Source organism: Micromonospora sp. NPDC004704 (assembly GCF_053601675.1).
Window position 1 is genome coordinate 1 of record NZ_JBSGCD010000020.1, and the last position, 112005, is coordinate 112005.

Below are 112005 nucleotides of genomic sequence, written 5' to 3' on the forward strand. Positions count from 1 at the left end.
GTGGAGAACTTGTAGCCCTTGGTGTAGTCGAACTTCTCGACGGCCCGGATGAGGCCGAGGTTGCCCTCCTGGATCAGGTCGAGGAAGGCCATCCCGCGGCCGGTGTAGCGCTTGGCGATGCTGACCACCAGGCGGAGGTTCGCCTCCAGCAGGTGGTTCTTCGCCAGCCGACCCTGGTCGGCCACGGTGGTGAGGTCCCGCCGCAGTGCGGCCGGCAGGTCGCCGGTCAGCTTCTCCTCGGCGTAGAGGCCGGCCTCGATCCGCTTGGCCAGGTCGACCTCCTGTACGGCGGTGAGGAGCTTGGTCCGGCCGATGCCGTTGAGGTAGGCGCGGACCAGGTCGGCCGACACGCCCCGCTCGTCGGTGGCGTCCAGGTCGACCAGCGTGTCAGTGGTGCCGCTGTCGACAATCGTGCTGTCGGCAACCTTGCTGTTATCGGGCCCGATGACGGCGGCCGGGTGCAGTTCGTTCTGGATCATCTCGAGGACCATCTTCAGTCGCCTCCCCGCGTCGACTAAGTGGCGCGTACCGGCAGCCCTGTGGCGCCGATGAGAACAGCTTGGCGGGCATGGCGTGAAGCTGCGGTGAGGCGATCGTCCAGGTGGCATGAAACCGGGAGTCGCTCGCGGCGACTTACCCTATTTAGTGCGGTACGTCGATAATATTCTGAGCGCTCAGTCTGCGAACGAGGGCTTGCCGGGACCGACTACTGTGCCACCGATTGGCCACCCGGCCAGCAACGAGAACCAACCAAGTGCCGACGAAAGCCAGGGAGGACGGCGTGGTCTTCAAAAGACTGATGCAGGCGATGGGTGTGGGCGGCCCGTCCGTGGAAACCGTGCTGAACAACCCGAACTGCCGTCCGGGCGGCCAGCTCGAGGGCCGGATCCAGATCAGCGGGGGCGACCACCCGGTCGACATCGAGTACGTCGCGCTGGGCCTCGTCACCCGGGTCGAGGTGGAGAGCGGCGACGGCGAGTACGACACCACGCAGGAGTTCCAGCGCCAGCGCGCCACCGGGGCGTTCCGGCTGGAGAGCGGGCAGCGGCACGAGATCCCGTTCCGCTTCGAGGTGCCCTGGGAGACGCCGATCACCGAGGTCTACGGCCAGCACCTGCACGGCATGACGATGGGGCTGCGTACCGAGTTGGAGGTGGCCCGGGCGGTGGACAAGGGTGACCTCGACGCGGTTGCCGTACATCCGTTGCCGGCGCAGGAGCGCATCCTCGACGCCCTGCTCCGGCTCGGTTTCCGGTTCACCCGGGCCGATGTCGAGCGGGGCCGGATCTACGGGGTGCAGCAGACGCTCCCGTTCTACCAGGAGATCGAGTTCTACCCGGCGCCGCAGTACGCCCGCGCCATCAACCAGCTCGAACTGACCTTCGTCGGTACGCCCCAGCACCTCCAGCTCGTCCTGGAGATCGACAAGCGGGGTGGGGTCTTCTCCGAGGGCCGCGACGCGTTCGGCCGGTTCACGGTCGACTACGCCACCGCGGACCAGACCGACTGGGCCGCCCAGCTCGACGGCTGGCTGCGCCAGTCGATGCGCCAGCGCGGCCTGTTCTTCTGACCGACCCGCCCGGTTTTTCTAGCCGGCCCGCCCGGCCCGTCCCGCCCACACCGCGTGGGACGGGACGGGCGGCCGGGACCGCTCGGAGGTCGAGCCGGCTTGTCCATCGGGCCGGGACCGCTCAGAGGTCGAGCAGGATGGTGCACGGACCGACGTTCACGCTCTCGACCAGCATGTGGGCGCGGAACCGCCCCGTTTCCACCGTCGCCCCGCGCGCCCGCAGCGCCTCGGCGAACGCCGCCACCTTCGGCTCGGCCACCTCGGCCGGAGCCGCACCGCCCCAGCTCGGCCGCCGCCCCTTGCGGGCGTCGCCGTACAGGGTGAACTGGCTGACCACGAGCACCGGCGCACCGACCTCCGAGGCGGACCGCTCGCCGTCCAGGATCCGCAGCTCGTACACCTTGCGGGCCATCGTCTCGGCGGTCGCCGGGGTGTCGGTGTGGGTCACCCCGATCAGCACCAGGAGCCCGTCGGAGATCGCGCCGACCACCTCGCCGTCGACCGTGACACTGGCCCGGCTGACCGTCTGCACCACCGCGCGCACGGGCGATCAGTCCGTCTCGGGAGTGATCAGACCCCGTTCCACCAGGTGCGCGATGATCGGCCCGGCCGCCTCGGCCAGGTCGTCGGCCGCCACCTCGTGCGCGATCGCCAGCACCGCCAACTGCTCACGCAGCGGCACCCGGCCGTCCGCGCCACTGACCAGAGCCAGCACCAGCGGGTCCACCTCCTCGCTCCAGCGCAGCCCGTGCGGCATGGCGAGCACCTGACGGTCCACCGCCCAACCTTCCGGACCCATGGTCGCCTCCTGCCGGAGCTGCAACCCCTCCGCGATCCGGTAGCGGCTGGCCAGGAGCGCGTCGGTGTCGCGTACCCGGAGCCAGTCCTGGCGGTCGAACCAGGCGGCGATCTGGTCGCCCATCGGCGGCTGCACCGGCTGGCGGAGGTCCTCGACCCGGACCACCGGCTGGTCGTGCCCGCCCCGGCGGAGGTTGATCAACCCGAAGCCGACCGCCTCCACCTTCTGCGCGTCGAACCAGTCCAGCCAGGCGGCGATCCGGTGCGGGTCGGTCGCCTCGCTCGCGTCGGCCAGCCACAGGTCGACGTACGCCATCGGGTCGGCCACCTCGCGCTGGATCACCCAGGCGTCCAGCGCGGTGCCGGCGAACCACCCGGCCACCCGCTCGCCCCAGTCCTCACCGGCGATGTGCACCCAGTTGGCGAGGTACTGCATCGTGCCGCCCTCGGTCAGCAGGTCCGGCGCGGCGGCGGCCAGTTCCGCCGCGATCCCGTCACCGACCCGCCCCGAGTCGCGGTAACTGTGCGTGGTCGTGCCGGGCCCGACCACGAACGGCGGGTTGCTGACCACCAGGTCGAAGCGGCGACCCGCGACCGGGGCGGTCATGTCGCCGTGCAGCAGTTCCCACTGCTGGCCGTTGAGCGCGGCGGTGGTCGCCGCGAACCGCAGCGAGCGGGTGGAGAAGTCGGTGGCGGTCACCCGGCCGGCGTGGGTGGCCAGGTGCAGCGCCTGTACGCCGGAACCGGTGCCGAGGTCGAGCGCGGTGTCGACCGGGCGCCGGACGGTGGCGCCGACCAGCGTGGTCGACGCCCCACCGATGCCCAGCACATGGTCGGCGGCGAGCGGGCGGCCCGGCCGGGCGCTCGCCGGGACGTCGGACAGCGCCCACCAGGCGTCCCCGTACGGCTCCAGGTCGATGCCCTGACGCAGGCCACCGTCGGCGCGTTCGACCAGGCCGGCGGCGAGAGCGTCGGCCAGCGGGAGCGGGGCCAGGGCCGCCGCGACCGCCGCCTCCGGTTCGGTCTGGGCGCAGACGAACAGCCGGATCAGTGTGCCGAGCGGGTCCCGGTCCGCGGTGATCCGCAGCGCCGCCCGGAAGTCGTTGCGGGCCATCCCGCTGGTCGCCTGCGGACCCAGCCGTCCGGCGATGCCGCTCGACGTGTAACCGGCGTTGGTCAGTGCCGTGCGGAGCTGGTCGACGCCGGCCGCGGAGAGGAGCATGTCGTTTTCGTCCACCCCGCCATCCTGCCGGTTGCGCCCGAGCATGCCGGGCACAACCCCCGGTAGAAGCGGTTGGTGGGATCAGTGCAGCCGGAAGTCGGCGAAGTCGAAACCGGGCGCGACCACGCAGCTCACCAGCACCGGCTGGTCACCGGCGGGCACCGCCGCCTGCCACACCCCGCCGGGGATCAGCACCTGCGGCTGCTGGCCGGCCGACACGTCGGCGCCGAGCAGCACCTCGTCCGGAACGGTCGCCGGCGTCTCCCCGGTGCCGCCGAAGCGCAGCGTCAGCGGTCCGCCGGAGTGCCAGAACCACAGCTCGTCGGAGCGGACCAGGTGCCAGCGGGACTCCTCACCGGGGGCGAGGAGGAAGAGGATCGCGGTGGCCGCGCTGCGCGCTGCGGCGTACCCGTCGGGGTGGAAGCTGTGCGCGGACCGCCAGGTTTCGCGGAACCAGCCGCCCTCGGGGTGGCTTGCGAGGTCGAGCTGCGCGGCCAGGTCGGGCCGGTGCGGCGTGGTCACGGGTCGTTCTCCTTCCGGGTACGACTACCGTCCGCCACGACCCGATGCGGGTGCGTATCCGCTGGTGGACCGGCGGCGGACGCGCCGGTCGGGGTAGCCGCGACCGGACGAGCTGAGGTTAGCTGGCGAACACCGGACCGGGCCCTGCTGTGCCCACGGGCGTTTCCAGGGGTGAGGGGTCGTGTCGGAGATGGACGAATCGGAAGAGGAACGCATCCAGTCGCTCTACGGCCGCTGGGCGCCGCTGTCACCGGCCGAGGTGGCGACGCTGCTCGACGGGTCCGGAGTGCGCTGGTGGGTGGTCGGCGGACGCGCCGCACGGGTCGGGGCGCCAGCACGGAGACATTCCGACACCGACGTAGCCCTGCGCCGGTCCGACCTGCCCCGGCTGCGGGACCACCTCGCCGACTGGCACCTCTGGCAGGCCCACGAAGGCGGGCTGCACCCGCTGCTGCCCGGTACGGACCTCCCGGCGGATCGTGAACAGTTGTGGCTGCGCCGCAACGCGGACCACCCGTGGGTGGCGGACCTGCTGCTACAGGCGGGCGACGAAGAGTGGATCTTCAAGAAGGACAACCGGGTACGACTGCCCTGGTCGCGGGCACTGCACCGGGTGGACGGCGTACCGCACCTGCGGCCGGAGGTGGCGCTGCTGCACAAGGCCCACCTCGACCGCCCCAAGGATCGGGCGGACCTGGCCGCCGCGATGCTCGCCCCGGACGCCCGCGCCTGGCTCGGCACCACGCTCGACCTGCTCGGACACGCCGAATGGGCCCACCTCGCCCGCACCGGCGCGACGGCATCGGACAGCGACTGACCCACCCCGCCGCATCGACGGGCGTACGGCGGATCCGCCGGGATTCACCGCACCTGCCCAGGGTCGCCGGTGCCCAGCCGGCCGTGCCGCTCGTCCAGCCGAAGCCGTAACCGGCATGATGGGAGCATGAGCTTCTCGTTGCCGATCGTCCCCGAGGCGAACGCGCTGCTGGACCGGGACCCACTGGCGGTGGTGATCGGCCTGACCCTTGATCAACAAGTGACGATGGAGAAGGCGTTCACGTCTCCGCACGTACTCGTCCAGCGGCTCGGGCACGAGCCGACCGCGGCCGAGTTGGCCGACTTCGACGCCGACGAGTTGCTCGCGATCTTCGCCACCCCGCCGGCGCTGCACCGGTTCCCGAAGGCGATGGCGGCGCGGGTCCAGGAGGTGTGCCGGGTCATCGTCGACCGTTACGACGGTGACCCCGCCGCGCTGTGGCGGGACGTGTCCGACGGCGCCGACCTGTTCAAGCGGATCGTGTCGCTGCCGGGCTTCGGCAAGCAGAAGGCCCAGATCTTCGTGGCCCTGCTCGGCAAGCAGTACGGCGTACAGCCGGCCGGGTGGCGCGAGGCGGCCGGGGGCTACGGCGAGGAGGGCGCGTACCGCTCGGTGGCGGACATCGTCGACGACGAGTCGCTGGCGAAGGTGCGCGCCTACAAGAAGGAGATGAAGGCCGCGGCCAAGGTCTGAGCGCGGCTCGCCCGACGGTGGTGCGGGAGGCGCGGTGGATCAGGCGGCGGTCGGGTGGGCGAGTGCCGCCAGCGCCCGGCGTACGTCAGCCAGGGACACCGTCGCCGAGTCGTCGAGGTCGGCCAGCCCGGCCTCGATCCACTGCCGCATCAGGGTGGTGACCCCGATGCCGCGGGCGTCGGCGGCAGCACGGACCCGTTCGTACGTGTCCAGCGGCAGCCGTACGGACCGGCTGACCATCGGCACGTCCGTGTCGGGCGTCGGCAGGTCGACCGGCTGACTGTCGTCGATCAGGTCCGCGAGCCGGTCGCCGCCCTCGTGGAAGTGCTTGGTCGCGTCGTGTCGGTTCATCGTCATCGCCTCCTCATCGTCGCCATCCCCGGATCGCCTCGTCGTAGCGCTTGGACTCGCTGTCGCTGAGGTCGCGTGCGGAGAGGATGTCCCAGTCGTTGTCGTTGTGGTCGGCCTCGGCGAGCAGGATGGCCAGCCGGCGCCCGCGACGTGCGGTCGCGTACATGACCATCACGTCGTCGCCGAGGTGCCGGATGACCCGCCGCGAGCTGTGCAGGGCCTCCCAGACCTCGCCGGGGGTGACGCCGTAGACCTTCAGGTTGCCCAACGCCTCGTCGGTGAAGCTGAACCTGCTGCCCACGGCGAGAGCGTACCACGTACGTAACACGAACGAGACCAGTCCGCTTTTCGTCGGCACCGCTGACGAAGTGCGAGGATGGACCGGCATCCCCTGCGAGGAGGACCGTGGTGAAGCACCAGGCGTACCAGCCGATCCTGATCACCGACGCCTCACGGAGCCAGCAGGACCAACTGCACAGTCGCCAGGTGCGCTACGTGGTGATGATGTCGATCCGCGTCGTCTGCATCGTCGCCGGTGCCATCCTGGTCGGCGTGCAGGCACCCCTGCTCTGGCTCTGGCTGCCGCTCTGCGCCGTCGGCATGGTCCTCGTACCGTGGCTGGCGGTCCTGCTCGCCAACGACCGGCCGCCCAAGGAGGAGCACCGCTTCGGTGCCCGCCGGCGCCAGCGTCACCTGGACGACACCCCGCCCCGCAGCCTCCCCGCCGAGCGTCCCCACCCCGTGATCGACGCCGAACCCTAAAACCCAAACCTTCCGGGTACGCGAAAAGCCGGGCCCCCGTCACGGGGACCCGGCTTCCGTTTTCGCTATCCGTATTTGCTTACTTGGTCCAGACGTCCTGCACGATGTGCGCGGCCTGGTTCTCCCACTGCGCGTACGCATCCGGGAACGCCGACACCTGAACCTTCTGCGCCGCATCCGTCAACGGCATGTCCTGCCAACCATCAACCTGCTTCAGACCCTTCAGGAACATGGTCGAGGCGTAGGTCGGGTCGGTGATCTGCTCAGGCGTACCCCAACCCGAGCTGGGCCGCTGCTGGAACAGACCCAGCGAGTCGTGGTCGTTCATGTCACCCAGATGACCCAGGTTCTCCAACTTCGACTCCTGCATCGAGGTAGCAACCGCGATCACGGCACCACGCTCACCCATACCCAACTTCTTCGCCGTGTCGACAATCGCCTTGGCGTTGTCGGTCTGCTCCTTGCTCAGATCAATACTCGACTGCGCACCCTGCACACCGTGCGGGATCAGCTTGTCCATACCCGGCTTGTCAGCCGTGACCTGCGCGACCGTGGTCATCGCCGGAGCGGCATGCTCGGCCGGAGACGCGAACACGTGACCCACAGGACCCGCAACCGCACCACCAACAAACGCCAGACTGGCAACACCCAGAGCAGTCTTACGAACAAACGAAGTCTCAGTAATACCGGTGAAAGTCGTCTTCACGATGGTTCACCTTCCAATCGGGGGTACCCGACGCGCGCCTATAGGGGGAAGGCGCTGGCGCTCGGGGAAAGAAGTACGAGGCCACAGCACACACGAGGCGAGGGGGATCATGCCCCGGCGCTGCTCCGGTCGTACGCGATGTATAACCGTCCCAGGCCCGCCAGCATTCCGCGAACCCGCCCCCACCCAGAGTTGATCAAGCCCAAAAACCTCGCACACACGACACCCGACCCAAACGTCAACGCTGATGTAGAGAAAGAGGGGCTATCCACGGCCGGATAACCACTCATTCACTGAAAGAGCGCCCACGTCGGGTTTCGGGGGCGGCGTGCCCCGCGTCGGGATCAAGCCTGACCGCCCAGAGCGGGGTACGCCGCCCCCGAAACCCCACCCCGCGGGGCGCGCTTCCGAAACCCCACCCCGCAACCAAGACTCAACCCAAAGGCCGAGCCCCAACCGAAGACACCGCAAGCCCACCAACCTCGCCAGCCACCCCCAACGCCTCACCCGGACCCAACCCCCGAGTCCAAGCCCCCAGCAGACCGGCCGCGAACGCATCCCCCGCACCGGTCGGATCCACCACCCGCACCCGCCGCACCACCGACTCGACCGTCGGCCCGCCCCGCGACGCCCAGACCGCCCCGTCTCCGCCCCGTTTCACCACCACGTGCCTGACGGCCCCCGTCAACGCCTCCGCCTGGGCACGCGCCGTTTCCGGCCCGGCGAGCACCTCCGCCTCGTCCGCGTTGGCGAGAAGGAGGTCGGCGTCGCGTACCCAGTCCAGGAAGGCCGCCGCACCGACCTGCCGGAGCGGCTCGGCGGAGGCCGCGTCGACGCTGGTGGTGAGCCCGCGTTCGCGCGCTGCGGCCAGCGCGTGCCGCCCGGCGTCGCGCGAGTCGGCGTCCAACAACGTGTACGCGGACAGGTGCAGGTGTCGGGCGTCCGGTGCGCCGTCCAGGGCCGCGTCCAGGTCGGCCGGCGCCAGCCGCAGGTTGGCACCCCGTTCGCTGATCATCGTCCGTTCGCCGGCACCGGCGAGCACGATCACCGTCCCGGTCGGCGCGTCGTCGCAGTGGCGTACGGCGCAGTCGACCCCGGCGGCGGTCAGCTCCGCCACCCTCGCCCGACCGGCGTCGTCGTCGCCGACGACGGCGACCAGGGTCACCGGGTTGCCCCGGGAGGCCAGCCAGGCCGCGGTATTCGCGGCCTGGCCGCCGCCGGTGAGGCGGATGGCGGCCGGGGTGTCGGAGCCGGTCGCCAGCGGCCCGGAGAGCACCGCGAGGACGTCGGTGACGATGTCGCCGACCGCGATGATCCGCGCCGCCCCGCTCATCCGGCGGTGGTGCCGGTCCGGGCGACCGCCGCTACCGCGATCTGCCCGGCCAGGGTCGCGTTGCGCAGGATGATCCGTACGTTGACGGCCAGGCTGGCGCCGCCGGTGGAGGAGTGGAAGTGGGAGAGCAGGAACGGGGTGACGGCCTTGCCGGTGACCCCGTCGCGGGCCATCAGGGCCAGCCCGTCGGCCAGGGTCCGGTCGTGCAGGTCCGGGTCGAGCTGCTCATCGACGGGCAGCGGGTTCGCCACGATCACCCCGCCCGGCTGTATGCCGTGCTCCGCCCGCGCGGCCAGCACCGCGGCGATCTGCTCCGGTGTCTCCACCGACCAGTCCAGGGTGAAGCCGCTGTCGGTGATGAAGAAGCCGGGGAAGCGGTGGGTGCGGTAGCCGAGCACGGTGACGCCGAGCGTCTCCAGCCGTTCCAGTGTCGCGCCGACGTCGAGGATCGACTTCACCCCGGCGCAGACCACCGCGATCGGGGTCCGGGCCAGCGCGGTCAGGTCGGCCGACTCGTCGAAGGTCTGCGCAGCCTCGCGGTGCACCCCGCCCAGGCCACCGGTGGCGAAGACGCCGATTCCGGCGGCGGCGGCGACCGCGCTGGTCGCGGCGACCGTGGTGGCGCCGTCCGCGCCGGTCGCGGCGGCCACGGCCAGATCGCGTACGGAGAGTTTCGCCACTCCGTCGGTGCTGGCCAGCCGGGTGAGCTGGTTGTCGTCCAGACCGACCACCAGTTCGCCCTCGACCATGCCGATGGTGGCGGGTACGGCGCCGGTGGACCGGACCGCCTGTTCGATCTCCCGGGCGACCCGGAGGTTGTCGGGCCGGGGCAGCCCGTGCGAGACGATGGTGCTCTCCAGCGCCACGATCGGGCGCCCCTCGCGTCGGGCGTCGGCCACCTCGGCGCCGTAGCGGATGTTGAACTTGGTCACGTTGATCACCGTACGGTGCCGATCAGCCGGTGTTCCGGTGGACCCTGCGCCAGTGACCTGCCAAACTGGAAAGTTGCGGGGTCATTCTGGGAGGTAAAGCCGACGTGAGCACCGAGGTTCTCGAGCGTCCGGAACTGAAGGACGCGGACACCGGGCCGGAGATGTTTCATTATGTCCGGAAAGAGAAGATTGCTGAAAGTGCGGTCATGGGTACCTTCGTCATCGCCCTCTGCGGCGAGACGTTCCCCGTGACCAAGGCGGCCAAGCCGGGTTCACCGGTCTGCCCGCAGTGCAAGGAGATCTACGAGTCGATGCGTGACTGACCCGCCGACCCGTTCCATCGACAGCGCGTAGCATTCTGCGGTGACCACCTCGACCGCCCTGCTGCTGGCCGACCTGACCGGCGTGGCCGTATTCGCCGCGTCCGGGGCGTCGGCGGCGGTGGTGAAGCGGCTCGACCTCTTCGGCGTGGTTTTTGTCGGGTTCGTCGCCGCGTTGGGCGGCGGGATCTTCCGTGATCTGGTGATCGACGAGGTCCCGCCGCTGGCCTTCGCCGACTGGCGGTACGCGGTCACCGCCGCACTCAGCGCCGCCGCGGTCTTCTGGCTGCATCCGCAACTGGCCCGGCTGCGTACGGCGGTCCTGATCCTCGACGCGGCCGGGCTGGGTCTGTTCACCGTCACCGGCACGCTGAAGGCCCTCGCGGCCGACGTGCCGCCGGTCGGCGCGGTGCTGATCGGCATGCTCACCGCGATCGGTGGCGGTCTCGGCCGGGACCTGCTCACCGGGGAGATCCCGGTGGTGCTGCGGCGGGAGATCTACGCGGTGGCCGCCCTGGCCGGGTCGATCGTGGTGGTCGCCCTGGACCACGCCGGAGTGACCGGACCGCTGCCCCTGGTCGCGGCGGTGGTCCTCATCTTCGGCCTGCGCCTGGTGGCGCTGCGTCGGCGCTGGTCGGCACCGGTCCCGCTGGTCGTCGTACCGGGAACCGGCCACCCCGTCCCGGCCCGTCGCCAGCGGTCCCGGCGGCGCACCGGTACGTCGCACCGCACGCCCGCAACCCCTCGCGACCGCGCGGCGACCGGCACTCCGGATCCGGTCGCCCCACCCCCGCCCGTACCCGAACACCCCGCCGCACCGGACCGCATCACCCCATCGGACCAGGGGGCCGGTCCCTCGCCGGAGCGGGCCGGGTCATCGTCGTCCGAGCGCGGGGGCGAGCACCGGGGAGTGTGACCAACGGTGCGGTGGTGTCGCCTGGGGCGGCCCGGCTCCGCTGGTTATGCTGGGGCGGCCTTCGCGCGCCACCTGGGTCGCGGAGGCGTTTTCATGGTCCACCGTTACCGCTACCACCGCCGCGCCGCGGCCATCCGGTCCGCGAGCGCGCGGTCCCGGTAGCCGAAGGGGAGATTCTCGCGTGGGTGCCCGACTGCCGGCGATCGACACCTTCCCGGCGCTGCGGGACTGGCAGCGCAAGGCGCTGGTGGGATACCTGCGCCGGAGGTCCGAGGACTTCATGGCGGTGGCCACCCCCGGTGCGGGCAAGACCACCTTCGCCCTGCGGATCGCCGCCGAACTGCTCGCCGACGGGACCGTCGAGGCGGTCACCGTGGTCGCACCGACCGAGCACCTGAAGACCCAGTGGTCGCTGGCCGCCGCCCGGGTGGGGATCCAGCTCGACTCCGCGTTCCGCAACGCCGACCTGCACTCCTCCACCGACTTCCACGGTGCCGTGGTGACGTACGCGCAGGTCGGGATGGCTCCGCAGGTGCACCGCCGGCGGACGATGACCCGGCGGACCCTGGTGATCCTGGACGAGGTGCACCACGCCGGTGACTCCCGTACCTGGGGGGACGGGGTCAGGGCGGCCTTCGAGCCGGCCGTACGCCGCCTGATGCTCACCGGTACGCCGTTCCGCTCCGACGACAACCCGATCCCGTTCGTGACGTACGAGCGGGGCGGTGACGGGCTGCCCCGCTCCCGCTCCGACTCGACCTACGGGTACGCGGACGCGCTCCGCGACGGCGTGGTGCGCCCGGTGATCTTCCTCGCGTACTCGGGTGAGACGAGGTGGCGTACCAACGCGGGCGACGAGCTGGCGGCCCGGTTGGGCGACCCGATGACCCCGGACCTGATCGCGCAGGCGTGGCGTACGGTCCTGGACCCGGCCGGCGACTGGATGCCACAGGTGCTCCGGGCCGCCGACGCCCGGCTGCAGGTGCTCCGGGCGGGCGGGATGACCGACGCGGGCGGCCTGGTGATCGCCACCGACCAGCAGGCGGCTCGGGCGTACGCCCGGCTGATCGAGCGGGTCACCGGGGAGAAGGCCGTGGTGGTGCTCTCCGACGACGTGGGCTCGTCGGCCCGGATCGCCGCGTTCGCCGAGTCGGACCAGCGCTGGATGGTCGCCGTCCGGATGGTGTCCGAGGGGGTCGACATTCCCCGGCTCGCCGTCGGTGTCTACGCGACCAGCGCCTCGACCCCGCTCTACTTCGCCCAGGCGATCGGGCGGTTCGTCCGGGCCCGCCGCCCGGGGGAGACCGCATCGGTCTTCCTGCCGAGCGTGCCGCACCTGTTGGGGCTCGCCAGCGAGTTGGAGGCAGAGCGGGACCACGTGCTCGGGGAGCCCAAGAAGCGCGAGGGCTTCGAGGACGACCTGCTCGAACGGGCGCAGCGCGAGGAGAAGGCCAGCGGCGAGCTGGACAAACGGTTCGAGGTGCTCGAAGCGACCGCCCACCTCGACCAGGTGATCTTCGACGGCGCCTCGTTCGGCACCACGGCCCAGGCCGGTACGCCGGAGGAGGAGGAGTATCTGGGCCTGCCCGGCCTGCTCACCGCCGACCAGGTGTCGGTGCTGCTGAACAAGCGCCAGGCCGAGCAGTTGGCCGCCAAGCGGCGTCGGGCGGCGAACGAGCCGGTGCCGGCGCCCCGCGAGCCGACCGCGCCGCGCAGTGCGGCGGAGCGTCGGGTCACCCTGCGGCGCCAGCTCAACACCCTGGTGGCGGCCCACCACCACCGTACGAACCTGCCGCACGGGAAGATCCACGCCGAGCTGCGTCGGCTCTGTGGTGGCCCGCCGAGCGCTCAGGCCACGATCGAGCAGCTAGAGGAACGCATCGCCACGATCCAGACCCTCTGACCGGGCCGGGAACCGACCCGGCCCGGAGGCGGACCGACCGAGCCGGAGACGCCCGTGCCACCCGAGCGGGCGGTACGGGCGTCTCCGGATACGGTGCGACGCTTGTCCCGTCCGTACCGGGCAGGGCGTGCCCAGCCGGTTGCCGGACGGGGATAGATAGATGACCGGAGGTGCCCGTGAGGGGCCCCTCCGGTCATCTATATGGGGTTTCGTATCAGTTCGCCATCAGATCGGCGCCACGCCACGTGAAATCTGGGTCAGCCGCGAACCGGACCGTGATCTTCACCAGATCTTCGGCGTACTTGTTCGCGTGATGTCCACAGAACACCAGCTCACTCCCACCCGCGAGGGTGATCCGGAGCTTGCCGGCGGCGTTGCAGCGGTCGCACCGTTCATCGGCGGCTGGGGGAGCCACCGTTGCGGGCGGCGGCGTGAGGGTCGGGGTCATCGCCTTCCTCCTCGGGTCGTCACCGATGAACACTCTCTTCGGTCGTTGCTCACCTATCGTGCAACACCCTGGCGGGGTGTGGCCTTCCCAGTGTGCCCGCGGGGGACCGAGGTCACACGTGGTAGAGACAGTGTGCCGTGCACCAAGGGTGCCACGTCAACGATCACAACCGGGAAACCGGCCGATCGCTATCGGGTGTTGTACACCTGGTGATCAAAGCGACACAACTGGTTGACGTTTTGGCTCAGTCCAGATAGTCCCGCAGCACCTGGGAACGGGACGGATGGCGCAGTTTCGACATCGTCTTCGACTCGATCTGCCGGATCCGCTCCCGGGTGACCCCGTACACCTGACCGATTTCGTCCAGGGTGCGAGGCTGCCCGTCGGTGAGCCCGAAGCGCAGACGCACCACCCCGGCCTCCCGCTCGGAGAGGGTCTGGAGCACCTGCTGGAGCTGGTCCTGCAGGAGCGAGAAGGAGACCGCGTCGACCGCGACCACCGCTTCGGAGTCTTCGATGAAGTCGCCGAGCTGACTGTCGCCCTCGTCGCCGATGGTCTGGTCGAGCGAGATCGGCTCCCGCGCGTACTGCTGGATCTCCAACACCTTTTCAGGTGTGATGTCCATCTCCTTCGCCAGCTCCTCCGGGGTGGGCTCGCGGCCCAGGTCCTGGAGCAGCTCGCGCTGGATCCGGCCCAGCTTGTTGATCACTTCGACCATGTGCACCGGGATGCGGATGGTGCGGGCCTGGTCGGCCATGGCGCGGGTGATGGCCTGGCGGATCCACCAGGTGGCGTAGGTGGAGAACTTGTAGCCCTTGGTGTAGTCGAACTTCTCGACGGCCCGGATGAGGCCGAGGTTGCCCTCCTGGATCAGGTCGAGGAAGGCCATCCCACGGCCGGTGTAGCGCTTGGCCAGGGAGACCACCAGGCGGAGGTTCGCCTCCAGCAGGTGGTTCTTGGCCCGTTCGCCGTCCCGGGAGATCCAACCGAGGTCGCGCGTCATCTGGATGACGAGCTTCTCCTCGCCCTCCTCCGCCGCGCGCAGGCGCTCGGCGGCGTAGAGGCCGGCCTCGATCCGCTTGGCGAGCTCGACCTCCTGCTCGGCGTTGAGCAGCGGGACCTTGCCGATCTGCTTGAGGTACGCCCGGACCGAGTCGGCGGAGGCGGTCAGCTCGGCGTCGCGCCGAGCCTGCTTGAGCGCCTCGGACTCCTCGTCGTCCCACTCGAAGTCGTTGTCGGTGGCGGCGCTGGCCGCGTCGGACTCGGCCGCCTGGGTCAGCTCGGCCGGCTCCTCGACGACGACGTCCTCGATCTCGGCGGCGAGCTCCTCGGGATCGATCTCGCCGTCCTCGCCCGACTTCGGCTTGGTGGCGGTTTTGGTGGCCTTCACGGCCCCGGTCGCGCCCGCAGCCGCGCCGGCCGCCTTGGTGGCCCGGCCGACCCGGGCCGCGGCCTTGGCGGGCGTCTCAGCGGGTTTTCCGGCCGCACTGGCGGCGGCAGCCGCCTTGCGGGCCGGGGTGGCCTCGTCCGCGGCGGTGGCCTGCTTGGGGGCGGGCGACGCCTTCTTGGCCGTGGCCTTGGCGGTGGTGGCCCGCGAGGCGGGGGTGGCCGATCGAGCCGCGGCGACCCGGCGACGGGTGCTCGCGGAGCCGTCGACCACGACGGTCACGCCCGCGTCGGAGAGCGCCCGTAGGATCTTCTTGGCCTGGGCCGGAGTCACCTCAGCGGACTCGACCGTGCGCGCCAGCTCTGCCGACGTGAGCTGGCCGCCGGCGTTTTGCGCGTGGGCGATCAGGGTGTCGGTGAGGGAGCGTACGTCGGCGCCGGTGTGGCGGGGTTCTGTCACGAATGACCTTCCGGAGGCGATGAGCGAGCACGGCCGGGTCGGCCAGCGCAGCGCTAGGCGTCGTGCCGGACCGATGTGGTTGAGGGACCCCCGAGTCCCGGGCCGGCCGGTGTCGGCGGTCCGTGGCGCGTGGGCAGGCGTGAATTGTAACGCCGTCTGCGGGGTTCCTCCCGCGCCGCACGCCGAAACGGCGGCTGGAGGCCGCCGACTCGGAGCGCATGTGGACTTTGTAAGGATGATACTCGCGTCCGGCGCGGACGTCGCAGCCTGTGCGAGAAGGGGACGCCATGGGTAGCAGCCGGCCCACCGCCGAGGAACTGCTGGAGCTGGCGCTGGAGGTGGCCCGACGGGCCGCCGACACCGCCCGCCGGATGCGCGCCGAGGGGGTCTCCGCGGTGGCCACCAAGAGCACCGCGACCGACGTGGTCACGGCCGCCGACCGTGCGGTGGAGCGGCAGGTCGTCGCCGCCCTGCGGGAGGCGCGTCCGGCCGACGCGGTGCTCGGCGAGGAGTACGGCACCACCGCCGGCCCCGCCCCGTCCGGTCCGGGCGCCGTCCGGTGGATCCTGGACCCGATCGACGGCACCGTGAACTACCTGTACGGGCTGCCCCAGTATGCCGTCTCGCTCGCCGCCGAGGTCGACGGCGAGGTGGTGGCGGGGGTGGTGCGCAACGCCGCGACCGGGGACGAATGGACCGCCACCCTGGGCGGCGGGGCCTGGCGGGACGGCCGGAAGCTCACCGGCTCGACCGAGACCGATCTCGGCCAGGCGCTGGTCGCCACCGGCTTCGGCTACGACCCGGCCCGCCGCGCGCACCAGGCCGGGGTGCTGGCCGGACTGATCACCGGGGTACGCGACGTCCGCCGGTTCGGTGCGGCGGCACTTGACCTCTGCCTGGCCGCCGAGGGCAGCGTCGACGCGTACTACGAGAAGGGCCTCAACCACTGGGACCACGCGGCCGGCGGACTGATCGCGGCCGAGGCGGGGCTGCGGGTCGCCGGGCTGGCCGGTGCCGCACCCGGACCGGATCTGGTCATCGCCGCACCGCCGGCCCTGTTCGACCCGCTGCACGAACGGCTGGCCCGGCTCGACGCCGCCGGGGGACCGTGACCCCCGGAGCAGACCATGACCTGCCGGGTCAATCAATCCACCTGTTCGGGTAGCACCGCTCCACCCTTCGGCGGAACCGAAACCGGCCCCGCTCCCGCAGGTCGCGGGGCGGGGCCGGTGACGTTCGGTCTGCGGCGGGTCAGTTCGTCTCTTCCTTCGCCGGGCAGGTGCCCGGCTCCAGCTTGGGCGAGCCGAGCCCGGACAGGGCCTGGTTGACCTCGGTGGTGGTGGCGAGCTGGGTGTAGCTGTTCCCGATCACCACGTCCACGGTGTCGTCCTCGCGGTTGGGGTCGTACTCCGGCTCGGCCTCGTCCAGGAAGTACGCCTTCAGCAGGTGCGCGGAGGCGATCCCCTTGGGGCCGTACCGCAGAACCGCGACCCCGTCGACCGGCTCGGAATCGTTGCCCTGCTTGACGACCTGGAACTTCCGGTTCTTGAAGTCCGTCGCGACGTTCGAGGCGAGCGCGGGCGTGTCGGTCGCGTTGTAGACAGCGATCTTGACGTCCTTGGCCTCTCGCAACGCGATGTTGGCCCGCTTGAACCCGGCCGGGCAGGCGTCCTCGGCGGCGGCACCGCTCTGCGTGTCGCGGATCAGGGCGGCACCGACGAAGACCAGGGCGAGCACCGCCAGCACCCCGACGACGACAAACGCGCGCACCCGGGCAAAACTCATCTGGTTGGCTCCCGTACAGGTGTGGACCGGTGGTGCCGAGCGGCCGATGGGACCTGGCCGCCGTCGGCTACCGAGTATGCCGGTGAGGCTAGCTGTTGTCCGGCCCGGCGCGGAAACCGGCAAACCTGCCGGCGTGCCGACGCCGTTCGGACTACCGCTACCCCTATCTTCGTGTCGCCTGAGTCACATTGGGAACAACTCTGGCCGCTCGGGCGTACATGCATGCCGCGAGGGCGGTATACATGCCTCGCCCGATGGGGGGTAAGGTACCGCGCTCGCCGGGGGTGTTCTCCCGGCGGCCGTGGCCCGGGCACCGAGCCGGGGTCGGCGACCGGAAAAAAGATGACCGGCCAGCGGGAACCGAAACAGTGTCTTCCGGCGTTACAACCGGAAGCGACTATATCGATATGGGAGAGTGAAACCGATGGCCACCGACTACGACGCCCCGCGTCGCGACGAGGTCGACCTCGGCGAGGACAGCCTGGAAGAGCTGAAGGCCCGGCGCGTCGACTCACAGTCGGGCGCCGTGGACGTCGACGAGGCCGAAGTCGCCGAGAGCTTCGAGCTTCCGGGAGCCGACCTGGCCGACGAAGAGCTCACGGTGAAGGTGCTGCCGATGCAGTCGGACGAGTTCCGCTGCGCCCGCTGTTTCCTCGTACACCACCGCAGTCAACTCGCGGTGGAGCGCAACGGCGAGCTGATCTGCCGCGAGTGCGCCTGAGTTCGCCACTGTCGCCGGGGGGCGACGGAGAGGCGACGCGGCGAGGGTAGGCCGCGTTCGATTCGAGATGCGCGGGTGGCACCGACCTGCTTGACTCGATCCGACCGACTCGACGTTGGACGGATCGCCAGGGCTGGAGGTCAGCGCATGACCCGCTCCGAGCAGGCGCCGGGAACCCCTGAGGGGGTGCCGGCGCCGACTGGGGGGATCGGCCCGGTGGAGAACCCGCCGGACGCCGAGTTGGAGAGCGCCGAGGGCGACCTCGGTGCGACCATCGCCGCGTTGACCGAGGACGACCTCGGTCCGGCGCGGCGTCGCCGGCTGCTGGGCCGGCTCGTCGGCCAGGTTCGAGCCCGTGGTCTGGGCGACCTGTTCCGGCCCAGGGCGGCGATCCGCTGGATGAGCGACGTGGTCGGCGAGGTGGTGCCGCACATCCCGATCCGGGATCGGGAAACGCTCCGGCGGCACTACGACGGCCTCGACGGCGACGCGCTCGCCGAGCGGTTGATCCGTAACGCGGCCAGGGCCACCGCCGGGGTGGGTGCGGCCGGCGGTGGGGTGGCGGCGGTGGAGTGGGCGGTCGCGCCGACCCTGCTCTCCGCACCGGTGCTGCTGGCCGCCGAGACGGTCGCGGTGGTGACCATCGAGATCAAGCTGATCGGCGAGCTGCACGAGGCGTACGGGGTTCCGCTGCCGGGCAGCAGCAGCCAGCGCGCCGTCGCGATGATCCAGTCGTGGGCGAGCCGGCGCGGGGTGAACCCGTTCCTGCCGGGGATGGGTGTCGGCGCCGTACTCGGGCCGGCGGTCCGCAAGCAGCTCCGGGAGACGTTGCTGCGCCGGTTCGGGCGCAATCTGACCACCCTCGGCCCGTTCCTGACCGGTGCCGCGGTGGCCGGTTACCTCAACCGGCGGGCGACCCTCACCCTGGGCGACGCGATCCGGACCGACCTGCGCAAGCAGTTCCGGGCCATCACCGGCCCACCGGAGCAGGGGACCATCAGCGGCCCCGAGCCACGACGGCACTGGCCGGACAACGACTAACCGGCCGCCGTGGCGGTGTCGCCCGCGGTGCCGGATCGACCGGTCGTCCCGGCCAGGTCGCGGGCGGCGAGGATGGCCTCGGCGAGCTGCACCGGATGCCGGGAGCTGACCACCCAGTACGGGGTCGGGTCGGCCGGATCGTCGAGTACGACCTGCACCGCGCCCGCCACCCAGGGCCGCTGCACCACGAAGGCGAGCGGATCGGCGCCGACGCCGAGGACCTCGCGGCGCCCCTCCGCGTCCAGGGCGATGGCGTCGCTGACGTACCGGACGGGCAACCGGGCGTCGTCGACCAGCAGTTCGCCGTCGCGTACGCCGACCGTGATGCGACCCACCCACCAGAGCCCGAGCGCGGTCAACGGGAGCAGCACGACAAACGGCAACCAGGCCCGCATGCCGTCCGAGCCCATCCAGACCTCCATCGCGAGCAGCGCACCGGCTGCCGCTCCGGCGAGCCAACCCCACCAGGGCAGACGGAGGCGTTCGCGGTAACCGTCGACGCTCGGCACGGCGGCGGAAGTGAGACGAGTTGGTGCCACAGTGTGAGGGTACGGCGCGGCGTGGCGGGGTGACCCGGCAGGATAGAGACCATCGCCCGCCCCGACGGATCGGAAGAGTGACACCGTGACCCAGGCCGTGCCCGTACCCGTCCGACAGCTGGACCCGGACCTACCGCTACCGGTGTACGCCCATCCCGGTGACGCGGGCGCCGATCTGCTGGCCGCCCGGGACGTCGAGCTGGCGCCGGGGGCGCGGGCGCTGGTGCCCACCGGGATCGCGATCGCCCTGCCGGAGGGCTTCGTCGGGCTGGTCCATCCGCGTTCGGGACTGGCCGCCAGGCTGGGTGTCACGGTGCTGAACGCGCCCGGTACGGTCGACGCCGGCTACCGCGGCGAGATCTTGGTCAACCTGATCAACCACGACCGGGAGAACCCGGCCAAGATCTCTCGTGGCGACCGGATCGCGCAACTCGTGGTGCAGCGGGTGGAACACGCCCGCTTCCACCCCGTCGACGAGCTTCCCGCCACCCAGCGGGGCGAGAATGGACACGGTTCGACGGGCGGGCACGCGGGTCTGGTCCCGCCGCGCGACGCAAGCGAGCAGCAGGCAGAAAGGTCGGCACGGTGATCTTTTCCCGAGGACGCGGCGGACGGCACGCCCGTGACGAGCGGGCCGGTCGGTCCGAGGGTGCGGCGGTCGACCAGCCGACGGACGACTCGTCGGACGCCCCGGACGGCGACCGGGGTCCGTACGACATCTCCGAGGCCCCGGCCGGGGTGGAGCGACTCGACCTGGGCAGCCTGCAGATTCCCGCGGTCGCCGACGTCGAGATCCGGGTCCAGGCCGACCCGGAGGGTGTGGTCCAGCAGGTGGTGCTGTTGCACGGGGAGAACGCGTTGCAGCTCGGCGTCTTCGCCGCGCCCCGCTCCGAGGGCATTTGGGACGAGGTGCGGGCGGAGATCCGCGAGTCCCTGTCCGGTGAGGGCACGGCGGCCGAGGAGAGCGACGGCGAGTACGGGGTCGAGTTGCGGGCGCGGGTCCGTACCCCGGAGGGTTTCACGGACCTGCGGTTCGTCGGCATCGACGGGCCGCGGTGGATGGTTCGCGGGGTCTATCAGGGCAGGGTGGCGACCGACCCGACCGCCGCCGGCCCGCTCGCCGACTGCCTCTACGGCCTGGTGGTGGACCGGGGCCAGGAGGCCAAGCCGGTTCGTGAGCCATTGCCGCTGCGACTGCCCAGGGAGATCGCCGAGCGGCAGGCGGCGGAGGCCGCCGCGGCCGGCACCGCGCCGGGTGGGGAGTCCGTGATCAGGGCGGACGGCGGTGGCCCGGACGGGGGCGGCCCGACACCCGCGCCGAGGGTCAACGGGAGCGCTCCCGACCAGCAGCAGCCCCGCCGGGGCAAGCCCTCGCCGAGGCCGCGCGGGTCGGCCTGATCGGAGATCCGCCGGTCCGCGCCGATCCGGCCCACCGGCGTACGCTGGCAGTGCGGTCCCCGCCGGGACCGGCTGGAACTGGCCGCGGCCGGATGATCCGGGGCGGCTCGAGGAGGGTGGCACGAGGTCATGGCGACCGACGAGGGTCGGGGGTCGCTGCGCAACCTCCTGCAGCGGCTGACCGCGAGCGAGGCCGAGATCGAGGCGCAGGAACTGCGTCGCGAGAGCGCGCAGTGTGGTGGCACGCCGGCCGGGCTGTGCCGGCGGGGCGAGCTGGTGTCGATCTCCGGTCGGCTCCGCACCGTGGTCTACACACCCCGGACGAACCTGCCCACGCTGGAGGCCGACCTCTACGACGGCACCGACGTGGTGACACTGGTCTGGCTGGGGCGCAGGCACATCATCGGGATCGAGCCGGGACGGCAATTGACCGTTCGCGGTCGCGTGGCGATTCGCGATGACCGTAAAGTCATCTACAACCCGTACTACGAGTTGGAACTGCCCCGTTGAGTACGAGGCCGGGCAGCCGCCGCCCCGAACGGAAGACGTGCAGATGACGACTGGACCACAGCCGGCCGCCAGGGTCGACACCGACCCGGCGGACGAGGCACCGCTACCGAGCATGGCCGAGCAGGTCGCCGAGCAGCTCGGCGGCTGGCGGGGGATGGTCGAGTCGAGCGTCCCGGTGCTCGTCTTCGTACTGGTCAACGTGCTCGCCGAGCTGCGCCCGGCGCTGATCGCCTCGCTGGCCGTGGCGATCGCGATCGCGGTGCTCCGGCTGGCACAGAAGCGGCCGATCCGGCACGCGGTCAACGGTTTGTTCGGCATCGCCGTCGGGGCGTTCATCGCCTTCCGCAGCGGTGACTCGAAGGACTTCTACCTGCCCGGCATCCTCTACGGCATCGCGTACGGGCTGGCGCTGCTCGCCTCGGCCGCGATCCGGCAGCCGCTGGTCGGCTGGATCTGGTCGGTGCTGGTGGCCAAGGGGAAGTCCGAGTGGCGCCAGGACGCCCGGCTGGTGCGTACCTTCACCTGGCTCACCGTGCTCTGGGGTGTGGTCTGGTTGGCGAAGGTCGGCGTCCAGGCGGCGCTCTACCTCGCCGACCAGGACACCGCGCTGGGCATCGCCCGGCTGGCCCTGGGTTACCCGCCGTACCTGCTGTTGCTGGCGATCACGGTCTGGACGGTGCGCCGGGTGACCCGGGACGCATCCCCGGCCGGGTCGGCCACCGCGGTCAGCCCGAGCTGACCGCGGCCCGCCTTCCGGTCAGCTCTCGCCCCGGGTCCGTTCGACGCTGTCCGCGCCGAGCATGACGGCCCGGACGGCGTCCTCCACCTCGGCCGTGCATACGAAGATCAGCTCGTCGCCCGCCTCGAGCGGGTCGTCCGGGCTCGGCACCAGCACCCGCCGGCCGCGCAGGATCGCCACCAGGGCGGAGTCCCGGGGCAGCGGTACGGCGTGGATTGGGTGCCCGACGTAGGGCGCGGTACGCGGCAGGGTGATCTCGACCAGGTTCGCCTCGCCCTGGCGGAAGGTCATCAGCCGGACCAGGTCACCGACCGTCACCGCCTCCTCGACCAGCGCGGCCATCACCCGGGGCTTGCTCACCGCGACGTCGACGCCCCACTGGTCGGTGAAGAGCCACTCGTTCTCCGCCCGGTTCACCCGGGCGACCACCCGGGCCACGGCGAACTCGGTCTTCGCCAGCAGGGAGACCACCAGGTTGACCTTGTCGTCGCCGGTCGCCGCGACGACCACGTCGCAGCTCGCCAGGTCCGCCTCCTCGAGGCTGGCCAGCTCGCACGCGTCCGCGAGCACCCACTCGGCGTCCGGAACCCGTTCCGGGCGCAGCATCCTCGGCTGCCGTTCCACCAGCATCACCTGGTGGCCGTTGTCGATCAGCTCCTGGGCGATGGACCGGCCCACGTTGCCCGCGCCAGCAATGGCGACCCGCATGTCACTGTCCCCCTTCGGGCGGTGCGCCGGCCGCCGTGGTGACCCCGCCGGCCATGTCGTCGGTGACCAGCATGAAGAGCTGGTCACCCTCCTGCAGAACGCTGGACGCGGTGGGCAGCGTTCCGATACCGAACCGCATGACGTACGCGGCGCGGGCGCCGGTCGCCTGCTCGATCGCCTTGATCGGGCGGCCGACCCAGTCCTTGTGTACCGGCACCTCGATGATCGAAACGGTGCTGGTGGGGTCGCGGAAGATCTCCACGTTCCCCTCGGGCACCAGGTGACGGATCATCCGGTCGGCGGTCCACCGGACGGTGGCGACGGTGGGGATGCCGAGCCGCTCGTAGACCTGGGCCCGCTTCTGGTCGTAGATCCGCGCGGCCACCCGGGTCACCCCGAACGTCTCCCGGGCCAACCTGGCCGAGATGATGTTGGAGTTGTCACCGCTGGACACGGCGGCGAAGGCGTCCGCCCGTTCGATGCCGGCCTGGCGCAGGACCTCGCCGTCGAACCCGATCCCGGTGACCGTGATCCCACCGAAGTCGGGACCGAGCCGGCGGAAACTGTCCGAGTTCTGGTCGATCACGGCCACCGAATGACCGCGGGACTCCAGACTGTGGGCAAGCGTCGAGCCGACCCGCCCACACCCCATGATCACGATGTGCACGGTGCTTCCTCCTGGCGTGAACCGTGTGTGCTCCACCCGGCGGCCGGGGGACTGCAAAGAGCGTGCCATGCCGGGGGCAGCTCACGCCGCCCGACCGTACCGGTTCCCGGCCGGGGACGGTTGATCAGCCACCGGATGTCGATGGGCTGGTCCCGGTCGTACTCTTACCGGTTGTGGCCAGTCCCACCTCTCTGATGAAGCGGCTGCTGCTCGGTCGACCGTTCCGGTCCGACAAGCTGCAGCACACCCTCCTACCCAAGCGCATCGCACTGCCCGTCTTCGCCTCCGACGCGCTCTCGAGCGTGGCGTACGCGCCGGACGAGATCCTGCTTACTCTGTCGATCGCCGGCGCCTCGGCGTTCGTCTTCTCGCCGTGGGTGGCGCTGGCCGTTGTTGTGGTCATGCTCACCGTGGTGGCGAGTTACCGGCAGAATGTGCACGCCTATCCGTCGGGTGGGGGCGACTACGAGGTGGCCACGGTCAACCTGGGCCCGAAGTTCGGGGTGGGGGTGGCCAGCGCGCTGCTGGTCGACTACGTCCTGACCGTCGCGGTGTCGGTTTCCTCCGGGGTGGCCAACCTGGGCTCGGTGGTCCCGTTCGTGGCCACCCACAAGGTCGGCGTCGCGGTGGCGGCGGTGGTGATCCTGACCGCGATCAACCTGCGCGGGCTGCGGGAGTCGGGGACCGCCTTCGCGATCCCGACCTACGGCTTCATGATCGTGATCCTCGGGATGGTGCTCACCGGCCTGGTCCGGATCTTCGTGCTCGGTGACGACCTGCAGGCGCCCAGCGCCGGGTTGCAGATCCAGGCCGAACACAGCGTGACCGGATTCGCCCTGGTCTTCCTGCTGCTGCGTACGTTCTCCTCGGGTGCCGCGGCGCTGACCGGGGTGGAGGCGATCTCCAACGGCGTACCGGCGTTCAAGCCGCCGAAGAGCAAGAACGCGGCGTCCACGCTGCTGCTGCTCGGGGTCGTCGCGATCACCATGCTGGTCGGCATCGTCTGGCTGGCCCACCTGACCCACCTGCAGTTCGTCGAGGACCCGGCCCGGCAGATCATCGGCGGGCCCGAGGGGTACGTGCAGAAGACGGTCACCACCCAGCTCGGCGAGACGGTCTTCGGCAGCGGTTCGTTCCTGCTCTACATCGTCGCCGGGGTGACCGCGCTGATCCTGTTCCTGGCCGCCAACACCGCCTTCAACGGGTTCCCGGTGCTCGGCTCGATCCTGGCCCAGGACCGGTACCTGCCCCGGCAACTGCACACCCGGGGCGACCGGCTGGCCTTCTCCAACGGCATCGTCTTCCTCTCCATCGCCGCGATCGTGCTGATCGTCGGGTTCCAGGCCGAGATCACCCGGCTGATCCAGCTCTACATCGTCGGCGTCTTCGTCTCCTTCACCCTGTCCCAGGCCGGCATGATCAGGCACTGGAACCGGCTCCTGCGGGTGGAGCGGGATCCGGAACGGCGTCGGAAGATGATGCGGTCCCGGGGGATCAACGGCTTCGGGATGGGGCTGACCGGCGTCGTACTGGTGATCGTGCTGATCACCAAGTTCCTGCTCGGCGCCTGGATCGCGATCGCCGCGATGGCCGTGATCTACCTGCTGATGCTGGGCATCCGCAAGCACTACGACACCGTCGCGGCCGAGCTGACCCCGGCCGAGGGCCGGCCCATGCTGCCCGCCCGCAACCACGCCATCGTGCTGGTCAGCAAGGTGCACCAACCCACCCTGCGGGCGGTCGCGTACGCTCAGGCGACCCGACCGGACACGCTGACCGCGGTCACGGTCAACGTCGACGAGAAGGACACCCGAGCGATCCAGGCCGAGTGGGAGCGCCGCGAGGTGCCGGTGCCGCTGACCGTGATCGACTCGCCGTACCGGGAGATCACCCGGCCGATCCTCGACTTCGTCGCCTCGGTGCGCCGCGACGCACCGCGCGACGTGGTCACCGTCTTCATTCCCGAGTACGTCGTCGGCCGATGGTGGGAGAACCTGTTGCACAACCAGAGCGCGTTGCGGCTCAAGGGCCGCCTGCTCTACGAGCCCGGCGTGATGGTGACCAGCGTGCCCTGGCAGTTGGCCTCGTCGGCGACCAAGGACCTGGACCGTTACGACGCCACGCTCAGCCGTGGGCCCGCCCGTGGCCCGCGCGGCGCCAGCATGGGCGGTGGCGGCACCGGAGCCGGCCTGCTCACCCCGGCCCCGCCACAGCCACCCCCGGCCGCCCCGACGCAGACCGACCCCGACCCGACGGCGCGGCCCCGATGAGCCGGGCCGAGGCGCCGACGGGCGTACGGACCGAGCAGACCGAGCCGACCCCGGCCGACACCCCGCCGGGCGGGACCCGGCCGGAGGCGGGATCGGGTCCGGGTGAGGCCGAGCTGGTCGAGCTGACCATCGACGCGGTCGCCCCCGGTGGGCACTGTGTGGCCCGGCTCGACGGGCAGATCGTCTTCGTCCGGCACGCGCTCCCCGGCGAGCGGGTGATCGCCGAGATCACCGAGGTGAACCGGGGGTACCTGCGGGCCGACGCGGTGACCGTCCTGGAACCGTCGGCGCAGCGGGTCACCCCGCCGTGCCCGTACGCCGGTCCGAACCTCTGCGGCGGCTGCGACCTGCAACACGTCGCGCCGAGCGCGCAGCTCGACTGGAAGGCCGACGTCGTACGCGAGCAGTTGCGCCGGCTCGGCCGACTCACCCCGGAGGAGGTCGACAGCCTCGGGGTACGGATCGAACCGCTGCCCGGAGGTCCGCTCGGCTGGCGCTCCCGGGTCCGGTACGCGGTCGACGCCGCCGGCCGGGCCGGTCTGCTCAAGCACCGCTCGCACGAGGTGGTCCCGGTGGACCGGTGCCTGATCGCGCACCCGGCGATCCAGTCACTGCCGGTGCTCTCGGCCGACGGACAGCGGTGGCCCACCGCCGAGGCGGTGGAGACGGTCGCCTCCACCGGTGGTGACGTCGCCGTCCAGCTCGTCGTGGACGGCACCCCGGTCACCGAGCGGGGTCCGGAGAAGGTCCGGGAGCTGGCCGCCGGACGGGAGTGGCAACTGCCGCCGGACGCGTTCTGGCAGGTCCATCCGGCTGCCGCGAAGACACTGGTCGGTGCGGTACTGGAGTTGCTGGAGCCGCGTACCGGGGAACGGGCCTGGGACCTCTACGGCGGGGCGGGACTGTTCGCCGCCGCGCTGGCCGACCGGGTCGGTCCGACCGGGCGGGTGACCATGGTCGAGGCGGCGCCGTCGGGGGTCGAGGCGGCCCGGGAGAACCTGGGTGACCTCGGTCAGGTCGAGGTGGTGTCGGCGAAGGTGGAGACCGCACTGGCCCGCCGCCGGATCACCGGACCGGTGGACCTGGTGGTGCTGGATCCGCCGCGTACCGGCGCCGGCGCGGACGTGGTCCGGGCGCTGACCGGCACCGGAGCGCGGGCGATCGCGTACGTGGCCTGCGACCCGGCCGCCTTCGCCCGCGACGTACGGGTCTTCGCCGAGGCGGGGTGGCGGCTGGTCGCGTTGCGCGGGTACGACATGTTCCCGATGACGCAGCACGTCGAGTGTGTGGGGCTGTTCACCCCGGCTGCATAACGCTGGTCACGGTGGGTCAGAGCAGGCCGTGCGCCAGAGCGCGTCGTGTGGCGGCGGCCTGCCGGTCCGGCCGGCCCTGGGTCCGGTCCTTCAGACGGATCCAGAGGATGATCAGCAGGAGTAGGGGGAGGAAAGGAAGGCCGATCAGGAGGACGACGAGCAGGCCCAGGAGCTGGCCGGTGGCGTACCCCCCGGATTTCTGGGGGTGTCGGACGTCCCTGCCCGATCGGTTGCGATGGGTACCACGAGGCAACATACGGAACACCTCAAGACGAGGAGGTTGTTACCGCCATATTAACGTCGCCACCCCTCGGAGCACCCGGTTCGTTACCGTCCGGAGTTGTCGATGATCCGCCAGAATCGGTTGCCTGATCGGCGTACGAGCTGAGCCGGATGTCAGCAGGCCCGCCCCTCGGACGAATAACGACGCACGATTCCGGCCCGGGCTGCACTCGCCCCCGGGGCCGATAGACTCTCCGGTCATGAGAGTTGAAGAGGGTGCGGCCAACCCGGGCCGGCTGCTGGCTACCGTCCGCGGCCCCCAGGACGTCAAGCGGATGTCGGCCGAGGAACTCGACCTGCTCGCCGCCGAGATCCGGGACTTCCTGGTCGCCAAGGTGTCCCGCACCGGTGGCCATCTCGGCCCCAACCTCGGTGTGGTCGAGCTGACCCTCGCCATGCACCGGGTCTTCGACTCGCCCCGCGACCGGTTCCTGTTCGACACCGGACACCAGGCGTACGTGCACAAGATGGTGACCGGGCGGCAGGACGGGTTCGACAAGCTCCGCCAGCGCGGTGGGCTCTCCGGCTACCCGAGCCAGGCCGAGAGCGAGCACGACCTGATCGAGAACTCGCACGCCTCGACCGCACTCTCCTACGCGGACGGGCTGGCCAAGGCCTACGCCCTGCGCGGTGAACGCCGCGACGTGGTCGCGGTGGTCGGCGACGGCGCGCTCACCGGGGGCATGTGCTGGGAGGCGCTGAACAACATCGCCGCCGCCCGCAACCCACTGGTCATCGTGGTCAACGACAACGGCCGGTCGTACGCGCCCACCATCGGCGGCCTGGCCGACCACCTCTCCACGCTGCGGCTCAACCCCGGCTACGAGCGGGTGCTCGACGTGGTGAAGGACGCCCTCGGCTCGACGCCCCTGGTCGGCCGTCCAATGTACGAGGTGCTGCACGCGGTCAAGAAGGGCATCAAGGACGCGGTCACGCCGCAGGCGATGTTCGAGGACCTCGGCATCAAGTACATCGGCCCGGTCGACGGGCACGACGTGGCCGCGGTCGAGTCGGCCCTGCGCCGGGCCCGGGGCTTCGGCGGGCCGGTCATCGTCCACGCGGTCACCCGCAAGGGCTACGGCTACCGGCCGGCCGAAGAGGACGAGGCCGACTGCTTCCACAGCCCGAGCACCTTCGACGTGGCGACCGGCAAGGCGCTCGCCGCGCCGTCGGTGAAGTGGACCCACGTCTTCGCCGACGAGCTGGTCGCGATCGCCGACGAGCGGCCGGACATCGTCGGCATCACCGCCGCCATGGCCGAGCCGACCGGGATCGCCTCGCTGGCCCGGAAGTACCCCGAGCGGGTGTACGACGTGGGCATCGCCGAGCAGCACGCGGCCACCTCGGCGGCCGGGCTCGCGTTCGGTGGCCTGCACCCGGTGGTAGCGGTCTACGCGACCTTCCTCAACCGGGCCTTCGACCAGGTCCTGCTCGACGTGGCCATGCACAAGCTGCCGATCACCTTCGTGCTGGACCGGGCCGGCATCACCGGACCGGACGGGCCGAGCCACTACGGCATCTGGGACATGTCCGTCTTCGGGGTGGTGCCCGGCCTGCGGATCGCCGCCCCCCGCGACGCCGCCACGCTCCGCGCGGAGCTGCGCGAGGCGGTCGCCGTGGACGACGGCCCGACCATCGTGCGCTTCCCGACCGGTTCGATCGCCAAGGACCTGCCGGCGGTTCGCCGGGTCGGCACGGTGGACGTACTCGCCGAGTCGGCGCGCAAGGACGTCCTGCTGGTCGCCGTGGGCTCGTTCGCACAGCTCGGCCTCGATGTGGCGGCCCGGGTGGCCGAGCAGGGCTACGGGGTCACCGTGGTCGACCCGCGCTGGGTCCGCCCGATCCCCGAGGACCTGGTCACGCTCGCCGGTTCGCACCGGCTGGTGGTGACCGTCGAGGACGGCGTACGCGCCGGTGGTGTCGGTGACGCGCTGGCCAAGGCGATGCGCGACGCGGACCTGCTGGTGCCGCTGCGCGACCTCGGTGTGCCGTCGGTGTTCCAGCCGCACGGCACCCGGGCGCAGATCCTCGCCGACCTGGGCCTGACCGCCCAGGACGTGGCCCGTGACGTCACCGGCTGGGTGTCCCGCCTCGACGCGCCGATCGAGCCGGTCGAGGTTCGGATTCCCGCCGGAAACGGGGACCGCCCGGCCACCGGGGAACGGGCCAAGGGCCGCAACGGCCGGGCCTGACCCGCGAACGACTCCACCGCCGGTGGGGATGACCGGTCACCGGTTGTCCCCACCGGCGGTTCGTGTCTCTGCGCTGGTGCCGCGTGCTGCCGACCGACCGCCCTCGTACCCGATTGCCGGGACGCCGAGTGTCTACCGGCCGCCCATCTGGCGCTGGTAGGACTTGTCCGCGGTGGTGAGGGTGAACGTCACCCGGGTGGCCGGTTTCTCGACCACGGCCAGGCCGGGCCGGTCCACCAGGCGGGTCACGCCCGCCGGTATGGCCAGGTTGGTCTCCGAGTTGGCCCGCCAGACCAGGACCACCAGGTTCCGGTCCGGGGTGGGCAGCTCGTACGCCTGCAACGGGTTCACCCGGTCCGCCTCGGAGGCCACCGGTGCCCCCTGGGCCGGCCGCAGGACGACCGCGTTCATCATGCCCGCGTCGGTGTGCCAGGAGAGCTGGTCGAGTCGGCCGGCTTTCTCCGAACCGAACCGGACCTGCCCGAGCGGCTTCGTGGCGACCCGGTCGGCCGGCCAGGACGTCGGCACCGAGCCGAGGTGGACCCGGTCGTGGATCTGGCGCGGAACACTGCCGAACGGACCCGTCAAAGTGGCCAGCGAACAGGTGTCCAGCCCTTCCAGGGCACTCAACCCGGACCCGGACTCGTCGACCACCAGCGGGTAACGCGGCCCGGCGATCCCGGTGCCGAGGTCGATCAGCCGGTCGTTCGCCTTGCCCTGCGGCAGCGACTCGGTGCTGCGCAGCCGGGCGGTGATCGGCACCGCACCGCAGCGCGGTACGGCCACCGGTGCGCTGACCCCGTCGGTCACCGTCAACGGCTTGCCGTCCGGGCCGAGCAGCCGCTCCACCCGGGTCGAGGTCAGGTACCGGCGCCCCTCCGGCACCACGACCGGCAGCACGTCGGAGTAGATCAGGTAGCCCGGGTCGGAGTAGTCGACGGCGTTGGTGACCTCGAACTCGGCGCCCCGCCCGGTGAGCTGGAGCAGCCAGGAGGCGGCGTCGCCCGGCACGTCCGCGGCGACCAGGGCCACCGGCGGGCCGCCGTCGAGCTGCCCGAGCCAGAGGATGCCGGACGAGGAGACGTGCACCCGGTCGTCGACCGGGGAACGCCAGTCCGTCACCGCCCGGGTGACCGCGGCCGTCGCCTGTGGATCGCCGGTCAGCCCGCCCCGGGCCGGCCAGACCTCCAGCGAGCCGTCGCGGGAGTCGGCACCGACGCGGAGCGGATCGGACGGCTCCACCGTGCTCGGGCCGCAACCGGTGATGAGCAGTGCCGATGCCAGCACCGTGGCCAACACGCCGCCACGACGGACCGAACCCACCTGAAAGCCCCCGATCCCGTTGGCGTGCGGAAGCCACATCCTACGAGATCTCGGGCGGGGCTCGGGCGTCACCTGGCAAAGCCGTCCCAGCTTTTGGCGGCCCACGCGTGCCGTCCGGATCTCGTTGCGCAATCCCGTACGTGCCGTCCGATACGTCCGTGACGCTCCGGTAGACTCCGCCGACTGTGACGCTTGCCGAGCCACGTCTCGAAACCACACCGGATCCGGAGGCACCCGGGTCCGGTGGGCCCGCTGCCATTGACCCGACCGGTGAGCAGGGCCCGGTTTCCGTCGATGCGGACGGTGGAGCCGTCGAGGCGGACGGCACCACCGCCGGTACGACACCGACGCCACCGCCCTCCGGTTCGGACCGGGGCACCGCGGACCGCTCCGGCAACCCGGGTACGCCCGTGCGCCGCTGGCCGACCCGCCGCCGTGACCTGCTGGTCTTCGGCGCGTTCCTGCTCGCCGCGTTCTGGGTGACCAGCCAGATCTGGCTCGATCCGGCCGGTAGGGTGGCGTCGCTCTACAGCAGCGACCCGGCCCAGGTGCAGTTCTTCCTGGCCCACTCCGTACGGGTGGTGTTGCACGGCGAATACCCGTTCTTCACCGACCGGCTGAACTATCCTGACGGGGTCAACCTGATGGCGAACACCGCCATCCTCGGGCTGGGCATTCCGATGATCCCGGTGACACTGCTGTTCGGGCCGGCGGTGTCCTTCGTGGTCCTGGTGACGCTCGGCCTCGCCGGCACCGCCTCGGCCTGGTACTTCGTCCTGTCGCGGTACGTCGTCCGCAACCCGATCGCGGCGATCGTCGGCGGCTGGTTCTGCGGGTTCTCCCCGGCGCTGCTGTCACACGCCAGTTGGCACCCGAACATCATCTCCCAGTTCCTGCTGCCGTTCATCGTCTGGCGGGTCATCCTGCTCACCCGCTCCACCCGGGTCGTACGCGACGGCATCATCCTCGCGCTGCTGGTCAGCTACCAGGCGTTCATCAACGAGGAGATCCTGCTCTTCACCGCCCTGGCCTGCGGCGTCTTCCTGGCCGCCGTGGTGGCGCAGCAGCCCGGCCGGTTCCGTACCGCCTGGCGACCGCTGGCCGGTGGGCTGGCGGTCTGCGCGGTGCTCGCGGTCGCCCTGCTGGCGTACCCGCTCTACGTGCAGTTCGCCGGGCGGCAGGCGTACCACGGGCTCAGCGACGCGGTCCGCGACTACGGCAACGACCTGGCCGCGTTCGTCAGCCCCGGTTCGCCGACCCTCGGTGGCAACGAGCGGGCCAACGCCAACCTGGCACCGAACTACTCGGAGGAGAACGCGTTCTTCGGCTGGGGCCTGGCCCTGCTCACCGTGGGCATCGTGATCTGGCTGCGGCGCGAGGTGATCGTACGGGCGCTCGCCTTCACCGGGCTGCTCTTCGCCATCCTGTCGCTGGGTGAGCGGGTCTCCTACTGGAACCGGGACCTGTTCTGGGGTCCGTGGGAGTGGCTGGTCAAGCTGCCGCTGCTCGACGCGGTGGTGCCGACCCGGTTCGGTCTGATCACGACCGTGGTGATCGGCATCCTGCTCGCCCTGGCCGTCGACCGGGCCTGGTCCCTGGAGAGCGTCGACCGCCGGATCCGCCGGGTCGGTGTGGTCACCGCGCTGGCCGTCGTCCTGCTCCCGCTCATCCCGCTGCCGCTGAAGATGACCTCCCGACCGGCCGTACCGCACTTCATCTCGTCCGGGCACTGGCGGCAGTTCGTCGGCCCGGACCAGTCCCTGGTGCCGGTACCGGTGCCGGCGATGGGACACACCAACGGGATGCGCTGGGCCGCCTCGACCAACCTCGACTTCAAGATTCCCGGGGGTTACTTCCTGGCCCCGCGCAACGGGAACACCGGCGATCCGGGTCGCTTCGGTGGCCGGCCGAGCGGGGTCAGCGAACTGCTGGACCAGGTTTCGACCACCGGCCGGGTGCTCACCCTGACCGACCGCGAGCGGCGCCGCTCGATGGACGAACTCCGGCACTGGCAGGCGGCGATCCTGGTGCTCCCGGTCCGGGAGAAGAACGCCGAACCGCTGCGCCGGACCGTGGAGCAGATCGTCGGCCCCGGCCGGCGGGTGGACGACGTCTGGTTGTGGGACATCCGTACCCTGACCGCCCCGAGTAGCTGATGCGGCGGACCGGAGCCGGCCGGGCCGGCGGCGGAACACCGGTACCGGTCGGATGAATCCGACCGGGGGAGCGGAACCGGCCCGGACCGCGGTGGTCACCGCGGGTGCGGACACCTCTCCCGGTACGCCGGACGGCAGCACCCCACCGGCCGGCTCGCCCCCGTCGGCGGTACGGCGTCTGCGTACCCGGATCGTCGCCGGGTGGCGCGGCCGTCCGTGGCTGGTCGACCTGGCGGTGGTGGCGGGATACCTGCTCGCCGGCGGTTACCTCACCGCCCGGCTCTGGCTGCACCCGGACCACAACACCCGGGCCGGCAACGACCAGGTGCTCTTCGAGTGGATGCTGGCCCGCGCCGCGCACGCGGTGACCCACCTGGAGAACCCGCTGCACAGCACCGCGCTCAACGCCCCCGACGGGGTCAACCTGATGGCCAACACGTCGGTGCTCGGCCTGGGCGTCCCACTCACCCCGGTGACCCTGCTGCTCGGGTCGCACACCGCGTTCCTGCTGGCCATCGTCGGCTCGCTGGCCGGCACCGCCGCCGCCTGGTACCTCTTCCTGTCCCGCCGGCTGGTCCGGTCCCGGTTCGCCGCCGCCGTCGGCGGGCTGCTCTGCGGGTTCGCCCCCGGCATGGTCTCCCAGGCCACCGGCCACCTGCACATGATCTCGCAGTTCCTGGTCCCGGCGATCCTCGCGGTGGTGTTCGCCCCGGCGACCGACCGGGCGCTCCGGCGCGGTGTGCTGCTCGGGCTCCTCGTCGCCTACCAGGTGTTCCTCGGCGAGGAGGTGCTCGTTTTCCTGGTCCTGGCCTGCGGCCTGTTCACGGTCGCGTACGCGGCGGCGAGCCCGGCCACCGTACGCCGGATCGGCCGGGCCTTCCTCGGCCGGCTCGGGATCGGTGCGCTGGTCGCGGCGGTGCTGCTGGCGTACCCGCTCTGGTTCCAGTTCCTCGGTCCGGGCCACTACCAGGGGCTGCCCTTCGACCCCGGCGGGTACGCCCTCGACATCAACTCGTTCACCGCGTCCGCCCGCCAGTCGCTGACCGGGCACGACTCCGTACCGGGGCTGCTGTCGCCGAACCCGACCGAGGAGAACTCGTTCTTCGGGCTGCCGCTGCTCGTCCTCTGTGCCGTGGTGGTGGTCTGGCTGTGGCGCCGGCCGCTGGTGAAGGCGCTCGCGGTCGGGGTGGTGGTCTTCGCCGTACTGTCGCTGGGTGACGAGATCCGGCTGGACGGCCGGCCGACCGGGCTGACCGGGCCGTACCGGCTGCTCGCCGAGCTGCCGCTGATCGACCTGGCGGTGCCGGCCCGGTTCCCGCTGATCTGCCTGCCGATGCTGGCGGTCCTGCTCGCGTTGGCCACCGACGAGGTCTTCCGCCGGGGTCCGGCCGCCCGGACCGGGGGGCTCCCGGTCCGGTTGATCTGGGCCGGGGCGCTGCTCGCCGTGGCGCTGCCGGTGGCGCCGCTCCCGCTGCGTACGGTGCCGACCTGGCCGGTGCCGGAGTTCGTGGCCACCGGCGAGTGGCGGTCCTACGTCCCGCCGGGGCGCACCATCGTGCCGGTGCCACCGACCCGGGGCGGTGAGGCGACCGCCGGCATGTACTGGTCGGCCCGGACCGGATTGGCGTTCACCGCGCCGGGCGGCTACTTCATCGGGCCGATGAGCCCCGACGACCGGCGGGCCCGGTGGGGTGCGCCGGACCGGCCGACCGCGGTGCTGCTCGACCGGGTCGCGTTCACCGGCGAGGTGCCCCCGATCGGCGACGAGCAGCGGCGGCAGGCGATCGAGGACCTGCGGTACTGGCGGGCCGCCGTGGTGGTTCAGGGCGGCCTGCACCGGGGCGGCCCGGTCAAGGAGACCGTGGACCTGCTGCTGGGACCGGGCCGGATGATCTCCGGGGCCTGGGTCTGGGACGTCCGCGCCCAGGTTCCGTAGCCGGCCCGGTCCGGCGGGTCAGCCGACCAGGGCGCGTACGTCCCAGAGCCAGACGTCGTCGACCCGCTGGGGTGGCCCGATCAGTGCGGTCATCAGGCCGCGCAGCGCGTCCACCTTCGGGTGGTCGCCGAGCACCACCACCGAGGCACGCCAGAACCGCAGGTCCTCGACGGCACGGGCCCGCTGCTCCGGGGTGATGTCGGGGACCTGGCCGGTGTCGATCGTGACGTACATCAGCATGGCGGTGGGGAGGGTGGTGGCGCCGAACACGCCCTGCCCCTCCGCGTTCGGGCCGATGAAGTAGCCGCCCGGCACGGGGAACTCGTGCTCGGTCAGCGCGCTCCACCGCAGCGTCGACAGGCCGTGCACGTTGCTGGGCACGGGCACCGGCACCAGGGTGCGTCCGGCCGGCACGTACGGCTTCCACTCGTCACTGGTGATGAAGTGCGGCGGCGGGTCGATGTGCATCGCGGGCAGGGGCTTGGGCACCAGCGGCAGCAGCGCGAGCGCGATCGCGGCGTACGCCAGGATCCTGACCCTGCGCCGCTGCGGCCCGTCGCCGGCGGCGGTGGTCGCGACCGCGTCCCAGGCCAGCGCGATCAGCACCCCCACCACGGCGGCGACGACCAGGCTCAGCCGGGTCGGCATCATCATCTCGACCAGCGGAAGGTCGTCCGGGATGAAGCTCCACGGGCCCCGGACCTCGGTCTCGACCCCACCGACCCGGACGAACGGCCCGATCGAGGCGACGCCGAAGACCAGGGCGAGTACGGCGGCCGTCCGCGCCGCCAGCGAGGTGCGCCAGAGCAGCACGATCACCAGGAGGGCGAGACCGACGAGCGGCCAGCCGAACCAGGTGTTCTGCTCGGTCATGCCGATGGTCTTCTCCACCGCCTCGGAGCCGGCGATGGTGTCCCGGGAGTAGGTGACGAACGCGGACAGGTCCTCGCCCCAATTGTGGAAGATCCCGCCCTGCAGCCCCCGGTAGGACTGGGGACCGTTGAACTGGTACCAGATCGGGTAGCCGGCGAGCAGCAGGGCGAGCGCCCCGCCGACGCCCATCGAGAGCAGGAACGGCACCGCCCGGGCGCGTACCTCGGACCACCGCTGCACCGCGTACGCGGCCACGACCACCAGCAGGGCGAGCGCCGTGAGCAGCAGCATCTCCTCGTTGATGAAGATCTGGTACGCGACCAGCAGCCCCAGCACCAGCCCGTTGCGCAGCCAGCGGCCGGGTTCGCCGAGGCGCAGCACCCGGACCACGATGATCGGCAGCAGGAAGTTCGAGACGAAGTTCGGCTGGCCGTTGGCGTGGTGCACGATCCCCGGCGCGAAGCCGAGGAACGCCCCGCCGACGAACGCGGCACCGCGCGAGGTGACCAGGTGCCGGGAGAGCATCCAGTACGAGGTGCCGGCGGTGGCCGCGAGCGCCCCGCCCAGGTAGATCGCGTACGTGACCTGCGGCCCGAACAGCATGGTCAGCGGGGCCAGCGGCAGGCTGATGCCGAGCACCGAGGTGTTCGCCATCATGTTGACCCCGTCCGGGGCGTTCTGCCGGGCCGAGAAGAGCGGGTTCTCCCAGTGCCGGACCGAGTAGGCGCCGTGTGAGAGCAGCCACTCGAACCAGCTGTGGTCCGTCGGCAGGTGCGACGACACCCGGTACTGGATGTCCACCCAGTAGTTGGCGCAGACCACCACCCCGAGCAGGACGTATGCCCCGATGGCGAGCACGTCGGCGCGGGCCGGCTTCCGGTACGGTCGGCGTACGCGCGGTTGGTCGGAGGCCGCCGGTGCGGGGGCGTCGTCCGACCCGGTGCGTGCCTCCGACGCGGGATCCGTGTCCGAATTGTTATTTACTATCGGGATTGCCACGACGCGACATCGTACAGGCGGGCGCCGGGGCGAGTCGGGCCAGCCGGTTGAGAATGGACTCGCGGGCCCCCGGTCCGACCGCCGGTACGACAACCGCTCCGGACGGCAACACGAGGTTCGGACGGAGGGGTGGCCGGTGATCGAGATCGACCTCGGTGATCGGCTCACCGAGCAGCCGGTCGAGGAGCGGCCACTGGCCCGTACCTGGCTCGCCAACCGGTGGGTCCGGATCGCCGCCGTGCTGGCGGTGCTGCTCGCCACCGTGACCGCGGCCGGCGTCGGGCCGCCCCGGCTGTCGGTGGCGACCATTCCCGCCCGGCTCGGCGCATCGATGGTCACCGGCACCGACCGGATCTTCGTGGTCGACCCGGTCGACACCTCCACGGAGCCCCGACAGCAGGTCAGCGCGTTCCGGCTGGCCGACGGCGCGCTCCTGTGGCAGGTACGGATGCCGGTACCGGGCCCCCTGGGCGGGCACACCCTGATCGGTCACACGCTGGTCCTCACCTCGGACTGGGGTTCGGTGGCACCCCGGCGGACGGTCGGGGTCGACACCGCCACCGGGGCCATCTCCTGGCTCCGTACGGCCACCTACGAGACGGCCAGCGCCAGCGGCGACATCCTGCTCTGGGTACCGGACACCGACGTCGGTTCCGGTGGACCCGGCTGGGACGACTCCCCGAACGGCTGGGGTGTCCTGTCCGCCGGCACCCTGGAGTCGGTGGCCCCGGACACCGGGGCGGTGCACTGGTCGCTCCCCCTGCCCGCCGGCGTCGTACGCGGTTACGCCGCGCCGGCCGGGTCCGCCGACCCCGGCCCCGAGGGGCCGCTGCCGGAGGTGGCCGTGACCAGGGGGACAACCGGCCGGATCGAGGTACGTGACCTCGGCTCCGGTGCGGTGGTCCGGGCGGCGCACCTGCCCCGCCCGCCCGCGCTCGGCAGCGGGCAGTGGCCGCCACAGGTCGTCGGCGACCTGCTGCTGGTCCCCGACGGCCCGCAGAGCCTCACCGCGTACGGGTTGGACGCGTTCGACCGGCGGTGGACGATCGACTGGGACGTCGACCGGGAGCCCTGGCCGCAGCCGTGCGGCCCGCTGCTCTGCACGTTCCGCCCGCAGGGCGGCGTACGGGTGCTCGACCCGGCCACCGGGGCGGTCCGCTGGAGCGATCCCCGCTGGAGCAACCTGCTGCCGGTCGGGCCGTACCTGCTCGCGAGCAGCGAGGCTCGGCCGATGGTGGCGGCGGGGCTGAACGTGCTCGACCCGGCCACCGGTCGGGTGCTCGGCGACCTCGGTTCCTGGCAGGTGATCGGCCGCTCGCCGGGCGCCGGGGCCGCACCGGGCAGCGGGAAGCCGGCGGACCCGGTTCGGTTGATCGGCGTACGGATCAGGTCGGACGACGGCCGTACCTGGGTCGCCGATCTCGACCCGGCGTCGGGGTCAACCCGGCCGCTGGCCGTGGTGCCCGACGTCTCCGGTGACTGCCGGGTCACGGACGGACTGCTGGTCTGCCGCCAGCTCAGCGGGGCGATCGGCATCTGGCACCTGCCGAGCTGACCGGCGGCCGGCCCCGGCCGGAGCCCGACACCGCCCCCCGGCAGGGGCGACCTGAGCTGGGGTTTGGTCGGCGCGGCTAGGTTGTTCCTGGACGGCGGGGGACAGTCGAGCTTCGGAGGTCGCGATGCGGGTGCTGGTGGTGGAGGACGAGCGGAATCTGGCCGACGCGATCGTTCGCGGGCTGCGCCGCCGGGGCATGGCGGTCGACGTGGCCTACGACGGCACCGCCGGGCACGAGATGGCGATGGTGACCAGGTACGACGTGGTCGTACTCGATCGGGACCTGCCCGGTGTGCACGGCGACCAGATCTGCGCCGACCTGGTCGAGTCCGGGGCGCTGACCCGGGTCCTCATGCTCACCGCGAGCGGTACGGTCGCCGACCGGGTGGAGGGGCTGCAGCTCGGGGCCGACGACTACCTGCCCAAGCCGTTCGCCTTCGACGAGCTCGTCGCCCGGGTGCAGGCGCTCGGCCGGCGGGCCACCCCGGCCGCGCCCCCGGTGCTCACCGTGGCGGACCTGGTGGTCGACCCGGCCCGCCGGGTGGCGACCCGCGCGGGCGCACCGGTCGACCTGACCCGCAAGGAGTTCGGCGTGCTGGAGGAGTTGTTGAAGGCCCGGGGTGCGGTGGTGTCGAGCGAGGAGCTTCTGGAACGGGTCTGGGACGCCAACACCGACCCGTTCACCACCACCGTCCGGGTCACCGTGATGACGTTGCGCAAGAAGCTCGGTGATCCGCCGTTGATCGAGACCGTGGTCGGCGCCGGTTACCGGATGCCTGAGCGCTACCTGCCCGAGCAGGTCGGCGCATGACCGTCTACCTGACCCGTCGACGGCCCCGGCTGCGGCCCACCCTGCGGCTGCGGCTGACCCTGCTCAACGGCGTACTGCTGGTCGGTGCGGGGGCGATCCTGCTGCTGCTCGCCTGGCTGCTGGTCACCGCCGCGCTCCGGCCCGCCGACGACCTGCTCCCCGGCACCACCGTGGTACTCGCCGACAACACCCAGATGGACGCCCAGCAGTGGCAGGAGGAGGTCGCCTCCTCCGCCACCCGGCAACTGCTGGCCAAGGGGTTCGTCGCCCTGCTGGCGATCAGCGTGGTCGGGGTGGCCGGCGCGTACGCGGTCGCCGGTCGGGCGCTGCGCCCGCTGCACCAGGTCACCTCCACCGCCCGCCGGCTCGGTGAGGCCACCCTCGACCAGCGGATCCGCTACTCCGGGGCGGACGACGAGGTGGCCGAGCTGGCCGGCACCTTCGACGCCATGCTGGACCGGATCGGAGGGGCGTTCGAGGCGCAGAAACGCTTCGTCGCGAACGCCTCGCACGAGCTGCGTACGCCGCTGGCGGTGATGCGTACCGAGATCGACGTGACGATGGCCGACGACGAGGCGGACGTGGCCGAGTACCGCCGGATGGCGACCGTGGTCCGGGACGCCTCCGAGCGGGCGAACGGACTGGTCGACTCGCTGCTGGTGCTGGCACGCAGCGAGGCCCAGTCGGGGCGCCGGCTCAGCCGCAAGGCCCCCACCGACCTGGCCGACGGTGCCGCCGCCGCGCTGTCCGCCATGGGTTCCGAGGTGAAACGGCTGGGGCTGGACGTCAGCGCGTCGCTGGAGCCGGCGCCGGTGGTCGGCGACCCGAGCCTGCTGGAGCGGCTGGCCGGGAACCTGATCGAGAACGCGGTCCGGTACAACCACCTGCACGGCCGGCTCTGGGTGCGTACCAGCTCGGACGCGGCGCAGGTCCGGTTGGTGGTCGGCAACACCGGCTTCGAGGTGGACCAGGCCGACGTACCGGGCCTGTTCGAGGCGTTTCGGCGCGGCGGCCGGGAGCGGACCGGTGCCCGTGGCTCCGGACTCGGGCTGTCGATCGTCTCCGCGGTCTGCGACGCACACGGGGGAGCGGTGACCGCGGTGGCACAGCCCGGCGGGGGCCTGGAGGTCACCGTGACGCTGCCGGCCGCCGACGCGACCCCGGTGGTGGCGGCCTCGGCCGTGGTGGTGCCCGCGCCACCGGCCGCATCACCGGCCGTGGCTCCGGCTCCCAGGACCGTCTCGGCCTCGACAACGGCTCCGGCGGACGGTGGCACGGCGGACGTGCCGACCCCACCGGTCCGGTAACCGGGGCAGGCGCCGGTACCCGGATCGACGCCGTCACGCCGTTGAAGCCCCTGCCGGTCATCGAGATCCTGCCGGCCTGCAAGGACGTCGCCCAGCAGTTGCGCTGACCCGTTCGCGGCGGGGGCCGTCCACCGCGTCGTGCGGCGAACGGCCCCCGTGGACCAGGATGGGTCAGGCCGGCAGGCTGGCCACGCCGTACGGCAGGAAGCGCTGGCCGGTGACCCGCTCGGAGGTGCCGGTCCGGTCCAGGTACGGCGTCACGCCGCCCAGGTGGAACGGCCACCCCGCGCCCAGGATCAGGCACAGGTCGATGTCCGGGGCGGCAGCCACCACTCCCTCGTCCAGCATCAGCCGGACCTCCTGCGCGAGTGCGTCGAGGGCGCGCTGACGTACCTGTTCGGCATCGAGCGGCTGGTCACCCACCTGGAGCAGGGCCGCGACCTCGAGGTCCACCTCGCCGTCGACCAGCAGGGGCCGGCCGGCGTCGGCGATCCGCTTCAGGTTCTCGCTCACCCCGAACCGGTCCGGGAAGGCACCGTGCAGCGTCGCCCCGGTGTGGTACGCCACCGCCGGCCCGACCAGTTGCAGCAGCGCCAGCGGGCGCATCGGCAGCCCCAGCGGGTCCAGGGCGGTGTTCGCCACGTCGAGCGGGGTGCCCGCGTCGACCGCCGCGAAGATCTCCCCGAGGAACCGGGTCAGCAGCCGGTTGACCACGAAGGCCGGCGCGTCCGAGACCAGTACGCAGGACTTGCGCAGCTCCTTGCCGACCGCGAACGCGGTGGCCAGGGTGGCGTCGTCGGTCCGCTCGCCCCGGATGATCTCCAGCAGCGGGAGGACGGCGACCGGGTTGAAGAAGTGGAACCCGACCACCCGCTCCGGGTGCTCCAGGTCGGCGGCCATCGCACCGATCGACAGCGACGAGGTGTTCGTGGCGAGCACCGCCTCCGGGGAGACGATCTTCTCCAGCTCCGCCCAGACCTGCTTCTTCACCCCGAGATCCTCGAACACCGCCTCGATGACGAAGTCGGCGTCGGCGAAGACGGACTTGTCCACCGAACCGCTGACCAGGCCGCGCAGCTTGGCTGCCGTACCGGCGTCCATCCGGCCCTTGCCGAGCAGCTTCTCGATCTCGCCGTGGACGTAGGCCACGCCCTTGTCGACCCGGTTCTGGTCGAGGTCGGTGAGCACCACCGGGACCTGCAACCGGCGGGCGAACAGCAACGCGAGCTGCGAGGCCATCAGACCGGCGCCGACGATGCCGACCTTGGTCACCGGGCGGGCCAGCGTCGCCGGGGGAGCACCGACGGGCTTGCGGGCCCGGCGCTGGACCAGGTCGAAGGCGTACAGGCCGCTGCGGAGTTCCTCGCTGAGGACCAGGTCGGCCAGGGCCTCGTCCTCGGCCGCCGTACCGGCCTCGAACGGTGCGTCCTTGGCCAGGCCGAGCAGTTCCAACGCCCGGTACGCCGCCGGCACCGCGCCGTGCAGCCGCTCGTCGAGCGTCTGCTTGGCGAAGAACATCACCCCGTCCCACATCTCCCGGTCGACCTCGGGTCGGGTCACCGTGACCGTGCCCCGGACCACGCCGGCCGCCCACTCCAGCGACCGTTCCAGGAAGTCGGCCGGTTCGAGCAGTACGTCGGCGATGCCCATCTCCGCCGCCTGCTTCGGCTTGAGTATCCGGTTCTGCATCAGCGGGTTCTGGATGATCACCTGGGTGGCCATCGGGATGCCGATCAGGTTCGGCAACAGTTGGGTTCCGCCCCAGCCGGGCACCAGGCCCAGCGACACCTCGGGCAGGGCCAGCGCGGCCGCCCCGCCGGAGAGGGTCCGGTAGTGGCAGTGCAGGGCCAGCTCCAGGCCACCGCCCATCGCGGCGCCGTTGACGAAGGCGAAGGTCGGTACGGCGCTGTCGCGCAGCCGGGCGAAGACCCGGTGACCGAGCCGGCCGATATCGAGCGCCTGCTCCCGGTCGGTGACCAGCGGGATCCCGGTCACGTCGGCGCCGACACAGAAGATGTACGGCTTCCCGGTCACCGCGACCAACGCCGGCTCGGCGGCCAGCGCGGCGGTGATCGCCTCGTCCAGGCTGGCCAGTCCGGCCGGCCCCAGGCTGTTCGGCTTCTTGTGGTCGAAGCCGTTGTCGAGTGTGATCAGCGCGGCGGGCCGGTCCAGCCCGGGTACGGCCACCAGCCGCAGCAGCGCCCTGGTGACAACCTCGTTTGGGTTCTGCAGCTGACTCATGAATCTGCCCCGTTCCAGTGCGGGTTCTCCCAGATGACCGTGCCGCCCATGCCGATCCCGATGCACATGGCGGTGATGCCGTACCGGACCTCGGGGTGCTCGGCGAACTGCCGGGAGAGCTGGGTCATCAGCCGTACGCCGGAGGAGGCGAGGGGGTGGCCGATGGCGATCGCCCCACCCCACTGGTTGACCCGTGGGTCGTCGTCGGCGATCCCGAAGTGGTCCAGGAAGGTGAGGACCTGGACCGCGAACGCCTCGTTCAGCTCGAACAGGCCGATGTCGTCGATGGTCAGCCCGGCGATCCGCAGCGCCTTCTCGGTGGACGGGATCGGGCCGATCCCCATCACCTCCGGCTCCACCCCGACGAAGCCGTACGACACCAGGCGCATGCCGATCGGCAGGCCGAGTTCGTGGGCGACCTCCTCGGCGGCGAGCAGGCTGGCGGTGGCGCCGTCGTTGAGTCCGGCGGCGTTGCCGGCGGTGACCTTGCCGTGCGGGCGGAACGGGGTCTTCAGCCCGGCCAGCTTCTCCATCGACGTGTCCCGGGGCGCCTCGTCGACGGTGGCCAGGGACCAGCCGGTCTCGGGGTCCCGGATCGCGACGGTCACCAGGTCGTCCTGGAGCTTGCCGTTGGCGTACGCCTTGGCGGTCTTCTGCTGGGAGGCGAGCGCGAAGGCGTCCGAGCGCTCCTTGGTGATGTGCGGGACCCGGTCGTGCAGGTTCTCCGCGGTGGAGCCCATCACCAGGGCGGACGGGTCGACCAGCTTCTCGGCCAGGATGCGCGGGTTGGGGTCGACGCCCTCGCCCATCGGGTGCCGGCCCATGTGCTCGACACCGCCGGCGATGGCCACGTCGTACGCGCCGATGGCGATGCCACCGGCCACTGTGGTCACCGCGGTCATCGCGCCGGCGCACATCCGGTCGATGGCGTAGCCGGGAACGGTCTTCGGCAGACCGGACAGGAGGGCGGCGGTACGGCCGATGGTCAGGCCCTGGTCGCCGATCTGGGTGGTGGCGGCGATGGCCACCTCGTCGACCCGCTCCGGCGGCAGTTGCGGGTTGCGCCGCAGCAGCTCGCGGATGCAGCGGATGACGAGGTCGTCGGCGCGGGTGTTTGCGTACATCCCACCCGCCTTGCCGAACGGGGTGCGGACGCCGTCGACGAAGACGACTTCCCTGACTTCTCGGGGCACTTGAGCCTCCTTGGCGGCGGGGCGTGTACCCCGGATGCTACTCGCCGGTAACTAGGGCTGTCAGTGCGCCGTCTGTGGTCCGGGCCACACCACGTCCGCCCGGCCCCCGACGTGGGTCCGGTAGGTTGATCGGGACCGGCGCGGGGTGACACGGAGGCGGCGTTGAAGGTACTGGTAGCGGGCGGCGCGGGCTTCATCGGCAGCACGGTGGTGTCGGCCTGCCTCGATGACGGCCTGGTGCCGGTGATCCTTGACAACCTCAACACCGGCCGGCGGGAGTTCACCCGGGACCGGATCTTCTACCAGGGGGACATCGCCGACGGGGCGCTGATCGACCGGATCTTCGCCGACCACCCGGACATCACCGCGGTCGTGCACGCCGCCGCGCTGATCGTGGTCCCCGAGTCGGTCGCCCAGCCGCTGCGCTACTACCGGGAGAACGTCGGCAAGTCCGTCGACTTCCTCGACCACCTGCTGCGCAACGGGTGCCAGCGGGTCCTGTTCAGCTCCTCGGCCGCGATCTACCGTCCCGGCGAGGACTTTTCCGTGGACGAGGACTCGGACCTGGAACCGACCAGCCCGTACGGGCGGACCAAGGCGATGCTGGAGACGATCCTCGCCGACACCGCCGCCGCCACCGACCTGCGGGCACTCTCGCTGCGCTACTTCAACCCGATCGGGGCGGACCCGACCATGCGTACGGGACTGCAGCTCCGCCGGCCCAGCCACGCCCTCGGAATGATGATCAGCGCGCTGGAGAACGACACCGAGTTCCTGGTCACCGGCGTCGACTGGCCCACCCGTGACGGGTCCGGGATCCGCGACTACATCCATGTCTGGGACCTGGCGCGGGCGCACGTACAGGCGCTGCGCCGGTTCGACGACATCCTCCCGGTCGGCGCCCAGCGGTCGTACGAGGTGATCAACCTCGGCACCGGCAACGGCACCACGGTCAAGGAGTTCGTCACCGCGTTCAACGCGGTCAGCGACCGCCCCCTGCGGGTACGCGAAACCGGTTCCCGCCCCGGCGACTCGGCCGGCTCCTACACCCGTACGGGTCGGGCCCGGCAGTTGCTGGACTGGAAGGCGGAACTGACCCTGGAGGACGGGATCCGGCACTCCCTGGCGTGGGCCGCACAGCGCGACGCCGTACTCGAAGACTGAGGCCGCCGTACGCGAGGACCGCGTGAACCGCCACCGCCCCGGCGTACGTGGGGCGGTGGCGGAGCGGTCAGACCGGCTCGGGCAGGGCCCGGGTCAGCTCTTCCCCGATCAGGGTGACCTGCCAGTTGCGGGCGCCGTAGCCGCGCAGCGTCTCGACCACCGTCGCCTCGTCGATCTCGTCGGGCGGCGTCCACGCCAGCCGGCGGACCGAGTCCGGCGTGATCAGGTTCTCCGGCGGCAGATTGTGCTCGGCCGCGATCCGGGTCACCACCTCACGGCAGCGGGCCAGCCGGGCCGCCGCCGTCGGGTCGCGCTCGGCCCACCGGTGCGGTGGCGGCGGCCCGTCCACCGACGGGCTGACCGGCAGCGCGTCGTCGGGCAGCGCCCTCGCCTCGGAAAGCGCCTCGAGCCAGGTCCGGGCGAGCCGGCGGACCGAACGGCCACCGAAGCCGGGCAGCATCAGCAGGGTCCGCTCGTCCTTCGGGTCCATCTCGGCGGCGGCGATGATCGCCGCGTCCGGCAGGACCCGACCCGGTGCGGAGTCGCGCCGGGACGCGATGGCGTCGCGGGCGTACCACATCGACCGGACCCGGGCCTGGGCGCGCGCGCCCCGGACCCGGTGGATACCGGAGGTACGGCGCCACGGGTCGGGTCGCTGCCGCAGCGGCTGCGCCCCCCACAGGACCAGCGCGGCGAACTCCTCCGCCGCCCAGTCCTGCTTGCCCTGCTCCTCGAGTTCGAGGGCGAGACGGTCGCGCAGGTCGGTGAGGAGTTCCACGTCCAGCGCGGCGTACGTCAGCCAGGAGTCCGGCAGCGGTCGACTCGACCAGTCGGCGGCCGAATGGTGTTTCTCCAGGGTGTAACCGAGCAACTGCTCGGTCAGCGCGGCCAGGCCGACGCGTTCGAAACCGGCCAGCCGGGCGGCCAGCTCGGTGTCGAACAGCCGGCGCGGGCGCAGCCCCAGGTCGGCCAGGCAGGGCAGATCCTGACTGGCGGCGTGGAGCACCCACTCGGTGTCGGCGAGTGCCTCGTCGAGGGTGTGTAGGTCGCCGAGGGGCAACGGGTCGATCAGCACGGTGCCAGCGCCGGCCCGGCGCAACTGCACCAGGTAGGCGCGCTGGCTGTAGCGGTAGCCGGAGGCGCGTTCGGCGTCGACGGCAACCGGGCCGGTGCCGGCGGCGAAGCGGGCGACGACATCGGCGAGGGCGGCAGGGGTTGCCACCGGCTCCGGTGTGCCGTCGCGGGGGGCGAGGAGCGGAACGGGCCCGCCAGGCGTTGGGTCGGGCCCCACGGTCTCGGGTTCCGGCGCGGACGCCGGCAGGCTGTGCGGCTCGTCCCCTGCTTGGCTTTGCGCGGCCCGACGGCGCAGGGGTGGTTCGTCGGTCACCTGACAACCCTAGTGGTCACCCGCATCCGCCATACGCAGCCGGGCCGGCGCGGCGGTTTGTCCGCCCGGTCGGTGCGTACATTTGTCGGATTGGACGAGTCAGACATCGGGGAAGACAAAGCTCAGCACGGCCGGTACGGTCCCTCCTTGCCGCAGATTCCCGGGCTGGTCGCCCGACGGTACGACTGTGGCACGAACGTCTACGGGAGGACGTCGATTCATGACCTCTGGCTATGACCCGCATCCCGCCCCCGGCCCCGAGCCGTACCCCGGCGCACCGGTGCCCGGCCAGCGGCAGCCGACCGAGGACGGACCGGACCGGACCGCGGCCGGACCGGGACAGTGGTCCGGCGTCCCGGGATCGCCGCAGGTGGAGCCGGTGGTCGAGGTCAGGCCGGGTCCGCTGCCGCCCCGGATGGAGCCGCCCCGGACCGACCCCACCGCGCCGATGACCCCGCCGGTGGTCCCGCCGCCGGCATCCGGCACCGGGTACGGCCCCGTACCGGCACCGGGATACGGCCCGGCGTCCGGCCCCGGCCCCGTACCGGCCCACGGTCCGGTCTCCGCACCCGCTCACGGCGCGGTGTCCGGGTCCGGTTACGGGCCGGCGTCCGCCCCGGTGCACGGGCCGGGGTCGGAGTCCGGTTACGGTCCGGCATCGGTTTCCGCGCCGGGCTACGGGCCGGTGTCCTCGGGGCCGGCGTACGCCCCTCCGCCGGGCACCGGTTACGGGCCGCCCGGCTACCCCTCCCCGCCGGTCGGGGTCGGTGAACCGGCGCCGAAGGCGCGGCGGCGACTCGCCTGGCCCGGCGTGACCGCGCTGCTGCTGGTGCTCGCGCTGGCCGGGGCGGTCGGGTTCCAGGCGTACCAGATCGACCGGCTCACCGGCCGGCTCGCCGACACCGACCGGCGGTTGGCCGAGGCGCAGCGGGCCGACGGCGCCCGGCTGGACGGCATCGAGGGGCAGACCCGGAACCTGGAGGACCGGGCCGGGCAGGTGTTCAACCCCGAGGCCATCTCCAGCGCGGTCCTGCCCAGCGTCTTCCGGGTCCGGGCCGGGCAGTTCACCGGCACCGCGTTCGCCGTCGGCAAGCCGACCGCCAACGGCGGCACCAACCTGTTCACCAACTTCCACGTGGTCGAGGAACTCTGGAACGGCGGCGGCAGGCAGGTCTTCCTGGAGCGTACGGACCAGCGCTTCCCGGCCACCATCGTCAAGGTCGACAAGGCCAACGACGTCGCGCAGCTCAGTACGGACGGCACCTTCACCGGCCTGGTCGCCGCGCCCGAGGTGGTGAAGTCCGGCCAGCAGATCGTGGTGGTGGGCGCGCCGCTCGGCCTGGAGGACAGCGTGACGACCGGTGTGGTCAGCGCCTTCCGCGACAACGAGGACGGCCCCGGGAAGGTGATCCAGTTCGACGCGCCGATCAACCCGGGGAACTCGGGTGGCCCGGTGATCAACGGGGCGAAGCAGGTCGTCGGCATCGCCACGGCGAAGGCGCGCGACGCCGAGGGGATCGGTCTGGCCGTACCCATCAAGACCGCCTGCGACGGCTTCAAGATCTGCTGAGGTCGACCGGACAGCCCGCATCGGGTCAGCCCATCGGTCGCAATCACCGGTGTGGGCCGTTTGTGCCCCACCGTCGCATCCGGTCCGGCCGGATAATCCAGCGCTCAGTCATACCCACGGAGGAAGCCCATGTCCCAGCCCCTGAACGGTCCCGACGACGCGCCACTGGTCGATCCGACCACCCCGCTGCCGCCGGTGACCGGGTCGGGCGCTGCCCCCGTACCGGCCGCCGGCCCGGCCGGAGCGGGCGACCCGCCGCCGCCCGCTGCCGGGCAGCCAACGGAGGCGCCGACGGTGGCCCACCCGGCTCCGGTGGTGCCCGGACAACCGGCGGAGCCGCCGACCGTGGCCTACCCCGCCCCGACCGGCCCGGCACAGCCCACGGTTGCCTTCCCGGCGGTCCCGGCCGCCGGTCACCCCAGCCCCGGCGCCGGTCAGCCCGCCCCGGCCGGGCCGGGTGTGCCGCCGCCGTACTACGCGCCGGTCTCCGGGGTTCCGGCGTCGGGTGTGCCGGTCGGCGGTCCGCACCCGTACCCGGGGATGCCGATGTCGGGCGCACCGTACGGGCAGCCGATGTCCGCGCCACCGGGATCCGGCCTGCCGTACGGCACACCGCCGCCGCCGGCAGGTGGCAAGCGCCGTACGGTGCTGGTGCTCTCGATCGTCGTCGCGCTGCTGTTCACCGTCGGGGCGGTGATGACCGGGCTCTTCGTGACCAGGTCCAACGAGCTGAACCGGACCGAGCGGGAACTCACCGGCCAGGTGGCCGACCGGGACACCCGGCTGGCCGCGAACTCGCGCGAGATCGAGCGGCTCAACCGGGGCCTGGAGGCGGCCAACGACCGGATCAAGGCGGTCGAGCAGGACCTGACCGGGACCAAGAACGACCGGGACGAGCAGGCCCGGCAGAAGGCGGTCATCGCCAACTGCCTCGACCTGTTCAGCAAGGCGATGACCGCCAGCAGCGAGTCCGCGTTCAAGAAGGCGCTCGAAGAGGCGGACAAGGTCTGCGCGGAGGCCGACGGCTACCTCTGACCGGTAACGAACGCGCGATGACGAACGGCCGGTGACGGACGGACGGCCGGCGACCGGTGGCCCCTGATCCGGGGGTCAGGCGGCGCCGGCCGGGCGGCGGTCCGGCAGCGCGGTCACCCCGGGCGGGGGCAGCCCGGCGGTCGAGGCCAGCAGGGTGCACCAGGCCAACAGGTGGGCGTGCAGGTCGGCGCCGAGTGGGGTCCAGGAGGCCCGGATCTCGATGTCACCGGCGGCGGGTGGCCCGGCCAGGTCGCCGAACCGGGTGGACATGGTCTGGGTCACGGTGCCACCGAGGGCCCGGTAGTCGGCGCCCTGCGCGTCGAGCGCGTCGGTGAGCCAGGTCCAGCCGACCGAGGGGAGCAGGGGGTCGGCCGCGAGGTCGATCTCCAGCTCCGCGGTCACGTACGTGACCAGGCGTAGTGTCCCTTCCCACGCTTCGTGACCGGCGGGGTCGTGCAGCAGGATGAGTCGCCCGGTGGCCACCTCGTCGCCGTCGCGCAGCACGGTGGCGCTCAGCGCGAAGGCGTACGGGGCGAGTCGCTGGGGGGCACCCACCTCTTCGAGCAGGATCTCGTCCCGGGGCGCCGCCGCACGCAAGCCGGCCACCGCGGAGGTGAACGTCTCGGGAAGCACGATCGGGGCGGCCATGTTCGCAGCCTAAGCCGACCGGTGGCGTGGTGGGGGATCGCCGCGCCGTCCGCGTTCGTGCTCACAATCGGCCCGGCCCCCTCCGCTGCCACCGGTGGGCGTGGCACGATTGCGCCGATGACCACCACGACTGCCGGAAATGTGAGCCGGAGCGGGGAACCCGCCCAGGCCGGTCCCGCCGACTCTCCGTTCGTCCGTGCCTGCCGGCGGCTGCCGGTGCCGCACACCCCGGTCTGGTTCATGCGCCAGGCCGGCCGCTCGCTGCCGGAGTACCGCGACCTGCGGGCCGGCGTGGCGATGCTGGAGTCGTGCCGCCGACCCGAGCTGGTCCGCGAGATCACCCTGCAACCGGTACGCCGGCACGGGGTGGACGCCGCGATCCTGTTCAGCGACATCGTGGTCCCGGTCGCGGCGGCCGGGGTCGACCTGGAGATCGTTCCGGGCACCGGTCCGGTGGTGGCCGAACCGGTACGCGACGCCGCCGACGTGGCGCGGATCCGGCCGATCGGCCCCGACGATCTTTCCTTTGTGGACGAAGCGGTCCGGCTGCTCGTCGCCGACCTCGGTGACACCCCGTTGATCGGGTTCGCCGGGGCGCCGTTCACCCTCGCCAGCTACCTGGTGGAGGGGGGCCCGTCCCGCAACCACGTCAAGACCAAGGCCCTGATGTACGGCGCACCCGAGGTCTGGCACGCGCTCTGCGACCGGCTGGCCGAGATCACCGGGGAGTTCCTCCGGGTGCAGGTGAACGCGGGCGCCTCCGCGGTGCAGCTCTTCGACTCCTGGGCCGGAGCGCTCTCCGAGGCCGACTACCGGCGGTTCGTGCTGCCGCACTCGGCCCGGGTGCTGGCCGGTCTGGCCGACGCGGGGGTGCCCCGGATCCACTTCGGGGTGGGCACCGCCGAACTGCTCGGCGCCATGGGCGAGGCCGGGGCGGACGTGGTCGGGGTCGACTGGCGTACGCCACTGGACGCGGCCACCGTACGGATCGGTCCGGACAAGGCGGTTCAGGGCAACCTCGACCCGGCTGTGCTCTTCGCTCCGTGGCCGGTGGTCGAGGCAGAGGTGCGCCGGATCCTGGCCGAGGGGGAGTCGACGCCGGGACACGTGTTCAACCTCGGTCACGGCGTGCTGCCGGAGACCGATCCCGACGTACTCACCCGGGTGGTCGCGTTGGTGCACGAGGCATCCGCCCGCTGATCATGAGAGCTGCCTGATCATGGAAACCGGAACGCGCGGCGACGCCGGGGAACAACCGGCGCGGATCGCGGTGGTCGGCGGCGGGATCACCGGCCTCGCCGCCGCGTTGCGGTTGCGCGACCGGGCACCGGCCGGCACCACCATCACCGTGTACGAGCAGTCCGGCTCGCTCGGCGGCAAGCTGCGCACCGGCACCCTCGCCGGCGCACCCGTCGAACTCGGCGCCGAGGCGTTCCTGACCCGCGACCCCGCCGGAGGAGAGTCCGCGGCGATCGCCCTGGCCCGCCGGCTGGGGCTGGGCGAGGACCTGGTGCACCCGGCGACCGGGCAGGCCGCGATCGCGCTCGGCGGGCGGCTGCTGCCCGTACCCGGCGGGACGCTGGTCGGCGTACCCGGTGATCTGGAGAAGGTGGCCTCGGTGGCGCAGCCGGCGGCGGACCGGGACACCGACGCCGGCCGCCCGCTGCTCGACCCGGACGAGGACGTCGCGGTCGGCGAACTGGTCCGGCGCCGGTTCGGCGACGAGGTGGTCGACCGGCTGGTCGACCCGATGCTCGGCGGCGTCTACGCCGGCCGGGCCGACCTGCTCTCGCTGGCCACCACCATGCCCGCGCTGGCCCGCACCGCACGGGTGGAGAACACCCTGGCCGGAGCGGTCCGGGCGGCCCAGGCCGCCGCGCCCCGCGCACCCGGCCGACCGATCTTCGCCACCGTCGAGGGCGGGCTGAGTCGGCTGGTCAACGCCGCCGCCGAGCAACTCGTGGCACCCGCCGGAGCCGGCGGCGGGACGGCGGTCGGCGGGGTGCAGATCCGGCTCGGCGCGGCCGTCCGCGAACTGAGCCGCACCCCGACAGGCTGGCGGCTGGTGATCGGGCCCACCCGCGACCCGGAACTGGTCGAGGCGGACGCGGTGGTGCTGGCCCTGCCGGCGCGTCCGGCCGCCCGGCTGCTCGCCGGGGTCGACGTCGGCGTCGGTGCCCTGGTCGGCCGGCTCGACTACGCGAGTGTCGCGCTGGTCACCCTGGTCGTCCCGGCGGCCACCCTGCCCGACCTCTCCGGGATCCTGGTGCCCGCGACCGAGGGCACACTGATCAAGGCAGCCACCTTCTTCAGCACCAAGTGGGCGCACCAGCGCCGGACGGACGGGTTGGCCCTGCTGCGCACCTCGGTCGGCCGGTACGGCGAGGAGCACCTGTTGCAGCGCGACGACGCCGAACTGATCGCGACCGTGCACCGGGAACTGGGGCAACTGCTGCCCGGCGCCGTACTGCCCGAGCCGGTGGCGAGCCACGTGCAACGGTGGGGCGGGGCGCTGCCGCAGTACCAGCCGGGACACCTGGACCGGGTAGCGGCGGCCCGGAGCACCCTGCGGGCGAGCCACCCGACGCTGGCACTGGCCGGCGCCGGCTACGACGGGGTCGGCGTGCCGATCTGCGTACGGTCCGGCGAGACGGCCGCGGAAGAGATCGTCAAGGCGTTGGGAGGAGCCACGGGATGAGTACGGATTCTGCTGCGGTACAGAGCAACGCGGCCCGGCTACGGGAGCTGAACGACACCGTCCGCTACACGATGTGGTCGGTTTTCCGGGCCACCGGGCCGCTGCCGGCCGACCGGGACGGGATCGCCGCCGAGGTCGAGGCGCTCTTCGCCGACCTGGCGAGCAAGGACGTGGTGATCCGGGGCAGCTACGACGTCTCGGCCCTGCGGGCCGATGCCGACGTGCTGATCTGGTGGCACGCGAGCACTCCGGACGCGCTCCAGGAGGCGTACGGGCTGTTCCGGCGTACGGCACTGGGCCGGCAACTGGCACCGGTCTGGTCCCAGATGGCGCTGCACCGACCGGCCGAGTTCAACAAGAGTCACGTACCCGCGTTCCTGGCCGGAGAGCCGGCCCGCGACTACATCTGCGTCTACCCGTTCGTGCGCTCGTACGAGTGGTACCTCCTGCCCGACGCCGAGCGCCGGGAGATGCTCGCCGAGCACGGCCGGATGGCGAGAGGCTACCCCGACGTACGGGCCAACACGGTCGCCTCGTTCGCCCTCGGCGACTACGAGTGGATGCTCGCCTTCGAGGCCGACGAACTGCACCGGATCGTCGACCTGATGCGTGACCTGCGCGCCTCCCGGGCCCGCCGGCACGTACGCGAGGAGGTCCCGTTCTACACCGGGCGCCGCCGTTCGGTCAGCGAACTGGTCACCAGCCTGCCGTGACGTCGACGCGGAGCGGGCCACGGCGCTTTCTGCCGTGGCCCGCTCCGCGTTCACCCGATCAGGGGTAGTTGACCAGTGTGGAGACGGTTGTGGTCGAGTTCGCCGGACCCCCGGCGTTGTTGATGATGTTCCGGATGCTTCCGGTGCCACCGCCGAGCGAGACCGTGACCATGTTGTGGAACCGGACCCCCGCCTTGTTCGGCACCTCGAACGAGTGCCCCAGCACCACCGACGGGTTCGCGTTGAAGAAGCAGTAGCTGCCCAGCCCCCACGCCTCGTGGGTGTTGACCGAGTCGGCCACCTTGTACGCCGCGTACCCCTGTTGGGAGCCGTTCTGCCAGCTCGCCTGGTTCGGCACGTCGTACGGGATCTCGTTCTGGTAGAAGTACGTCCGGCCCCGTTCGCCGTTCCAGATGGTCTGGTACTTCTGGTAGTGCTCGACGAAGAGTCCGTACATGGTGACGTCGGCACCGTTGACGATCAGGCCGGTGTCGGCGGTGTTGACGTTCCAGCCGACGCCGTACGTGTGGTCCCCGCGCCAGATCCACAGGTGGTCGCCGATCACGTTCGAGCTGTTCACCCGCAGGCTCACGGTGGCCTTGCCGACGGCCGCGCCGCCGACCCGGAAGTAGAGGTCGTGCAGGGAGGTGGGGTTGGCCGAGTGGTTCGCCGACGAGCCGGTCGGGCCGACCTCCATCAGCACCGGGGAGTTGGTCGGGCCGGCGTCGAAGAGCAGCCCGGCGACCTTCACCCCGTCGACGTCGGCCACGCTCATCGCGACCACGCCGTTGTCCGGCATCAGCGTGGCCAGGCCGAGGCCGAGCACCACCGTGTCCGGTCGGGTCACCCGCAGGGTGTCGTTCAGGTGGTAGATCCCCGGCGTGAACAGCAGGTGCCTGCCCTGGGCGAGTTGGGCGTTGATGGTGGCGGCGGTCGCGCCGGGCTTCACCACGAAGAACTGGCTGATCGGCAGGGACGAGCCGGCCGGGTTGCCGGAGGCCCAGCTCGTCCCGCTCGTGTTGGACCGCACCGACGGTACGAACACCTGGTAGTTGCCGGCCTGGTCGACGTAGAGGAACGGCTTCTCCCGGACCACCGGGGTCTGCGCGACGGTGGTGTAGGGCGGGTTGGGGAAGCTGTTGGCCGGTGCGTTGACCGCGCCGACGAAGACCATGTTCCAGTTCGAGCCGGTCCAGCTACCCCACTGGGTGTTGCGGGAGAGCCACTGCTGCTGTGACCCGGAGCGGACCTGGCCGTCCACGCGGGTGTCCGCGAGCAGGCCGCCGCTGGACCAGCCGCCGTCGTCGAGCTGGAGATTTCCGCGTACGTGCATCCGGCGGTACGCCGCTGCCTGGGAGACCGCCCACCGGTCGGTGCCGGAGGGCGGGTTCACCGACAGGTTCTCGGCCCCGCGCCAGAAGTTGTGCGTGGCGTTGCCCTGGAACCAGTCCGCCTCGACGTGGACGCCGCCGTTGATGGTGACGTTGTCGGGCAGGTAACCCAGTCCGGCGACCTGGGTGTAGAAGCCGACGTTGACGTCGACGTTGTACGTGCCGGGCTTGAACAGCAGCGCGTACCGGTTGTTGCCGAACTGGTTGCTCTCCTGCTGGTTGAACACGGTGTTCAGGCGGCTCTGGATGGTCGCGCTGGACATCGACGGGTCGAAGACGGAGACGTTCGGCCCCAGGTCCACGCTGCCTCCCGGTGGTGGTGTCGGTGCCGTCGGCGTCGGCGTGGGACTGCCGCCGCCGGTGGGCAGGACCCACTGTTGGTTGGGTCCACCGAAACACTCCCAGATCTGCAGAGGTGTCCCGTCGGCGGAGGAGGGGCCGGTGGCGTCGAGGCACTTGTTCGCCTGCGGGTTGCGCAGCAGCCCGGCGCTGGCGGTCCACTGTTGGGCGGCGCTGCCGTTGCAGTCCCAGATCTGCACCCTGGCCCCGTTGGCGGTGGACCCGCTGGCCACGTCGAGGCACTTGCCCAGCGCCCGGATGGTGCCGTCGTCGCCGACGATCCACTGTTGCGCGTTGCTGCCGTTACAGGTGTAGAGCTGCACCTGGGTGCCGTTGGCGTTGCTGGCAGCGGCGACGTCGACGCACTTGCCGCCGTACCCGGTGATCGCGCCGGTGGTCGCGGCCAGGGCGAAGGTCCCGCCCACCGCGCCCACCGCGAGCCCGACCACGACGGTGGCGAGTACGGCGACGATCCGGGGCCGGACGCGCCCCCTGGTCCTACTGCGGGGGGTCGTGGCGCTGCTGGGGGTCATGGCGCTTCCTTACTCGCCGGGTGACGGCAGGACTGTGACTGACGGCGATCAGTTCACAAACTTTACAGATTGACGGAAGGCTATTCCTGGCGAAGGGGGAAGTCAACATCCCGTGTAATGCCTGGTCCGATGGGTAGTCCGCGGTCGCTACCGGCTCAGCCGTCCACGGCCGGGCCGCGAGCCGCCCGGCCGCGTCAGGCGGTGAGATCCGCTGGAGAGGGAGTCTGGAGATGTCTCACATGTCACGCCCGGCGCAACCCATGCGCGGCAACGACGGTCATGACGGGCACGACGGCCACGACGGCGAGTTCCAGTTCTGGCGCAACCACGCCACGATCTCGCTGCAACCGGTGGCCGCGCCCTCGATCCTCGGACTCTTCGGCTTCGCCGCCGCCACCTTCGTCGTCGGCGCGAACCTGGCCGGCTGGTACGGCAACTCGACCACCCCGCAGTTCCTCTTCCCGTTCGCCGCGTTCCTCGGCGGCCTGGCCCAGTTGCTGGCCGGGATGTGGGCGTACCGGGCGCGGGACGGGCTCGCGACCGCCATGCACGGGATCTGGGGCGCCTTCTGGCTCGCGTACGGGCTGCTCTTCCTGCTGATCTCGATCGGCGTACTGACCCAGCCCACCCCGTTCGTGGCGCTCGGGTACTGGTTCGTCGCACTCGCCGCGATCACCTGGTCCGGTGCCGCCGCCGCACTCGCGGTGAACCTCGGACTCGCCGGGGTGCTGATCGCACTCGCCGGTGGGGCGACCACCTTCGGCGTCGGCCAGATCGCCGACAGCTCCGCCTGGCGTACGACCGGCGCCTGGTTCTTCGTCGTCTCCGCCCTGATCGCCTGGTACGTGGCGACCGCGATGATGCTGGAGGGAACCTACCGCCGGGTCATCCTGCCGATCGGCAAGCGCGGGGGCGTGAACGTACCCGGCCGGGAGCCCCGCCAGTCGATCCAGTTCGTCGCCGGGGAGCCGGGCATCAAGGTCGGCCAGTAGCGGCGGCGCCCGCTCGGGCGTGAAACGGGGTTGAACCCGGACGGCCCGCAGGCTGGGATGGGGCAATGAAGATCCGTCGACTGGCCAACGAGGAACGTCCCACCACGAGCTGGCGCCTACAGGAGTACGCGTTCGAACGGTCGCCGATGCCGCCGGAGGAGGGGGCGAAACTCCGCGGCTACCTGCCGTACCACGAGGGCAACATCACGCTGGTCGTGGAGGACGGCAAGGAGACGCTCGCGGCGGTGAGCGTGATCCCGATGCGGCAGAACGTCCGGGGAACCGTACATCCGATGGTGGGTGTCTCCGGCGTGGTCAGCCATCCGCTGGCCCGCCGCCAGGGGCACATCCGTACGCTGCTCACCCGGCTTCTCGGTGAACTGCGCGACGAGGGGTACCCGATCAGCGCGCTCTACCCGTTCCGCCCCTCCTTCTACGGCCGGTTCGGTTTCGCCGCGCTCCCGCAGCCGCGTACGGTCAGCTTCTCCCCGGCCGACCTCGGCGAGTGGCTGCGCGCGGACCTGCCGGGGGAGCTGCGCTGGCAGCGGATCCGGGACGGCTACGACGCCCACCGTGGTCTCACCGAGCGGCTGTTGACGTCCAGGCACGGCTTCTCCCTCCTGCCCGACTACCGGGACGTCCAGCGCCGGGAGGACGACAAGCGCTGGATCGTCAGCGCCTGGCACGACGGCGAGGTGGTCGGCGCGGTCACCTACACGATCGACGGGCACGGCGGCACGCTGCACGCCGACGACCTGCTCACCGTCAACCCGCTCGGCCGGGCGCTGCTGTTGCAGTTCTTCGCCCGCCACGTCGACCAGGTGGCCCGGATCAGCACGGTGGTCGCCCCCGACGAGACCCCGGAACTGTGGGCCACCGACCTCGCCACCCACACCGAGAGCAGGCTCTCCTTCCCGAGTTCGGTCGCGCCGATGGCCCGGCTGCTCTCGGTCGACGCCCTGCGCGGCCTGCCGACCGCCCCCGGCCGGGTGCGCGTCGACATCGTCGACGACCCGTTCATCGCCGGCACCTACCTCCTCGACGGGGTTGATGGCCGGTTGGAGGTCACCCATGGCCCCGGCTCGGCGCCCGCCACTGCCACCGCCCCACCCGTCGCCACCCTGACCGCCGCCGGCATCTCCGCCCTGGCCTACGGCGTACTCGACCCCGACGAACTGCCCCTGCGCGGCTTCGGCACCGTCCCACCCGAGGCCGCCACCGAACTCCGCTCCCTCTTCCCCCGCGCCGTCCCCTACCTCTTTACCGACTTCTAACCCGCCCCCGCCCCCTCTCCCTCCCCGCTCCGGGACCCGCACTGTTGTAGAGAAAGAGTGGCTATCCCGCCCCGGATAGCCACTCTTTCTCTACAAGAGTCGCCGCGATCGGCGTCGGGTGGGCGGTGCTGGCCGCCGGGGGCGTGTGATGGGGTTTCTTCGTACATCATCTTTGATGTGCGTACATCAAAGATGATGTAAAGAGATTCGGTGAATTGCCTTCCCGTCACGCAGGCCATCCGCCAACTATGATTGCCGTCAATGACCCGTGCCCGCATCAGCGGGGTCAGCAGACGAGTTCGGTGGGGACGCGTAGATCTTCGGAGTGGTAGAGGGCCGCCACGGCGGTGGGATCGTCGGCGGCGCAGATGGCGGCGATCCGGTCGTGCAGGTTGTCGTAGTCGGCGCCGGTCTTGCCCTGGAACGACTCGTCCATCCGTCCCCACGCGTCCCACGGCAGCATTTCGACCTTGTTCAGGGCGGCGAGATCCTTGAGGGCGTTGGCCCGGATCTCGCCCGGTCCCCAGTTCCCGGTGCCGAAGACCCCGTACCGGGTTGCGTCGATCCGGCCCGCGCGGAAGGAGGCCCACGCCTCGCCGCCGGTCAGGAATTCACCGGGCCGCAGGTCGGTCGGGTCCGGCACGAGCGACTGGGCGATGATCTCGGAATCGACCCGGACCCATCGGTCGTCGCCGTCGTGCCGGTACTCGATGATCCAGTGGTCCACGCCCTGTCCGGGCTGGAAGTAAATGGCGAATCCGTTCCGCGCCCGCGCCGCTATCCCGCGGTGTCGCAGCAGCGCACAGCTCAGTACGGCAAAGTGCCGGCAGGTGCCGATCACCCGCCGGTCCGGGGCGCGGGGTACGTCGAGCGGTGCCGGATCCAGGGAAAGCAGCGCTTCGACCAGGGTGTCGGCCCGGCGGACCTGGTTCTCGGCGAACCGTTCGTCGGGCACCCCCAGCGGCTTTGCGTCGCCCGGCTGGATGACCAGCGTGTGCGCGAGCCGGCAGATCTCCACGGCCTCGGTCGGTACGCCCACCAGCGCCGACGCGGGGACCCGCTGCAGATCCGTCAGGGCGCCCGGTTCCCGGTAGTCGATGTCCATCATGCGGGGACAGTAGAACCCGCCCCCGACACTCTCGCCGGGTCAGGCGGGGATGCGGCGCATCGGGAGGTGGGGGATGCCGTCCTCGACGTACTCGGGACCGGTGGGGGTGTAGCCGTAGCGGGCGTAGAAGCCAACCAGGTGCGCCTGCGCCTCCAGCACACTCGTCCGGTCGCCGACCAGGGCCAGCGCCTCGGTCATCAGCCGGCCGGCGTGGCCGTCGCCGCGCGCCTGCTTCGCCACCACCACCCGGCCGATCCGCTCCACCCCGTCCGGGTCGGCCAGGACCCGGAGGTACGCCACCGGCGCGCCGTCCTGCTCCAGCCACAGGTGCCGGGTGCCGGGCTCGACGTCCCGCCCGTCCAACTCGGGGTACGGGCACTCCTGTTCGACCACGAACACGTCGATCCGCAGCCGGAGCAGGTCGTGCAGCGTACGGGCGTCGAGGTCGGCGAAGGAGGCGACGTGGAGGGTGAGCTGCCGCGGTTGCATCCCGCGATCGTAGGCGGGCGGGCGTCGACCGGTTCGCCGGGTCAGGCGGGGCGGGCGCCGACGGTGTCCTTGATGGCGGCGCCACGGTCGCCCTCGACGGCACGGGCGCAGTGCGCACAGCAGAAGAAGCGCCCGGACACCTCCACCCCGTGCCCGACGATCCGGACCTGACAGTGTTCGCAGATCGGCGCGAGGCTCTGGATCGCGCACTCGAACGAGTCGAACGTGTGCGAGTCGCCGCTCACCGTCCGTACCTCGAACGTCAGCCAGTAGTCGTTGCCGCAGACTTCGCAGGTTGCCATGACAATCCCCCCGTTTCGGACACTGGGTCCAGCTTGACGGGATGGACCGGCGAAGGCGGCCGAAACCGGTAAAACGGGCCCGCCACTCGTCCGCCGGGTCGCCCGTTGAACCGGGCAGCGGGTGACGGCACCGCAGGCCAGGGGCTGGAGGGCGAAATGATCAAACGGAACCGACTGTTCGGGAACCAGACCCGGGTGACCTTCTCGCTGCCGAAGGACGCGCCCACCGGCACGGTGAGTGTGGTCGGCTGCTTCAACGGGTGGGAACCCGGCCGGCACGAGCTGGTTCCGCGCCGGGACGGCAGCCGTACGGTGACGGTCCGGCTCGCCCCCGGCGAGTACAGGTTCCGCTACCTGGCCACCGGTGGGATCTGGCTCGACGACGACCAGGCCGACCAGGTGGACCAGCAGGGCGGCCGGCTGCTCCTGCACTGAAGCCGCACCGGGCCGGTGGCCGGCATCACCGGGCGTCGGGACGGCCGCCGGGAGACGGCCGTCCGTCGGGATCAGGGTCGGTCAGTGTACGTCGGTCGGGTCGAGCCGCATCGACACAGAGTTGATGCAGTACCGGGCGTCGGTCGGGGTGAAGCCCTCCCCGTCGAACCGGTGTCCGAGGTGGGAGTCGCAGTTGGCGCAGCGCACCTCCACCCGGACCATGCCCATCGACCGGTCCTCGATGTAGCGGATCGCGCCGGGCAGCGCCTGGTCGAAGCTCGGCCAGCCGCAGTGCGAGTCGAACTTCGTGTCACTGGCGAAAAGCTCCGCGTCGCAGGCGCGACAGCGATATGTCCCCGGAGTCTTGGTTTCGACGTATTCGCCGGTCCAGGCGCGCTCGGTGCCGGCCTGGCGCAGCACCCGGAACTCCTCGGGCGACAGGCGTACCCGCCACTCGTCGTCGGTACGGGGAAGCTCCTTCTTGTCAAGAGTCATACTCCAACGGTACGACGCCCGCCGAACGGTTGATTACCAACTGCCGACGACGATCGTTGGAAGGGCATGCGGGCGGCCACCAGGCCCGGCGGGGACCAGGACGGCAAGCATCAGCTAGCGGTGCTGGCCAGTTTCCGGCCGACCTGGCGGCAAGCGATCGTCAGCGGGCTCTGGGCCGGCGTCGTGGGCACGACCGTGCTCGCCGCGTCGGCGTTGACCGGACCGACCCTGCTGGCCGTACTGGTGGGCGGGACCTGGCAGTTGCGCGCCCCGCCGCAGTCCATCCTGGTGGCCGTACTGGCGCCGGTGCCGCTCGGCCTGATCTACGGCCTGGCCGTCCGGCGCCGGATCGGCGCCCGCCTGGACGAACTGGGCGTACGTAGCGTCCCGCTCGGGCTGGACGGCTTCGCGCCCTGGCGCCTGGTCGTCGACATCCGGGCGGAACGCCGTCACGGGCGCACCCTGGTCGCCGTCTACCTGCACAGCGGTGCCACCCTGCGGCTGCGCGCACCGTACGACGGGGTGCTCGGCCGGGACCCGAGATTCGAGCGCAAGCTCTTCCTGATCTGCCACGTCTGGGAGACCCACCGGGACTGGCGGGTGCCGGCCTGCACCCCCGAGCCGAGGGCGGGCGACGCGACCGACGACGGGGACTGAGCCCGCGTCGCCGGCCCGCGAGCCGAAGTAACGGGTCCCGACCGGCCCGCCGGGGACCTGCGGGGCCCGTGGTTGACATATGGTCGCGGCATGGTCGGCAGCGCGAAGGCACCACCCGTCGAGGTCGAGGTGGCGGGACATCAGGTACGGCTGAGCAGCCCGGACCGCGTCATGTTCCCGAGCCGCGGCTACACGAAGAAGGACGTCTTCGACTACTACCTCTCGGTCGGCGACGGGATCATGCAGGCGCTGGGATCGCGTCCCACCACCCTGCAGCGCTTCCCCGACGGGATCGAGGGGGAGATGTTCTTCCAGAAGCGGGTGCCGGCCCGGGGCGTACCGCCGTGGGTGCAGACCGCGGAGATCAAGTTCCCCAGCGGTCGTACCGCCGACGAACTCTGCCCGGCGGACCTGGCCCACGTCGCGTGGGCCGCGCAGATGGGGACCGTGGTCTTCCACCCCTGGCCGGTGCGTTCCGCCGACGTCGACCGCCCGGACGAACTCCGGATCGACCTCGACCCGCAGCCGGGGACCGACTTCGGTGACGCGGTGACCGTGGCCGGCGAGGTCCGGGGACTGCTCGACGAACTCGGCGCGACCGGCTGGCCGAAGACCTCCGGTGGTCGCGGCGTGCACGTCTACCTGCGGATCGAGCCCCGGTGGACCTACACCGAGGTACGCCGCGCCGTGATCGCCTTCGCCCGCGAGATCGAACGGCGCCGCCCCGACCTGGCCACCACCTCGTGGTGGAAGGAACAGCGGGGCGAGAAGGTGTTCCTCGACTACAACCAGATGGCCCGCGACCGGACCATCGCCTGCGCGTACTCGCTGCGTGCCAACGCCCGTGCCACCGTCTCCACCCCGGTCACCTGGGACGAGTTGCCGGACGTGGAGCCGGACGACTTCGACCTGCGTACGGTCCCGCCACGAATGGCGAAGATCGGCGACCCGCACGCCGGGATGGACGAGGCACCGTGGGACATCACCCCGCTGCTGGAGTGGGCCGAACGGGATGACCGGGGCGGCTCGGGGGACCTGCCGTACCCGCCGGACCACCCGAAGATGCCGGGCGAACCGAAGCGCGTCCAGCCCAGCCGGGCCCGGCAGACCGACGGGAAAACCGAATAACGACGCGTTGGTCAACCGGTTGCGGCTCGGTGTGATCGCAAAATGTGCCATTCTCCCCGCCGGGACGAAACCGCAGGTCAGGGCGGTCGTTGCTTAGGGTAACGACGATGTCGGCAGGTGGTCTCGGACGGAGAGTTGTCCCCCCTCGCCGGCCCGCACCGGACCGGTGTGAGGCACCCGTCGGCACGTCGGCCGGGCAATGCGGCACGGCAGCGGTCGGCCCACGCGGACCGATCGGAAAGTCCTCGCCACGTCGAGGAGATCATCGAACCAGCAGACCACGAACCGGCCATTCGACCTCTCGGGCGGGCGCTGCTCGCCGCCGCCGGCGGTACGCCCCACCCTGCCCACGAACAGGTCGGTACGTGTTCGGGAAGCGGTGCCTACATGGCCACGCAGGCAGAATTCAACGCCGATCCCTGGGTACGCCGCGAGATCGTCACCGCCGAGCTGAACTGGCTCGGAGACGAACTGTGCCGGCGTACCGGTCGTCCCCGCGCCGCCGCGGGAACCAAGGGCGACTACCTGCACCTCAGGGGTGCACACCGATCGCAGGAATTCGTGGAGAGGAGTCCACTCTGCACCAACCGCACCTACACCGTGCAGACCGGACTGACCGCCGAACAACTACGGCACGTCGCCGGTTTCGACTTCACCCCCGGTGCCACCGAACCCATGATCGCCCAGTCGAAGCGGCTGCTCACCGCGCTGAGAGCCGGTGAGTTGGAGGAGGTCCGGGAGATCTACTGCAACGTCGACGGCGACAAGGTGGTGGACGGCTGGGACAACGTACGCAACGTGTCGGCCACCTCGGACAGCTCACACCTGTGGCACTGGCACCTGAGCCTCGACCGGCGCCGCTGCGCCGACCGCCCGTTGATGGAGCGGATCCTCGCGATCGCGCTCGGAGACCGACCGAAGGATGAGGAAAGCGACATGATGACCCCGGCGCAGGATGGTGCGTTGTCCGTGGCCTGGCAGGCCACCGACGCGCTGCTCGACATGCAGGAGACCACGGACGGAGGCGGCCGGGAGATGCGCTTCGTCCGTGAGTTCAACCAGCTCCGTCGCGACGTCACGGCCGTGTTGAAGTTCCAGGCGGAGGCGGCGCTGAAGCCGACACCGATCGACTACGACAAGCTGGCCGAGGCGATGCTCCGACGGATCGCGAGCACCTCGCGCACCACCTGACCACCGCTCGCGGGGCAGCCGGATCCGCCCCGCGCGCCGACGGCCCGTCGTGTTCGGCTGCGGGCCGGGCGGCGTCCCCCGGGCGGCGGGCCGGCTGCCCGACGCACCCCGGCCCGGCCCGCCGCCAACCCGCCGATCGCCACCTCGTAGTCGCTCTGACCTGCCGAAACGCGACACAGGGCGGAGTCGGTGCAGGACCGTCGGCCGTGCTACCACTTGATCCCAGGGGGGCAGTCATGATGCACATCGGCCACCGCAAGCGCGGGCACACCTCAACCGACCACACTTCAACCGACCACACCTCGACCGACCACACCTCAACCGACCACACCTCAACCGACCACACCTCGACCGACCACACCTCAACCGACCACACCCGACTCGGCCGTGTCTCGACGCGCTGCTTCCGACCCCGAACGCCAGGGAGTTCACCATGCGTGCCGTAATGATCGTCTCGGGGCGGCATCCGTTCGAGACGACCCTGTTGCTGGCCGCGATCGTCTGTGGTTCGTCTCTGCTGGTCGTAGACACCCGGCCACTGTCGGTCACCGTCGCCATGCCGCTGGCCGTCCAGGCGACCTGGGAGGTGGGGCTGATCATCGCCGGCCTGGCCGGTCTTGTCGGCATCAGATGGCGTGGCCAGCTTTCCACCGGACTGGGAGTGGAACTCGGGGCCATCGTCCTGTTCGGCACCACCACCGGTATGTACGCCCTCGCGGTGTTCGCCATCACAGGCCTGGCCGGCCTGGCCGCCGGCACCTTCATCGCCGCCGCCTCAATTGCCTCCTACTGGCGCTGTTACCAGATCATCCGCGATCTCCGTCGACTCGCGCGGGTCGGCGGCACCTGCACCCTCGTCAACGTCCCCCTGCTCATTGAGGAAAATTCGCCGTGATTACCGCCGCAACCCCGTCGGCTGGCCCGCCCTGGATCCAGATCCTGCTCTCCGTGGTGGGACTGCTCGGTGGCACCGGCGGGGTGACCGCAATCGCCACCGTCGCACTGCAACGACGCAAGTTCCGGGCCGACGCTGCCGAAGTACTGACCGATACCGCCTTGACCCTCGTCGACCCGCTCAAGACCCGGGTGGCCGAGTTGGAGGCGGAAACCCAGCGGGCGCGGCGGCAGGCTGCGGTCGCGAGCCGGGAAATCGGGGAACTCCGCGACGCGGTCCAGCAGATGACCGACCTGCTCCGCCGGTGGCAGCGCGCGATCTTCGCCACCGACGCCACCATTGAGCGGCTACGGGAGTACATCCTCGCCAGTGGGTTCGGTGGTCCCGGTTCCCGGATCCCCTGACCCCGGCCGCCTGCGGCGGCCTGCGGCATGTCCTGTCTACAGCGAGAGCTTCAAACCCTCGTGGCTGGCCCGGAAACCCAGCCGGGCATAGAACCGGTGCGCCGCCGTGCGTTGTTTGTCCGTGGTCAGTTGGACCAGCCCACAGCCCCGTTCCCGAGCCTGCTCCACCGCCCAGCCGATCAGGAGTTGGCCGAGGCCGCTGCCCCGGCGGTCGGTGCGTACCCGTACACCTTCGATCTCGGCGCGCTCGGCACCGCCGCGGGTGAGCGACGGGATGAACGTGAGCTGCAACGTGCCGACCACCTCGCCGCCCTCGTCGGCCACGACCAGTACGTTGCGCGGGTCCGCGTCGATCGCCTCGAACGCCGCCCAGTACGCGGCGTCGGTCCCCTCACCGACGATCTCCCGGGTGGCGCCGAGTTCGTCGTCGGCGAGCAGTGCCACGATCGCCGGTACGTCGGTTCGCCGGGCGGCCCGGAAACTGGTCTGCGTCACACCGGCCAGCCTGACACAGCACGTCCCACGGTCACCGGGGCGGGCAGCGCAGGCCGGCGGTCGGCACGGTGAGGTCGAGCAGGTACGCGTCCACCGCCCGGGTGATGCACGCCGTCTGCGGGTACGCGGTGTGCCCCTCGCCCTCCCAGGTCAGCACCTTGCCGACGCCGAGCATGCCGGCCAGCTTCGGTGTCTGCTCGTACGGGGTGGCCGGGTCGCCGGTGGTGCCGACCACCAGGATCGGTGGCGCCCCGGTCGCCGTCCCGGTCGGGTACGGGTCCCGCTGCCCCGGCCAGTACAGACAGCTCAGCAGACCCACCGCCAGCGGCGCCCCGAACAGCGGGTACTTCGTCCGCCACTGCGACTGGAGTTCACGGATCCGGGCCAGGTCGGGGACGCTGTCCTCGTCCGCGCAGTTGATCGCCAGGTTCGCGTCGAACAGGTTGGAGTAGCGGCCGTCAGCGGTGCGCTCGGCGTACGAGTCGGCCAGCTCGAACACCTGGGTCGGGTCGCCGCCGGCCAACTCGTCGATGCCCTTGGCCAGCTCCTCCCAACCGGACTCGGTGTAGAGGGAGGAGATCACCGCGTACATCACCCAGCCGCCGGTCGCGGTCCGGCCGTTGCGTCCGCGTACCGGGGAGACGTCGGCCTTGGCCAGCGCGTCGGTGACGGCGCCGCGCGCGTCCGGCGCGATCGGGCACCGGGCCGGAGTCCGGGCGCACCACTGGGTGAAGTTGGTGAACGCCAGCTCGAACCCCTTGGCCTGGCTCTCCGAGCCGGCCACCACGTCCTGCTCCGGGTCGACCGCCCCGTCCAGCACGAGTGCCCGGATGTTGCGCGGGAAGAGCTGGGCGTACGTCGCCCCGAGCAGGGTCCCGTACGAGTACCCGAGGTAGGTCATCTTCTCGTCGCCCACGGCCGCCCGGATCGCGTCCATGTCCCGGGCCGCCTGCTCGGTGGAGTAGAGGCGTAGCTGGTCGCCGTACTTGTCGCCGCACTCCTCGCCGATCCGCCGGGACAGCGCCACCGAGGCGTCGAACTCGGCCTGGGTCTGCGGGTCGGGGTCGTACCCGAAGTTCGAGTCCAGGTCGGCGTCGGAGATGCACTTGACCGGGCTGGACCGGGACACCCCGCGCGGGTCGAAGCCGACCAGGTCGAACCGTTCGGTGATGTCGTCGGGCAGGCCGCCGAAGGCGGAGCCGAACGAGAGGTAGACGGCGGTGTCCACGCCGGAGCCGCCCGGCCCGCCCGGATTGATCAGCAGTGAGCCGATCCGGTCGCGCTGCTTGGTCGAGCGGACCCGGATCAGGGCGATGTCGAAGGTCGCCCCGGCACCGCCGGGGGTCGCGGTGGCGCCCGTCGTGGCGCCGGCCGCCTGCCAGTCCCGGGGTACGGCGATCGTGGCGCAGTCGTACCGCATGTCCGGTGCAGACCGGCCGACGAGGTCCTTCGGCGTCTCCGGGCACGGCTGCCAGTTCGCCGCCGCGCCGACCGGCCCGGCCGGTGCACGGTCCGGGGCGTTGTCCGTACGCGGCGCGAAGACCGGCAACGTGCAGCCGCTCAGCACCAGGGAGGCGGCGACGGCGGTGGCGAGCACCCGCCACCGTCGAATCATCCGGCGGCGCAGCGGTGGACGGGGCGTGCTGGTCACCAGAGGTCCTCCCGATCGGCTCAGTGGCCAGGCTACGCGGTCGTCTCCGTACCGGATCGCCGGTCACCGTGCTCATCCGTGCGGTCCGGGCCGGCGCGCCGATGATTTCGTGGACATCTCCACACCGCAGCGGGGACGATGGGCCGCATGGATCTACCGGTGATGCCACCCGTCGCGCCCATGCTCGCCAAGCCGATCGGGGACATCCCGGCCGGGCAGCTCTACGAACCGAAGTGGGACGGGTTCAGGTCCATCATCTTCCGCGACGGCGACGAGGTGGAGATCGGTAGCCGCAACGAGAAGCCGATGACCCGCTACTTCCCCGAGATAGTCGAGGCCGTACGGGCGAACTTCCCGGACCGGGCGGTGATCGACGGCGAGATCATCGTCGCCGACACGGACCGGAACACCCTCGACTTCGAGGCGTTGCAGCAGCGCATCCACCCCGCCGCCAGCCGGGTGAAGCTGCTCGCGGAACAGACCCCGGCCAGTTTCGTCGCCTTCGACCTGCTGGCACTCGGCGACGACGACCTGACCGACCGGTCGTTCGCGCAGCGGCGCGAGCTGCTGGAGCGTTGCCTCGCCGACGCGAAACCGCCGATCCACGTCACCCCGGTCACCGAGGACGAGGCGACCGCCCGCCGGTGGTTCGAGGAGTTCGAGGGTGCCGGCCTCGACGGGTTGATCGCGAAGGACCCAGGGTTGGCCTACCAGCCGGACAAGCGGGTCATGACGAAGATCAAGCACAAGCGCACCGCCGACTGCGTACTCGCCGGCTACCGGGTGCACAAGTCCGCCGACAACCGGATCGGCTCCCTGCTGCTCGGCCTCTACGACGAGCGTGACGTACTCGTCTCGGTCGGGGTGATCGGCGCGTTCTCGATGGCCGTACGGGAGGAACTCTTCGTCGAGTTGCAGCCGCTGGTCACCTCGATGGACGGGCACCCGTGGAACTACGCCGCGCACGAGCAGGGCGAACGTACCCCGCGCAAGAACGAGGTGAGCCGGTGGAACGCCGGCAAGGACCTCTCCTTCGTGCCCCTGCGTCCCGAGCGGGTCGTCGAGGTCCGCTACGACTACATGGAGGGGGTGCGGTTCCGGCACACCACCCAGTTCGAGCGCTGGCGACCGGACCGCGACCCGCACACCTGCACGTACGCCCAGCTCGAACGGGCGGTCCGGTTCAACCTGGCCGACGTACTGACCAGCCGATGACGGACGTCCCGGTTTTTCCCGTCGTGCCGCTGCCGAACGTCGAACCGGGTGCCGACCGCCGAGCCGGGCTCGCCGACACGATCGACGCCTGGACCGGCTCGGCGGCGATGTCCGCCCTGCTCGTCGCGTTCGGTCACCCGCCGGCCCTGCCGGGCCCGCTAGGCCCCCGCCTGGACGAGCTGGAACGGTTCACCGCCGAACACTGGAACTTCCGCGAGGGACGCGAACGCCACCAGGCCCGGCGGGTGGACTTCGCCCCGGAGGTCGACGAGCTGATCCGCGCGGCGGCGACGTCGCTCGGCCTCGCCGGCCGGCAGACGCCCGCCCACCGCAGCTACGACCACCTGCTGGTGCTCGGCGGCGGCGTACGCACCTCCGTGGCCCGCGCCGACTTCGCCGCTTCCGTGCTCCGGACCGGGGTCGTCACCGGAACCGTCGCCGGACTGGGCGGGACCCGGCCGCTCGTCGACCAGGAGGACGCCGTCCGGGAGATCGGTCTGCGCGACTGCCCCACCGAGGGCGACGCGGTCGACGAGGGGCTCCGGCGGGCCTTCGCACTGGGCGAGCCGACCCGGCGACGGTCCGGGGAGACCGAGCTGGGCGAGGGGTGGTGGGTGCGTTCGTACCTCGACCGGCAACCGGCCGTGCACGCCCTGGCGGTGGCGTCGTCGCGGCCCGGTCAGCGCGCCAACACCGCGGACAGCCTGTTCGGCTGGGCGGAAATGGCCGAGCCCGCCGAGGGGGAGCGGTTGCTGCTGGTCACCACGGACCTGTTCGTCCCGTTCCAGCACTGCGACGCCGTACACATGCTCGGTCTCCGGCACGGGTGCTCGATCGACACGGTGGGCCTGGATGCCGCCGTCAGCCCCTGGCTGCCACCCTCCCGTACGGACGCGGTGGTGCAGGAGATCCGGTCGGCGGTGCTCTCCGTGCGGGCGCTGTACCGGAGGATCGAGGGACTGTGACGTCACCCCCGTCACGCCTGCCCCGCCTGCCCCACCCGATCGGTTCGGGTCGGCGTTTTCGCAGGTCAGAGCTATGTTCGCCGGATGCGAGGTTGGGTTTGCACCTGCTGCGGGCGGTGGCAGGTGAGTGTCGAGCGGATTCAGGGGCGGTACCTGTACCGGCTGGTTCGGTACTATCCGGCCGAGGTCGGCGGGGGACGGAACGTGCTGGGCGAGGTGGCGACCGTCGAGGCGCTCGACCGGCTGCTCCGGGCCCGTACCCCGCTCACCCTGGCGGACCTCCGCGAGGCCGCCTGAGGCGTACCGGATGTTGAGGACCCCGGGTCTGTCGCACCCGGTCGGGATGGCGACGGCGGGAGGTCGGCCCGGGTGGATCCACTGACGTACGACGAGGTGGGGGCGACCCGTACCGGCCGGCTTCCGCCGGGTTACCGGCACCTGCGGTACCGCACCTCGATCGGCCGGGTGGACTTTGCGGCGGCCGGCGAAGCCGTACTCGACTGGCGCCTGCACCGGGCCGCCGGGGTCAGGATCGAGGCGTCCGGACCCCGCGCAGCCGAGGGCGTCACGGTGGTCGCCGGACTCGGTCTCGGCCCACTGCGGCTGCGTGCGCCCTGCCGGGTGGTGTGGGCGGTGGCGGACGGGTCGCGGGCCGGCTTCGGCTACGGCACCCTGCCCGGCCATCCGGCCCGGGGCGAGGAGGCGTTCCTGGTCGAGCGGGACGACCGGGGCGAGGTCTGGTTCGGCGTCACCGCGTTCAGCCGTCCGGCCGGGTGGTTGATGACCGCCGCCGGGCCGTTCGGGGTGGCCTTCCAGCACCTGTACGCCCGGAACCTCGCCGCCGCCCTGCGCCGCCTGACCCGGTAGCGGGCAGCGGTCAGAACCGGGCGAAGGAACGGATCGGCATCCGGGGGCCGAAGCGCGGCGCGTGTACGCCCGCAGCCGCCAGCAGTACGCAGACCCGCCCGCGATGTCCCCGGAACGGCTCCAGCAACTCGAGCATCCGGGCGTCGTCCGCCCGCGCCTGCCCGGCCAGCGCCCAGGCGACCGTGTTCGGGATGTGGTAGTCACCGACGCTGACCGCGTCGGCGTCGCCGTACCCGATCCGGACGACCTCGGCGGTGGTCCACGGTCCGATGCCGGCGATGGCGGTCAGCCGGCGGGTCGCCTCGGCCGAGTCCGCGCACCGCTCCAGCCGGTCCGCGACCGCGGCGGCCCGGCGCAGCGTGTCGGCCCGCCGTTGCTCCACCCCGAACGGGTGGAACACCCAGTAGGGCGCCGCCGCCACGTCGGCCGGGTCCGGTGGTGCCCAGAGCGACGTCAGCGGCCCGGGGGCCGGTGTCCCGAAGTGCCGGACGGTGGCGGCGTAACCCCGGTACGCCTCCTTGCCGGTGACCTTCTGCTCCATGATCGTGCGCAGCAGCCGGGGGAAGACCTGTCCGGTGGCGGGCAGCCGCAGCCCCCGGTGCACGTGCGCGAGTTCGGCCACCACCGGATGCCGGGCGGCGAGTTCGGCGAAGCCGGTGAGGTCGTCGCGGAGCCCGGCGACCGCGTCGGCCCGCTCCACCACCCAGTCGGCGCCGGGTCCGTAGCCGGTGGCCAGCAACTCCCCACCGGTACGCCGCAGCGCCAGCGTCGCCGGCCCGGCCGGGGTACGGGTGGCCCACCAGAACGCCCCGTCGGCGAACCGGGCACAGGGGTCGTGTCCGCCCATCGCCAGCAGTCCGACCGAGGCGGCCAGCGCGTAGCCGTCGGGCGGACGGATCGTCCGCGTCGCCGCCGGCCCGGTCTCGGTCACCGGCCCACTCTAGGACACCGCAACGGAAAGGCACCGGGACGCCCGTGCGCGTCCCGGTGCCTTTCCTACCCGGAGCAGGTCAGCTGTCCTGGCTGGTGGGGCCGTCCTTCCTGTCCGTCCGCATGGTCGCCGGACCAGCTGTGGGGGATGGTTGGGGACCTGAGACACACCGGCGGTGGAGGGGACCTGCGTCGGTGTGCCCGCGCCTGCTCCGGGAAGTTCCGCCCCCGGCGCCGGAATCGGCGCCGGGGGAGCCGGATCACCTGGTGACGGTTACCCGCACCACGTCGAAGGCCGGGATCTGGTTGGCCCGCTGCATCATCGGCACCCGGTGCGAACCGTCGCCCGCCCAGGAGGCGCACTGTGCCTCGCCGGCGGCCGGCAGACCGGGCACGGTCACCGTGACCTCGTCGGCCTGGGCACCGCCCTTGCCGTCCTCGGTGGCGACGAAGAACGCCGGCACCGGCGCCGGGTCGGGCGCGGCCCGGTCGCTGGTCAGCATCCGGCAGGCGGTGTGGAAGTGGCCCCGGACCAGACCGTCCTCGTTCAGGAACGAGCTCTCCTTGTAGTACCCGCCCTGACCGGCCGCGAGGAACCGGTCCCGGACCAGGTTGCGGGTGCTGACCCGGATGGTGAACGACTGGTTCACCCGTACCCGGCGGGGTGCGTTGGTGATCAGCAGCGACGGGTTGTCCTCGGCAGTGGCGACCTCACCGAACTCGGTGCTGACGCACCGGTCGCCGTTCTGGAAGCCGTCGTGCGGCTGCTTCTGGCTCCCCTCGCAGCTGTTGCCGAGGATCTCCAGCGGGGCACCCGGGTTGGCCGGGTTGCCGACCGGGGGAGCGGCGCTCGTCGTACCGGGGCGGGGGGTGCAGTTGCGGCCCCGGTTGCGGTCCTGCTGGCGGTTCTGCGCACCGGCGACCGGTGCTTCCTGGCCGTCGCCGGGGTGCTGGATGGAACCGTGGTCGTGGTACGCCGCAGCCGGGTTCGCCGGGTTCGGCGCGCTGCCCGTCGGGGCGGCGGCACCGGGGCTCAGCGTCGCCGCCGGAGCGCTCGCGCCGGGGGAGGCGCTCGCCGGGGGCTGCTGTGCCGCGCTGGTCGCCGGTGGGCATGGCGCGCCTCTACCGCGCCAGTTCGTGCCCGCGGACGAGACCTGGGTGACCGCGACGATGCCGCCGAAGACGACGACGGTGGCGATGACGGCGATCAGCCGGGTACGGCGTTGCGGGCGGGGCGACCGGCTCTGCCGGGCGTTACGGGCGGGGGTGTCGTACACGTGGAGCCACCTCTTCCTTCGAGGGTTGAATCAGCGAGGGCGGATCAGGCGGACCATGCTGTAGGCGCCGGCGATCAGCGCGGCCAGCAGCACGAGCCAGACGACGGTCGGGTTGATGCCGCCGGTGGCGGCGCGGGTGTCGACGCCGCTGAGAAGCGAGCCGGTGCCGACTGCCGCCGCCGCAGCCGCCCCGGGAGCGGGCGCCGGAGGCAACGGGAGGGATTCGTAGTCGACCAACCCGGTGCTCTCCAGCAGCGTGATATGGGTCAGTACGAACGCGTTGGCCTGTGCGGCGAGCTCACGGACCACTTCGTTGCGGGTGCCGGCCCGGACGGCGCCGATGGCCGGGAAGATCTTGCCGTGGGCGGCCCGGAGCCGGTCCACGAAGACCAGGTCGAACTGGGGGCCCGAGGCGCGCTGCATCTCGGCGAGCCAGCCCTTCTGTTCGGGGGTCGGCTCGGTCGGCAGCGGCACGCCCAGCTTCGCCGCCGCCTTGTTCACCAGGTCGTCCAACGTCATGTGCTGCGGGCCGATCTTCCCGCCGACCTCCTTGACCTTCGCCGAGGCGCCCTTGGCCACCGCCATGTCGCTGGCCGGCATCTCCCAGAGCCCGGCCAGCTTCACCTTGACCAGCAGGTCCCGGTCGGCCGGACCGACCGGCCCGGCGACGGACGGCTTGGCCGGCAACTCGGTGAGCGGGTTCGGCACCTCGCCACTGATCGGAGCGCCCGACGAGTGCGGGACCGGGGCCTGCACCGGCTGGCCGGCGAGTGGGGCGGCCACGGCCGCCACGGGCGCGACGAGCATGCCACCGAGCAGGGCGCCGGCAATTCCGGTGATCATCGTCACCGGCCAGTTCGACCGGCGCCGCGAACGAGACAGTGCGGTCAACATCGGCTCACCTCCCCTGACAATCAGCAAATCTTCGACTGCCCGGAAACCGTACGGATCATATTGTCCAGTCGTCAATCCGGGCTCAACAAGATAGGGAATTCTTAGGACTTACTTAAGTGGAACTTATGTTGGCGAAGGTCAACCCGGGACATCGTCCGTTCGGCCGATGGGTAGGGTTCAATGCCCAGGCCACAACGTTGGTCAGGGTCGCCTTGACTTTTGCGCCCAGGTCACCATACTGGCTGGTAGCCCGGAATGATATAGACACCTACCCCCGGGCCGGTGCCATCGGGAATAGGAGGACCGCAGGCGTGCGCAGTGCGCAGGAAAGCGTCCATCTCATCGCCGCGACCGTGGGATTTATTTCATTCTTCCTGCTCTGGCTCGCGGTGTTGTCCGGCCTGGTCCTGCGCAACGGCTGGGCGCTGACCCGGATCCGGCATTCGACCGCACACGCCACCCATTCCACGATCGCCCTGCTCGGGCTCTGTCTCGGCCTGGTGCACGCCCTCGTCCAGCTCGCCTCACCCGGTGGCCCGGTCCGGCTGGTCGACCAGTTCATCCCCTTCCTCAATCCGGACGACCCGATCGGCATCGGGGTCGGGGTGATCGCGCTGGAACTGCTCCTCGCCACCACGCTGTCCGTACTGATCCAGCGTCGGCTGGGGTACTCCCGGTGGCGGGCGCTGCACGCGCTGACGTACGTGGCGTTCATGCTGCTCGTCGCACACGTGCTGATCTCCGGCTCGGATGTCGGGCCGCCCGCCGTCTGGGGCAGCGTACTGGTTGCCTGGTTGTCCACTGTGGCGCTCTGGTTCACGACCACTCCGTGGGCCACCGACCTGCGTCGTGACCTGGGCGAGCGGTTCACCGGGCGGCGACGCGGGCAGGAGATCACCATCGACGTCGACGCCAACCGGTGCGCCCGGTTCGGCTTCTGCGAACACGAGGCGCCGGACGTGTTCACCCTGCGCGGCGACGGGCGGTTGGCGTACAAGGCCATGGTTCCGGCCGACCAGACGAACGCGGTGATCCGAGCCGTCGAAGTCTGCCCCGCACGGGCGATTACCCTCAACCGCGTGCCGACCACCGTGCTGACCCCGCTCCCGGTCGACCTCGACCTCGACCCACCGTCCGATCCGGACACCGAACCTGACCGGCCCACCCGCGCCGCCCGACGACCCCGACCCCGTCCGGGTCCGCGATCCGTCCCCTCGGGCAGCGGCACGGGGGTGCACCGCCGCGACGGTGCGCCGTGAGGCGGCGTGGACCACGCTCGGCGTACGACCGGGTGGTGGTGGTCGGAGCGGGACGGGCCGGCGTGGCCGCCGCCGAGGAGCTGCGCCGGGCCGGTTTCCGGGGCGACGTACGGGTGCTCGGCGGCGAGCCGGAGGCTCCGTACGACCGGCCGGCCTGCTCGAAGGGTCTGCTCACCGGACACCGGCGGCCCAGCGACGTACGGATGCCGGTGCTCGACGGCGCCGACATCACCTGGCATCTCGGCCGGCGTGCGGTGCACCTGGACCCGGATCGCCGGATCGTCACCACCGACACCGACGAACGCTTCGGGTACGACGGACTGGTGATCGCCACCGGTGCCCGGGCGGCCCTGCCGCGCGACTGGCCGGTGGGCGAACCCGGCCTGCACACCCTGCGCACGCTCGCCGACGCCTGGGCGCTGCGTGCCGCCCTGCGTGACGCCGACCGGGTGGTGGTGATCGGTGCCGGCCTGACCGGCTGCGAGGTCGCCTCCGCGGTACGCACCCTGGCCCGCGACGCCGTGCTGATCGACTCGAAGCCGTACGTCATGGGGCGTGCGGTCGGCGAGACGGTCGGCCGGCTGGTCGGAAAGGAGGTGGCCCGCGACGGGGTGCAGTTGCGACTCGGCCGCCGGGTCACCGGTTTGAACCGGCGCCGCCGGGGCTGGCTGGTCGAGTTGGACGACGGCGACGAGATCCAGGCCGACCTGGTGGTGACCACCACCGGCGAGCGACCGGACGTCGACTGGCTCGAGAGCACCGGTCTGGACATCACCGACGGGGTCCTGTGCGACGAGAGCCTGCGCGTGCTCGGCGCCGAGGGAATCGTCGCCGCCGGCACCGTCGCCCGCTGGCCGAACCTGCGCTACTCCGCCCGGCCCGTCCGCTGTGGACAGTGGATCGCCGCGTTGCAGCAGGGCCGGGCCGCCGCCCACACCCTGCTCGCCGGGGACCGGGCGGTGGAGCCGGTCACCCTGGTGCCGCGCTTCTGGTCCGACCAGTACGGGCTGCGCATCCAGGTCTGCGGTGAGTTGCCGGGTAACGCCGAGGTGACCGTCACCGAACTCCGTCCGGGGCGTCGTGACGTGGCCCGCGCCGGTGTGCTGGTCGGCTACCACGACGAGGGTCGACTCGTCGGTCTGGTCGCGGTCAACGCCCCGCACGCCTTCACCTCCATCACCCGGACCATGCTCGCCAGCACCACGATCACCGTGCCCGCACCCGTCTCCGTGTCGGCCTCCGCACCGGTTCCGGTGCCGGCTGCCGAACCGGCCGCCCCACGGCGGCTCGCCGCGGCGAGCTGAGCGGACAACTCCGACCGACCACCGGCGACGGCCGGCCGCGCCCTGTTCGGCAACGGCCGGCCGCCGCGTCGGTGGCCACCGGTCAGTACGAGTAGGAGTCGCCGCCGGTGCTCTCGGCGGCACCGCCCTCGCCGTCGGCCGGCGGCAGCGGAACGGGCTTCGGGGTGCCCTCGGGCAGGCAGCTCAGGTTCTTCTTGCCGTCGGGAGCGACCACGAACCAGGTGCCGCCGACCTTCTGGCCCTTCCACTGGCCCGGCTTCAGGTCACCGATGTAGCGGTAGACCGGCCAGCCGCCGATGGTGAGCTGGCGGGTGCCGTCCTCGCGGGTGACCTCGCCGACCTTGTCCTCGTCGACCCCGGTCACCTCGGTGTTGCCGTCGGTCAGCGACGGCGGCCAGAGCCGGGCGCAGTCACCGTTGCAGTTGCTGGTCGGCGGGTTGGCCGAGTCCTTGTCGAACCGGTAGAGGATCCAGCCCTTCTGGTCGGTGACCACCGAACCCATCTTGGCGACCTTCTTGCCGTTCAGTTCGGTGGTGAGAGGCGCGTTCGACGGCGGGTTCGGCGCGGCGGAGGCCGACGGTTCCGGGGTCGCACTCGGCGCTGCCGCCGCCTCGGCCGCCGCGTTCGCCACCGGCTCGGTGTCGGCGGCGGGCTGGGTCGGGTCGTACCCGGCCGGGGCGCAGGCCGTCAGTGCGGCCACCACGGTCATTGCGGCCAGCGTGCTCGCAATGGTCGCGGTTCGCTTGATCAGTGCCACGTGTCCTCCTCAGCTTGGCAGGTCACGGGGAAGTACGGCGATTACCGGCCGGCGGATGAGGTGATAGACGGTGGACAATTTCACAGCAAACCGTTGAACTGTTGCGGCCGGTTTCCCGTACCCGTTCTGATGGACGGCTCTACCAGGGCATTACCCCGTACGAGTCGCTGCCGTCCATCAGGAAGCCCCACAGCAGCCCGCTCGGCCCGTCCTCACCCAGAGTGGCCAGGTGGACGCTCACCTCGGCCCCCTGTTCCGGCGTACGGAATCCGCTGTTGCCGTTCAGGTCGGTCGCGCAGTAACCGGGATTCGCCGCGTTCACCTTGATCGGGGTGTCCCGCAGTTCCTTCGCGTACATGGCGGTCACCATGTTCAGCGCCGACTTCGACGACGGGTACGGCACCGAGGCGATCGGGAACAGGGGATGCGCCGGATCGGTCATGATGCCGATCGACCCGACCTCGCTGGAGACGTTGACGATCCGTGCCGCCGGGGCGGCCAGCAGCAGCGGGAGCAGGGCGTTGGTGACCGTTACGACGCCGAAGACGTTCGTCTCGTACACCTCGCGCAGGGTCGCCAGGGTGGTCTCGCTCGGCCGACCGGTCCCGTCGCCCCGGGCGATACCGGCGTTGTTGACCAGTACGTCCAGGTGTCCGTACCGGTCGGAGATCAATTTCGCCGCCCGGGCGACCGACTCCTCGTCGGTGACGTCCAGCTCCACGGCGTACGCGTCGGCCCCGCCGTCGCGCAGCACCCGTTCGGCCTCCCGGCCCCGCTCCGGGTCCCGAGCGCCGACCAGGACGGTGTAGCCGCGCCCGCCGAGCTGCCTGGCGGTGGCGAGTCCGATTCCCTTGTTCGCCCCGGTGATCAGGACGGTCATGTTGGTGGTCATGAATCCGAGCGTGCCGCCGGGCGCGGCCGGGCGGGAGAGACGCGTCGAGGCTGGGACTGGCGATACCACCCACGCCGGGTGCGGTGGGCACGGCACGCGGAGCACCATGGAAGTCATGAACACGGCGAACGGTGCGGCGACGAGCACGGCGAACGGGTCCGGGCTGCGGCGCGACGAGCTGGCGGCGTTCCTGCGCAGCCGGCGGGCCCGGTTGCGGCCCGGTGACGCCGGCCTGCCGGAGGGGATCGGTCGCCGTACGCCGGGGCTGCGCCGGCAGGAGGTGGCACAGCTCGCCGGGATGTCGATCGACTACTACATCCGGCTGGAGCAGCGGCGGGGCCCGCACCCGTCCCGGCAGGTGCTGATGGCGCTGGCGCGGGCGCTGATGCTCACCCGGGACGAGCGCGAGTACCTGTTCCGGATCGCCGGGGAGAACCCGCCCGCGACGGTCGGACCGAGCCGGGAGGTGACCGAGGGCGTACGGCACCTGATCGACTCGATGGTCGAGACCCCGGCGTACGTCGTCGACGCCAAGTACGACGTGCTGGCCTGGAACCGGCTGGCGACGTACTTCGTCGGGGACCTGTCGGCGGTCCCGGAGTCCGACCGCAACACGATCCGCTGGATGTTCCGCCGGCCCGCCGACGACCAGCACTGGGAGGACGCCGACGCGGTGCGGTTCGCCCGCAGTTCGGTCGCGGACCTGCGCGCGGCGTACGGGCGTTACCCGGGGGACCTGGGGATCGAGGAGCTGGTGACCGAGTTGCTCGGCAGCTCGACCTGGTTCGCCGAGCTGTGGGCGGACCACGACGTCGAGGTTCGTCGGCGGATCGTCAAACGGGTGGCGCACCCGGAGGTCGGCCCGCTCGAGTTCGAGTGCCAGGTGCTGCTCCTGGCCGACACCGACCAGCGGTTGATCGTCTACGTGGCCGAGCCCGGCTCGCCCACCCACGACACCTTCCGTCGCCTCGGCGGCCGGGCCGATCTGCCCGCCACCTAGGTTCCCTTCCGCGAATCGGGAATCTTCGTCGTGGCCGCCGGCAGAGTGGTCGCGGCACCCCCACGCCCCCATCGATGGTGGTGCCAGCCCCCGGTTCAAGCCTCCGGTCAGCGGGATTTTCCGGGCGCATCACCCTGCGTAGCGTCGGTCCGGCAAGGTCGCCACCGAGCACGAAGGAGACACGTCCATGGGGGATCACACCAGGCGGAGCCTGTTACGCAGGACAGCCGTCGCCGCCGCGGCCGGCGTGGCCGTCCATCAGGGACTGGCGGCGTCACCCGCGTCGGGCGCGCCGGGACCGGCGTGGCCGCCACCGTTCGGCCCGATCCGGGTCACGCCGGACGACCCGCGGTACCAGGACCTCGTACAGCGTCGTTACAACCTGCGGTTCGAGGGCACGCCGGAACAGATACGCGTCGTGGGTACGACCGACCATGTCGTACGGGCGGTCCAGGAGGCCGTACGCGCCGGCAAGCGGGTCGCGGTGCGCAGCGGTGGGCACTGTTTCGAAAACTTCGTCGACGACCCGGCCGTACGCGTGGTCATCGACATGTCGGGCATGACCGGCGTCTACTTCGACCCGAACCACAACGCGTTCGCGGTCGAGGCGGGCGCGACGCTGGGCGAGGTGTACCGGAGGCTCTTCCTGGGGTGGGGGGTGACCATCCCCGGCGGTTACTGCCCGGAGGTAGGTGCCGGTGGGCACGTCCAGGGCGGCGGATACGGGCCGCTGTGCCGGCTGCTCGGCCTGATCGTCGACTACCTGTACGCGGTCGAGGTGGTCGTCGTGGACCGCGACGGCACCGCACGGAGTGTGGTCGCCACCAGGGAGCCGTCGGACCCCAACCGTGAACTCTGGTGGGCGCACACCGGTGGCGGGGGCGGGAACTTCGGCGTCGTCACCCGCTACTGGTTCCGTACGCCGGGCGCACGCGGCGTCGACCCGACAAGGCTGCTACCCCAACCGCCGGCCTCGGTGCTGACGTTCGAGATGGAGTGGTCCTGGGAGGGACTCGGCCCGGACGCGTTCGCGCGGCTGGTCGGCAACCACGGGCGATGGTTCGAGCGACACAGCGGACCGGGTGCGCCGTACGCCGGCCTCTACAGCGAGCTGCTCCTCTTCCGCCGCCAGTCCGGCCGGATCCTGATGCTCGGGCAGGTGGCCGGCGCCAATGCCGAACGGCTGCTCGACGAGCACGTCGCCGCGCTGAGCGCCGGGTTCGCTCCGCCCTCGGCCCGCACGCAGCAGCGACTACCGTGGCTCGCCTCGGCGCTGCGCGGTCCGGGCGAGGACCCCGGCCGGTGGCGGCTCAAGACCAAGGCGGGTTACCTGCGGCGGCGCCTCACCGACCGACAGGTGGACGTCGTACACCGCCACCTCACCAGGGACGACTACGACATCGTGGGCGGGACGCTGAGCCTGAACTCGTACGGCGGACAGATCAACGCCGTCGCGCCGGACGCGACCGCCGCCGCCCAGCGCGACTCGATCCTGAAGCTCTTCTACCTCGTGGCCTGGGCGGACCCGAAGGACGAGGCCCGGCACCTGAGGTGGATCCGCGAGTTCTACCGGGACATGTACGCCGACACCGGCGGCGTCCCGGTGCCAGGCCCTGTCAACGACGGCTCCTTCGTCAACTACCCGGACACCGACCTGGCCGACCCCGGGTGGAACACGTCCGGGGTGCCCTGGCACGCCCTGTACTACAAGGAGAACTACCCCCGCCTGCGCCGGGTCAAGGCCCGCTGGGACCCCCGCGACGTCTTCCACCACACCCTGTCCATCCGCCCGTAACCCGGATCGGCAACCGCCCGGGCTGGCCCGCCCAGAGGGGCGGTCAGCCCGGGCCTTAGGAGTACGTGTCGCCGAACTCGCGTACACCGGCGACGTCGAGGGTGATCCGGTGGTTCTCCACCCAGGCGCCGGTGGCGGACCGCCAGCTCGGATCGTCCCGCTCGTCGAGGTTGCTCCAGTTGTGCCGGTGCAGGCGGAGCTGGATCGGCCCGGACGACTCGCCCGGCGCGAGGATCCCGTCGGTGAAGGTCAGCTCGACCCAGCCGGGAACCGGCGTCCCCGGCAGCGGGTAGCGGGTCGGTGTCGGGGTCGGCGGGGGCGTGCCCCCGGGACCACCGGGCGGCGGTGGCGGCGGGCCGGGCGGGACGAAGTACTGCAACGTGCGCCGGGTACGTTCGCAGCCGAGCGCCGCCCAGTCGCACTCAATCACCAACGAGGTGTTGCCGCCCTCGAAGACCAGGTGGTAACGGACCCGTACGGTGGCGAGGTCGAGCGGCCCGGTGCCGGTGTTGGTCACCCGTGTGACGTACTGGATCTGGTTGTTCGTCGGCGACCAGTCGAGGTTGAGGTACTCGACCTTCGCCAGGCCGTACGCCGTGCGGACCGTCGTCACGGGCGAGGTGTCGGAGTAGCCGCCGATCGTGTAGGCGCCGACGGCGATGCGGTATTCGGTGCCGGGGGCCAGGTCGGTCAGCGTGACGGTGGTGCCGGTGGTGCTCGCCAGGCTGCGGTAGACGTTCGGCCCGAGCGGCACCCGCACCTCGTACGTGATCGGTTCGGTGCCACCGGGCTCACCCGCCCAGGCGGCGGGCGCCCAGGACAGGGTGAGGGTGTGCGGCTCGTTGCTCACCACGACCGGGGCGCCGGGGGTGGTGAGCGCGGGGTCGTCGTCCGCGCTCACGGTGCCGACCATGGGCAGGGTCAGCAGCGCGGCGAGGACGATCGGCACGGTAACGCGGCGGGCACGCATGAGGGAATCATAAGGATCTTATTCATGCGCATCAATATTGATACCCGGAGTGCGACAACGGACCTTCCGCGCCCGCGCTCAGAGGGGAATGGTGACCAGCGCCGTCGCGGCTCCCTTGTCGTCGAGCGCCTGGATCTGCATCCGGTCGATGTCGGCGCGGGGCGCCGAGGTGGTGCTCTGCAGCAGCAGCGGTTCCGGGCGGGCCGGTGTGCCGTAACCCTCGGTCGGCACGGTCCAGCTCGACAACACCTCCGGGTCGCCGTTCTTGCGCAGCACCACCAGCCGGCAGACCCGTGGGCCGGTGAGGTTGCGCAGCGCGAACGAGACCTGGGTGCCGAACGGCCGGGCGTCGAGCAGCAGGTCGGCGCGGACGCCGGTGTCCTTGTCGGTGACGGACAACTTCTCCGCGTTCGGTACGTCCGGGAAGCTGCCGTTGGTCCACGGTGGAGCGCCGACCTGGGCCACAGGTCCGGACGGAGCGGGTGTGTTCGAACCGCCACCGACCCAGTTCGCGCCGGCCACCAGGGCCAGCCCGCTGAGCAGCGCCACCACCACGACACCCGCGGCCAGGCTCAGGATCCGCTGGCTGCGGGCCCGGCGCCGGTCCCGGCCGACAACGGTGAGCGCGCGGGTGACCATGGTGTCGTCGGCGGTCGCCCGTTCCATCACCGCCAGGTCGTCCCGGTCGACCTCGGCGAGCAGGTCCACCACCGGCAGCATCGACTCCAGCTCACCGGCGCAGGCCCAGCAGTCGGCCAGGTGCTCCTCGAACCGTATGGTGTCCTCTTCGTCGAGCACGCCCAGCGCGTACGAGGCGACGTCGAAGTGGTCGGACCGGCTCATTCGGTCACCCCCCGCTGTTGCAGCGCGGTCCGCAGGGCGCGTAGCGCGTAGTAGACCCGGGACTTGGCGGTGCCCAGCGGCAGCCCCAACTCCTCGGCGGCCTCCGGGACCGTACGGCCCCGGAAATAGGTGGCGACCAGGATCTCCCGATGCGAGTCGCTCAGCGTGCGGAGTGCGTCGGTAACCGTCATCAGGCGTAGCACCCGTTCGGTTTCGTCGGCTTCGGCAAAGGTTTCCAGGTCGCGGTCGTAGGTTTCCGCCGGCCGGGCCTGCCCGCTGCGATGTTCGTCGATGACGATCCGGCGGGCGACGGTGACCAGCCAGGGCCGCAGGGACGTCTGTCCCTGGGCACCGAGCCGGTGCGCGTTTCGCCAGGCACGCAGAAGCGTTTCCTGTACGACATCTTCCGCCCGCTGTCGGTCCCCGCCGGTGAGCCGGAGGACGAACATCAACAGAGGGCCGGCATGCTGCTCATATAGGAGCCGGACCAGATCGTCTGAACGGTTGGCCTCGGCTGATCCGGATTGGTGGCGGCCGGTAGCCGATCGTGGCGTCACGCGAACATCATTGCGGGCCGCGATCCGGGCGTCGATACCGCCCCCGGCTTCGATATCCCGTCGCGGCTGGGGTGCGCGCACCCAGTCCGCCCGGACCAGGTCGGCGGGCCGTTCTTCGGTCACCGTGTGCATTCACCCCTCCGCTTCCGGTCATCCAGCCACCGAGGGGTACGGATCAGAACCGGGAACGGATCAACGGCAATGCACCGGATCCTGGACGACCGTGATTCAGCCCGATGCGGAGCGGCTCACCCGACCCCGAGTGGTACGGATCACCCGGCGACGCCGAAGGTGCCGGCCGGGGGCGCGGCGGAACCGGTCGCCGTGGCGTCCACCACTATTTTGGCGCCGCCGACGAACCGTTCCAGCTCCTCGTCGGCCAGCACCCGGCCGGGAAACCAGTCACCGGCCGCACGGCGGGTCAATTCGGCCACCGGCGGTGGCACCCGTCCGGCGACCAGCACCAGGTTGCCGTACCGGCGACCGCGCAGCACCGCCGCGTCGGCGACCAGGCAGGCCATCGGCAGCACCGACCGGATCGTGGCGACCTGACCCCGGATGTGCTTCAGCGGCGGCCCGTCGGCGACGTTCACCAGGTAGCTGCCGGCCGGGCGGAGCACCCGTGCCACCTCGGCCGCGAACTCGACCGAGGTGAGCCGGGCCGGGGTCCGGGCACCGGCGAACACGTCGGCGACCACCAGGTCGTAGGAGTCCTCCGGTGATCCGGTCAGCGCCTCCCGGGCGTCGGCGACCCGTACCTTCAGCCGGGCCTGCGGTGGCCACGGCAGTTCCCGGCGGACCAGTTCGACCAGGGCGGCGTCGATCTCCACCACCCGCTGGGTGGAGCCGGGGCGGGTCTGCGCCACGTACCGGGGCAGGGTCAGCGCGCCGCCGCCGAGGTGCAGCACCCGCAGCGGCGTACCGGCCGGGGCGACCAGGTCGATCGCGGCGGCCATCCGGCGGATGTACTCGAATTCGAGGTGGGTCGGGTCGTCCAGGTCGACGTGCGACTGCGGGGTGCCGTCGAGATTGAGCGTGAACGATCGCGGCCGGTCGGGGTCGGGCACCAGCTCGGCGAGCCCGGTGTCGACCCGTACGGCGAGCCGGTCCGGACCTCGCTTGCGTGCCATACCCGCCAGTATCGCCGGTCGGACCCCGACCGGGCCGGCGACCATGGCCAGCGTCACCGGATCAGCGCGGGAGCCGGTTGGCGGCCACGGTCAGCGTGCGGTGCAGCAGGCGGGCGTCGCCGAGCAGGGCTCGCAGCCGGCGCTCCAGCCCGGCGATCGGGATCAGGTTCTGCGGTGCCCGAGGATCCTTGTACGGCGACGAGGCGAACCGGGGCAGCGTCACCAGGGACCGGTCGGCGAGCCCGATCGCCTCCGGGACGCTCAGCTCGGCCGAGCACTCAACCCGGACGATCCCGGCCCACGGGGCACCGGTCGTCCCGGGCAGCCGCAGGTACCAGGAGTAGCCGCCCCAGGCGGTGCCGAGCTTGAACACCGGGGACCGTTCCCCCGGCGCCAGCCGGGTCACCACGGCGGTCAGCCCGGCGTCCAGGTACTGGCTGTGCTGGGTCTTGATGTAGCCGATGGCACGTGGCAGGTCGCGCCGGTTGCGCAGCGGCCCGTCCAGGATCAGCAGGTCGTCGTCGGTCCTGGCCGCGTCGGAGACCTCGACCTCCAGGGCGGTCAGCGGCCCCTGTACGGCGGCCGGCAGCTTGCTCAGCTCACCGGTGCCGCCGACCCGGTGCAGCGTGTAGCGGACCTGACCGGCGAGCACGTCCCCGGCCGACGGGCTGGCGGTGAACAGCCCCCGTCTGACCTGCGACCCGGCCAGTTCGGCCGCCCCGCGCCGCAGGTCGCACCGGACCACGCCTGCGGCGTACGAGGCGGCGATGCCGGGGTACGAGGCACCGTCGTGCTCGCGGGTCCAGACGCTGGCGTCGATCCGGCGTACCCCGTCGACCAGGAGCACCACGTCCGGTGGCCGCAGACCCTCCGGTACGCCGACCGCCCGCCACTCGTCCGCCGGCATCTCCACGGTCGCGTCGACCTGTGCGCTGCTCGGCGCTGCCGGTCCGCCGGCCGCCTCGAACGAGGCACCGTAGGACGGGTCCCAGCCGTCGACGTAGAGCCGGGGCGGTGGCTCCTGGGTCCCGGTCATCCGATCCGCTCCACCCGTGCGGTACGGGCGTCCTTGCTGACCTCGTACCTGACCGGCACCCGTTCGGCCAGCGCCGGTACGTGGGTGACCACGCCGACCATCCGGTCACCCCGGGCGGCGAGGGTTTCCAGGGTCGCCGCGACGGTGTCGAGGGTGGCCACGTCGAGCGTGCCGAAGCCCTCGTCGAGCAGGATCGACTCCAGGCTGGCGGTGGTGGTGGAGAGGCCGGCGAGTTGCTCGGACAGGGCCAGTGCCAGGGCCAGCGAGGCCTGGAACGTCTCCCCGCCGGACAGCGTCCGTACGCCCCGGCGCAGCCCGGCGTCGTGCTGGTCGACCACGTAGAACTCGCCCTTGTCGTGGGTGAGTTCGTACTGCCCGCCGGTCAGTTCGCGCAGGATCCGGGAGGCGCCGTCGACCAGCAGGTCCAGCGCCTCGGCGAGCAGCCACCGTTCGAAGTTGTTGGCCCGCAGGTGCCCCGCCAACGACCGTGCCGTACGGGCGGCGCGTTCGTGTTCGACCCGTTTCTCGGTGAGCTGGTCGGCCTGCTCCCGCCGCTGCGCCAGGCGCCGCTGTTCGGCCTCGGCGGCTACCACCGCGACCGCCGCGGCGGCCACCGGGTCGGTGCCGGACCGGCCCGTCGGGCTGCCGGCGGGCACCCCTGCGGCGGTGAACAGGGCGGCGATCCCGGCGGCGACGGTGTCGGCGGCGGCCCGTGCCTGCGCCACCGCACTCGCGGCGTCGACCCGGTCGGCCCGTCGGCGGTCCGCCTCCCGCTGCGCCCAGTCGCGCAGCACCTCCCAGGCGGCGGCGAGGTCGTCCCGGTCGGCGGCGGGCGGGCCGAGCCGGGCGATCCGGTCGCGGGTGGTGTCGAACTCCCGGCCGGCGAGCCGGACCCGTTCCTCGGCTGCCTCGACGCCGGTCCGGGCCCGCCGGGACGCCTCCCGTGCGGTGCGGACCGCCGTACCGGCCTGGTCGAGTTGGCCGCGCAGCCTGTCCAGGGCGGCGAGTTCACGGCGCAGGGCGGCCGGTCCGGGCGAGTCGGCCAGCCGGGTGTCCAGTTCGGACAGTGCGGCGGCGAGCTGGTCGTGCCGGGCACGGGCCCGGTCGAGGTCGCGTTCCAGGGCGCGGGCGGCCCGTTCGCGTTCGGTGAGGACCTTGTTCGCGGCGTCGGCGGTGGTCCTGGCGGTGTGTCCGGCGGCCTCGGCGGCGGTCACCGCGGAACCGGCCGGCACCGCCGGCACCACGTGCACCTCCTGCTCGCAGACCGGGCACGGCTCCCCTGCGGTGAGGTGTCCGCGTAGCGCGGCGGCCCGGTCGGCGGTCTGCGCCTCCTGGTACGCCCTACGCGCCGCCTCCAACTCCACGGACGCCCGCTCGGCGTCGACGCGGGCCCGGTCGAGTGCGGCCAGCGCGGCGGTGTGGTCGGTCTCGGCGCCGGTCAGCCCGGACCCGAGGGCTTCCGCCTCGGCGGCCACCCGGTCCCGTTCGGTGTGTGCCTGCAACAGCAGCCGGAGCAGGGTCTGGTCCCCGGCCGAGGCCAGCTCGCCGCGTACCTTCTCTTCGCGTTCCTCGGCCAGGGTGACCGCCGCGACGGTCTCGGCCGCCACGGCCCGCGCGTCGGTCACCGCCCGCGCCACGGCGGCGACGTCGGCCGGCGGGTGGATCCGGTCCAGTTCGGCGAGTTCGCCGTCGAGCGCGGTCAGCCGGGCAGCCGCCGCGTCCGCCGCCGCACGGGCCCGTTCCAGTTCGGGTACGGCGGCCCGCACGTCGTCGGCCAGCCGGTGCATCGCGCCGACGTGCTCGGTGGCGGCGGTCAGGGTCTCCTCGTCGGCGTCCTTCAGCCCTTCCAGCACCTGGTTCACCGTGGTGAGCCGTGCTTCCGCCGCGGTCGCCCGCTCGGTCGCCTTCTTCTGGACCTCCTCGTAGACGCCGAGCCCGAGCAGGTTGATCAGGATCTGCTGCCGGGTGGCGGGCTTGGCGTGCAGGAAGTCCGCGAACTGCCCCTGCGGTAGCACCACACAGCTGGTGAACTGCTCGTACGGCAGGCCGACCGCGGTCAGCACCGCCTGGTCCATCTGGGCCGGGGTGCCGGCCAGGGCCTCGCCGAGGTCCTCCGGGCTCATCCCGGTGTCGAGCTTGGTCACGTCGAACCCGTCGGGCATCCGTTGCAGGCCGGCGTTGCCGGTCTTGACGTTGCCCCGGCTGTCCCGCCGGACCACCCGGGTCGCCACGTAACGGGAGCCGGCGGAGTCGAACACCAGCCGGACCCGCGCCTCGACCGCCGACGGGGCGAGGGCGTTGGCGATGCCCCGGCTGCCACCCCAGCGCGGGACGGTGCCGTAGAGGGCGAAGCAGATCGCGTCGAGGACCGTCGACTTGCCCGAACCGGTCGGCCCGACCAGGGCGAAGAAGTCGGCGTCGGTGAAGTCGATCGTGGTGGGCTCCCGGAAGACGGTGAAGCCCGCCAGGTCCAGCCGGAGCGGACGCACTACCCGCCCACCTCCTCGTACAGCTCGTCGAACAGGTCGCGTACGCCGTCGTCGTCCGGGCCCCGACTGTCCAGGTAGTCGCCGAACAGTTCCCGCGCCGAGCGACCGGCCCGTGGCGCGGCCCGGGTACGGGTGGCCGCCGCCAACAGCTCCGGATCGACCCGGACCTCCAGCGCGCGGGGGAGCAGGGCCTGCACCTCCTCGCGCAGCCCGGCCCGGGGTGTCTCGCGTACGTACACCCGCAGCCACCCGTCCGGCGCCTCGATCTCGGCCAGTTCGGCGAGGGTGCCCCGGACCGTACGCAGCGGCGAGGCGGCGGTGATCGGCACCTCACGGGTACGGGCGGCGGTGCTGTTGCCGACCTCGACAATGGTGACCGAGGGCCGGTTCTCCTCCTCGCCGAAGTCGATCGCGAGAGGGCTCCCGCTGTAGCGGATCGGGGCCGGTCCGGGCACCTGCTGTGACCGGTGCAGGTGGCCGAGCGCCACGTAGTGCGCGTTGGTCGGGAAGACCGTCGCCGGCACCGCATACCCGAGTACGGTCTGCGACTCCCGCTCGCCGCCGCCGGCCATCGCGCCGACCACGGTCAGGTGGGCGGTGACCAGGTGCACCCTGTCCGGTTCGGTGAAGCTCTCGGTGAGCCGCCGGATCAGCCGCCCGACGTGGTCGGCGTACGTCTGGTTCGCCTCGGCGGCGGTCAGCTCGTACATTTCCGTCGCCCGGACCGCGTACCGCTGGGACAGGAACGGCAGGGCGACCAGCCGCCACCGCTCGCCACCGGCGGTGACCCCGTCGACCAGGTGTTCCTCCGGGGTGTCCCGGACGCTGCCGCGCAGCGCCACCCCGGCCGCGTCGGCCCACGGGCGCAGGGCGTCCAGTGCCGGCCCGTTGTCGTGGTTGCCGCCGACCGCGACCACCTGCGCCCCGGTGTTGCGCAGCGCGGTCAGCGCGCGGGTGACCAGCCGGGTCGCCTCCGGGGTGGGCGCGGCGGTGTCGTAGAGGTCACCGGCGACGATCACCAGGTCGGGTTGCTCGGCGCGGGCGACCTCCACCACCTGGGTCAGCACCTTCACCTGCTCGGCGACCCGTGACTGTCCCTTGAGGACCTTGCCGATGTGCCAGTCGGAGGTGTGCAGGATCTTCACGGCGGGGTCCTCAGAACGGGATGTCGTCGTCGGTCAGCGCGCCGGCCCCGGAGCCGACCACCGCGAACGGGTCGGCCGCCTGGGTGATCGAACGCAGCGTCTCCGACGGGGCCTGGCCGGCCTCGGAGACCCGGGTCGCCCAGGCCGGGAAGGGGAACTCCAGGCAGAGCGGGACCGGGATGTCCGGCTGGTTGACGAACATGGTGCCGGGCTTGGCGAGCAGCGCGCGTTGGCGTTGCGCCGGGGGGAGGAAGCCGTACTCGGGGCGGGACGCCTCGGCCGGGTCGAGCCGGCCGACCACCCGGATCGCCGAGTTGGTGACGATCCGCCGTTCCACCTCGCTGGCGGTCTGCTGGGCGCCGATCAGGATCACCCCGAGGGAGCGACCACGCTCGGCGATGTCCAGCAGCACCTCCTTGATCGGGGAGGAGCCCTCGCGGGGGGCGTACTTGTTCAGCTCGTCCAGCACCACGAAGAGCAGCGGCTTGGCGGTGCCGGTCTTCTCCTTGTTCTCGAACTCGGTCTTCAGCGTCACACCGACCACGAACCGCTGCGCCCGGTCCGGCAGGTTGTGCAGGTCGACGACGGTGACCTGGGCGCTCTCCGCGGTGTTGATCCGGTGCGGGCGGCGGGTGGCCAGATCGCCCCGGATCAGCCGGGCCAGGTCCTTCTTGCTGTTGATCAGCCGCCGGGCGAACGCGTTCACCGTGCCGGTGTTGATCGCGCTGCCGGCCCAGGTGGACCGGGTCTCCTCGTCGGTGAGCTGCTCCACGATGTGGTCGACCAGGTCGGGGTAGGAGTGCACCCGTACCCCGTCGATGCTCACCCCGCCGTCGGCCGGCTGGGCGTACCGGTGCAGGTGGGCGGTGACCGAGTGGACCACCATCGTGTACTGCTGGCGTTCGTCGTCGGCGTCGGCGAAGACGTACGGCAGCATCCGGTCGGCGCAGAACTCGGTCAGCGTCCAGTAGAAGCTGTCCACCCCGGTCAGCCTGCTGCTCACGTCCGGGGTGCCGGAGGCGTCCCCGGCCCGGGGCGGGGCGTAGACCCGTACGTCGGGGAACGCGCCCGCGGTGAGCCCGAGCTTCGCGTACGCCGCCGTGGTGGCCGCGTCCAGCCGGGTGTTCGGGTGGTCGAGGAAGAGCAGGTCCTCACCCTTGACGTTGAAGATCAGCGCCTTGGCGTTGACCGCGTCGCCGCCGAGCACCCCGGAGCGGAACACCGAGTAGAGCAGGAAGGTGGCGAAGCTGGTCTTGGTCGCGACCCCGGAGATACCGGAGATCGACACGTGTGCGCCCCGGCTCCCGTCGAGGAAGTCGGCGTTGAGGAAGACCGGCACCCCGTCCCGGCCGGTGCCCATCGGCACCCGCCGTTCCATCCGGTCGAAGTGCAGCGCCGAGTCACGCGCCTCGCCCTGCGCCCGGTAGACCAGCGCGCCGGGTGACGGCGGGACGTAGAACTCCGGGTCGACCCGGGTGGTGGTGATCTCGGCGGCCTCCTGCACCTGGGCCGGGAGGGTGCCGTCGGCGATGGCGAAGACGTCCGAGTCGAACTGCGCGCCCTCGTGCCGGGCCCGGACCTGGGTGACCACCCCGGCGATCGTCACCGGTTCCCGGTCGGGCAGCTCACGCCGGGTCACCACCACGTCGTCGAGTTGCAGGTAGCTGTCCGGTCCGACGGCGGTCCAGAACTGCAACGGGGTGGCGTCGGCGGTGCCGAGGACCCGGCCGACCACCGTGCCGGGGTCGGTCGACTCGTCGCCGATCGGCGGGGTGCTCACCGCCGGGCTCCGGTCGGCGCCGACGCCCGGACCGGCTTCGGTCCGTGGGTCGGGTCCGGCGCGCGGACCACGAGCGATTCTTGCTCAAGACACGACACGTGTTGCATCCTGCCCCACCTGTACGACAGCACGCCAAGTTGACGCGCCTGCGGGGCGGTACGGCACCGTCCGGGGTGACGGGACGGGTTGCTGTCACCCCGGACAGTCACCGGATCAGACGACGGTGCAGGCGACGCCGTTGAGGGTGAAGGCGGCCGGCCGACCGGTGTTGCCGGTGTGGGTGGCCTGGAAGCCGATGCTGGTGGAGCCGTTCGGCGGGATCGTGCCGTTGTAGCTGACGTTGCGGGCGCTCACCGCGCCGCTGGTCGGGCTGTAGCTGGCGTTCCACCCGGAGGTGATGGTCTGCCCGGCGGGCAGGGTGAAGGCCAGGGTCCAGCCGTTGATCGGGGCACTACCCCGGTTGCTGATGGTGACGGCGGTGGTCAGGCCGGTGTTCCAGGCGTTGACCGTGTAACCGACCGCACAGGTCCCACCCACCGGCGGCGGAGTGGTCGGCGGGGGCGTGGTCGGGGGCGGGGTCGTCGGCGGGGGCGTCGTCGGCGGAGGAGTGGTGGTCGGCGGGGTGGTCGGCGGGGTGGTGCTGTTCAGGCCGAAGAAGCGGATCGCCTCGGCCGCGTTCACCGGCAGGTTGTGCGACACGCCCTGCATGCTGATCGCCTCGACCGGGGCGTTGCCTCCGCTGCTGCCGTACCGGGTGCGGGTGTAACCGGACTGCGGGGTGTCGGTGAACGTCGGGGTCTGGCTCAGCCCGTGGACGTTGGTCCACTGCTTGATCTCCTCGCCGAAGTTCGGGTAACGCAGCGTCTCGTCGTTGGTGCCGTGCCACAACTGCATCCGTGGCCGGACGCCGGTGTAACCGGGATACGCGTTGCGTACCAGGTCACCCCACTGCTGGGCGGTACGGATGACCTGCCCGTTGGCGCACTGGCTGTTCCAGGTCGAGCCGTCGGTGGTGGCGAAGCAACTGTGCGGTACGCCCGCGAAGGCGGCACCGGCCTTGAACACGTCGGGATAGTTCCCGAGCAGGACGTTGGTCATCATCGCGCCGGAGGAGACGCCGGTGGCGTACACCCGGTCCGGGTCGCCGTTGTGGCGCTGCTGGACGTACCGGACCATCGACAGGATCCCTACCGGGTCGCTGCCGCCGTCGCGGCGCAGGGCCTGCGGCGAGTAGACGTCGAAGCACTGCCCACTGCGGGTCGCCGACGGGTAGATCACGATGAACCCGTACTGGTCGGCGAGCTGGGCGAACTGGGTGCCGGAGTAGAAGGCGGGACCGGTTCCGGTGCAGTAGTGCACGGCCACCAGGATCGCGGGTCGGGCGGCGACCCGGTCCGGCACGTACAGGTGCATGCGCAGGTTGCTGGGGTTGGTCCCGAAGTTGGTCACCTCGGTCAGGGTGGCCGCGGACGCGGGTGTGGCCACGATCAGGCTCAGCACTGCCAGCGCCGCCGCGGCCCCGGCCGCGGCGAGCGACCGGAGGAGTCGTTTCATGCGTTCCCCTTCTGGTGGTGGCCGATCGGGCCGCAGGGCTTGCCGGATCGCCCATGGTGGTGAAACATTCCGAAGTATGAATCGAAAGTTTTCACTGCACAAGAGATAGATGGTCATAGATATCCTCAGGTGGGAAGCCATATTGCGACCGCAAATTATCGGTACGGGCCGCGCCGCCGGATGGTCGCCGATGCCGCCGGGCGCGCGGTAAAGTGGACCCGCTGGTCCTAAAAGAGGAGGTGGCCGGTGTGGCCGGGACACTGACCCGCAAGGGTGCCGCGACCCGGCAACGGATCATCGAGGGCGCCGCCGAGGAGATCCGGGAGCGCGGGATCGCCGTCACCACCCTCGACGACGTACGCGCCCGGACCGGCACCAGCAAGAGCCAGCTCTTCCACTACTTTCCCGAGGGCAAGGAGGAACTGCTGCTCGCGGTGGCCCAGTTCGAGGCCGACCGGGTGCTCACCGACCAGCAACCCTTCCTCGGCGGCCTCACCTCCTGGCCCGCCTGGTACGCCTGGCGCGACGCGGTCGTCGCCCGCTACCTGGAGCAGGGCCAGCACTGCCCACTCAACGTGCTGGTCTCCCAACTCGGTCGCAGCACCCCCGGCGCCCAGGCGGTCGTACGCGCCCTGATGCACCAGTGGGAGTCGGAGATCAACAGGGGCCTGCGCCACATGCGGGACACCGGCCAGGTCGATCCGGACCTGGACACCGACCGGACGGCTGCGGCCCTGCTCGCCGGGATCCAGGGCGGGGTGCTGATGATGCTCTCCACCGGCCGGATCACCCACCTCGAAGCCGCACTCGACCTGACCATCGAGAACCTCCGTAAGGGCGGGCGAACCGTTCGCTAGCGCCTGTGGGTGCGTCGCGGCCGGAGGCGCTAGCGTGACGCGGTGGACGTTGCCGGGGATGGTGAACTGATCGCCGCGTCGCTGGCCGACCGGCTGGCCGCGCTCACCTTCGTCGACCGGACACCGGAGCAGGTCACCGCGCTGCTGGTGGAGGAGGTCGCCGGCTGGGCCACCGGTCGGGGCTGGCGGGTCTACCGCCGGGCGGCAAGCGTGTTGCCGCTGCCCCCGCCGTACCAGCACCGGCACTCGTTCCTCGACGTGGCCTGCGCCCGGCCGGACGGCCCGCCGGTGGCCGTCGAGATCGACAGGACCGACCGCCGCCGTTCGGTGGAGAAGCTGCTCGCGGAGGCCGGTGCCGGCCGGATCCCGATCTGGCTGCGGTGGGGGAGCAGGGGCTTCGAGACGCCGCCGCTCCCGGTGCGGTTGGTGACCTGCCCGGTGACCTCCCGGCGCGGCCCCGACCCGAAGGTACGGCTCTACTCCCGGCTGCCGGTCACCGACCGCCCCGCGCCGGCACACGCCACCACGGACCTCCGGGTCGACGAGCAGACCGACCTCTTCGCCGGCCCGACCGGGCCCGCACTGCTCCCGCCCGAGGGGTAGCCGTCCCGCCGCCTACCAGTGCCAGGCGCGCCGGGTCAGCAGGTCAGGGTGCCCGCCGAGCGTCGCCCGGACCTGGCCGGCGAGCCGACCGAGCACCGGTGCGACCAGCCACAGCAGCACCACGGCGTAGAACAGCAGGGTGCCGCGTTGCAGGCTGGTCAGCTCGGGGGTGTCGACGAACGGGAACCACAGGGGGCTGAACTCGGGCGTGAAGTGGCACAGGGCTTCCAGGTGGTAGTTGTTCTCGTAACAGGTCCACGGCCGCAACTGGCCGAAGACGAGGCTGTTCGCTGCCCCCCACACGGAGAGCACGGCCACGCCCACGGTCGCGACGTTGAACCAGGGCCCGGCCCGGCCCGGTTCCAGGCACACGGCCAGGGCCAGGGCGGCGGGCAGCATGGCGATGAGGAAGAACCTCGGCCCCCAGTACATGCCGCCGTACCAGCCCCACCAGCGGGAGTAGAGCAGCACCAGGCCGGCCACGAACACCGCCCAGAGCAGCCAGACCCGCCACAGGTCCGTACCGGCCTCCCGCAGCCGGGTGCGGGCCGGCAGGAACAGCCCCGGGGTGAACCAGAGCAGGCCCTTGCCGAACGAGAACACGATCGCGACCAGGCCCACCAGGAACGGGTACGAGAAACCGGGGTCCCCGGAGTACGGCATGACCGTCGCGCCACCGCCGTGCCCGGCGTACGCGGTGTGCAGCGGATCGCCGAACCGCCACCAGTTTTCCCCGACGATCAGGGCGGCGGCGGCCGGCAGAGCCGCCAGGTAGCGCAACCGGCGTCGCATCAGGCAGAGCACGACGACGACCAGTCCGAGCGCCACGATGGACCCGGGGGTGTTGGCGACGCCGAGGACGACGGCGACCCAACCGGCGGCCCTGGTCGCCCACCTGGTGTCCGGCAGCGTCACCGCCAGCAGGCCGACGCCGACGGCCATCGCGGTGAACATCTCGCCGTAGAAGTCCTGTACGTGCGCGGCGACCATGCTCCCGGCGACCAGGAGCAACAGCAACCGCCGGTGCGTACGCGGTGCCATCCGGCCCTGGAGCAGGAGGTGGATCGCGGCGAGTCCGATCATGAGCAGCAGGAAGTTGTACTGCACGAGCCAGATCTGGGTGTTGCCGTACCAGTCCCCCACCAGCCACAGTGGCGTCGCGAACAGCGGCCCGATCATCGAGTACTGGGTGCCCGGCAGTTGCCGCTGTTCGAGCAGTTCGAGCAGGGCCTGGTAGCGGGCGAGCCCGTCGCCCATCATCGGCGGTTTCGGGGTGACGGCCAGCAGCATCACCCCGACCGCGAGCAGGGCCGTCTCCACCGTGGCCACGATCCGGCCAGCCCTCGACCTCCCGGCCGGTGGATCGGGTTGCGCCGCCGTCTCCGGCAGCGGCTCCGGGGGTGTCTCCGCAACCGTCTCGGCGGCTGCCTCCGGGGCTGCCTCCGGTCCGTCCGGGCGGTCGGCTACAGGCGCGGTCATCGACAGTCTCCCCGTGGCGTCGGCTGGGCGGGCCGTAGAGATCCGCCTCACGCAGACTGACAGGAAACCGTTTCCCGTTCCATAGACGAATGTAGATCAATATCGGCCGGCCGGCTGAGTCGCGGCTCCGATCCGCCGCCGATCAGTCCCGGGCGTAGCGCAGCAACAGCGTCGACTCGGCCGCGAGCAGGTGCCGCAACCCCATCCCGCGCGGGGGACTGGGCGTACCGGCGGTGATCCGTCCGGCGCCCGCCCCGGCCAGCAGCGGCGCCACGGTCAGGCAGACCTCGTCCACCAGGTCCGCGGTGGTGAGCGCCCCGAACAGGTACGGCCCGCCCTCGCAGAGGAGTTGCCGGTGGCCCCGCCGGTGCAACTCGGCGAGCCCGGCGGTGAGGTCGACCCGGTCCACCAGGTCGATCCGGTCGTTCTGGTCCACCAGCCCGACCTGGTTGACCAGGCCGATCTCGGTCGACTCCTCGAACCGGGTGTTCGGGTCGGCGGTGTCCGCGCTGACCCTGATCAGGTCGGCGACGGAGGCCAGCCCCGCCGGGGCGGTGGAGCGCGCGTGGGTGAGGACCACCGGGCGGACCGGGGCCTCGGCGAACGCCGCCTGCCGGGGGTCGAGGTCCAGCGCCCCGGAGACGACCACCAGGGTCGGATACTCGGACATCCCGTGCGCGCGTCGCCACGCCCGGCGACGCTCGTCGAGGCGTAACGGGCCGTAGTTCTCCTGGCGCAGGGTGCCGGCGCCGACCACGAGGGCGTCACAGAGCATCCGGAGTACGCCGAAGACCCGCTTGTCCGGTCCGCTGGACAGCCCGGCGGAGAACCCGTTGACGGCCACCGCCCCGTCGATGCTCGACACGAAGTTGACCCGCAGGTGCGGCTGTTCGGTGCGGCCGTACAGCGCGGCGAGGGCGTCGTTGTCCAGCGGCGTACCGTCCGGTGCCGGCCAGAGCCGGTGGATCGGCGTACGCGGGTCGGTGGTCGGGGCCGGTGCGGCCGAGGTCGGCTCGGTCATTCGCCGGCCGGCCCGGTCACCGGAGGGGTCGGCACCGGGACCCGGTGCTGGCAGTCGCACCAGTTCCGGCCGGGGCACTGGTCATGCCGCCGTTCGCGGCACGCTCGGCAGATCATGCCGAAACCCTATGCGGTACGACCGGTGGCGCGCCGCGGGTCGGCCCCAGTCCGGCCGAACAGTTCCAGGGTCGGTGGCACCTGGGAGTGCAGCGGTTCGGGCAGCGCGTCGAGCGCGCAGCACGTTCCGTACGCCGAGGGTGGTGATGTCGAGCGGGCGGGTCGCGTACTCCTCGCCGACCTCGCGGCGCACCGCGGCCTCGAAGGTCTCGCCGAACTCCAGCGCACCGGCGCCGGTGTCCCAGGTGCCGGGCTCGTCGCGGGCGCCGGCGCCGCGCCGGGCCAGCAGCACCCGCCCGGAACCGTCGTGGCAGACGAAAACGCAGGAAACCGACGGCGTACGGCCCGCCGCCTCCCGCCCGAAACCGGCTGTCATCGGTGGCGCTCCCCATGGTTGGCTGGTCCCCATCCGATCATGAGATTGCCCGGACCCGCGCGCGGATTTCCCGACGCGTTCCGGTGGAGGGGTGGACCGCAGATGGCCCGACAGCACCGCTACGACACCGTCGTCACCTGGACCGGTAACCGGGGCACCGGCACCAGCGGGTACCGGGACTACCACCGCGACCACGAGGTGGCCGCCGACGGCCCGGTCACCATCGCCGGCAGTTCCGACCCGGCGTTCCGGGGGGACAGGACCCGGTGGAACCCGGAACAGTTGCTGGTCGCCTCGCTCTCGCAGTGTCACCTGCTCTGGTACCTGCACCTGTGCGCGGAGGCCGGGGTGGTGGTCACCGGCTACGTCGACCGGGCGGTGGGCGCGATGACCGAGGACGCCGACGGCGGCCGGTTCACCGAGGTGCTGCTCCGGCCCGAGGTGACCGTGGCCGAGCCGGCCATGGTCGAACCCGCGACCCGGCTGCACGCCGACGCGCACCGGGCCTGTTTCATCGCCAACTCGGTCAACTTCCCGGTACGCCACGAGCCGACCGTTGTCGTGGCCGCCACGCCGGAAGTATGACCATGCACGCATGACGTGAACGTGATGATCTCGATTAGCATCGCCAGATATGGATATCAGGAGGATCGCCGGCGCCCGTACGTGGCGACTGGCGGCCGGGCTCGCGCTCGTACTCGGGGTGGGGTTGCCGGTCGCGGCGATCTCGGCCTCGGCGGCGGCGAGCCTGACGGTGGCCGGCGCACTCGCCGCCCAGGACGGTAGGTCCGCTTCGGTCACCGGGTACGTCATCGGTCAGCCGACGGCCACCAACACGGTGCTCAGGTCGGGCTTCACCGGCGACACCGCCATCGCGATCGCCGACGTGGCGAGCGAGACCGCGACGTCGAGGATGCTCTACGTCCAGGTGACCAGCTCCTACCGGAGCACCTTCGGTCTCCAGTCCAATCCGAGCCTGCGCGGGCGGGTGGTCACCGTCACCGGGACGCTGACCGCGTACTTCGCCCACGGCGGGTTGAAGGATCCGACGGCGATGACCCTCGGCGGCTCCACCCCGACCCCCACTCCCACCCGTACCCCGACGGCCGGTCCGACCACGAGCCCACCGGGCGGTGACTACGACCGGACGTACTACGCGAGCGCGATCGGCAAGACCGGGCCCGCGCTGCGTACCGCCCTGCACAACGTGATCAGGGTCCAGACCAGGCTCACCTACGACCAGGTCTGGGAGGCGTTGAAGGACACCGACCAGGACCCGAGCAACTCGGGCAACGTCATCCTGCTCTACAGCGGGAGGTCGCAGAGCAAGAACACCAACGGGGGCAACCCGAACGACTGGAACCGCGAGCACGTCTGGGCCAAGTCGCACGGCGACTTCGGCACCGCGACCGGTCCCGGCACCGACGTACACCACCTGCGGCCCGAGGACGTCTCGGTCAACGCCTCCCGGGGCAACAAGGACTTCGACAGCGGCGGCAGCACCGTCGCTGAGGCACCGGGCAACTACACCGACAGCGACTCGTTCGAACCGCGCAACGCGGTCAAGGGCGACGTGGCCCGCATGATCATGTATATGGCGGTCCGGTACGAGGGCGGCGACGGCTGGCCCAACCTGGAGATGAACCAGTCGGTCAACAACGGCAGCAACCCGTACATCGGGAAGTTGTCGGTGCTGTTGCAGTGGAACCGGTCGGACCCGCCGGACGCCTTCGAGAAGCGCCGCAACCAGGTCATCTACGACGAGTGGCAGGGCAACCGCAACCCGTTCATCGACCACCCGGAGTGGGCGACGGCGATCTGGGGCAACTAGCGTCAGCAGCCGTGAACGAACCCACCCTGCTCGCCTCCGGTCGGGACGCCGACGTGTTCGCGCTCGACCGGAGGCGGGTCCTGCGCCGCTACCGCGACGGCGGTGACACCGCCCCGGAGGCGGCGGTGATGGCCTACCTCTCCGGCGCCGGCTATCCGGTGCCGGAGGTCCATTCCGCCGTCGGGCCCGAGATGGTCCTCGAACGACTCGACGGCGAAACCCTCCTGGACGCCCTGCTCGCCGGCCGGATCGACGTCGACCCGGCCGCCGACCTGCTGGTGGACCTGCACGACCGGCTGCACGCCCTGCCGGCCCGGCTCGGCACCGACCCGACCGACCGGATCCTGCACCTCGACCTGCATCCGCTGAACGTCATGCTGACCTCGCGCGGCCCGGTCGTGATCGACTGGCGCAACGCGGTCGAGGGACCGGCCGACTTCGACGTGGCGATGACCGCGCTGATCTTCGCCGAGGTCGCGGTCGGGGAGGACGTCCAACTCGCCGACCCCGGCCGGCTGGCACTGGCCGCCTTCCAGCAACGGGCGCAGCCGCCCCGGGCCAGCCAGCTCCGGCGGGCGTTGGACCTGCGCCGGGTCAATCCCACCCTCACCGCCACCGAGAAGGCCGCCCTCGACCGCGCCGCCGCCCTGGTCCGAACCCGCCCCGACTGACCCACCGCGCCCACCGCGCCCACCGCGCCCACCGCGCCCACCGCGCCCACCGCGCGCTCCGCCTGCGCTCCGCCTGCCGGCCTCCGTCCGTTCCGCCCGCTCCTGCCCCGCCGCGACTCCGTCCGTTCCTGCCGGCCGCCGTGCTTCCGGTCACGATGCGTAGCCTCGCTGGAAGCCGTATCGCGTTTTTCCTTTACATCCCCAGGCGAGTACGTACATCGTTTTTGATGTACGACAAATTCGCGTTACCGCTCCGGGTGAGTCCTTTTCGGGCGGGATTCGGTATCGTCGCCCTGATGGACGTGACTGCTGCACGCCGTACCGAGGAAGTTCCCGCCCTGCTGGACGCGGCGGCGGTCGACACCTCGCGGCCACTGCTCACCTATTGTGACGACGCGACCGGGGAGCGGACCGAGCTGTCCGTGGCCGAACTGGGCGGCTGGGTGGCCAGGACGGCGAACCTGCTCGTCGACGGCTGCCGGCTGAATCCCGGTGACCGCGCGGCGGTGCTGCTGCCGCCGCACTGGCAGACCGCCGCTGTGCTGCTCGGCGCCTGGTCGGCCGGCGTTTCGGTGGCCTTCCACCTGGCCGCGACCGCCGGTCTGCCGCGCATCGGCCCCGGCGCGGACCTGCCGGCCGACGTCACCTTCGTGGCCCACAACCGGCTCGACAACTGGCTGGAGGACGTACCCGAGGCGGAACACCAGTTCGTGCTCGGGCTCGCGCCGGGGGCCGAACCGATGCGCGAGGTGCCGGCCGGCTACCGGGACTACCTGGTCGAGGTCCGCGAGCACGGTGACAGCGCGCCGCCGTACGCCTCGGTCCGGCCGACCGACGCGGCCACGGTCGACGGCACCAGCTACCGCGAGTGGGCAACCGTGGCGCAGGGGATCGCCGAGTCCCACGACCTCCGGCCGGGCGATCGGGTGCTGGTCGACACTGCCGAGCAGGAACACCCGGTTTTCTGGCTGCTCGCCCCACTGTTCGCCGGTGCGTCGGTGATCCTCTGCCACAACCTCGCACCCGGCACCGCCGAATCCCGTGCCCGCACCGAAGGCGCCAACCGCATCTTCTGAGCGGCGTCGGATCCTGTCGGACCGTACGCCTAACCTGCCGTCCGTGAGCATGAACGGGAACTGGCTACGGGTGACGCCGGCCGAGCTGGCACGGGCAAAGGACGACCTCGACTGGGCGTACGACCTCGTCCGCGCCGCCCGGGAGGCTGATGACGACCGATCGTCGGGTACGGGCAAGGCGTGGCAGGCTTTCGCCTTCCTGCTGGAGCGTCGGGCTTTCGATGTCCCGATCGTGGAGGGCGCCGAGGGCTTCGTCGAATACCCCGACGCGGATCCGGAGGACGAGGAGTTCCAGGAGTTCCTCGAACATCTCGAGGAGTCGGGCAAGGACTGGGGCTACGGCCCGCCCCGCTACCTCACTCCGGAGCAGGTCGCCACGGCTGCGGCCGAACTCGCCACCATCACTCCGGAAGACCTGATCCGGGGCGTCGACCCGGCCGAGTTGCAGCGTGCCGACATCTACCCGAACCACTGGGACCGGCCCGACGAACTCGTCTGGGTCGCCCACTTCCTGCCCGACGCCCGCCGGTTCTTCGCCACCGCAGCCAAGCGCGGCAACGCCGTCATCTGCTGGATCAACTAACCGCTCGCCCACCGCCCCGCGCGGGCGCTCCGTGATCACGAAGAGTCTGACTCGCTATGACCGGCCAAGCTCTTCGTGATCAGAAGGGAGGGTGACGTTTCATATATTGATGACGGACGTTCATTTACGTTGCGTTGTCCGGCTACAGCGGATCGTTACGTTCCTCGGACCCCACCACCAAGGAGGTCCAGATGGATCGTCGGAACATGCTGCGCGCCACCGTGCTCGGCGCCGGCGCCGTAGCGCTCCCGTTCACCGCATGGTCGGCGGCGTACGCGGCACCGGCGCAGAACGCGACCGGCCCGTACGGTCCGCTCCAGGCCGCCAACAGCCACGGCATCCAGCTCCCGGCCGGGTTCACCAGTCAGATCGTTGCCCGCTCCGGCCAGGTGGTGCCCGGCACCTCGTACACCTGGCACAGCGCGCCCGACGGCGGCGCGGTGTACGCGAACGGCACCGGCTGGGTCTACGTCTCCAACTCCGAGACCAGCTCCGGCTCCGGCGGCGGCGCGTCCCGGATCCTGTTTAACTCCAGTGGCGCCGTCACCGGGGCGTCCCGGATCCTGTCCGGCACCAACAACAACTGCGCGGGCGGCAAGACCCCGTGGAACACCTGGTTGTCCTGCGAGGAGGTCGACCTCGGTCGGGTGTGGGAGACGTACCCGCTCGGTGGCACCGCCGTGGTGCGCCCGGCGATGGGCCGGTTCAAGCACGAGGCCGCCGCCGCCGACCCGGACCGGCGGGTCATCTACCTCACCGAGGACGAGACCAACGGCAAGCTCTACCGGTTCATCCCGAACACCTGGGGTGACCTGTCGGCCGGTGCGCTCCAGGTCCTGGTTGCCGGCAGCGCCACGTCCGGCTCGTTCAGCTGGGCCGCCGTACCCGACCCGGACGGCTCCCCGACCGTTACCCGGTCGCAGGTCTCCGGCGCCAAGTCGTTCAACGGCGGTGAGGGCTGCCACTACTCCAACAACACCCTGTGGTTCACCACCAAGGGCGACAACCGGGTCTGGCAGCTCAACCTCGCCAACAACACCTACGAACTCGCCTACGACGACAACCTCGTCAGCCCCGGCTCGGCGCCGCTGACCGGCGTCGACAACATCACCGGTTCCTCGTTCGGTGACCTCTACGTCGCCGAGGACGGCGGCAACATGGAGATCTGCGCGATCACCCCGGACGACAAGATCTCCGTGTTCCTCCGGATCACCGGCCAGGGCTCGTCGGAGATCTGCGGTCCCGCGTTCACCCCGGCCGGGAACCGGCTGTACTTCTCGTCCCAGCGCGGCACCTCGGGCTCCTCGTCCGGCGGCATCACGTACTGCGTCACCGGCCCGTTCCGCACCTGAACCGGAGCGTGCGGGGGATGACCACTCGTGTAGAGAAAGAGTGGTTATCCCCCGCCGGATAGCCACTCTTTCTCTACACGAGGCGACGCTTGTTCCGCCGCCCGGTGGTTAGCTGCGTGGTGTGGATGGTTACCGGGGTACGGCCTGGCTCGACTGGTGGACCAACTCGTCCCTGCGCTTCAGCACCGAGGTCACGGTGGTGATTAGCACCTCGGAGGCCGGTTGGGAGGCGACGGCTCACCTGGTCGAGGACGACGACCTGCAAGGATTCGAGATCCTTCGCGACCTCGATCCGCTCTTCAGCCTGCGATTCGCTGACGACAGCACGATCCCGGTGACCGTATGCCCGCTCGACAACAACGGCGTAGGTTTCACCCTCAGCGAATACCGGGACGAGCCCGAAGACGACTGACCTGGGACTACCCGGCCGGCTGCGCGTGGCGTAGGCCGTGCACAAAAGCCGCCCAGCCCGACCGGTCGAACGTGAGCACCGGTCCGTCCGCGTCCTTGCTGTCGCGTACACCGACCGCGTCCCGGAGATCGGCTACCTCGACACAGTCTCCGTTGCCGCCGCCACTGGAGCGTGTGCTTTTCCGCCACTCGGCACTGTGAAGCTCCACTGCTGCCCATCCCTACGTCGCGGGGACCGTTCAGCTGTCGCGAGCGCCGAGACCGCCGACGAACGCTGTCCAGCTGGCGCGGTCGATCGTGAGCACCGGCCCGTCGGCGTCCTTGCTGTCGCGTACGCCGACCGCGTTCCTGAGATCGGCCACCTCGACGCACTGGCCGTTGGTCTGGCTCCTGGTGCTCTTGCGCCACTCGGCGCCGGTCAGCTCCACAGCGGTTCTCCTTCGCCTACGTCAACTCGTACGCAATCGCCGCGATCAGGTCCCGTGTCTTGGCGGAGCTGAGCGCAGACGAGTGCAGGTGCGTGTAGGCAACGGTAACCCGTCTCATGTCCTCCTCCTTCTCCAAGTACACGTCTCCGGCGAAGCTCTCCACGTAGGCAACTGGCGTGTGGACCTCTTCCGGGAATTCCAGTATCGATACCGAACCGAGCATGCCGGGGTGAGCGCCCTCGCTGAACGGCAGGGCCTGGACGTTGATGTTCTTGCGCTGGGACAGCGTGACGAGATGTTCGAGCTGGGCGCGCATGACGGCGGGTCCGCCGACTACCCGGCGCAACGCGCCTTCGTCGATGATTGCCCAGAGTTGAACCGGCGGATCCTCGACCAGGCACTCCTGCCGCGCCATCCGCACCTGGAGTCGCCTGCTCAGCTCCTCCGGGCTGTCGTTGAGGCGTTGTTGATCGAACAGAGCCCTGGTGTAGTCCTCGGTCTGAAGCAGGCCGGGTACGGCGGCCAGTTCGAAGTTCCGGATCGCCGTGGCGGCCGACTCGAGTCCGATGTACATGCTGTACGGGTTCGGCAGTTGGCCGTATTTCGCCCACCACCCGCGTTCCTTGCCCTGCTTCTGTAGGTCAAGGGCGGTCTGGCGCTGGCGTTCGTCGGTGATCCCGTAGCGGTTGAGCATCACGATGACGTCGGACCGGCTCGTGCCGACGTCGCCCGACTCGATCTTGTAGATCTTCGAGGCGGAGCAGCCCAACTCGGCCGCGATCTCCGCGTGGTCCACTGCGGCTTTCTCGCGCAGTTGTCGCAACTGCCCGCCGAGTTGCCAGCGAGCGATGGTGGGGCCGCTTGCCCTCGCCACGTGTACCTCCCAATGAGCGGTCATGGTCAGTCTCGCCTCCCGGTCCTCCAAGTACAAGCTCGGATCGAAGAGTCTCACGAACTAATCTTCCATGGAAGTCTCGACTTCCCAGATTTGCTTTGGCACGATGACTTTCGATCGGCCTTGGCGACTTCGATCAGACGAGGGGATGTCGTGTCGATGTATCAGGTGGGATTCGCGGTGGTGGGGGCGGTGTTGCTCGGCTTCGTCGCCGGGCTGGTGACCTATCGGAAGTCGCGGTGCTGGTGCACGGTCTGCGGCTCGGGACTGCGCTGCCTCACCTGCCTGCGCCTGGGCCACCTGGAATGAGTCGGATCGCAGGGCCGAGAGGGGGCCGGATGGATCGGAACGCGGGGCGGAATGGCGTCTACCGGGGCGGCCGGGGGCGCCTGGTCCCGGTGGACGTCCGGGGCATCTCCTTCGGGTGGACCCGGATCGGGCGGCGGGGTTATGCGCCGGCCGAGGTGCGGGGCTTCCTGTGGCGGGTCGAGCGGGAACTCTCCGCGCTGTACCGGGAGTTGGCCGCGGCGCACGACGAGGCCGAGCACCACCGGGCGGCGCTGCGCGAATGGCAGTCGCGGCACGGTAGCTGTCCGCGCGAGGCGCCGGCTGATCGGCGTACGGCGGAAGGGGCGACGACCGGCGACCGGCGCAACCAACGGGGCTGGCCGTGGCTGACGCGTTGATCCATGCCCCGATCAGGCCGACCTGGCTGTGTCGGGCCTGCGGGAGTCCGTGGCCGTGCCTGACCCGCAAGCGGCAGCTCAAGGTGCTGTTCCAGTGCGACGCCGTACGGATGCGCCGGCACCTGGTGCGTTATCTGGCCGACGCGGTAGCCGACCTCGGCGAGTCGAGCACCCGGCAGCTCACCGAGCGGTTGCTCGGCTGGTGTGACCGTCCGCTGCCGCGTCCGCCGTGAAAGTTCTGCACCACGAGAGATAGATTTTGGGCTATTCCGTTGAGTCTGCGTTACGCCGCTGACCTGCGTGGTATTGATTGATGGTGCGTGAACTGTCGAGCCCGCAACGGCAGATCTTCCAACTGAAGGTCTCGCTTTCCGATGTCACGCCCGTGGTGTGGCGGCGGGTGCTGGTGCCGGGTGGTTACACCCTGGACCGGCTGCACCGCGTCCTCCAGCACGTGATGGGTTGGCAGGACTGCCACCTGCACTCGTTCGAGATCGACGGTCTCCAGTACGGCGAGCCCGACCCGGAGGGTGAGCTGACCCTGCGCGACGAGCTGGACACCCGGCTCGACGCGGTGGTCGGCAAGGGGAGCAGGTTCCGCTACACCTACGACTTCGGTGACTGGTGGGAGCACGACGTCACGGTCGAGGACGCGTTCGGTGCCGATCCGGGGGAGCGGTACCCGATCTGTGTGAGCGGTGCCCGTGCCTGCCCGCCGGAGGACGTGGGTGGTGCGTTCGGTTACCGGACCTTCCTGGTCGCGCTGGCCGATCCCGACCATCCGGACCACGAGTCGATGCGGGAGTGGATCGGCCGGTCCTTCGACGCGGAGGCGTTCGCTGCCGACCGTGCGACCACGTTGACCCGCCGGCTCTGCTGAATGCTGCGGCGGCTCCGTAACACCTTCTTCGCTCTTTGTGACCTTGGGCGGCGGCGGTAACGAAATGGGAACGCTCCCATCGGGGTATTGACACCCCGGAAACCCCCCGGCAATCTCATGGGAGCGCTCCCGGCCTGTGTGGCTCGCGCCACAGCATCGATCCACGATCTTCGTCCGGGTAGCCATCCCCAACCCGTACCACCGCGCCCCCCACCACACATACATGCGACCTGAGAGGGGTCAGGATGAGCGTCACGTCCCGCCGTCGGCGGTTCGCGGCAATCGCGATCGCGTCCGTCGCCGTGTTCGCCACGACGGCCTGTGGCGACGACTCGTCAAGCGAGCCGGCCGATCCCAACGCGCCCATCACCCTGATCGTCGACGTCTTCGGCGACCAGGGCTTCGGGTACGAGAGCCTGTACGAGGCGTACAAGAAGGACCACCCGAACGTCACGATCCAGGAACGCGGCAAGGGCCTCGGCCTGGGCGACTACAACACCCGGCTGACCCAGCAGATCACCGCCGGCTCCGGCGCCGGTGACATCGTCGCCCTCGAAGAGGGCACGATCGTGCAGTTCTACGCGCAGGCCGACAAGTTCGTGAACCTGGCCGACGAGGGTGCGAGCGGCCTCAAGGCCAACTACCTGCCGTGGAAGTGGGAGCAGGGCACCACCCCGGACGGCAAGATCCTCGGCCTCGGCACCGACGTCGGCTCGATGGCGATCTGCTACCGCACCGACCTGTTCAAGGCCGCCAACCTGCCGACCGACCGCGAAGAGGTCGGCGCGCTCTGGCCGACCTGGGACGCGTTCATCGAACAGGGGAAGAAGTTCGCCGCCACCGACCAGAAAAACAAGTTCGTCGACTCGGCGACCAACTTCTTCAACGTCGTACTGAGCCAGACGGCGGGCGCCGGCACCGGCTACACGTACTACGACAAGAGCAACAAGCTGGTGCTGGACACGAACCCGGACGTCAAGACCGCGTTCAACCTGACCACCAAGATGATCGAGGCGAAGCTCTCCAACAACCTCCAGTCGTTCTCCAACGAGTGGAACGCCGGCTTCAAGAACGGCACCTTCGCCACCATCGCCTGCCCCGCCTGGATGACCGGGACGATCAAGGGTCAGGCCGGTGACGCGGCGGCCGGCAAGTGGGATGTGGCCAAGGCTCCCGGCAGCGGCGGCAACTGGGGCGGCAGCTTCCTCGCCGTACCGAAGTCGAGCAAGCACCAGAAGGCGGCGGCGGAGCTGGCCAAGTACCTGACCAGCACGCAGAGCCAGATCGAGGTGTTCAAGAAGCTGGGCAACCTGCCCTCGCAGCCGGCCGCGCTGAGCGACCCGGCGGTGACCGCGGCGACCAACGCGTACTTCAGCAACGCGCCGGTCGGCAAGATCTTCGCCGCCGGTGCCACCGAGCTGAAGCCGGTCTACCTCGGCCCGAAGAACCAGGCCGTACGGACCGCGGTGGAGAACGCGCTGCGCGCGGTCGAGCAGGGACAGGCCGCCGACGCGGCCTGGCAGGACGCGTTGAAGAACGGTGCGGCCGCCGGTAAGTGACCCCGGCCGTGAGCGCGGGTGGCGCCGACAGGTTCGCCCTGTCGGCGCCACGCCCTAGTTGAAGGACTTCCGATGAGCCTGGATCTCGACCCGGCCCCGCCGACCGGCCGGCACAGCCACCGGACGGACGACGAGCGGGGACCCCGGCGTGCCCCCCGACGTTCGCTCACCCGGCTGGACCTCAAGGTCTCGCCCTACCTGTACATCCTGCCGTTCTTTGTCATCTTCGCGATCTTCAGCGCCTATCCGATCGGTTACACCGTCTGGATCGCGCTGACCGACCGGTCGCCGATGAACGCCACCATCAGCTTCGTCGGCCTGGACAACTTCGTCGAGATCGGCCAGGACCCGCAGTTCTGGAACGCGGTGGTCAACACCTTCGGCATGTTCGCCATGTCGACCGTGCCGCAGTTGCTGATCGCGCTGCTGCTGGCCAACGCCCTGAACCGGCGGATCAAGGGCCAGACCTTCTTCCGGATGGCCATCGCGATGCCGATCATCACCTCCACCGCGGTGGTGGCGCTGATCTTCTCGATGATCTACTCCCGGGAGTTCGGCCTGGCCAACTGGCTGCTCGACCTGGTCGGGATCGATCCGATCGACTGGCGGGCCAACCGGTACGCCTCCTGGTTCGCCATCTCCACCATGGTCGACTGGCGGTGGGTCGGCTACAACGCGCTGATCTACCTGGCCGCTATGCAGTCGATCAACAAGGACGTCTACGAGGCCGCGGCGCTCGACGGCGCGTCCAAGACCCGGCAGTTCTGGTCGATCACCATCCCGCAGCTCCGCCCGACGATCATCTTCACGCTGATCATCTCGACCATCGGCGGTCTCCAGCTCTTCACCGAACCGCTGCTGTTCACCAGCGGTTCCGGCGGCATCTCCGGCGGCTCGCAGGGTCAGTTCCAGACGATCACCATGTACCTGCTCGACGTCATGAACACCCGGTTCCGGTGGGGGTACGCCGGTGCGGTGGCGCTCGTGCTCTTCGTGCTGATCGCGGCCATGTCGGCGATCAACTACCTGTTGGCCCGCCGCATCAGCTCGGACAAGTGAGGACCCGACGATGACTACGACGACGCTCGGGCCCCGGCCCTCGCCACTCACCCCGCCAAAGGGGCGCCCGCCTCGCAACCGTGCCGAGCGGCTCTGGAAGGCCAGCCCGCTGACCTGGGTCGGCCTGGTCTTCGCGGTGATCCTGTCGCTGTTCCCGTTCTACTGGATGATCGTCATCGCCTCGCGTACGAACGACGCGGCCAACTCCTGGCCACCGCCGTTCCTGCCCGGTGGCAAGCTCGGCGAGAACATCGAACGGGTGCTCGCCAACGGGGACGCGAACATCGTCAAGGGGCTGATGAACTCGTTCCTCGTCTCCGGCACGATCACCATCGCCACCGTCTTCTTCGGCTCGCTCGCCGGCTTCGCCTTCGCCAAGCTGCGGTTCAAGGGCAAGAACGCGCTGCTCCTGATCATCCTCGCCTCGATGATGGTGCCGATCCAGCTCGGGGTGCTCCCGCTCTACATCCTGATGGCGAAGCTCGAGTGGCTCAACACCATGCCGTCGGTGACCGTACCGTTCCTGATCGGCGGTTTCGGGATCTTCATGATGCGCCAGTACGCCGAACAGGCGGTCCCGAACGAGCTGATCGAGGCGGCCCGGGTCGACGGCTGCTCCACCTGGCGGGTCTACTGGCACGTGGTCGCCCCGGCCCTGCGCCCGGCTGCCGCCGTACTCGGGCTGCTCACCTTCATGGAGCAGTGGAACCAGTTCTTCTGGCCGTTCGTCGTGCTGGCCGATCCGGCCAACCCGACCGTGCAGATCTCCCTGCGTAGCCTCAACTCGGCCTACTTCGCCGACAACTCGCAGATCTTCGCCGGCACGTTGATCGCGACGCTGCCGTTGTTCGTCGTGTTCGTACTCTTCGGCCGCCAGATCATCGGCGGCATCATGGAAGGCGCCGTCAAGTCGTGACCAACGAGCTCATCTTCCCGAGCACCTTCCTCTGGGGTGCCGCCACCGCGGCGTACCAGATCGAGGGTGGTGCCACCGAGGGTGGCCGTACCCCTTCGATCTGGGACACCTTCAGCCACACCCCCGGTCTCACCAAACAGGGGCACACCGGCGACGTCGCCTGCGACCACTTCCACCGGTTCCGTGACGACATCAAGCTGATGGCCGAAATGGGGCTGAAGTCGTACCGGTTCTCCCTGTCCTGGACCCGGATCCAGCCCGGCGGTGTCGGCCCGGTCAACCCCGAGGGGGTGGACTTCTACCAGCGGCTGGTGGACGACCTGCTCGAGCACGACATCGAGCCGTGGGTGACGCTCTACCACTGGGACCTGCCCCAGCCGTTGCAGGACGCCGGTGGCTGGCCGCTGCGGGACACCGCCGAACGGTTCGCCGACTACGCGGTGCTGGCCCACCACGCCCTCGGCGACCGGGTCCGCTACTGGACCACCCTGAACGAGCCGTGGTGCTCGGCCTTCCTCGGGTACGGCTCCGGGGCGCACGCCCCCGGACTCAGCGACCCGGAGGCGGCGGTCCAGGCCGGTCACCACCTGATGCTCGGCCACGGTCTCGCCGTACGCGCGATCAAGGAGGCCCGGCCCGACCACGACCTGGGCATCACGCTCAACCTGTACGCGGTCTCGCCGGAGCGGGACACCCCCGCCGACGCGGACGCCGCCCGGCGCATCGACGGGCTGGCCAACCGGTTCTTCCTCGACCCGATCCTGCTCGGCGAGTACCCGCCGGACGTGGTCGAGGACCTGGCCCAGGTGACCGACTTCAAGCACGTACGCGACGGCGACATGGAGATCATCTCCACCCCGCTCTCGGTGCTCGGGATCAACTACTACAGCCGGCACGTGGTGGCCGCCCCGATCGAGGGGGTGGAGCCGGAGCCGTACTGGCGGGCGCCGTCGAACTGGCCCGGCAGCGAGCATGTCCGGTTTGTCACCCGGGGTGTGCCGGTGACCGACATGAACTGGGAGATCGACGCCCCCGGCCTGGTCGAGGTGCTGGAGCGGGTGCACCGGGAGTACCCCGAGCTGCCGCTCTACATCACCGAGAACGGGGCCGCCTTCGTCGACGAGGTGGTCGACGGTGAGGTCGACGACATCGACCGGGTTGCCTACTTCGACGCCCACCTGAGGGCCTGCCACACCGCGATCTCTTCGGGCGTGCCATTGCGTGGGTACTTCGCCTGGTCCCTGATGGATAATTTCGAATGGGCATGGGGCTACACGAAGCGCTTCGGCATGATCCACATTGACTACGACAGTCAGCTTCGTACCCCCAAGTCCAGTGCCAGGTGGTACGCCGACGTGATCCGACGTAACGGTCTGGCCGCACAATAACCGGGGCCAGCCAGTAACCGGGGTGTCGGCACCAACCCGCGCCGGGTCGGTGCCGACCCACCCCACCGTCGGAGGAGCACACCATGACAACCCAGCGCACCCGGTCACTCGGGCGGCCCACCCTGGACGCGGTCGCCGCCCGTGCCGGGGTCGGCCGGGGCACGGTCTCCCGCGTCGTGAACGGGTCACCCCAGGTGAGCCCGGAAGCGCGGGCAGCGGTCCAACAGGCCATCGCCGAGCTGGGCTACGTACCCAACCGCGCCGCCCGCGCGCTGGTCACACAGCGTACGGACTCCGTCGCGCTGGTCGTGTCGGAGTCGGAGGAGCGGGTCTTCGGCGAACCGTTCTTCGCCGGCATCGTCCGCGGCATCAGCTCCGGACTGCTCGACACCCCGATGCAGCTCTGGCTCGCCATGGCCCAGTCACCGGCGGAACGGGAGCGGGTCGAGCACCACCTCACCCCGCAGCACGTCGACGGCGTACTCCTGCTCTCCCTGCACGACTCCGACCCGCTGCCGACCCTGCTGGAGCAGCGGTCCCTGCCGGCGGTCCTCGGCGGTCGCCCGGCCAGGATGCTGCAACCCGGCGCCCAGGCCGCCTACTTCGTCGACGTGGACAACGCCGGTGGAGCCCGGCAGGCGGTCGAATACCTGGTGGAGAAGGGTCGGACCAAGGTCGCCACGATCGCCGGACCGCAGGACATGGGCGTCGGGGTGGCCCGGCTCGCCGGTTACCGCCAGGCCGTGCAGGCCAGCGGCCGGCCGGTCAGCGAACACCTCATCGCGTACGGCGATTTCAGTGAGAGCAGCGGCACCGCGGCCATGCGGCGGCTGCTCGAACAGTGCCCGGACCTCGACGCGGTTTTTGTCGCCTCCGACCTGATGGCCTGCGGCGCCCTGCGGGCCCTGCGCGACGCGGGTCGGCGGGTTCCCGAGGACGTGTCGGTGGTCGGCTTCGAGGACGCGCCGATCGCCCGCCAGTCCGACCCGCCGCTGACCACCGTGTACCAGCCGGTCGAGGAGATGGGCCGCCAGATGGCCCGCCTGCTGATGTCCCGCATCCGCCACGAGGACCTGCAAACCCCCTACATCCTCCTCGACACCCACCTGGTCCACCGCGCCTCCGCCTAACCCTCCCACCCCCCAAGATCCCCCACTCTTGTAGAGAAAGAGTGGTTATTCGGGGCGCGATAGGCACTCTTTCTCTACATGAGGCGCTCGGGAGGGGCGGGAGGGCGGCGCGCTCGGGAGGGGCGGGGTCAGGCGGGGGACCAGCGGCGGAGTTCGCGGCGGGCGAGGGAGGCGCGGTGGACCTCGTCGGGGCCGTCGGCGAGGCGCAGGGTGCGGGCCTGGGCCCAGAGGGCGGCAAGCGGGGTGTCCTGGCTGACGCCGGCGGCGCCGTGGGCCTGGATCGCCTTGTCGATCACCCACTCGGCCATCGCCGGGGTGGCGATCTTGATGGCCTGGATCTCGATGTGGGCACCCCGGTTGCCGACCGTGTCCATCAGCCACGCGGTCTTGAGCACCAGCAACCGGGCCTGCTCGATCCGAACCCGTGACTCGGCGATCCAGTCCCGGATCACCCCCTGCTCGGCCAGCGGCCGACCGAACGCGACCCGCTCCGACGTACGCCGGCAGAGCAGCTCCAGCGCCCGTTCCGCCATCCCGACCAGGCGCATGCAGTGGTGGATCCGCCCCGGCCCGAGCCGTGCCTGGGCGATCGAAAACCCGTCCCCGGCCGAACCGACCAGGTTCTCCGCCGGCACCCGTACGCCGTCGAAGCTGACCTCGGCGTGCCCGCCGTGCGCCCCGTCGGTGTAACCGAAGACGGTCATCCCGCGCTCGACCGTCACGCCGGGCGTGTTCCGGGGGACCAGCACCATGCTCTGCTGCCGGTGCCGCTCGGCGCCCGGATCCGTCTTGCCCATCACGATGAAGATCTCGCACCGGGGGTCCATCGCACCGGACGACCACCACTTGCGCCCGGTCACCACGTACTCGTCGCCGTCGCGTTCGATCCGGGTCGCGATGTTCGTCGCGTCCGACGAGGCCACCTCGGGCTCGGTCATGCAGAACGCGGACCGGATCTCCCCGTCGAGCAGCGGACGCAGCCACCGTTCCCGCTGCTCCGGCGAGCCGAACTCGGCCAGCAGCTCCATGTTGCCGGTGTCCGGCGCGGCGCAGTTGAGCGCCTCCGGCGCCAGGTACGGGCTGTGCCCGGTCAGCTCGGCCAGCGGCGCGTACTGGAGGTTGGTCAGGCCGGCGCCGTACTCGGGATCGGGCAGGAAGAGGTTCCACAGGCCCCGCTTGCGCGCCTGGGCCTTGAGTTCGTCGAGCACCGGGGGCCGGGTCCACGGGTCGGCCGCCCCGGCCACCTGGGCAGCGTGCACCGGCTCGGCCGGATAGACATGGTCGACCATGAAGTCGCCCAGCGCCTCGTGCAGTTCGGCCGTACGGGCGTCGAATCC

109 protein-coding genes and 3 pseudogenes (1 of these 112 only partly in view) are annotated in these 112005 nt (G+C 71.2%); 62 read left to right on the top strand and 50 right to left on the bottom strand.

What is annotated here, in order from left to right; all coding sequences use genetic code 11:
- The coding region (locus ACWEFB_RS24280) for a sigma-70 family RNA polymerase sigma factor (RefSeq protein ID WP_452288908.1) at positions 1-479 on the bottom strand (479 nt) is incomplete at its 3' end.
- 302 nt (positions 480-781) lie between these two features.
- On the opposite strand from ACWEFB_RS24280, the gene ACWEFB_RS24285 reads away from it, so the two are divergent.
- Positions 782-1570, top strand: a complete 789-nt coding sequence (locus ACWEFB_RS24285; protein WP_326560215.1) for a sporulation protein — start codon at positions 782-784, stop codon at positions 1568-1570.
- Positions 1571-1691: 121 nt separating this feature from the next.
- Here ACWEFB_RS24285 and dtd read toward each other — a convergent pair whose 3' ends face one another.
- From dtd to ACWEFB_RS24300, 3 genes are all read right to left on the bottom strand, one after another.
- Entirely contained in the window at positions 1692-2114 is a 423-nt protein-coding gene (gene dtd, locus ACWEFB_RS24290) for a D-aminoacyl-tRNA deacylase (RefSeq protein WP_452288910.1), read from the bottom strand.
- A gap of 6 nt (positions 2115-2120) precedes the next feature.
- Positions 2121-3605, bottom strand: a complete 1485-nt coding sequence (locus tag ACWEFB_RS24295) for a DUF7782 domain-containing protein (RefSeq protein WP_452288912.1) — start codon at positions 3603-3605, stop codon at positions 2121-2123.
- A 66-nt stretch (positions 3606-3671) separates the two neighbouring features.
- Complete coding sequence (locus tag ACWEFB_RS24300) at positions 3672-4112, bottom strand: cupin domain-containing protein (RefSeq protein ID WP_452288914.1); 441 nt, start codon at positions 4110-4112, stop codon at positions 3672-3674.
- Positions 4113-4302: 190 nt separating this feature from the next.
- Between ACWEFB_RS24300 and ACWEFB_RS24305 the strand changes: the two genes are divergently transcribed.
- Entirely contained in the window at positions 4303-4929 is a 627-nt protein-coding gene (locus tag ACWEFB_RS24305) for a nucleotidyltransferase domain-containing protein (RefSeq protein ID WP_452288916.1), read from the top strand.
- 126 nt (positions 4930-5055) lie between these two features.
- The gene (locus tag ACWEFB_RS24310; protein WP_452288918.1) at positions 5056-5622 is read left to right on the top strand and encodes an HhH-GPD-type base excision DNA repair protein; all 567 of its coding nucleotides are present in this window, start codon (positions 5056-5058) and stop codon (positions 5620-5622) included.
- Between the two features lie 39 nt (positions 5623-5661).
- On the opposite strand, the gene ACWEFB_RS24315 is transcribed toward ACWEFB_RS24310, so the two are convergent.
- Together ACWEFB_RS24315 and ACWEFB_RS24320 are read right to left on the bottom strand one after the other, a co-directional pair.
- Positions 5662-5973 (bottom strand): hypothetical protein, encoded by a 312-nt coding sequence (locus ACWEFB_RS24315; RefSeq protein ID WP_326560209.1) that lies wholly within the window; start codon positions 5971-5973, stop codon positions 5662-5664.
- Positions 5974-5986: 13 nt separating this feature from the next.
- Positions 5987-6274 carry a hypothetical protein gene (locus tag ACWEFB_RS24320; RefSeq protein WP_326560208.1) on the bottom strand — a complete coding sequence of 96 codons (288 nt, stop codon included), beginning with the start codon at positions 6272-6274 and terminating at the stop codon, positions 5987-5989.
- A 104-nt stretch (positions 6275-6378) separates the two neighbouring features.
- Between ACWEFB_RS24320 and ACWEFB_RS24325 the strand changes: the two genes are divergently transcribed.
- A complete protein-coding gene (locus tag ACWEFB_RS24325; protein ID WP_326560207.1) occupies positions 6379-6735 on the top strand; it encodes a DUF3099 domain-containing protein in 357 nt (118 codons plus the stop codon).
- Positions 6736-6814: 79 nt separating this feature from the next.
- Here ACWEFB_RS24325 and ACWEFB_RS24330 read toward each other — a convergent pair whose 3' ends face one another.
- The 3 genes from ACWEFB_RS24330 to ACWEFB_RS24340 form a co-directional block, all read right to left on the bottom strand.
- Complete coding sequence (locus ACWEFB_RS24330; RefSeq protein WP_452288921.1) at positions 6815-7441, bottom strand: hypothetical protein; 627 nt, start codon at positions 7439-7441, stop codon at positions 6815-6817.
- Positions 7442-7874: 433 nt separating this feature from the next.
- Positions 7875-8774: a carbohydrate kinase family protein gene (locus ACWEFB_RS24335; protein WP_452288923.1), complete on the bottom strand. Its 900-nt coding sequence runs from the start codon at positions 8772-8774 to the stop codon at positions 7875-7877.
- Positions 8771-9706 (bottom strand): pseudouridine-5'-phosphate glycosidase, encoded by a 936-nt coding sequence (locus ACWEFB_RS24340; protein WP_452288925.1) that lies wholly within the window; start codon positions 9704-9706, stop codon positions 8771-8773. Before ACWEFB_RS24340 ends, ACWEFB_RS24335 begins: the two co-directional genes overlap by 4 nt.
- Before the next feature lie 104 nt (positions 9707-9810).
- Here ACWEFB_RS24340 and ACWEFB_RS24345 point away from each other — a divergent pair, with 104 nt between their 5' ends.
- The 3 genes and pseudogenes from ACWEFB_RS24345 to ACWEFB_RS24355 all read left to right on the top strand — a co-directional run bounded on the left by ACWEFB_RS24345 (position 9811) and on the right by ACWEFB_RS24355 (position 12845).
- Positions 9811-10029, top strand: coding sequence for a DUF3039 domain-containing protein (locus ACWEFB_RS24345; protein ID WP_326560204.1), 219 nt, complete (start codon positions 9811-9813; stop codon positions 10027-10029).
- Positions 10030-10069: 40 nt separating this feature from the next.
- A pseudogene (locus ACWEFB_RS24350) lies at positions 10070-10690 on the top strand (trimeric intracellular cation channel family protein); the annotation flags it as partial.
- Positions 10691-11123: 433 nt separating this feature from the next.
- A complete protein-coding gene (locus ACWEFB_RS24355; RefSeq protein ID WP_326560203.1) occupies positions 11124-12845 on the top strand; it encodes a DEAD/DEAH box helicase in 1722 nt (573 codons plus the stop codon).
- A gap of 214 nt (positions 12846-13059) precedes the next feature.
- On the opposite strand, the gene ACWEFB_RS24360 is transcribed toward ACWEFB_RS24355, so the two are convergent.
- Both ACWEFB_RS24360 and ACWEFB_RS24365 read right to left on the bottom strand, forming a co-directional pair.
- Complete coding sequence (locus ACWEFB_RS24360) at positions 13060-13293, bottom strand: DUF7455 domain-containing protein (RefSeq protein WP_326560202.1); 234 nt, start codon at positions 13291-13293, stop codon at positions 13060-13062.
- 244 nt (positions 13294-13537) lie between these two features.
- The gene (locus ACWEFB_RS24365; RefSeq protein WP_452288928.1) at positions 13538-15139 is read right to left on the bottom strand and encodes an RNA polymerase sigma factor; all 1602 of its coding nucleotides are present in this window, start codon (positions 15137-15139) and stop codon (positions 13538-13540) included.
- A 287-nt stretch (positions 15140-15426) separates the two neighbouring features.
- Between ACWEFB_RS24365 and ACWEFB_RS24370 the strand changes: the two genes are divergently transcribed.
- Positions 15427-16251: an inositol monophosphatase family protein gene (locus ACWEFB_RS24370; RefSeq protein WP_326560200.1), complete on the top strand. Its 825-nt coding sequence runs from the start codon at positions 15427-15429 to the stop codon at positions 16249-16251.
- 139 nt (positions 16252-16390) lie between these two features.
- Here the strand turns inward: ACWEFB_RS24370 and ACWEFB_RS24375 are convergent, their stop codons facing one another.
- A complete protein-coding gene (locus tag ACWEFB_RS24375; protein WP_326562990.1) occupies positions 16391-16909 on the bottom strand; it encodes a LytR C-terminal domain-containing protein in 519 nt (172 codons plus the stop codon).
- Between the two features lie 439 nt (positions 16910-17348).
- On the opposite strand from ACWEFB_RS24375, the gene ACWEFB_RS24380 reads away from it, so the two are divergent.
- Both ACWEFB_RS24380 and ACWEFB_RS24385 read left to right on the top strand, forming a co-directional pair.
- The gene (locus ACWEFB_RS24380; RefSeq protein WP_121159124.1) at positions 17349-17645 is read left to right on the top strand and encodes a DUF4193 domain-containing protein; all 297 of its coding nucleotides are present in this window, start codon (positions 17349-17351) and stop codon (positions 17643-17645) included.
- 147 nt (positions 17646-17792) lie between these two features.
- Entirely contained in the window at positions 17793-18686 is an 894-nt protein-coding gene (locus ACWEFB_RS24385; protein WP_452288931.1) for a hypothetical protein, read from the top strand.
- Here the strand turns inward: ACWEFB_RS24385 and ACWEFB_RS24390 are convergent.
- Entirely contained in the window at positions 18683-19225 is a 543-nt protein-coding gene (locus ACWEFB_RS24390) for a DUF3093 domain-containing protein (RefSeq protein ID WP_452288933.1), read from the bottom strand. The two genes, ACWEFB_RS24385 and ACWEFB_RS24390, sit on opposite strands and share 4 nt — an antisense overlap.
- A gap of 85 nt (positions 19226-19310) precedes the next feature.
- Between ACWEFB_RS24390 and dut the strand changes: the two genes are divergently transcribed.
- From dut to ACWEFB_RS24410, 4 genes and pseudogenes are all read left to right on the top strand, one after another.
- On the top strand, positions 19311-19814 hold the full coding sequence (gene dut, locus ACWEFB_RS24395) for a dUTP diphosphatase (RefSeq protein ID WP_452288935.1): 504 nt from the start codon (positions 19311-19313) through the stop codon (positions 19812-19814).
- Positions 19811-20470, top strand: a pseudogene (locus ACWEFB_RS24400) (DUF3710 domain-containing protein); the annotation flags it as partial. The gene dut and the pseudogene ACWEFB_RS24400, both read left to right, overlap by 4 nt.
- A 282-nt stretch (positions 20471-20752) precedes the next feature.
- Positions 20753-21133, top strand: a complete 381-nt coding sequence (locus ACWEFB_RS24405) for an OB-fold nucleic acid binding domain-containing protein (RefSeq protein ID WP_326560196.1) — start codon at positions 20753-20755, stop codon at positions 21131-21133.
- Positions 21134-21176: 43 nt separating this feature from the next.
- Positions 21177-21872: a DUF3159 domain-containing protein gene (locus ACWEFB_RS24410; RefSeq protein WP_452288937.1), complete on the top strand. Its 696-nt coding sequence runs from the start codon at positions 21177-21179 to the stop codon at positions 21870-21872.
- An 18-nt stretch (positions 21873-21890) separates the two neighbouring features.
- On the opposite strand, the gene ACWEFB_RS24415 is transcribed toward ACWEFB_RS24410, so the two are convergent.
- Positions 21891-22580: a potassium channel family protein gene (locus tag ACWEFB_RS24415; protein ID WP_326560194.1), complete on the bottom strand. Its 690-nt coding sequence runs from the start codon at positions 22578-22580 to the stop codon at positions 21891-21893.
- Position 22581: 1 nt separating this feature from the next.
- A complete protein-coding gene (locus tag ACWEFB_RS24420; protein ID WP_452288940.1) occupies positions 22582-23247 on the bottom strand; it encodes a potassium channel family protein in 666 nt (221 codons plus the stop codon).
- Positions 23248-23420: 173 nt separating this feature from the next.
- Between ACWEFB_RS24420 and ACWEFB_RS24425 the strand changes: the two genes are divergently transcribed.
- Together ACWEFB_RS24425 and ACWEFB_RS24430 are read left to right on the top strand one after the other, a co-directional pair.
- Positions 23421-25517, top strand: coding sequence for an APC family permease (locus tag ACWEFB_RS24425; RefSeq protein ID WP_452288942.1), 2097 nt, complete (start codon positions 23421-23423; stop codon positions 25515-25517).
- Positions 25514-26830 (top strand): class I SAM-dependent RNA methyltransferase, encoded by a 1317-nt coding sequence (locus ACWEFB_RS24430; RefSeq protein ID WP_452288944.1) that lies wholly within the window; start codon positions 25514-25516, stop codon positions 26828-26830. The genes ACWEFB_RS24425 and ACWEFB_RS24430 overlap by 4 nt, the downstream gene beginning before the upstream one ends.
- Before the next feature lie 16 nt (positions 26831-26846).
- Here ACWEFB_RS24430 and ACWEFB_RS24435 read toward each other — a convergent pair whose 3' ends face one another.
- Positions 26847-27086, bottom strand: coding sequence for a hypothetical protein (locus tag ACWEFB_RS24435; protein ID WP_452288946.1), 240 nt, complete (start codon positions 27084-27086; stop codon positions 26847-26849).
- Positions 27087-27312: 226 nt separating this feature from the next.
- Between ACWEFB_RS24435 and dxs the strand changes: the two genes are divergently transcribed.
- Entirely contained in the window at positions 27313-29304 is a 1992-nt protein-coding gene (gene dxs, locus ACWEFB_RS24440) for a 1-deoxy-D-xylulose-5-phosphate synthase (RefSeq protein ID WP_452288948.1), read from the top strand.
- Between the two features lie 132 nt (positions 29305-29436).
- Here the strand turns inward: dxs and ACWEFB_RS24445 are convergent, their stop codons facing one another.
- Positions 29437-30627 carry a hypothetical protein gene (locus tag ACWEFB_RS24445; protein WP_452288950.1) on the bottom strand — a complete coding sequence of 397 codons (1191 nt, stop codon included), beginning with the start codon at positions 30625-30627 and terminating at the stop codon, positions 29437-29439.
- Positions 30628-30884: 257 nt separating this feature from the next.
- Between ACWEFB_RS24445 and ACWEFB_RS24450 the strand changes: the two genes are divergently transcribed.
- The gene (locus ACWEFB_RS24450; protein WP_452289116.1) at positions 30885-32783 is read left to right on the top strand and encodes a hypothetical protein; all 1899 of its coding nucleotides are present in this window, start codon (positions 30885-30887) and stop codon (positions 32781-32783) included.
- A 52-nt stretch (positions 32784-32835) separates the two neighbouring features.
- Positions 32836-34719, top strand: coding sequence for a hypothetical protein (locus tag ACWEFB_RS24455; protein ID WP_452288952.1), 1884 nt, complete (start codon positions 32836-32838; stop codon positions 34717-34719).
- An 18-nt stretch (positions 34720-34737) separates the two neighbouring features.
- Here ACWEFB_RS24455 and ACWEFB_RS24460 read toward each other — a convergent pair whose 3' ends face one another.
- Complete coding sequence (locus tag ACWEFB_RS24460) at positions 34738-36579, bottom strand: hypothetical protein (protein WP_452289118.1); 1842 nt, start codon at positions 36577-36579, stop codon at positions 34738-34740.
- 148 nt (positions 36580-36727) lie between these two features.
- On the opposite strand from ACWEFB_RS24460, the gene ACWEFB_RS24465 reads away from it, so the two are divergent.
- The 3 genes and pseudogenes from ACWEFB_RS24465 to ACWEFB_RS24475 form a co-directional block, all read left to right on the top strand.
- On the top strand, positions 36728-38146 hold the full coding sequence (locus ACWEFB_RS24465) for a hypothetical protein (protein ID WP_452288954.1): 1419 nt from the start codon (positions 36728-36730) through the stop codon (positions 38144-38146).
- 124 nt (positions 38147-38270) lie between these two features.
- Positions 38271-38957, top strand: a complete 687-nt coding sequence (locus tag ACWEFB_RS24470) for a response regulator transcription factor (protein ID WP_326560185.1) — start codon at positions 38271-38273, stop codon at positions 38955-38957.
- A gap of 8 nt (positions 38958-38965) precedes the next feature.
- Positions 38966-40111: pseudogene (locus ACWEFB_RS24475) on the top strand (sensor histidine kinase); the annotation flags it as partial.
- Between the two features lie 324 nt (positions 40112-40435).
- Here the strand turns inward: ACWEFB_RS24475 and ACWEFB_RS24480 are convergent.
- Together ACWEFB_RS24480 and ACWEFB_RS24485 are read right to left on the bottom strand one after the other, a co-directional pair.
- Positions 40436-42505, bottom strand: coding sequence for a 3-hydroxyacyl-CoA dehydrogenase NAD-binding domain-containing protein (locus tag ACWEFB_RS24480; protein WP_452288956.1), 2070 nt, complete (start codon positions 42503-42505; stop codon positions 40436-40438).
- Entirely contained in the window at positions 42502-43698 is a 1197-nt protein-coding gene (locus ACWEFB_RS24485; protein WP_452288958.1) for a thiolase family protein, read from the bottom strand. Before ACWEFB_RS24485 ends, ACWEFB_RS24480 begins: the two co-directional genes overlap by 4 nt.
- 162 nt (positions 43699-43860) lie before the next feature.
- Between ACWEFB_RS24485 and galE the strand changes: the two genes are divergently transcribed.
- On the top strand, positions 43861-44862 hold the full coding sequence (gene galE, locus ACWEFB_RS24490) for a UDP-glucose 4-epimerase GalE (RefSeq protein ID WP_452288960.1): 1002 nt from the start codon (positions 43861-43863) through the stop codon (positions 44860-44862).
- 67 nt (positions 44863-44929) lie between these two features.
- Here galE and ACWEFB_RS24495 read toward each other — a convergent pair whose 3' ends face one another.
- Positions 44930-46249 (bottom strand): ribonuclease D, encoded by a 1320-nt coding sequence (locus ACWEFB_RS24495; protein WP_326560181.1) that lies wholly within the window; start codon positions 46247-46249, stop codon positions 44930-44932.
- 415 nt (positions 46250-46664) lie between these two features.
- Here ACWEFB_RS24495 and ACWEFB_RS24500 point away from each other — a divergent pair, with 415 nt between their 5' ends.
- Positions 46665-47819 (top strand): trypsin-like peptidase domain-containing protein, encoded by a 1155-nt coding sequence (locus tag ACWEFB_RS24500; protein ID WP_452289120.1) that lies wholly within the window; start codon positions 46665-46667, stop codon positions 47817-47819.
- Between the two features lie 129 nt (positions 47820-47948).
- Entirely contained in the window at positions 47949-48854 is a 906-nt protein-coding gene (locus tag ACWEFB_RS24505) for a hypothetical protein (protein ID WP_452288962.1), read from the top strand.
- Between the two features lie 75 nt (positions 48855-48929).
- Here the strand turns inward: ACWEFB_RS24505 and ACWEFB_RS24510 are convergent, their stop codons facing one another.
- Complete coding sequence (locus tag ACWEFB_RS24510; protein WP_452288964.1) at positions 48930-49502, bottom strand: DUF3000 domain-containing protein; 573 nt, start codon at positions 49500-49502, stop codon at positions 48930-48932.
- Positions 49503-49619: 117 nt separating this feature from the next.
- On the opposite strand from ACWEFB_RS24510, the gene hemE reads away from it, so the two are divergent.
- The 3 genes from hemE to hemQ are packed head-to-tail and all read left to right on the top strand — an operon-like array spanning position 49620 to position 52913.
- Positions 49620-50702: a uroporphyrinogen decarboxylase gene (gene hemE, locus ACWEFB_RS24515; RefSeq protein WP_452288966.1), complete on the top strand. Its 1083-nt coding sequence runs from the start codon at positions 49620-49622 to the stop codon at positions 50700-50702.
- Between the two features lie 19 nt (positions 50703-50721).
- Entirely contained in the window at positions 50722-52200 is a 1479-nt protein-coding gene (gene hemG, locus ACWEFB_RS24520; protein WP_452288968.1) for a protoporphyrinogen oxidase, read from the top strand.
- Positions 52197-52913, top strand: a complete 717-nt coding sequence (hemQ, locus tag ACWEFB_RS24525; RefSeq protein ID WP_452288970.1) for a hydrogen peroxide-dependent heme synthase — start codon at positions 52197-52199, stop codon at positions 52911-52913. The genes hemG and hemQ overlap by 4 nt, the downstream gene beginning before the upstream one ends.
- 58 nt (positions 52914-52971) lie before the next feature.
- On the opposite strand, the gene ACWEFB_RS24530 is transcribed toward hemQ, so the two are convergent.
- A complete protein-coding gene (locus tag ACWEFB_RS24530) occupies positions 52972-55176 on the bottom strand; it encodes a lectin (protein WP_452288972.1) in 2205 nt (734 codons plus the stop codon).
- A 230-nt stretch (positions 55177-55406) separates the two neighbouring features.
- Between ACWEFB_RS24530 and ACWEFB_RS24535 the strand changes: the two genes are divergently transcribed.
- Together ACWEFB_RS24535 and ACWEFB_RS24540 are read left to right on the top strand one after the other, a co-directional pair.
- On the top strand, positions 55407-56168 hold the full coding sequence (locus ACWEFB_RS24535) for an acetate uptake transporter family protein (RefSeq protein ID WP_452288974.1): 762 nt from the start codon (positions 55407-55409) through the stop codon (positions 56166-56168).
- A 65-nt stretch (positions 56169-56233) separates the two neighbouring features.
- Entirely contained in the window at positions 56234-57442 is a 1209-nt protein-coding gene (locus ACWEFB_RS24540; RefSeq protein ID WP_452288976.1) for a GNAT family N-acetyltransferase, read from the top strand.
- 286 nt (positions 57443-57728) lie between these two features.
- Here ACWEFB_RS24540 and ACWEFB_RS24545 read toward each other — a convergent pair whose 3' ends face one another.
- From ACWEFB_RS24545 to ACWEFB_RS24555, 3 genes are read right to left on the bottom strand one after another with little or no spacing between them, the layout of a single operon-like run.
- Positions 57729-58550 carry a transglutaminase-like domain-containing protein gene (locus ACWEFB_RS24545; protein WP_452288978.1) on the bottom strand — a complete coding sequence of 274 codons (822 nt, stop codon included), beginning with the start codon at positions 58548-58550 and terminating at the stop codon, positions 57729-57731.
- 39 nt (positions 58551-58589) lie between these two features.
- The gene (locus ACWEFB_RS24550) at positions 58590-59039 is read right to left on the bottom strand and encodes a GNAT family N-acetyltransferase (RefSeq protein WP_452288980.1); all 450 of its coding nucleotides are present in this window, start codon (positions 59037-59039) and stop codon (positions 58590-58592) included.
- Positions 59040-59080: 41 nt separating this feature from the next.
- Complete coding sequence (locus ACWEFB_RS24555) at positions 59081-59341, bottom strand: Prokaryotic metallothionein (protein ID WP_452288982.1); 261 nt, start codon at positions 59339-59341, stop codon at positions 59081-59083.
- Between the two features lie 156 nt (positions 59342-59497).
- Here ACWEFB_RS24555 and ACWEFB_RS24560 point away from each other — a divergent pair, with 156 nt between their 5' ends.
- Positions 59498-59776 (top strand): isoamylase early set domain-containing protein, encoded by a 279-nt coding sequence (locus ACWEFB_RS24560; RefSeq protein WP_326560167.1) that lies wholly within the window; start codon positions 59498-59500, stop codon positions 59774-59776.
- A gap of 81 nt (positions 59777-59857) precedes the next feature.
- Here the strand turns inward: ACWEFB_RS24560 and msrB are convergent, their stop codons facing one another.
- Complete coding sequence (gene msrB, locus ACWEFB_RS24565) at positions 59858-60271, bottom strand: peptide-methionine (R)-S-oxide reductase MsrB (RefSeq protein WP_452288984.1); 414 nt, start codon at positions 60269-60271, stop codon at positions 59858-59860.
- A 66-nt stretch (positions 60272-60337) separates the two neighbouring features.
- Here msrB and ACWEFB_RS24570 point away from each other — a divergent pair, with 66 nt between their 5' ends.
- The 5 genes from ACWEFB_RS24570 to ACWEFB_RS24590 all read left to right on the top strand — a co-directional run bounded on the left by ACWEFB_RS24570 (position 60338) and on the right by ACWEFB_RS24590 (position 64546).
- Entirely contained in the window at positions 60338-60928 is a 591-nt protein-coding gene (locus tag ACWEFB_RS24570) for a hypothetical protein (protein ID WP_452288986.1), read from the top strand.
- Between the two features lie 90 nt (positions 60929-61018).
- Positions 61019-62056: a non-homologous end-joining DNA ligase gene (gene ligD, locus ACWEFB_RS24575; protein ID WP_452288988.1), complete on the top strand. Its 1038-nt coding sequence runs from the start codon at positions 61019-61021 to the stop codon at positions 62054-62056.
- A gap of 387 nt (positions 62057-62443) precedes the next feature.
- The gene (locus ACWEFB_RS24580; RefSeq protein ID WP_452288990.1) at positions 62444-63247 is read left to right on the top strand and encodes a hypothetical protein; all 804 of its coding nucleotides are present in this window, start codon (positions 62444-62446) and stop codon (positions 63245-63247) included.
- Positions 63248-63680: 433 nt separating this feature from the next.
- Positions 63681-64142, top strand: a complete 462-nt coding sequence (locus ACWEFB_RS24585) for a hypothetical protein (protein WP_452288992.1) — start codon at positions 63681-63683, stop codon at positions 64140-64142.
- Complete coding sequence (locus ACWEFB_RS24590; RefSeq protein ID WP_452288994.1) at positions 64139-64546, top strand: hypothetical protein; 408 nt, start codon at positions 64139-64141, stop codon at positions 64544-64546. The genes ACWEFB_RS24585 and ACWEFB_RS24590 overlap by 4 nt, the downstream gene beginning before the upstream one ends.
- Positions 64547-64582: 36 nt before the next feature.
- On the opposite strand, the gene ACWEFB_RS24595 is transcribed toward ACWEFB_RS24590, so the two are convergent.
- Positions 64583-65041, bottom strand: a complete 459-nt coding sequence (locus ACWEFB_RS24595; RefSeq protein WP_452288996.1) for an N-acetyltransferase family protein — start codon at positions 65039-65041, stop codon at positions 64583-64585.
- Between the two features lie 31 nt (positions 65042-65072).
- Positions 65073-66656 (bottom strand): alpha/beta hydrolase, encoded by a 1584-nt coding sequence (locus ACWEFB_RS24600; protein ID WP_452289122.1) that lies wholly within the window; start codon positions 66654-66656, stop codon positions 65073-65075.
- A gap of 183 nt (positions 66657-66839) precedes the next feature.
- Here ACWEFB_RS24600 and ACWEFB_RS24605 point away from each other — a divergent pair, with 183 nt between their 5' ends.
- From ACWEFB_RS24605 to ACWEFB_RS24620, 4 genes are all read left to right on the top strand, one after another.
- Positions 66840-67907, top strand: a complete 1068-nt coding sequence (locus ACWEFB_RS24605) for an ATP-dependent DNA ligase (RefSeq protein ID WP_326560161.1) — start codon at positions 66840-66842, stop codon at positions 67905-67907.
- Positions 67904-68872, top strand: a complete 969-nt coding sequence (locus ACWEFB_RS24610; protein ID WP_452288998.1) for a hypothetical protein — start codon at positions 67904-67906, stop codon at positions 68870-68872. Before ACWEFB_RS24605 ends, ACWEFB_RS24610 begins: the two co-directional genes overlap by 4 nt.
- A gap of 84 nt (positions 68873-68956) precedes the next feature.
- Positions 68957-69169 carry a hypothetical protein gene (locus tag ACWEFB_RS24615; RefSeq protein ID WP_452289000.1) on the top strand — a complete coding sequence of 71 codons (213 nt, stop codon included), beginning with the start codon at positions 68957-68959 and terminating at the stop codon, positions 69167-69169.
- Positions 69170-69241: 72 nt separating this feature from the next.
- Positions 69242-69739, top strand: coding sequence for a DUF1990 family protein (locus ACWEFB_RS24620; RefSeq protein ID WP_452289002.1), 498 nt, complete (start codon positions 69242-69244; stop codon positions 69737-69739).
- 10 nt (positions 69740-69749) lie between these two features.
- Here ACWEFB_RS24620 and ACWEFB_RS24625 read toward each other — a convergent pair whose 3' ends face one another.
- The 3 genes from ACWEFB_RS24625 to ACWEFB_RS24635 form a co-directional block, all read right to left on the bottom strand.
- A complete protein-coding gene (locus tag ACWEFB_RS24625; protein WP_452289004.1) occupies positions 69750-70670 on the bottom strand; it encodes a DNA-3-methyladenine glycosylase family protein in 921 nt (306 codons plus the stop codon).
- 259 nt (positions 70671-70929) lie between these two features.
- Positions 70930-71946, bottom strand: a complete 1017-nt coding sequence (locus tag ACWEFB_RS24630; protein ID WP_452289006.1) for a Pecanex-like protein 1 — start codon at positions 71944-71946, stop codon at positions 70930-70932.
- 30 nt (positions 71947-71976) lie between these two features.
- On the bottom strand, positions 71977-72840 hold the full coding sequence (locus ACWEFB_RS24635; RefSeq protein ID WP_452289008.1) for a DUF4142 domain-containing protein: 864 nt from the start codon (positions 72838-72840) through the stop codon (positions 71977-71979).
- Between the two features lie 311 nt (positions 72841-73151).
- Between ACWEFB_RS24635 and ACWEFB_RS24640 the strand changes: the two genes are divergently transcribed.
- Together ACWEFB_RS24640 and ACWEFB_RS24645 are read left to right on the top strand one after the other, a co-directional pair.
- A complete protein-coding gene (locus ACWEFB_RS24640; RefSeq protein ID WP_452289010.1) occupies positions 73152-74099 on the top strand; it encodes a ferric reductase-like transmembrane domain-containing protein in 948 nt (315 codons plus the stop codon).
- Positions 74096-75403 (top strand): NAD(P)/FAD-dependent oxidoreductase, encoded by a 1308-nt coding sequence (locus ACWEFB_RS24645; protein ID WP_452289012.1) that lies wholly within the window; start codon positions 74096-74098, stop codon positions 75401-75403. Before ACWEFB_RS24640 ends, ACWEFB_RS24645 begins: the two co-directional genes overlap by 4 nt.
- A gap of 82 nt (positions 75404-75485) precedes the next feature.
- Here the strand turns inward: ACWEFB_RS24645 and ACWEFB_RS24650 are convergent, their stop codons facing one another.
- Together ACWEFB_RS24650 and ACWEFB_RS24655 are read right to left on the bottom strand one after the other, a co-directional pair.
- A complete protein-coding gene (locus ACWEFB_RS24650) occupies positions 75486-76160 on the bottom strand; it encodes a hypothetical protein (protein ID WP_452289014.1) in 675 nt (224 codons plus the stop codon).
- Positions 76161-76299: 139 nt separating this feature from the next.
- Positions 76300-77052: an SDR family oxidoreductase gene (locus ACWEFB_RS24655; RefSeq protein WP_452289016.1), complete on the bottom strand. Its 753-nt coding sequence runs from the start codon at positions 77050-77052 to the stop codon at positions 76300-76302.
- A 115-nt stretch (positions 77053-77167) separates the two neighbouring features.
- Between ACWEFB_RS24655 and ACWEFB_RS24660 the strand changes: the two genes are divergently transcribed.
- Complete coding sequence (locus ACWEFB_RS24660; protein WP_452289018.1) at positions 77168-78052, top strand: helix-turn-helix transcriptional regulator; 885 nt, start codon at positions 77168-77170, stop codon at positions 78050-78052.
- A gap of 187 nt (positions 78053-78239) precedes the next feature.
- Complete coding sequence (locus ACWEFB_RS24665; protein ID WP_452289020.1) at positions 78240-79847, top strand: FAD-binding oxidoreductase; 1608 nt, start codon at positions 78240-78242, stop codon at positions 79845-79847.
- Positions 79848-79902: 55 nt separating this feature from the next.
- Here ACWEFB_RS24665 and ACWEFB_RS24670 read toward each other — a convergent pair whose 3' ends face one another.
- From ACWEFB_RS24670 to ACWEFB_RS24710, 9 genes are all read right to left on the bottom strand, one after another.
- Positions 79903-80817 (bottom strand): fibronectin type III domain-containing protein, encoded by a 915-nt coding sequence (locus ACWEFB_RS24670; protein WP_452289022.1) that lies wholly within the window; start codon positions 80815-80817, stop codon positions 79903-79905.
- A gap of 78 nt (positions 80818-80895) precedes the next feature.
- Positions 80896-81660, bottom strand: coding sequence for an anti-sigma factor family protein (locus ACWEFB_RS24675; protein ID WP_452289024.1), 765 nt, complete (start codon positions 81658-81660; stop codon positions 80896-80898).
- Positions 81657-82349, bottom strand: coding sequence for a sigma-70 family RNA polymerase sigma factor (locus tag ACWEFB_RS24680; RefSeq protein ID WP_326560147.1), 693 nt, complete (start codon positions 82347-82349; stop codon positions 81657-81659). Before ACWEFB_RS24680 ends, ACWEFB_RS24675 begins: the two co-directional genes overlap by 4 nt.
- Before the next feature lie 140 nt (positions 82350-82489).
- Positions 82490-83347 carry a spermidine synthase gene (locus ACWEFB_RS24685; protein WP_326560146.1) on the bottom strand — a complete coding sequence of 286 codons (858 nt, stop codon included), beginning with the start codon at positions 83345-83347 and terminating at the stop codon, positions 82490-82492.
- 61 nt (positions 83348-83408) lie between these two features.
- Positions 83409-84383, bottom strand: a complete 975-nt coding sequence (locus ACWEFB_RS24690) for a hypothetical protein (RefSeq protein ID WP_452289027.1) — start codon at positions 84381-84383, stop codon at positions 83409-83411.
- Positions 84380-86872 carry an AAA family ATPase gene (locus ACWEFB_RS24695; protein WP_452289029.1) on the bottom strand — a complete coding sequence of 831 codons (2493 nt, stop codon included), beginning with the start codon at positions 86870-86872 and terminating at the stop codon, positions 84380-84382. Before ACWEFB_RS24695 ends, ACWEFB_RS24690 begins: the two co-directional genes overlap by 4 nt.
- Positions 86872-88017, bottom strand: a complete 1146-nt coding sequence (locus ACWEFB_RS24700) for a metallophosphoesterase family protein (RefSeq protein WP_452289031.1) — start codon at positions 88015-88017, stop codon at positions 86872-86874. The genes ACWEFB_RS24695 and ACWEFB_RS24700 overlap by 1 nt, the downstream gene beginning before the upstream one ends.
- Positions 88018-88027: 10 nt before the next feature.
- A complete protein-coding gene (locus ACWEFB_RS24705) occupies positions 88028-89782 on the bottom strand; it encodes an ATP-binding protein (protein ID WP_326562986.1) in 1755 nt (584 codons plus the stop codon).
- A 228-nt stretch (positions 89783-90010) separates the two neighbouring features.
- Complete coding sequence (locus ACWEFB_RS24710) at positions 90011-91351, bottom strand: extracellular catalytic domain type 1 short-chain-length polyhydroxyalkanoate depolymerase (RefSeq protein WP_452289033.1); 1341 nt, start codon at positions 91349-91351, stop codon at positions 90011-90013.
- A 248-nt stretch (positions 91352-91599) separates the two neighbouring features.
- On the opposite strand from ACWEFB_RS24710, the gene ACWEFB_RS24715 reads away from it, so the two are divergent.
- Both ACWEFB_RS24715 and ACWEFB_RS24720 read left to right on the top strand, forming a co-directional pair.
- Positions 91600-92208, top strand: a complete 609-nt coding sequence (locus tag ACWEFB_RS24715; RefSeq protein ID WP_452289035.1) for a TetR/AcrR family transcriptional regulator — start codon at positions 91600-91602, stop codon at positions 92206-92208.
- Positions 92209-92250: 42 nt separating this feature from the next.
- The gene (locus tag ACWEFB_RS24720) at positions 92251-92811 is read left to right on the top strand and encodes a hypothetical protein (RefSeq protein ID WP_452289037.1); all 561 of its coding nucleotides are present in this window, start codon (positions 92251-92253) and stop codon (positions 92809-92811) included.
- A gap of 12 nt (positions 92812-92823) precedes the next feature.
- Here the strand turns inward: ACWEFB_RS24720 and ACWEFB_RS24725 are convergent, their stop codons facing one another.
- The 3 genes from ACWEFB_RS24725 to ACWEFB_RS24735 all read right to left on the bottom strand — a co-directional run bounded on the left by ACWEFB_RS24725 (position 92824) and on the right by ACWEFB_RS24735 (position 95803).
- Positions 92824-94290 (bottom strand): hypothetical protein, encoded by a 1467-nt coding sequence (locus ACWEFB_RS24725; protein WP_452289039.1) that lies wholly within the window; start codon positions 94288-94290, stop codon positions 92824-92826.
- A 142-nt stretch (positions 94291-94432) separates the two neighbouring features.
- Entirely contained in the window at positions 94433-95221 is a 789-nt protein-coding gene (locus ACWEFB_RS24730) for a pyrimidine reductase family protein (RefSeq protein WP_452289125.1), read from the bottom strand.
- A gap of 171 nt (positions 95222-95392) precedes the next feature.
- Positions 95393-95803: an NUDIX domain-containing protein gene (locus tag ACWEFB_RS24735; RefSeq protein ID WP_452289041.1), complete on the bottom strand. Its 411-nt coding sequence runs from the start codon at positions 95801-95803 to the stop codon at positions 95393-95395.
- A 102-nt stretch (positions 95804-95905) separates the two neighbouring features.
- On the opposite strand from ACWEFB_RS24735, the gene ACWEFB_RS24740 reads away from it, so the two are divergent.
- The 7 genes from ACWEFB_RS24740 to ACWEFB_RS24770 all read left to right on the top strand — a co-directional run bounded on the left by ACWEFB_RS24740 (position 95906) and on the right by ACWEFB_RS24770 (position 101728).
- A complete protein-coding gene (locus ACWEFB_RS24740) occupies positions 95906-96388 on the top strand; it encodes an OsmC family protein (protein ID WP_452289043.1) in 483 nt (160 codons plus the stop codon).
- A gap of 49 nt (positions 96389-96437) precedes the next feature.
- Entirely contained in the window at positions 96438-97634 is a 1197-nt protein-coding gene (locus tag ACWEFB_RS24745) for an endonuclease (protein WP_452289045.1), read from the top strand.
- Positions 97635-97645: 11 nt separating this feature from the next.
- Positions 97646-98305 (top strand): phosphotransferase, encoded by a 660-nt coding sequence (locus ACWEFB_RS24750; protein ID WP_452289047.1) that lies wholly within the window; start codon positions 97646-97648, stop codon positions 98303-98305.
- Between the two features lie 296 nt (positions 98306-98601).
- Positions 98602-99381 carry a TIGR03089 family protein gene (locus tag ACWEFB_RS24755; protein WP_452289049.1) on the top strand — a complete coding sequence of 260 codons (780 nt, stop codon included), beginning with the start codon at positions 98602-98604 and terminating at the stop codon, positions 99379-99381.
- A 49-nt stretch (positions 99382-99430) separates the two neighbouring features.
- The gene (locus ACWEFB_RS24760; RefSeq protein ID WP_452289127.1) at positions 99431-99964 is read left to right on the top strand and encodes a YfbM family protein; all 534 of its coding nucleotides are present in this window, start codon (positions 99431-99433) and stop codon (positions 99962-99964) included.
- Positions 99965-100155: 191 nt separating this feature from the next.
- On the top strand, positions 100156-101316 hold the full coding sequence (locus ACWEFB_RS24765; protein ID WP_452289051.1) for an alkaline phosphatase PhoX: 1161 nt from the start codon (positions 100156-100158) through the stop codon (positions 101314-101316).
- Positions 101317-101437: 121 nt separating this feature from the next.
- Positions 101438-101728 (top strand): hypothetical protein, encoded by a 291-nt coding sequence (locus ACWEFB_RS24770; RefSeq protein WP_452289053.1) that lies wholly within the window; start codon positions 101438-101440, stop codon positions 101726-101728.
- Positions 101729-101735: 7 nt separating this feature from the next.
- Here ACWEFB_RS24770 and ACWEFB_RS24775 read toward each other — a convergent pair whose 3' ends face one another.
- Genes ACWEFB_RS24775 through ACWEFB_RS24785 form a run of 3 tightly spaced genes read right to left on the bottom strand, consistent with a single transcriptional unit; the run spans position 101736 to position 103107 of the window.
- On the bottom strand, positions 101736-101936 hold the full coding sequence (locus tag ACWEFB_RS24775; protein ID WP_452289055.1) for a DUF397 domain-containing protein: 201 nt from the start codon (positions 101934-101936) through the stop codon (positions 101736-101738).
- 30 nt (positions 101937-101966) lie between these two features.
- On the bottom strand, positions 101967-102155 hold the full coding sequence (locus ACWEFB_RS24780; protein ID WP_452289057.1) for a DUF397 domain-containing protein: 189 nt from the start codon (positions 102153-102155) through the stop codon (positions 101967-101969).
- A 16-nt stretch (positions 102156-102171) separates the two neighbouring features.
- Complete coding sequence (locus ACWEFB_RS24785) at positions 102172-103107, bottom strand: helix-turn-helix domain-containing protein (protein WP_452289059.1); 936 nt, start codon at positions 103105-103107, stop codon at positions 102172-102174.
- 102 nt (positions 103108-103209) lie between these two features.
- Between ACWEFB_RS24785 and ACWEFB_RS24790 the strand changes: the two genes are divergently transcribed.
- The 9 genes from ACWEFB_RS24790 (at position 103210) to ACWEFB_RS24830 (ending at position 110668) form a co-directional block, all read left to right on the top strand.
- Positions 103210-103359: a hypothetical protein gene (locus tag ACWEFB_RS24790; protein ID WP_452289061.1), complete on the top strand. Its 150-nt coding sequence runs from the start codon at positions 103210-103212 to the stop codon at positions 103357-103359.
- A gap of 29 nt (positions 103360-103388) precedes the next feature.
- Positions 103389-103736: a DivIVA domain-containing protein gene (locus tag ACWEFB_RS24795; protein ID WP_452289063.1), complete on the top strand. Its 348-nt coding sequence runs from the start codon at positions 103389-103391 to the stop codon at positions 103734-103736.
- Entirely contained in the window at positions 103721-103969 is a 249-nt protein-coding gene (locus ACWEFB_RS24800) for a flavin reductase (protein WP_452289065.1), read from the top strand. The genes ACWEFB_RS24795 and ACWEFB_RS24800 overlap by 16 nt, the downstream gene beginning before the upstream one ends.
- 80 nt (positions 103970-104049) lie before the next feature.
- The gene (locus ACWEFB_RS24805) at positions 104050-104616 is read left to right on the top strand and encodes a plasmid pRiA4b ORF-3 family protein (protein WP_326560124.1); all 567 of its coding nucleotides are present in this window, start codon (positions 104050-104052) and stop codon (positions 104614-104616) included.
- Between the two features lie 245 nt (positions 104617-104861).
- Positions 104862-106175: an ABC transporter substrate-binding protein gene (locus tag ACWEFB_RS24810; RefSeq protein WP_452289067.1), complete on the top strand. Its 1314-nt coding sequence runs from the start codon at positions 104862-104864 to the stop codon at positions 106173-106175.
- Between the two features lie 72 nt (positions 106176-106247).
- Positions 106248-107234 carry a carbohydrate ABC transporter permease gene (locus ACWEFB_RS24815; protein ID WP_326560122.1) on the top strand — a complete coding sequence of 329 codons (987 nt, stop codon included), beginning with the start codon at positions 106248-106250 and terminating at the stop codon, positions 107232-107234.
- A gap of 10 nt (positions 107235-107244) precedes the next feature.
- Complete coding sequence (locus ACWEFB_RS24820; protein WP_326560121.1) at positions 107245-108150, top strand: carbohydrate ABC transporter permease; 906 nt, start codon at positions 107245-107247, stop codon at positions 108148-108150.
- Positions 108147-109538, top strand: a complete 1392-nt coding sequence (locus ACWEFB_RS24825; protein ID WP_452289070.1) for a GH1 family beta-glucosidase — start codon at positions 108147-108149, stop codon at positions 109536-109538. Before ACWEFB_RS24820 ends, ACWEFB_RS24825 begins: the two co-directional genes overlap by 4 nt.
- An 83-nt stretch (positions 109539-109621) precedes the next feature.
- A complete protein-coding gene (locus ACWEFB_RS24830) occupies positions 109622-110668 on the top strand; it encodes a LacI family DNA-binding transcriptional regulator (protein ID WP_326560119.1) in 1047 nt (348 codons plus the stop codon).
- Positions 110669-110796: 128 nt separating this feature from the next.
- Here the strand turns inward: ACWEFB_RS24830 and ACWEFB_RS24835 are convergent, their stop codons facing one another.
- A protein-coding gene (locus tag ACWEFB_RS24835) for an acyl-CoA dehydrogenase family protein (RefSeq protein WP_452289073.1) crosses the window boundary here: on the bottom strand, positions 110797-112005 show its 3' portion. 9 nt of this gene lie beyond the right edge of the window; only the last 1209 of its 1218 coding nucleotides appear in the window; the start codon falls outside the window, past its right edge — the gene reads right to left on this strand; its stop codon occupies positions 110797-110799.

Bases quoted from the DNA above. Each gene is read 5' to 3' on its own strand.
- hemE (WP_452288966.1), top strand. From the start codon at position 49,620: ATGACCACCACGACTGCCGGAAATGTGAGCCGGAGCGGGGAACCCGCC.
- ACWEFB_RS24610 (WP_452288998.1), top strand. From the start codon at position 67,904: ATGACGGACGTCCCGGTTTTTCCCGTCGTGCCGCTGCCGAACGTCGAA.
- ligD (WP_452288988.1), top strand. From the start codon at position 61,019: ATGGTCGGCAGCGCGAAGGCACCACCCGTCGAGGTCGAGGTGGCGGGA.
- ACWEFB_RS24305 (WP_452288916.1), top strand. From the start codon at position 4,303: ATGGACGAATCGGAAGAGGAACGCATCCAGTCGCTCTACGGCCGCTGG.
- ACWEFB_RS24735 (WP_452289041.1), bottom strand. From the start codon at position 95,803: ATGACAGCCGGTTTCGGGCGGGAGGCGGCGGGCCGTACGCCGTCGGTT.
- ACWEFB_RS24820 (WP_326560121.1), top strand. From the start codon at position 107,245: ATGACTACGACGACGCTCGGGCCCCGGCCCTCGCCACTCACCCCGCCA.
- hemQ (WP_452288970.1), top strand. From the start codon at position 52,197: ATGAGTACGGATTCTGCTGCGGTACAGAGCAACGCGGCCCGGCTACGG.
- ACWEFB_RS24585 (WP_452288992.1), top strand. From the start codon at position 63,681: ATGCGTGCCGTAATGATCGTCTCGGGGCGGCATCCGTTCGAGACGACC.
- ACWEFB_RS24665 (WP_452289020.1), top strand. From the start codon at position 78,240: ATGGGGGATCACACCAGGCGGAGCCTGTTACGCAGGACAGCCGTCGCC.
- ACWEFB_RS24745 (WP_452289045.1), top strand. From the start codon at position 96,438: ATGGATATCAGGAGGATCGCCGGCGCCCGTACGTGGCGACTGGCGGCC.
- ACWEFB_RS24790 (WP_452289061.1), top strand. From the start codon at position 103,210: ATGTATCAGGTGGGATTCGCGGTGGTGGGGGCGGTGTTGCTCGGCTTC.
- ACWEFB_RS24605 (WP_326560161.1), top strand. From the start codon at position 66,840: ATGGATCTACCGGTGATGCCACCCGTCGCGCCCATGCTCGCCAAGCCG.
- ACWEFB_RS24760 (WP_452289127.1), top strand. From the start codon at position 99,431: ATGAACGGGAACTGGCTACGGGTGACGCCGGCCGAGCTGGCACGGGCA.
- ACWEFB_RS24335 (WP_452288923.1), bottom strand. From the start codon at position 8,774: ATGAGCGGGGCGGCGCGGATCATCGCGGTCGGCGACATCGTCACCGAC.
- ACWEFB_RS24570 (WP_452288986.1), top strand. From the start codon at position 60,338: ATGCGGGCGGCCACCAGGCCCGGCGGGGACCAGGACGGCAAGCATCAG.
- ACWEFB_RS24500 (WP_452289120.1), top strand. From the start codon at position 46,665: ATGGAGCCGCCCCGGACCGACCCCACCGCGCCGATGACCCCGCCGGTG.
- ACWEFB_RS24680 (WP_326560147.1), bottom strand. From the start codon at position 82,349: ATGCACACGGTGACCGAAGAACGGCCCGCCGACCTGGTCCGGGCGGAC.
- ACWEFB_RS24740 (WP_452289043.1), top strand. From the start codon at position 95,906: ATGGCCCGACAGCACCGCTACGACACCGTCGTCACCTGGACCGGTAAC.
- ACWEFB_RS24405 (WP_326560196.1), top strand. From the start codon at position 20,753: ATGGCGACCGACGAGGGTCGGGGGTCGCTGCGCAACCTCCTGCAGCGG.
- ACWEFB_RS24690 (WP_452289027.1), bottom strand. From the start codon at position 84,383: ATGACCGGGACCCAGGAGCCACCGCCCCGGCTCTACGTCGACGGCTGG.
- ACWEFB_RS24560 (WP_326560167.1), top strand. From the start codon at position 59,498: ATGATCAAACGGAACCGACTGTTCGGGAACCAGACCCGGGTGACCTTC.
- msrB (WP_452288984.1), bottom strand. From the start codon at position 60,271: ATGACTCTTGACAAGAAGGAGCTTCCCCGTACCGACGACGAGTGGCGG.
- ACWEFB_RS24815 (WP_326560122.1), top strand. From the start codon at position 106,248: ATGAGCCTGGATCTCGACCCGGCCCCGCCGACCGGCCGGCACAGCCAC.
- ACWEFB_RS24370 (WP_326560200.1), top strand. From the start codon at position 15,427: ATGGGTAGCAGCCGGCCCACCGCCGAGGAACTGCTGGAGCTGGCGCTG.
- ACWEFB_RS24615 (WP_452289000.1), top strand. From the start codon at position 68,957: ATGCGAGGTTGGGTTTGCACCTGCTGCGGGCGGTGGCAGGTGAGTGTC.
- ACWEFB_RS24410 (WP_452288937.1), top strand. From the start codon at position 21,177: ATGACGACTGGACCACAGCCGGCCGCCAGGGTCGACACCGACCCGGCG.
- hemG (WP_452288968.1), top strand. From the start codon at position 50,722: ATGGAAACCGGAACGCGCGGCGACGCCGGGGAACAACCGGCGCGGATC.
- ACWEFB_RS24765 (WP_452289051.1), top strand. From the start codon at position 100,156: ATGGATCGTCGGAACATGCTGCGCGCCACCGTGCTCGGCGCCGGCGCC.
- ACWEFB_RS24710 (WP_452289033.1), bottom strand. From the start codon at position 91,351: ATGAAACGACTCCTCCGGTCGCTCGCCGCGGCCGGGGCCGCGGCGGCG.
- ACWEFB_RS24755 (WP_452289049.1), top strand. From the start codon at position 98,602: ATGGACGTGACTGCTGCACGCCGTACCGAGGAAGTTCCCGCCCTGCTG.
- ACWEFB_RS24510 (WP_452288964.1), bottom strand. From the start codon at position 49,502: ATGGCCGCCCCGATCGTGCTTCCCGAGACGTTCACCTCCGCGGTGGCC.
- ACWEFB_RS24540 (WP_452288976.1), top strand. From the start codon at position 56,234: ATGAAGATCCGTCGACTGGCCAACGAGGAACGTCCCACCACGAGCTGG.
- ACWEFB_RS24555 (WP_452288982.1), bottom strand. From the start codon at position 59,341: ATGGCAACCTGCGAAGTCTGCGGCAACGACTACTGGCTGACGTTCGAG.
- ACWEFB_RS24795 (WP_452289063.1), top strand. From the start codon at position 103,389: ATGGATCGGAACGCGGGGCGGAATGGCGTCTACCGGGGCGGCCGGGGG.
- ACWEFB_RS24455 (WP_452288952.1), top strand. From the start codon at position 32,836: ATGAATCCGACCGGGGGAGCGGAACCGGCCCGGACCGCGGTGGTCACC.
- ACWEFB_RS24805 (WP_326560124.1), top strand. From the start codon at position 104,050: ATGGTGCGTGAACTGTCGAGCCCGCAACGGCAGATCTTCCAACTGAAG.
- ACWEFB_RS24530 (WP_452288972.1), bottom strand. From the start codon at position 55,176: ATGACCCCCAGCAGCGCCACGACCCCCCGCAGTAGGACCAGGGGGCGC.
- ACWEFB_RS24685 (WP_326560146.1), bottom strand. From the start codon at position 83,347: ATGGCACGCAAGCGAGGTCCGGACCGGCTCGCCGTACGGGTCGACACC.
- dxs (WP_452288948.1), top strand. From the start codon at position 27,313: ATGAGAGTTGAAGAGGGTGCGGCCAACCCGGGCCGGCTGCTGGCTACC.
- ACWEFB_RS24415 (WP_326560194.1), bottom strand. From the start codon at position 22,580: ATGCGGGTCGCCATTGCTGGCGCGGGCAACGTGGGCCGGTCCATCGCC.
- ACWEFB_RS24830 (WP_326560119.1), top strand. From the start codon at position 109,622: ATGACAACCCAGCGCACCCGGTCACTCGGGCGGCCCACCCTGGACGCG.
- ACWEFB_RS24470 (WP_326560185.1), top strand. From the start codon at position 38,271: ATGCGGGTGCTGGTGGTGGAGGACGAGCGGAATCTGGCCGACGCGATC.
- ACWEFB_RS24725 (WP_452289039.1), bottom strand. From the start codon at position 94,290: ATGACCGCGCCTGTAGCCGACCGCCCGGACGGACCGGAGGCAGCCCCG.
- ACWEFB_RS24675 (WP_452289024.1), bottom strand. From the start codon at position 81,660: ATGAGCCGGTCCGACCACTTCGACGTCGCCTCGTACGCGCTGGGCGTG.
- ACWEFB_RS24360 (WP_326560202.1), bottom strand. From the start codon at position 13,293: ATGACCCCGACCCTCACGCCGCCGCCCGCAACGGTGGCTCCCCCAGCC.
- ACWEFB_RS24315 (WP_326560209.1), bottom strand. From the start codon at position 5,973: ATGAACCGACACGACGCGACCAAGCACTTCCACGAGGGCGGCGACCGG.
- ACWEFB_RS24660 (WP_452289018.1), top strand. From the start codon at position 77,168: ATGAACACGGCGAACGGTGCGGCGACGAGCACGGCGAACGGGTCCGGG.
- ACWEFB_RS24430 (WP_452288944.1), top strand. From the start codon at position 25,514: ATGAGCCGGGCCGAGGCGCCGACGGGCGTACGGACCGAGCAGACCGAG.
- ACWEFB_RS24550 (WP_452288980.1), bottom strand. From the start codon at position 59,039: ATGCAACCGCGGCAGCTCACCCTCCACGTCGCCTCCTTCGCCGACCTC.
- ACWEFB_RS24545 (WP_452288978.1), bottom strand. From the start codon at position 58,550: ATGATGGACATCGACTACCGGGAACCGGGCGCCCTGACGGATCTGCAG.
- ACWEFB_RS24435 (WP_452288946.1), bottom strand. From the start codon at position 27,086: ATGTTGCCTCGTGGTACCCATCGCAACCGATCGGGCAGGGACGTCCGA.
- ACWEFB_RS24635 (WP_452289008.1), bottom strand. From the start codon at position 72,840: ATGTTGACCGCACTGTCTCGTTCGCGGCGCCGGTCGAACTGGCCGGTG.
- ACWEFB_RS24310 (WP_452288918.1), top strand. From the start codon at position 5,056: ATGAGCTTCTCGTTGCCGATCGTCCCCGAGGCGAACGCGCTGCTGGAC.
- ACWEFB_RS24580 (WP_452288990.1), top strand. From the start codon at position 62,444: ATGGCCACGCAGGCAGAATTCAACGCCGATCCCTGGGTACGCCGCGAG.
- ACWEFB_RS24380 (WP_121159124.1), top strand. From the start codon at position 17,349: ATGGCCACCGACTACGACGCCCCGCGTCGCGACGAGGTCGACCTCGGC.
- ACWEFB_RS24505 (WP_452288962.1), top strand. From the start codon at position 47,949: ATGTCCCAGCCCCTGAACGGTCCCGACGACGCGCCACTGGTCGATCCG.
- ACWEFB_RS24670 (WP_452289022.1), bottom strand. From the start codon at position 80,817: ATGCGTGCCCGCCGCGTTACCGTGCCGATCGTCCTCGCCGCGCTGCTG.
- ACWEFB_RS24600 (WP_452289122.1), bottom strand. From the start codon at position 66,656: ATGATTCGACGGTGGCGGGTGCTCGCCACCGCCGTCGCCGCCTCCCTG.
- ACWEFB_RS24480 (WP_452288956.1), bottom strand. From the start codon at position 42,505: ATGAGTCAGCTGCAGAACCCAAACGAGGTTGTCACCAGGGCGCTGCTG.
- ACWEFB_RS24655 (WP_452289016.1), bottom strand. From the start codon at position 77,052: ATGACCACCAACATGACCGTCCTGATCACCGGGGCGAACAAGGGAATC.
- ACWEFB_RS24810 (WP_452289067.1), top strand. From the start codon at position 104,862: ATGAGCGTCACGTCCCGCCGTCGGCGGTTCGCGGCAATCGCGATCGCG.
- ACWEFB_RS24535 (WP_452288974.1), top strand. From the start codon at position 55,407: ATGTCTCACATGTCACGCCCGGCGCAACCCATGCGCGGCAACGACGGT.
- ACWEFB_RS24385 (WP_452288931.1), top strand. From the start codon at position 17,793: ATGACCCGCTCCGAGCAGGCGCCGGGAACCCCTGAGGGGGTGCCGGCG.